The following is a 113298-nucleotide window of genomic DNA, read 5'->3' as shown; positions in this document are numbered from 1 at the left end:
ACGCGCAACAGCCTGCTGCTGTCGCGGCGCGCAGGCGTGCTGACCGCTGTGGGCATTGGCTTGGGCGTGCTGGTCCATGTGGCCTATACCTTGCTGGGCCTGGGCCTGCTGATCCAGCAGTCGCTATGGCTCTTTAACGCGATCAAGCTGCTGGGCGCCGCCTATCTGGTCTACCTGGGGCTGAAGATGCTGCGCAGCCAGCCTGCGCAGGCCTGCGCCGAGGTGCCCCTCGCGCCGCTGTCCGATAGGGCGGCGCTGCGCACAGGCTTTCTCACCAATGCGCTCAATCCCAAGACCACTGTCTTCATGGTCAGCCTGTTCTTACAGGTGGTGCAACCCCAGACGCCGTTGGCCGTGCAACTGGGCTATGGCGCCTTTATCTCGCTGGCGCACATCGCCTGGTTCAGCCTGGTGGGGCTGTGCTTCTCGGCGGGTGCTGTGCGCAGCCGCCTATTGGCGGCGCGCCACTGGATTGACCGCGCGTTTGGTGGCTTGTTGCTGGGCTTTGGCGTCGTGCTGGCGCTCTCAGGGGCCTCGCGCTGAGCGCTCGGCCACGGCTGCCGTCACGCGCTGTTGGACTGGCGGCGCTGGCGTATGCCAAGCCAGCCCAGCAGCAAGGCCAGCAGTGACAGGCCATACGCCCCGGTTGTCGGTACCGGTGTTGGGCTGGTCGCCACGGCATGGGGCTGTGGCGCCGACACGCGCACGGTGGCCGTCGCGCAGACCGCCTGGTTGGGCGCTGCCAGGCAGATGTTGTACTGGTAGCTCACCGGGCTGGTCAGTCCACCCGCAGGCGGCACATAGGTGCAAACGCCTGCCTCGCAGCTGACGGTGCCTGCCGTGGGTGGCGTGGCGAGAGTGACGGAGGCCGGGTCCACCACCCCACCGGTGCTGCTGTCGTTGGTGGCCACCGGCGTTGCAGCGCTGGCGGTGTTGCTGGTCAAGGTCACCCCATCGTCCTGCGCTGTGATGGTGGGGGGGACCAGCGCGAGATCTGCCGAGTTGTTGGTGCTAATCGGATCGGCGGGGCTGCCTGCTTGGGGCTGTGCGGTCACGGTATGTGTGCTGGCTGCCGTGATGCCCGGACCGGTCCAGGTCACGGTATAGACGGCGGTGTCGCCAGCGTTCAAGGCTTGAACCACGGCGCCGATAGGACCCATGCCGGAAGGGGTGGCGCATGGCAGGCCGGAAGGCTGCACGATGCAGGACCAGCTTGCGCTGGCGCCATTGGCTGCCGTCGGCAAGGGGTCAGAGACGACGGCGCGGGTCGCGTCGGGGCCGTTGTTGTAGACGTTGAAGCTGTAGCTGTAGTCGTTCTGGGCGCCAGCGGGTGTGGCCGTGACGGCGCTGGCGCTGACGATGATTTCTGCCAAGGTCTGGCGGCTCATCGTGAACAAGGTGTCGTCCCAGGATGCGCGCCCATCGGTATTGGCTGCCGTGCGGTAGAGGTAAAAGCGCAAGGCGTAGGGGGTGCCGGGTTGCAGCGTGATGCCGGGACCAGGGCCATCCGGGGGGCGGACAAACTCAAACCCATCGCCGGGCACCATGCTGACATCGGCTATCTGCGGCAACAGCTCGCTGACCGGATGGCCGCCAGCGTCCACCACGAAAGCGGCATAGCCAAAGGCGCGCGGGTGCGCGTTGTTGTTGAGGTTCCAGCGCTTGGCCGTGACGACCGCATTGACATAAAACAACGCCGCCGATGCGGTGGCGTCCGCATACTGCATCGTGCCGGTGGTGAATGGGAACTCGATGTACTGCTGTTCGGCCATTGCCGCAGCGGCCGTGCTGGTCCTGAGGCCGGAGATGATCTGAAAATCTGGAAAAGTGGGGTCGGGACTGGCGCTCAAGCCTGCGCCAAAGCGCTGCGGGCCCGTGCTCGACAGGAACGTGCTGTCATGCGTGGGGCCTTCCACTGGATCGGTGCCCGTGCTGCCCCCTACAGAGCCTGGATACCAGTCCTGGGTCAGCGTGCCTGGCGGGCGATTGCTCATCCAGCCTGCGACCCAGCCATCGATACCCGACAGCGTGCTGGGCGCGTACACATAGGATTGGGCCAGGCTGGGGCCGGCAGCCGCTGACAGCAGCACCGCGCCGATGCATAACCGGTACTGGCCTTGCGCCCGAACAAAAATAGATCTCATGGACAAACCCATTTCTAACGCAGACGCCTGTCTTCGAGCTGGACGGAAGCCTGGCCTGGTTAATCGTTAAAACAAGCCACAATTGTGGCTAATCGTAATAATTATCATCAGGCTTGCCCGGTTCTGCAGGCTTCATCGACCTGATTCTCGATCTGTCGCAAAAATAAAACGGCTTGCGCACCTGCCCGATTGCTTGCGGCGCAGCTGGCGCAGTGCGCACTCGCGCTGTGCCCGTGTGCGAACCTGTGCCAGCGCCGGCGCTGGGGCGCGGCCAGCAGCGATCATGCGCCTTCCGAGGTCGACGCCGCCGAGCCCTTCTGGATGTAGATCTCGATGGGCCCCACCGTCACCCGGTCGCCCGTGTAGAGCACCTGGCGCTTGACCTTGGTGCCGTTGACGAAGATGCCGTTGGTGCTGTCGTGGTCCTCCACCACCAACACGCCTATGTAGTAGCTGAAGGCGCCATGGTCTCGGCTGACCCCTTGGTCATCCAGGCGCAAACCGCAGCCCTGACCACGGCCAATCAGGGTCTGGCCTTTGCCCAGTTTGAGCTGGCTGGGCGATGAAGACTGGGGTGATCGAACCTGGATAAGCGCTGGCATGGAAAACCTCCCATCGTGGAAGGCCAACCTGGGGACACAGACCCTGGTGGCTATCTTGAGAACAGGGATTCTGTATGAAATTTTTGAAATGGATTGTCAGCAATCTCTAACCTGGAGCATCGGCAGATCGGCATTGCCGCGCCGCCGCTTTTTCGCATCTGGTTTGCAATTAATTACAACCATGACGGAGCCCGGACCGGTCCGTAGCTTGACTTTGCGCAAGCAAGGCTTACATTCTTAAGTCATTGACTGAATCGATTAAGAAGTCTTTTGTGAAAGGAGTTGGGTATGCAAAACCAGCCATCATTTCCGATGCTGACCATGCCGACTCGTCCGCTGGTGGCCCATCGCGGCGAGAAAGCGAAGCGCTATGTGCCTTCGGTCTCCACCGATATCAGCAAGACTTTTGAGAAATACCGCCGGCTGGCAGCGATGCAGCATCCCAAGCCGCTAGGGGATTGATTCGGTTTCATGCCGCGCGCATGCTGCTCACTCCCAGTCCCACAGACGTATTGCATGCGCCGCCCGCAAGGGCAGCGGCTTTATTACAGCGGAACGCCCAGGCCTGATCGCCCGTTGGCAGCATCACTGACGGCGGGCTCTGAGCGCAGCATCTGCAGGCTGTGTCACTGAGCGGGCGGCAGATGTCTGCTCGCCTTATTGGCAAAAATGGGCTGCCCAGTGGGCGACTGCAGCTCGTGCCCAAAGGCCTGGGGCGTGCGCATGGTTCTCGCCCTGGCGATGCAAAGGCCGGAGGCTATGTGGGATGGCGTGGCAGTTGGCAGCGATAGTGTGGCCATTCAGTCCTGCTGCAGGTGCTGGTAGACGGCCTGCGAGACGCGCATCAGCTCGGCCCGGTCGGCCCCGGCCGAGATGGCATAACCGAGGTGGTTTTCCACCCAGTAGAAGACGTTGACAGGGCCGTCCTGGCCAAACTTGAACTGTGCATCGCTCTGGCTGCTCACCTCGCGGGTCACATACAGGGTCAGGCGCAGGCCCGCCTCGGTCTCGTACATGAACTGCGCCACCGGCCCGCTGTCACCGGGCAGCAGGCGGCCGCCCATCAAACGGTAGCCCAGCGCATTGAGCGGAGGTGGGCGCACCTGGGTGCCCATGCGCTTGGTCAGCCAGGTGACCAGCGCCTGCTCCTGCTCGGCGCCAATCTCTACCGGGCGCCGCACATCGGGGCTGAAGACCACATGCGCTATCGCAGCGCGCTGGGCAAAGCCGCTCAAGGCTGCGCCGCTGGCGGGCAGCAGCTGGGGCTGGGCGGTTGGTGGGCGGGTGGCTGCGGGCTGGCCCGCCATCGCGAGTTGGATGGCCTTGGCATCGACTGCGCCGCGGATTGACCAGGCCGCCCCCGCGCTGACGACCGCCACCAGCAAGCTCGCAGCCAGGCTGCGCCAGGGCAGGCTGCTGTGCGTGGGGCGCAGCGGCAGGCCCATCGGCAAGGGCTCGTCCATCACGGGGGCCAGCATCTCGCGCAGCCGCGCATTCTGCTGCTGCCAATCCTGCACACGGGCGCGTTCTTCCGGGTGCTCGTTCAGGTATTGCTCGACCTGGAGGTGGCGTGCGCTGGGCAGTTGCCGGTCCACATAGGCATGCAGATCGGCTTCGGTCACCGGCGGCATGGGACTGGCGTCCAGGGCTTTGAGGTTGGGCTGGTCCATGGTCACTTCACCCGTTGAATTCTTTGCGCTGCATGGCTGACTTTGTCCTGCTCCTTGCTCTGGCCTGGGCTCGCCATCTCGTCGCGCAGCCGGGCGCGTGCCCGCGACAGCCGCGACATCACCGTGCCCAGCGGCACGCCGGTGATCTGCGCCACCTCTTGGTAGCTCAGCTCCTCGACGCTAACCAGCAGCAGCACCTCGCGCTGCTCGGGCGGCAGGCGCTGCAGCAGGCGGTCGAGGTCACGCACTTCCAGCGCATCGGTCTGCTGAGCCCGTTGGGGCAGCTCGGGCAACTCGTCGCCTGCGCTGTCTTCGGGCCGGCTGCGCTGGGCGCGCAGGCGGTCGATGAAATGGTTGTGCATGATGCCGAACATCCAGGCACGCAGCTCATTGCGCTTTTGCCACATCGACAAGCGCGACCAGGCGCGCTCCAGCGTGTCCTGCACCAGGTCATCGGCGCGGTCGGGGTCCGAGACCAGCCCGCGCGCATAACGCCGCAGGCTGGGGATGCAGGCCACAATCTCCGCTTCGTCCTGTGCGCGCATGGGGCAGTGGGGTCCGGGGGTGAGGAGGGGAATCAGCAGCAGCCAGCGCTTACTTGACGACGTGCCAGACGTCCTTGAAGTTGTCGCCCGTGGCGTCGCCGGCCTTCTTGTCCGCAGTATAGGTATAGAGCGGCTTGCCCTGGTAGGCCCACTGCTTGCTGCCGTCGTCGCGGGTGATGATGCTGTAGTCGCCTTCGGGCTTGGCATCGGCTGCCGCAGCGTGGGCTGGCCACAGCGCGATGCAGGGGCCGTTGCACATGCTCTTGTTGCTGCCGGCCACATCCTTGTCAAAGGTGTAGAGCGTCATGCCGCTGGCATTGACCAGCATGCCATGGGCCATCTTGGCCGCCGGCTCAGCCTGGGCCAACGGGGCCAGCAGCGCGGCCAGTGACAGAGCGATCAGGGATGCATAAGGGGTTTTCATGGCGGCCATCTTTCAGGGTTGGGTGGAGGAACACCTCTGTAGACGGATGGCCTGCCGGGATTATTCCCCCAGTGGTTGAAATTTCAGGGTGGGCTGCCGATCAGCGGTGGATGGCTGCGCTGGGCCACTGCCGCCTGCGCGTCTGTGTGGCCGTTTCATCGATGGGAATCTGAGGCAGCACTTCTTTTTAAATACTGTATATTTATACAGTTTTAAGGGCCGGTACAGCTGCCGCCAAGGCAGGCCGCACTGGCTGCCCATAAGAAGAGAGGAGTTCGCATGATTGAAGTAGCCCATGACAACCTGAGTGATGCCTGGGAGGGGGGAGACGGTGCCGCTGCGCTGCCGCAGCTGGCGGCGGCCTCGGTGTTTCGGCAGCTGGCGCACAAGCATGGCTTGTTGGCGCCGGGCGAAGAGGCCAGCCCGCAGATGCAGGCGTTTCTGGCCGAGCTGGCGGTGCTCACGGATCTTTTCTGAGGCCGGCACGCTGCGGGGCAAGCGGCCACCACTGCACTCTCCGAGAAAACGCAAGAGGGGCCTGGTCTGGTAATTGCAGCGCGGATCGCCCCCGAGGCTGGGCGCCCTTTTCCTAGGCCAAACCCGGATGTCAGCCAAATTACATTACACGCATAATGTATTTTAGGAGACCCCCTGTTGTGCCCAATCTGCATCAGATCAAGAGTGAGCAGACGCGTGAGCGTCTGATGGATGCTGCGCTCGATGTAATGCAAACCAAGGGGCTGGCGAGCCTCTCGATGCATGAGGTGGCCCGCATCGCGGGGATGACGACGGGGGCGGTGCAGCACCATTTCCCGTCCAAGGCCGCGCTGATGCTGCAGATCATTGAGCGGCTGGTGCAGCAGATCGATACCGACGACAGTTTCTGGCCCGCGCCGCACTGGCCCTTGCAGCGGCGTGCCGACCACTTTGTGCAACAGGCCTGGCTGCGGCTGTATGGCCAGCCCCGCTTTGCGGTCGCCTGGGAGGCCTACTTGGCGGTGCGTGCCGATGCCGCCATGGTGGCGCATATCCAGGCCGCACGTGCCCCCATCAATGACAAGCTGCTGCTGCGCATGCTGCGCAGCTTTCCCGAATGGGCCGGCGCGCCCGCCGCTGAAGCGCGCTTTCAGCTGGTGCTGTCCTGCCTACGAGGCCTGGGCGTGCTCGCGCCGTTCTCCAGCCCGGCTGCGATGGACCGGCAGCTGCAGCAGCTGTCCCTGCTTCTTCAATCTTTTTCCAGCGAGGTGACCCCTTGATCAGAGCATCCCTTCTTGCCTGTGGCCTGACGGCCTGGGCCCTTGGCGCCGCCGCCCAGACCCCGTTGCAGGTGATCGCGCAGCAGCCGCCGGGCAGTGGCTCGGACGCGATGACGCGCGCCTGGGGCGAATGCACCGGGCGGCTGATGGGGCGCCCGGTGGTCGTGCAGAACAAGCCCGGTGCCAATGGCATCCTGGCCATCAACTACCTCAAGGGCCAGCCGGCCGATGGCGCGTTTGCGATGACCATCGGCATGTCGCAGATGACGATCACGCCCTATGTGCACCAGCAGATGCCCTATGACCCGCTCAAGGACTTTGCCGGTGTCGCGATGATTGGCTCGTCCCCGCTGGTGCTGGTGGTGCCTGCGGGTGCGGGCGTGAGCAAACTCGCGGACCTGGAGAAGGTCGCCAAGTCCCAGGCCGGTGGGCTGAACTTTGGCTCGCCCGGCAAGGGCAGCCCTGCGCATTTGCTGACCACGGCACTGACCGATGCCATGCACTGGCCCGCCACCCATGTGCCCTTTGTCGGCGAGAGCGCGGGCCTGACGGCCCTGATGGGCCAGCAGATCCAGGCGATGACCCTGGTGCTCAACACCGCAGCGCCCCAGGTCAAGGCCGGCAAGCTGGTGCCGCTGGCGATTTTTGCCGGCCAGCGCTCGGCGGTGTTGCCCGATGTGCCGACCATTGCCGAGGCCGGTGGGCCGGCGGTGCTGGCGCGGCCATCGTGGATTGCGGTGGTGGCCAAAAAGGGCACGCCGCCTGAGGTGATCAAGGCCTTGAACGATGCCACCAACCAGTGCTACAGCGACCCGGTCTATGCCAACAGCATGGACAAGATGGGCATGACCCTGATGCGCAGCCAGCCTGCCGATGTGCTGGGCTTTGCCGAGCGCGACATCGCCGTCTGGAAGCCTTTGATCGACAAACTGGGATTGGCCACGCAATGAGTTTGGTAGAACACAGCGCAGTCGAGCTGCGCAGCCTGATCCAGAGCCGGCAGATCTCGCCGGTCGAACTGCTCGATGACTGCATCGCCCGCATGCAGGCCATCAACCCGGCGGTCAATGCAATCTGCGCCACCGATTTTGAGCGGGCCCGCACAGCCGCCCAACTGGCCGAAGCGCAGGTGGGGCGGTGCAGCCAGCTGCCGCTCTTGCATGGGCTGCCCTTGGGCGTGAAGGACTTGCAGGCCACCGAAGGCCTGCTGACCACCAGCGGCAATGTGCGGCTGCGCGGCCATGTGCCTGTCAAAGACAATGCCTTCGTGGCCCGGCTGCGCGCCCAGGGCGCGATCGTGACGGCCAAGACCAATACGCCGGACATGGGCGCAGGTGCCAATAGCCGCAACCCGGTCTGGGGCGCCACCGGCAACCCCTTCAACCCGGATCTGAATGCCGGGGGCTCCTCGGGCGGCTCAGCCGCGGCGCTGGCCACCGACATGTTTCCGCTGTGCACCGGCTCGGACACTGGCGGCTCGCTGCGCATTCCGGCGGCGCTGTGCGGCGTGGTCGGCCTGCGCCCCTCGCCGGGCTTGATTGCCAATGACGACCGGCCGCTGGGCTGGTCGGCCATCTCGGTGCTGGGCCCCATGGGCCGCGATGTGGCCGATACCGCGCTGATGATGCAGGCCAGCATGGGCCCGCACCCGATGGACCCGCTGAGCATGGGCGTGGGCCATGCCCCTGTGTGGCCCGTGCCGGAGATGGACCTGCGCGGCCTGCGCGTGGCCTATACCGAGGACTTTGGCACCTGCGCGGTCGACCCGGTGGTGCGCCGTGCCTTTCGCCAGCGGGTGCAGGCCTTGACCGGCGAGGTGGCCTGCATGGAGGCCTTGCCCTGGAACCTGGAAGAAGCGCACCGCTGCTTTGACATCATCCGCGCCGAGAGCTTTGTCGCCGCCTTTGCCGATATCTACCGCACCGCCCCCGAGACCCTGGGCCCGAATGTGCGGGCCAATGTCGAGATGGCCGCCAGCATCAGCCTGGGCGACCGGGCCTGGGCGCATCTGGCGCAGACCCGCATCCAGCGCATGTTCCAGCGCACATTCGAGCAATACGACCTGGTGCTGGCCCCTGTGACTCCCCTGTCGCCCTTCCCCTGGACGCAGCTCTATGCACAGGAAGTGGAGGGCAAGACCCAGCGCAACTACTACGAATGGCTGAGCCTGACCTATGTGGTGACCTTGGCGACCAACCCCGCGCTGTCGCTGCCCTGCGGCCGCGATGAGGCGGGCATGCCTTTTGGCCTGCAGATGGTTGGCCCGTTGCACCAGGATGGCCGCCTGCTGGCGATGGCGGCGGCAGTCGAAAAGCTGGGCCTGCACAACAGCGACTTTGCCCGCCCACGCCCCGACCTGGCAGCACTGGCCCAGCCCCAGCCCGAATTGCGCAGCATCGTCACCCACCCGCCTGAGCTGGGTGGCGCCGCCCAGGTGGAGGTCGGCCAGGCGGTCTAAGCCTTTCGCAGCTTGATGGACCAAGCCTGCCATGGCGATGGCAGGCTTTTTTCTTTCTGGTGGGAGCCATCGCCAATCTTTGTTTAAATAGCAGGATGAACAAGGCCTTTACCAAAGAGACAGACAACGACGACGATGACGATCTGCCGCAGCTGCCCAAGATTGCTGGCGGCAAGAACTACATCACGCCCGGCGGCTACCGCGCGCTGGAGCAGGAGCTGCTGCAGCTGATCGATGACGAGCGGCCCAAGGTGGTGGAAGTGGTGCACTGGGCCGCCAGCAATGGCGACCGCTCGGAAAATGGCGACTACCTGTATGGCAAGAAGCGCTTGCGCGAGATTGACCGGCGCATCCGCTTTCTGACCAAGCGCATGGAGGCGGCCGAGGTGGTGGACCCGGGCGTGCACCACGGCAGCGACCAGGTGTATTTTGGGGCGACGGTGCTGTACTGCGACCAGCATGGCAGCGAGGAGTCGATCACCATCATGGGCATCGACGAGGCCGATGCCAGCCGGGGCCAGGTCAGCTGGGTGGCCCCGATTGCGCGGGCGCTGCTCAAGTCCCGCATTGGCGATGAGGTGCAGCTGCCCACGCCGGGCGGGGTGCGGGTGCTGGAGGTGCTGGATGTACAGTACCCGGAGCTGGGGACCTCTTGAAATAGCCCGCTCTCAAAACACAAGCGCGCCTTTAAGGCGCGCTGTGGTTTGGGGACTGTCCCGATCGCTATCGGATGGCGTTCAGGCGACCGGCAGCACCCGGTGCGCACGGATCACATAGGGCAGCTTGACCAGCTGGCGCAGCAGCAGCTCGACCTGGGCACGGTCCTTGACGGTCAGCACAAAGCGCAGCGCCATCGTGTCCATGGCTACTTCGTCGTCCATCGTGATGTGGGTGATGTCCGAGCCCATCGCAGCAATCTCGGCAGCAATCTTGCCCAGCACACCCTTGCCGTTGTTGATGGTGACGACGACGCCGGTGTCGAACTCGTTGGCGGGTTCGTCGGCCCATTCCACATCAACAAAATGCTCGGCATCCTTGGCCAGCAGGCGCTTGCAGACGGCGCACTGGGCGTTGTGCACAACCAGGCCGGCGTTGCGGTCCAGGTGGGCGGCAATCGGATCGCCCGGCACGGGGCGGCAGCATTTGGCGTATTTGACGGCGGCATTGGGCGAGCCGTCGAGCACGAGCGCCGCCGTGGCGGTGCTGGCGCCGGTCTTGAAGCGCTCCTGGCTCAGCAGCACGGCATCCGGCCGCTGGCCTTGCTCGGCCAGCAGGTCCACCACCTGCTTGGCGGCAAACACGGCAATGCGCTTGCCCTGGCCGATGTCGTTGAACAGCTCCACCTTGTTGCGCGCTTCGAGGCGGGTGAGCAGGCGGTCCCAGACGGCCTTGTCTTCGGGCAGCTGCGAGATGCCTTCGGCCCGCATTGCCTGCAACAGCAGGCGCTCGCCCAGCGCAGCGGTCTCGTTCTGGCCCTGGGTCTTGAGGTAGTAGCGGATCTTGGACTTGGCGCGGCCCGTGCGCACGATCGTGAGCCAGGACGGGTGGGGCGCGGCATCGGGCGAGGTCGAGATCTCGATCACATCGCCGCTCTTGAGCACGGTGCTGAGCGGCACCTGCTCGTTGTTGATGCGCGCGCCTTGCGTGCGCTCGCCGACATTGGAGTGGATCGCGTAGGCAAAGTCCAGCACGGTCGCGCCCCGGGGCAAGGTGAGCATCTGGTTCTTGGGCGTGAACACATAGACCGAGTCGGGGAACAGGTCCACGCGCACGTTGTCCCAGAACTCATGGGCGTCATGTGTCTCGTCCTGGATGTCGAGCAGCGACTGCACCCATTTGTTGCCCAGTTGCTCGCCATTGGGCATGGCCCGCGCCTGGATCATCCAGTGCGTGAGCACGCCGTACTCGTCGACCAGGTTCATGTCTTCGGTGCGGATCTGGAAATCCATGCTCACACCCGAGGGGCCGACCAAGGTGGTGTGCAGCGACTGGTAGCCGTTCGACTTGGGGTTGGCGATATAGTCGCGGAATTTGGAGGGCACCGGGCGGAACACCTGGTGCAGCACACCCAGCGCGGTGTAGCAGTCGATCAGGTTGGGCACGATGACGCGCACGGCGTAGGAGTCGGTCACCTGCGCAAACGACAGGCGCTTGCCATCCATCTTCTTGTAGATAGCGTAGAGCGTTTTTTCCTGGTTGCCCAGGCGGATCTTGATGCCGGACTTGGCAAAGGCGGAATCGACCTCGGCATGGATCTTCTGGACCACGTCCTTGCGCCGGTTGCGCGAGCGGCCCAGCGCCTTGACCAGCGTGTCATGGCGCCAGGGGTAGAGGTGCTTGAAGGCCAGGTCCTGCAGCTCGCGGTAGACGCGGTTGATGCCCAGCCGGTTGGCGATGGGCACATGGATTTCCATGGTCTCGGTCGAGATGCGTCCCCATTTGCTGCGCGGCATGTCGGACATGGTGCGCATGTTGTGGGTGCGGTCAGCCAGCTTGACGAGGATGACGCGCACATCGCGCGCCATGGCCAGCAGCATCTTGCGGAACGACTCGGCCTGGTTCTCTTCGCGCGAGTTGAACTGCAGCTTGTCCAGCTTGGTGAGGCCATCGACCAGTTCGGCCACCGTGTCGCCAAACTGGCGGGCAATGTCATCGCGGGTGACGCCGCAGTCTTCCATCGCGTCATGCATCAGCGCGGCCATCAGCGCCTGGGCATCGAGCTTCCAGCTCGCGCAGATCTCGGCAACCGCAATCGGGTGGGTGATGTAGGGGTCACCACTGCTGCGGAACTGGCCGGTGTGGGCCGTGGCGGCAAACTCGAAAGCTTCTTCCACCAGGGCCAGATCTGCTTCACCGAGGTAGTCGAGCTTCTCCAGAAATTCGGCGTAGGCACTCACCACTACCGGATACGACATGGCAGGCTTGGCTGCGGCGGTAGCGATGACGCCAGAGACTTGGGCGGGTGCGGAGGGGATGGACACGGACTTCACGCCTTAACTGTAGCGTGCGATGACAAATTTGTGTGAATACCAAGAAAAATGGCACCGCCATTCGGTGCCATTTTGTTGCATAAGCAGGGGCTTAGCCGGGTACTTTTTTCAGCATTTCCAGGCCCACCTTGCCAGCAGCGATTTCGCGCAGCGCGGTCACGGCCGGCTTGTTGCGGCTTTCGATTTTGGGCGTGTGGCCTTGGCTCAGCATGCGGGCGCGGTAGGTAGCGGCCAGAACCAGTTGGAAGCGGTTAGGGATTTTGTCGAGGCAGTCTTCAACGGTGATGCGGGCCATCAGGAGTTCTCCAGGGTAACAGGGATGTCGAGTGACGAGAATATTTCGCTGCGAACGCGTCTTTGGGCCGAATAGCGCAAGCGTTGTGAATGTACAACGGCCTTCAAATCGAACAAAGCGCGCTCGAACAATTCGTTAATTATAACGAAGTCGAATTTGTGGACCTGGGCCATCTCGTCGCGGGCGTTCTTGAGGCGCTTCTCGATGACGTCGGAGGCGTCTTCGCCGCGGTTTTCCAGACGCGAGCGCAGCTCTTCCCAGCTGGGCGGCAGGATGAAGATCAGTACCGCATGGGGAAAGCTTTGCTTGATCTGCAATGCGCCCTGGTAGTCGATCTCCAGCACGATATCGGTGCCCTTGGCCAGGCGCTCCTCAATCGCTTTCTTCGAGGTGCCGTAGAGGTTGCCATGCACATTCGCCCATTCGACAAACGCGTTGGAGGCAATCATGCGCTCGAAGTCATCGCGCGAGGCGAAGTAGTACTCGCGCCCATGCTTTTCCTGGCCACGCGGCGAGCGCGTGGTGTGGGAGATCGAGCGAAAGACTTGGGAGTCGAGCTCGAGCAGCGCCTTGACGAGCGACGACTTGCCCGCACCGCTGGGGGCCGAGACGACAAAGAGGTTTCCGGGGTATTCCATGGTTTGGCTTCTTCTTATTCGATGTTCTGCACCTGCTCGCGCATCTGTTCGATCAGGACCTTCATGTCCACGCTGATGCGGGTCAGATCCAGCGCTGCGGACTTGGAGCCCAAGGTGTTGGCCTCGCGGTGCAGCTCCTGGATCAGGAAGTCCAGGCGCTTGCCGATGTCGCCACCCTTGGTGAGCAGGCGGCTGATTTCTTCCAGGTGCGAGCGCAGGCGGGTGAGTTCTTCGGCCACATCGATGCGGATCGCAAAGGAGGTCGCTTCGGTCAGCGCGCGGTCCTGGGCGGCTTCTGGCGAGACGCTGCCGGCGCTCAGCGCCATCGCTTCTTGCCAGCGCTCCAAAAAGCGCTGCTTTTGCTGCTTGACCAGCTCGGGGATCAGCGGCTCGGCCTGTTCGGCCAGTTGGCGCAGCTGCTTGATGCGGTCTTGCAGCATATCGGCCAGGCGCTTGCCTTCGCGTTGGCGGGCGTCGAGCAGGGTCTTGAGGGCTTGCTGGCACAGCGCGGCCACGTTGTCGGCCCAGTTCTCGGGCAGCTCGATGCTGCCGCTGCCGCTCAGGCGTAGTACTTCTGCCACAGTGAAAGGCTGGGCCGTAGGCATCCAGGCCTTGACGGTGTCCTGGAAGCTGCCCAGCTGCTGGAGCAGGCGGGGCGAGGCGACGGGCACGCTGGAAGCCTGTTCACTGTTGATCAGTACACGTACTTCCACCTTGCCACGCTTCAGACTATTATCTACCAGAGAGCGTAACTGTGGTTCGCAGCTTCTGAGATCTTCCGGAAGCTTGAAAGATAAATCGAGAAAACGGCTGTTAACCGAGCGAATTTCCAGTCCGACGCGCCAGAGGGAGGGAGCATTGTTGTCACCGTCAGGTGGGATGCTTTGCTGGACAGAGGCATAGCCTGTCATGCTGTAAACTGGCATAGGACTGTATGAGGTTGCTTGCAATCGCGCTCATTATCAGGCTTCTCATATACCTGCGTTGTTCATCAAACTATGTCAAAAGTAAAGCCTGCGCCGCTACCAGCCAATACCGTCATCGGTGGCTACCGGATCGTGCGGCGCATATCGGCGGGGGGGTTCGGGGTGGTCTATCTGGCGCTGGCGCCCGATGGCCAGCAGGTCGCCATCAAGGAGTATTTGCCGTCCAGCCTGGCCACGCGTGCGCCAGGGTCGCTGTCGCCGAGCATCGAGCCCGACAAGCTGTCGCTGTACCGCCTGGGCCTCAAGAGTTTCTTTGAAGAGGGCCGCGCGCTCGCCCAGATCTCGCACTCCTCGGTCGTCAGCGTCTACAACTTCTTCCGCGAAAACGACACCGTCTACATGGTGATGAACTACCTGCAAGGGGCCACCTTGCAGGATTTCGTCGTTACCGCCCGCGATCTCAAGGAAGCCAAGGTCTTCCGCGAGTCGACGATCCGCTCGCTGTTCGACGAGGTGCTGCGCGGTCTGCGCATCGTGCACCAGCACAAGATGCTGCACCTCGATATCAAGCCGGCCAACATCTTCATCACCGACGACAACAAGGCGGTGATGATCGACTTTGGCGCTGCCCGCGAGGTGCTGAGCAAGGAGGGCAACTTTGTCCGCCCCATGTACACGCCCGGCTTTGCCGCGCCCGAGATGTACCGCCGCGACATGTCGCTGGGCCCCTGGACCGACATCTATGCCATTGGCGCCTGCATCTATGCCTGCATGCAGGGCATTCCGCCCAACGATGCGCCCAAGCGCCAGGAAAAGGACCGCCTGAGCCTGGCCATGTCCAAGGTGCGTGGTGTGTACTCGGACAACCTGATCGAGCTGGTGGAGTGGTGCATGGCGCTCGATCCCCAGGCCCGGCCTCAATCGGTGTTCCTATTACAAAAAGAGCTGGCGCGCGAAGACGAGCGCCGCTATACCAAACTGAGCGTCTCCGAGAAGGTTCGTATGTCGATTGATTCGCTGGTCAGCGATACCAAAAAGCGCGTGGGCGGAGGCCAAACCAAATGAAGTTCTCGGTCTTCCAGCTCAGCCGCAAGGGCGGGCGGGAAAAAAACGAAGACAGGATGGGGTATAGCTATACCAAGGAAGCCTGTCTGTTTGTCGTGGCCGATGGCATGGGAGGGCATCCGGAAGGGGAGGTGGCCGCGCAACTGGCCTTGCAGACCGTGTCGCTGGATTTTCAGCGCCTCGCGCGCCCCAAGCTGGAAGACCCGGCCGAGTTCCTCGAGAACGCGCTGCTGTCTGCGCACCACAACATCCTCAAGTACGCGATTGCCAACAACATGGATGACCCGCCCCGCACCACCTTGGTGGCCTCGGTGGTGCAGGATGGCAATATCTGGTGGGTGCACTGCGGCGACTCGCGCCTCTACCTGGTGCGCAGCGGCAAGGTGCTGGCGCGCACGCGTGACCACTCCTATATGGAGCTGCGCGGCTCGGGCGTGACCAGCATCAACCCCGATCGCTTCAACCGCAATGTGCTGTTCACCTGCCTGGGCAGCCCCTCGCGTCCGTTCTTCGATGTGGCCGGCCCCACCGAGATGCACCGCAGCGACCGCATCATGCTGTGCTCTGATGGCCTCTGGAGCAGCGTCTCCGAGACCGTGATCGCCCGCGAGCTGGCCAATAAATCGGTCTCGCGCGCCATCCCCGACCTGATCGATGCTGCGCTGCGCAAGGCCGGGGCCACCAGCGACAACGTCACCGCAGTGGCGATGGAGTGGGAGATGCCCGGTGCCGAACGCTTTGAATCCGAAGACCCGGTGAGCGACACCTTGCCGCCGGCGCCAGAGCCCGGCGCTGGCGACCAGGCCCCGCCCAAGCCCGACGCGCCGGCGGCATAAGCCCGGCATGCACTGCGTTTTGTCGCTGGTCCGATAATTCAGCCTGTCCCGGCATGGCGGCGCAAGGCCGCCATGCCTGTTTTTACCGTTCTCAAAAAGCAGCGGGCTGCACGGGTGATACCGGTGCAGCCGCTGGTGCCGACCCATGAAAATCGTTCTTGCTTCCAACAATCAGGGCAAACTCGCCGAGCTGCAGGCCATGTTCGAGCCCCTGGGCGTGAGCCTGTTGCCCCAAGGCACGTTGATGGAGGGCGAGGCGCCCGAACCCTATGGCACCTTCTTGGAAAACGCCTTGAGCAAGGCCCGTTTTGCCGCCGAGCGCACCGGCCTGCCTGCGATTGCCGATGACGCCGGCCTCTGCGTGGCCGCCTTTGGCGGCCTGCCCGGTGTGGACACCGCCTACTACTGCACGCAGTTTGGCTACGACAAAAGCGATGCCAACAATGTGCGCGCGCTGCTCGAGCAAATGCAGGGCATCACCGACCGCCGTGCGGCCATGGTCAGCACCCTGGTGGCGGTGCGCCACCCCAAGGACCCGGAGCCGCTGGTGGCCGTGGGCCGCGTGGCCGCCGAGATCACGACCGAGCCGCTGGGCGAGGGCGGCTTTGGCTTTGACCCGGTGCTGCTGATTCCCGCGCTGGGCATGACCTTTGCGCAGATGGCCACCGAGGTCAAGCATGCGCACAGCCACCGGGGCCGCTCCTCGCGCCAGATGATGGCACTGCTGCGCGACAGCTGGCTGGCCGGCGCGCCGCTGGTGGCCGCTGCCCCCAAGGACTGAGATGGCGATGCATATTCCGCTGCAAGCGGCGCAGCCTTCTGAGCAGGTGGTGCAGCGCGACATCCAGCACTACATGCGCCCGGGCACCTTGCAGCTGCCCAGCCTGCCGCCGCTGTCGCTCTATGTGCACCTGCCCTGGTGCATCAAGAAATGCCCCTACTGCGATTTCAATTCGCACGAAGCGCGCGACGGCCGCCATGCGGTGCCGGAAGATCGCTACATCGATGCGCTGATCGCCGACCTGGAGCAGGCCCTGCCGCTCATCTGGGGCCGCAGCATCCACAGCATTTTTCTGGGTGGCGGCACGCCCAGCCTGTTTTCGCCGGAGTCGATTGACCGGCTGATCTCGGCCATCCGTGCGCGCCTGCGTGTGGACGCGGGTTGCGAGATCACGATGGAGGCCAACCCCGGCACCTTCGAGAAGGACCGCTTTCGGGCCTTTCGCGGCGCGGGCATCACCCGGCTGTCGATTGGCGTGCAGAGCTTTGACGACCGCTTTCTGGAGGCCATTGGCCGCGTGCACAACGGTGCGCAGGCGATGGCTGCGGTCGAAGAGGCGGCCAGCAGCTTCGAGACCTTCAACCTCGACATCATGTATGCGCTGCCGGGCCAGACCGCCCAGGACTTGGCGCGGGACCTGGACAAGGCGCTGGGCTTTGCGCCGCCGCATATCTCGATCTACCACCTGACCATCGAGCCCAACACCTTTTTTGCCAAGTACCCGCCGGCCGTGCCCGAGGACGATGTGGCCTATGCGATGCTCGACCAGATCACCGCGCGCACCGCGCAGGCCGGCATGCAGCGCTACGAGGTATCGGCCTATGCCAAGCCCGGCCACGCCTGCGTGCACAACAGCAACTACTGGCTGTTTGGCGACTACCTGGGCATTGGCGCGGGCGCCCACAGCAAGCTGAGCTTTGCCCACCGCGTGGTGCGCCAGGTGCGGCTGCGCGACCCGGCCCGCTACATGGCTCAGGCACTGCAAGGCAACGCGCTGGCGCAGGACGACGAGGTCAAGCGCGCCGATCTGCCGTTTGAGTTCATGCTCAATGCGCTGCGCCTGCGCGAGGGCTTTGCGCTGCAGGACTACCTGGACCGCACCGGCCTGCCGCTCAGCTCCATCGCCAAGGCCTTGCACGAGGCCGAGGCCAAGGGCCTCGTCAAGCTGGACTTTCAGAAAGTCACCCCCACAGAGCGTGGTTTTGACTTTCTGAGCGACCTGCAGGAGCTGTTCCTGGCTTAAATTCTCCACAGTAGGTGGTCATTTTTTACCGACTAGTCAATATGTGGACTGCGCTGCCCCTACGCAGAGCGTATAGATATCGCGCACAATAGCGCCCGCTGCTGAGCAACCATGCCGCCGTCTGTGCGGCATTTTTGTGCGCGCAGCTGTCATAACACCTACTACAAAGCGCTTGTCATGTCTTCTTCCGCTGCCGGGTCTGCCGCTTCAGGCACTGCCTCTCCCTTGTCCGATACCGTCAACCGCTATGGCTGGAAGGCCCTGGCCGGCTCGGCCGTGGGCTATGCCATGGATGGCTTTGACCTGCTGATCCTGGGCTTCATGCTCAGCGCCATCCGCGAGGACCTGGGGCTGACCACGGCCCAGGCCGGCTCCCTGGTCACCTGGACCCTCATCGGCGCGGTGTTGGGCGGCATTGTGTTTGGCATGCTCAGCGACCGCTATGGCCGCATCCGCGTGCTGACCTGGACCATCGTGCTGTTTGCGGTGTTCACCGGGCTGTGCGCGTTTGCGCAGGGCTACTGGGACCTGCTGATCTACCGCACGATTGCCGGCATTGGCCTGGGGGGCGAGTTCGGCATCGGCATGGCGCTGGCGGCCGAGGCCTGGCCTGCGCGCTACCGGGCACGGGTCTCGTCCTATGTGGCGCTGGGCTGGCAGGTGGGCGTGCTGGGCGCGGCCTTGCTCACGCCCTTGCTGCTGCCCCATATCGGCTGGCGCGGCATGTTCCTGGTGGGGGTGATCCCCGCCTTTGTGGCCTGGTTCATCCGCAACCGCCTGCATGAGCCCGAGGTGTTTGTGCGCAGCCAGGAGAAAAAGCAGTCCGTGCTGCAGTGCTTCAAGCTGCTGGTCAAGGACCGCGCCACCACCCGCATCAGCGTCGGCATTGCCGTGCTCACCTCGGTGCAGAACTTTGGCTACTACGGCATCATGATCTGGATGCCCGCCTTTCTGGCCAACAAGCTGGGCTTCAACCTGACCAAGTCCGCGCTGTGGACGGCGGTCACCATCCTGGGCATGATGGCCGGCATCTGGATCTTTGGCCAGCTGGCCGACCGCATCGGCCGCAAGCCCAGTTTCCTGCTGTTCCAGGCCGGTGCGGCGCTGATGGTGCTGTTCTACTCGCAGCTCAACGACCCGATCACCATGCTCTGGGCGGGCGCGGTGATGGGCATGTTCGTCAACGGCATGATGGGCGGCTTTGGCGCGCTGATGAGCGAGGCCTACCCGACAGAAGCACGCGCCACCGCGCAGAACGTGCTGTTCAACATTGGCCGCGCCGTGGGCGGGGCAGGTCCTGTGGTGATCGGTGCGATCGCGGCGCAGTACTCGTTCCAGATGGCGATTGGCCTCCTGGCCGCCATCTATGTGCTCGACGCGCTGGCCACCGTGTGGCTGATTCCCGAGCTGAAGGGCAAAGAGCTGCACTGAGCGCCGCGTTAGGCGGCGGGCAGCTCCTGCTGCGTGCCTGGCGCTTTCGGTAAATGCAGGCTGAAGCAGGAGCCGGCGTTGACCCCGCTGGTCACGTTGACAAAGCCCTGGTGGCGCAGCACCACGGTCTGCACAAAGCTCAGGCCCAGGCCAATGCCCGAGATCTGCGGCTGGCTGTTGTGGTGAAAGCGCTGGAAGGGCTGGAACAGCCTGTCCAGCTGCTCCTGCGTCATGCCAAAGCCCTGGTCGCGCACCTCCACCCGCCAGTACGCGCCATCGTCGGCGATGCTGGCCTCGACGGCGGTGCCGCTGGGGCTGTACTTGATGGCGTTGCTGAGCAGGTTGACAAAGCAGCGCTGCAGCAAGGAGCGGTCGCCCACGCAGGCGATATCGGTCTCGGCCGCCTCCAGCTCCCCGGGCAGGTAGCGCACCTGGATCTTTTTCTCCGAGGCCTTGGCCCAGCAATCGTCCACCGCCTCTTGCAGCAGCACATCGAGGCTGAGCACATGGCGCTGCATGGCCTGCGACTGGGCCGAGGCCAGCTGCACAAAGCTCTCGGCCATCTCCAGCGATTGGTGGGCCAGGCGGTTGATCTTCTGGTGCAGCTCGGCCTCGCTCATCTGGCCGGGAAACTCCTTGTACATCTCCAGCAAGGTGATGATCGAGGACTGGGGCGAGCGGAAATCATGCGAGATAAAGCGCAGCGCCTGGTCGCGCTGCTGCTGGGCCTTGTGCAGCTCGGTCAGGTCCACCAGCATCAGCAGCCAGCCCGCAGGCGCGGGGGCGCGAAAGGCCTCGGCCAGCAGCAGCCAGCGGTGGTCCTCGCGGTCCAGCACCTCGCATTCGGCCGGCAGCGCGCGCAGCTGCTCGGCATTGGCAAAGGACAGCACCTGGCCCGAATCCTTGACGCGCATGCCGCCCAGTGCCGACTGGATCGCGATCAGGCCCTGGCTGGGCATGCCCAGGTTTTGCAGGTAGCTGACGGCGGCGGCATTGTGCAGGCTGACCATGCCCAGCGGGTCCACCACAAAGGTGGGCGAGGGGATCTGGCGCAGCGTATCGCGCACAAAGCCGTGCATCTGGCGCAGGGTGTCGGTAGCGGTCTCCACCGCCTTGATGCGCCGCTCCAGAAAATCATCCATCAGCATGCCGCTGCGCTGCGGGGCGCTGGTGGTGTCCAGCGCGGCGCGCAGGTTGTGCATCTCCTGCTGCAGGAACTGGGCCGCAGCACTCAGGCGCCGCCAGCTCCAGATCGGGTAGATCGCCAAGAGCCCCACGAGCGCCGCCCCGGGCGCCAGCTGCAGGCCGGCAAAGCTGCGCAGCCCCAGGCACAGCGCCAGCAGGCCGGCCGCGACCACGGCTTGCGCCAGCAGGCCTGCCATCGGTCCCAGCAGCGCAATGGCCAACAAGGCCAGCACAATGGCGGCCAGGTTGACCGCCATATTGCCCGGCAGCGATACCGCATGCACATGCTGGCCCGACAGCTGCGAGTCCAGCGCATGGGCAATCAGCTCCACCCCCGCGATGTGCCGGGACGCGGGCCGCGCCGGGCTGGCAAAGTAATCGCCCAGGCCGGAAGCCGTCGCCCCCAGCAGCACATACTTGCCGCCAAAGCTGTCTGCAGGAATGCGGCCCGTCAGCACATCCTCGGCCGAGTACATGGTGTAGGGCCGGTCACCACGGGCAAAGTTGAAGATCTCGGGCGAGCGCTGCTCCCACTGCTCGCCGGGCTCGGGCGGGCGGGTGCCCTGGCACAGCGGGTGGCTCTGGCCGCTGGCGCAGAGCATCGCAATGCTGAAGTGGGGCCAGGGCCCGGTGTTCTCGCCCTGCGCGCCAAAGTAGCGGCGTATCACGCCGTCGTCGTCGACGGTCACATTCACATGGCCGAGCTGGCGCGCCGCCGTGCGCAGGCTGGCCAACGGCAGCTCGGCGCCAATGTCCACATTGGCCATGCGCCAGTCCACCGGCAGCACCACATTGCCGGCCTGGGCAATCGCCTGGGCCAGCTGGGCATCGTCGTCGGGGTGCTGCAGATCGGGTTCGCTGAACAGCACGTCCACGCCCAAGGCCTTGGGGTGCTGGGCGGCAATGCGCGCAATCAGCTGCGCATGCACGGAGCGGCGCCAGGGCCAGCGCCCCACGCTTTGCAAGCTGGCATCGTCGATGGCGACGATGACGATGTCGTCGCGCGGCGCAGGCGCGCTGAGCCAGCCGGTGATGTCCTGCACAAAGGTGTTGATGACGCGGGGCTGCTCGCGCAGACTGGCCCAGGCCACCAGGCCCAGCAGCAGCGCAGACAGCGCCAGCCATTCCAGCCAGCGCAGTTGCGTGCGGCTCAGCGAAAAGGAAGGGGCAGCCATGCGCTAGTCCATGGGCGGGGGAGGAGTGCGGTCATGCGCTTGTGGCGGGGGCCGCAGCGCCCCTCACTTCGGGCTGAGCACCGATTTGCCGTCACCGCTTTTGAGCACGCCGCCAGCACCGGTCAGGATGGCCGGCTCGACCGGCAGCTTGCGCGGGGCCGAGTAGCGGCTCTTGAGGCCCGAGGGGTCCAGCACCTGGATGCGCACATAGTAGTCGCCCGGGGGCAGGCTGTCCGATGCCCATTGCGGGGTATCGAGCGCGAAGGTGCGGGCATCGGTGAAGCTGTCATCAGAGGCCAGCTGCAGGTTGAAGCGCTGACCGGCTTCTGCGGGCCAGGACAGCTGCAGCTGGTTGGGGTTGTTGGACTCGGCGGGGCTTAGGGCGTCGGCGCCCAGGGTCGGCGGGTTGCTGCCGGTCCTGAAAGCCTGGGGCTGTGCAAACGGGCCTTGGTCGAGGCTGCCATCGGCGAGCTTGCGCACGCTGGCCACGCGCCAGAAATAGGAGCCCACGCCCAGGCCGGACGCGCTGGCCTGGCAGTTGTCCACGACGCCGCTGTCTTGCAGCGGGCTGCTGAAGTCCTGGCTGGCTGCGACCTGGATGCGGTAGCCCACAATGCCGGGGCCGCCTTCGGTGCACAGCAGCTCGCCGTCGGCCAGGCCAATGAGGCCGCCGGGCGCCGGGTTGGCGTAGAGCGGGGGCACCGGTGTGGCCTTGACCTTGATGGCCTGGACCGCTGGCGTGCCCGGAATGTCCTGGCCATCGATGGCCCGGGCGCTCATGTAATACGTTCCATCTGCCACGGCCTCGAACTTGAACGTGGGGCTGGCATGGCTTTGCTGAAGGACCACGCGCGCGAGCTCCGGATCCAGCGCCAGGACCACGCCGTATTTTTGCGCCTGCGCGACCTCGCCCAGTTGCAAGGTCAGAAAGTTGGCGTCCTCAAACACCGGCGGATTGGCCTGCAGGCTGGGCGCGGGCAGCAGTGCCACCGTGGGCCCGACCTGGCCGCTGCTGGCCACGGCCACCCCTTGGCCGGCCTGGACACGTGCCTGCTGCGCCGCCTGGCGGCCCTGGACATCGACCACCCCTTTGTCAACGGCCGTGATGGCCTTGCCGGAGTCGGAAATACTGACTGAGAACACGGTGCCGCGCACGCTGGTGGTGGCCATCGGGGTCTTGATCTCGAACTTGCGCTTGCGGCGCTGGTCCATCACCGGCGTCACATGCGACTCCAGCCCGCCACGGCTCAGGTCCAGCACCGACTGCTGCTCGTCGGTGCGGCTGTTCTTGCGCAATTCGCTCAGTTTGAGTTCGGAGTTTTCGTTGATGCGCACCGAGCTGCCATCGGCAAAGCGCAAGGTCACAAAGCTGCCGGCAGGCACCTGCAGCTCATCGCCTTCGGTCAAGATGGTGCCCGAGGCTGCACTTTGCCAGTCGCCACCGGCCAGCGGCGAGCGCACGCGCGCCACGCCCTTGACGTGGCTGATGGTCACCTCCTGGTAGCCCACCATGTGCGCGGGGATGACGATCACCGAGCCAATGGGCAGGCGCAATGGGTCCTTGACGCCATTGAGCGTGCCCACGGCGCGCCACTGCTGCGGGTCCTTGAGGTAGCGCTTGGCCACGGCCTCGAGCGTGTCACCGCTGGTGACCGTGTGGCGGATGTCGGGCAACTGGTCTGCCGATGCCGCCAGCGCGAGACCAGGGGCGGCCACGCCAAAGGCCAGCAAAACGGCAGCAGAAAACGGCAGACGAGAAAGAAACAAAATGGCTCTCCTTACCGCCAGGCCATGGTGCCTGGCAAGGCCGCTGCATGCGGCAGAGTAAATACGGCCAACACGTGTGGCGTGTTGGCCGTAAACCGCGCTGCATGCAACCGCAGAAATTTATTCAGGCTGCGCCTCGGACAGCGGTTTGACGGCCTCAAACCGGTAGCCGACACCATAGACCGCCGTGATGATGAAGCCGTTCTCCGGTCGCAGATCCAGCAGCGTGCGCAGCCGCGATACATGGGTATCGAGCGAGCGCGAGATGACATCGGAGTTCTGGCCCCAGATGATTTCGCGCAAATGGTCGCGTGACAGCAGGCGGCCCATGTTCTGGAACAGGAACAGCGCCAGGTCGTACTCGCGGTTCTTCAACTCGACCAGCTTGCCATCGACCTCCAGGGCCCGCGAATCGGAGAGGAACTTGTAGCGGCCAAACTCCAGGATGCCCTTGGTCGCAGCTGGGTAGGCGCGGCGCAGCAGTGCCCGCACGCGCGCGACCAGTTCGGCCACGCGCAGCGGCTTGATCATGAAATCGTCCGCGCCCGACTCCAACCCTTCAACAATGTCGGCCTCACCATGGCGGCTGGTGATGAAGAGCACCGGCAACTCCTGGTTGACGTTCTCTCGAATCCAGCGCACAACCTGCGGGCCCGTGGTGTCTGGCAGCTGCCAGTCCAGGATCAGCAGGTCATAGGTCTCGCGGCGCATGTCCTTGATCAGAGAGGCGCCAGAGGAATGGGTTGTACAGGCGTGGCCCTCCGCCTCCATGGTTTTGGAGAGCATATCCAACACCACCAGATCATCATCCAGTGCCACAATTCTCATAACAGCTCACTCCCACTAAGCTCAATAGCTTGCTTTTATTTGATAGCTCAATAATAAAAGCAAATTGAATCACCGGCTCCACACTGCGTTAAACGGGGAAGTTGCCACTACGGTGACAGCTTCAACAATTGGTTGCAAATGCAGTATAGGCAGTCTCTTAACTCTCGGCTATCTCTTTCAACGCCAACTGCACATCCGACAGCGAAAAGCTGTCACCCAACTGCAGGTTGTCCATGGCGTCCTGCAGATTCTGCGGCGCAGCCTGCAAATGGGCAATCATGGCGCCCGCATCCCGGGGGGCATCAAAGCCCTGGCTTTGCAGCAGCAGTGCGCCATCGGCGCGCACCAGCTTGAAGTAGAACTTGCCGTCCTTGTCGCGGTACTGCTTGAAGGCAGCGCCGCCTTGCTTGGCCGCAGCCTTGGGTGCCGCAGCCGTGCTGGCTGGCGTCAGTGGCCGCAGGCCAACAGCGCCACGTAACTTGTGTAGTAAAGGGCCCGAATATGTACGCGCCTTTTCTGCGCCTTTGCGCAAAATAGCTTCAACTTCCTCGGGGTGGGCCATCAGGTAGTTGTAGCGTTCGCGCAACGGAGCGAGCTCCCGGTCAATGCATTCGAACAGCAGGGTCTTGGCCTCGCCCCAGCCAATGCCATCGGCATAGGCCTGGCGCAGGGCCGCCGTTTCCTCGGCGCTGGCAAAGGCCTGGTAGATCTGGAACAGCGCTGAGCCTTCGACTTCTTTGGGCTCACCCGGAGCGCGCGAGTCGGTGACGATGCTGCCGATCAGCTTCTTGAGCTGGGCCTGGGTGGAGAACAGCGGGATCGTGTTGTCGTAGCTCTTGCTCATCTTGCGGCCATCGAGGCCGGCGAGAGTCGCCACGTTGTCGTCGACCGCCGCCTCGGGCAGCACGAAATGCTCGCCATAGAGGTGGTTGAAGCTCGATGCCATGTCGCGCGCCATCTCGATGTGCTGGATCTGGTCGCGGCCCACCGGCACCTTGTTGGCATTGAATGCCAGGATGTCGGCCCCCATCAGCACCGGGTACATGAACAGGCCCGCAGTCACGCCGTCATCGCCGTCCTTGCCGGTTTCGGCATTCTTGTCCTGCGCGGCCTTGTAGGCGTGAGCGCGGTTGAGCACGCCCTTGCCGGTCACGCAGGTCAGAAACCAGGTCAGCTCGGGAATCTCGGGAATGTCCGACTGGCGGTAGAAGGTGACGTGCTCGGGGTTCAGGCCCGCGGCCAGCCAGCTCGCTGCAATCTCCAGGGTCGAGCGGTTGACGCGCTCGGGATCCTGGCACTTGATCAGTGCGTGGTAGTCGGCCAGGAAGTAGAAGTTCTCCACATCGCCTGCGCGGCTGGCAGCGATGGCCGGGCGCATCATGCCGGCGTAGTTGCCCAGGTGGGGCGTTCCAGAAGGGGTGATGCCAGTGAGATAACGTGTCTTAGTCATAACTATCAATCAATATGCTTTGCGGTGCTGCAGGGCAGTGGGGCCCGGCGATCAGCTAAAGGGCATCAGCACCACGCTGACCACGGCGTAGCCCAGGCTTATCAGGGGGCGCATCCAGAAGGTGCTGACGACGCCGGCGATGACCAGACCCATGACGATGAAAAAGCCATAGGGCTCGATCTTGGACACCGCCACCGCCTGTTTGTAGGGCAGCAGACCGACCAGTACCCGGCCGCCATCGAGCGGGGGCAGCGGAAACAGGTTGAAGGCCCACATCACCAGGTTGACCAGCACCCCCGCCTGCGCCATCTTGAGGAAAAAGCGCTCATCGACGCCGGAGGCGACCAAGATACCGTAGACCAGCGCCCACAGCAGCGCCTGCACAAAATTGGTGGCCGGGCCAGCCAGCGCCACCCAGATCATGTCGCGCTTGGGGTTGCGCAGGTTGCCAAAGGCGACCGGCACGGGCTTGGCATAGCCAAACACAAAGGCGCCCGAGGTCATGAAATACAGCATCAGCGGCATCAGGATGGTGCCGATGGGGTCGATGTGCTTGAGCGGGTTGAGCGTGAGGCGGCCCAGCATGGCGGCGGTGTTGTCACCAAAATGGCGCGCAGCATAGCCATGCGCTGCCTCGTGCACGGTAATGGAGAACAGCACGGGCAGGGCGTAGATCAGAACGGTTTGTATCAGGTCAGCGTTCACGGAATGGGCGGTGGTCAAAGGGGAGAAAGGGCGCGCCGCAGCGCACCAGGCAGTGGCGAGCCTATCAGATTTGCCAGTGGCCGCTGCCAGGCGATGGCAATGGCCGTGGCAAACGATTGCGCAGCCCGGGCAGGCAGCCCTGGCGCGGCGCTGCTGCCACCGGCCAGTATGGGGCTACAGGCCCAGCTGCGCCAGCGGGCCGCGGCCCTCGCGCACCACCACCGGCGCGCCACCGGTGCCCATCGGCGTCAGGTCGACAATCGTCGTCGGTTCCAGCGGGCAGGGGCCGGCATTGACGACCAGCTCGATCTGCGATTCAAAGCGCTCGCGGATCTCCTCGGGGTCGTTGAGCGGCTCGGTCTCGCCCGGCGGGATAAGGGTGGTGGACAGCAGCGGCTCGCCATGCAGCTCCAGCAGCATCAGCAGGCCCTTGTTGTCGGGCACGCGCAGGCCGATGGTCTTGCGCGACGGATGGCTGATGCGGCGGGGCACTTCCTTGGTGGCATCCAGAATGAATGTGAAGGGCCCGGGCGTGCCCAGCTTGAGCATGCGGAACTGGTGGTTGTCCACCATCGCATAGCTCGACAGTTGTGACAGATCGCAGCACAGCAAGGTCAGCATGCGCTTGTCGTCGATCTGACGAATGCGGCGCAGGCGGTCGACCACCTGCTTGTTGTCCAGTGCGCAGACAAAGGCGTAGCTCGAATCGGTGGGCACGGCCAGGATGCCGCCATCCTTGAGCATGGCAGCCGCCTGCTTGAGCAGGCGCGGCTGGGGATTGTCTGGATGAACCTCGAAATATTGGGCCATGGTCTTGCTGTTGCTCTTGTTATCGTGGGGGCTGCTGCGGAGCGGCCATATCAATGGACTGCGGCCTGTGGCGGCGGGCTGGCGTTCGGATGGGGGTGGGGGTGCAGGATGCGCCCCTCCAGCGCCTGCCACACGGGTTGGACCCCGCTGGGCAGCGGGGGCAGCGCACCAAAATCGGTACCCGATTCACCCGGGCTGTGAAAATCGCAGCCGCGCGAGGCATAGAAGCCAAAGCTCTTGGCCATGTCCGCGTAAATCGCGTATTCATGCGGAAAATGGCTGCCGGTCACCACTTCCACCCCCTGGCCGCCATAGTCCTTGAACGACGAGAACAGCGCATGCTCTTCGCCGCCATTCAAGTGGTAGCGCGCCGGGTGGGCGATGACGGCCATGCCGCCCGCTTGCACGATCCACTGCACGGCATCCTGCAGCCGGGCCCAGCGGTGGGGCACAAAGCCGGGTTTGCCTTCGACCAGGTAGTGGCGAAACACCTCGGCCGGATCGCGGCAGACGCGCGTGTCCACCAAAAAGCGCGCAAAGTGCGTGCGCGAGATCAGATCGGGGTTGCCCACATAGCGCAGTGCGCCCTCATAAGCGCCACCGATGCCTATTTTCTCCAGGCCGGCCGCCATATCGCGGGCGCGCTGCTCGCGGCCGCCGCGTGTGCGGGCCAGGCCGGCGCGCAGGCCGGGGTGCTGCCAGTCAAAGCCCAGGCCCACGATGTGCACCGTGGTCTCGCCAAAGCTGACCGAGATCTCCACGCCGCTCAAAAACGCCAGCTGCTGCTGGGCGGCAGCCGCGCTCGCCCGGTCCAGGCCGCTGACCTCGTCATGGTCGGTCAGCGCCCACAGCTGCACACCCCGCTCGCGCGCACGCTGCGCCAGCGCTTCCGGGCTCAGGGTGCCGTCGGAAAACGTGGAGTGGCAGTGCAGATCGGCGTTCAGCATGTCTGGCATGAAATTGGCTAGAGGGACCAAGGTGCTTGCGGCGTATACGGGTGGCAGCGCATCAATATGTTCTTTCATTGTAGGCCGCGTGCTGCTTCCAGCGTGTCAGACCCGGCGCAGCGTCGGGGCTATCCCGGGTTTTTCGGGCTCGGCTGTCTCTGAAATGTCAGTATTAACCCTTAAATTGTCGTTGTTTCGCCGATTTGACGAAAATAACAATGCATCTCGACGTTTTGTGTTTTTTACTAGGGTTTTTAACAGGAATACACTGTCGGTTTTTCACGGTCGCGCAGCCCGTTTTCGCTGCGTCTAGAGGATACGTAGATGTTTTCTGTCAAAAAGTGGATGGGTGCAGCGGCCTTGGTAGTCGCAGGTGTATCGGTGGCTGGCGCGGCCCTGGCGCAAGGTGCGGAGTCGACGATGGACCGCGTCAAGCGCACCAAGGAACTGCGCGTGGGCACCGTTGCGGGTGCGATCCCCTACTTCAGCAAGGACCTGGTGACCCAGAAATGGGAAGGCTTTGGCCCCGACTTTGGCGAGAGCCTGGCCAAGAAGCTCGGCGTGAACGTCAAGTTCGTCGAGACCACCTGGGGCAATGCCGTGCTGGACCTGCAGGCCAACAAGATCGACCTGATGTTCGCGATGGCGCCCACCCCCCAGCGCATGGAAGTGGTCAACTTCTCCAAGCCCTTGCTCAACAATACCTTCACGGCCGTCTGCAAAAAAGGCCATGCCCCGGTGCAGACCTGGGAGCAGCTGAACAACCCCGATGCCAAGGTGGTGGTCGATATCGGCTCCAACCAGGACCAGTTCGCCACCCGCGCGCTGCCCAAGGCCAATATCTCGCGTCTGGAGAGCTCGGGCGCGGCGACGATGTCTGTGCAGACCGGCCGCTCCGACTGCCAGGTGCTGGTGGTGCTGCTGTCGCAGCCACTGGTGGCCAAGCGCCCCGATGTGGGCACGGTCTATGTGCCAACGCCGGTTGAGACGGCCAACACCAATGTGGGCCTGCGCAAGGAGCCGAACAAGGACTTCGAGAACGCCGTCAATGCCTGGCTGGATGAAGCCCGCTCCAAGGGCGAGATCCAGTCCGTGGTGCTCAAGAACATGGAAAAGCTCGCTGGCGTCAAGGCCGATTCCTTCCCCAAGGAAGTCAAGTTCTGATGGTTGGTCCACATGGGCGCGGTGCCCATGTGAAACACCCCGGTTGCAGCCGCGTGCTGCCTCCGGGGTGTATGCGTTAAAGGTAGATTGATTTATGTACGAGTGGGACTTTGGTTTCCTGTGGAAGTACCGCATGCTGCTGGTCGGCGGCGTGGGCTACACCTTGCTGTTCACGGTGATCTGTATCCTGGGCGGCCTTGCGGTCGGACTGGTTGCAGGCCTGGGCCGGCTGTCCAGCAACAAGATCATCACGGCGCCGCTGCGCGCCTTTGTCGAGGTCTTCCGCTGCACGCCGGTGCTGGTGCAGCTGGTGTGGTTCTACTACGCGCTGCCCGTGCTCACCGGCATCGAGATGAGCGCGCCGGTGGCCGCTGCGCTGTGCTTGTCGCTGTACGGCGGCGCCTTTTATTCCGAAATCATCCGCGGCGGCATCATCTCCACCGATATCGGCCAGACCGAAGCGGGCCAGGCGATTGGCATGACGCGCGGCCAGGTGATGCGCCGCGTGATCCTGCCCCAGGCTTTCCGCAAGATGATTCCGCCGCTGGTCAACCAGTCGATCCTGCAGCTCAAGAACACCTCGCTGCTGATGGTGCTGGCCGTGCCCGATCTGCTCTACCAGGGCCAGGTGATTGCGCATGACACCTACCGCCCGCTGGAGGTCTACACCTTCATCGCCATCACCTATTTTGTAATTCTTTTCCCTGTGACCTTGTGGGCCAAGCGCCTGGAGCACGGCACATCGGCCGGCAAGGAGGCCTGAGATGCAAGACCAACCGCTCATTTGTATTCGTGGCCTCAAGAAGTCCTTTGGCAAGCTCGATGTTCTCAAGGACATCTGCCTGGATGTGAACCGGGGCCAGGTGGTGGCGCTGATCGGGCCCTCGGGCTCGGGCAAGTCCACCCTGCTGCGCTGCATCAATCTGCTGACCGTGCCCGATGGCGGTGACATCCGCGTCGATGCGCAGTCGCTGGCCTTCAGCGGCAAGCAGACCCAGCTGCCCAAGGACAAGGTGCTGGCGGGCTTTCGCGCACGCACCGGCATGGTGTTCCAGCATTTCAACCTGTTCCCGCATATGACGGTGCTGCAAAACGTCATGGAAGGCCCGCTCACGGTGCTGCGCATCAGCAAGGCGGAAGCCCAGGCCCGCGCCACGGCCCTGCTGCAAAAGGTGGGCCTGGCCGAGCGCGCGCAGATGATGCCCGACCAGCTCTCGGGCGGCCAGAAGCAGCGCGTGGCCATTGCCCGCGCGCTGGCCATGCAGCCCAGCGTGATGCTGTTTGACGAGGCCACCTCCGCGCTCGACCCCGAGCTGGTCGGCGAGGTGCTGCAGGTCATCCAGTCGCTGGCGCGCGACGGCATGACCATGATCCTGGTGACCCACGAGATCGCCTTTGCCCGCGAGGTGGCCGACAAGGTCGTCTTCATGCGCGATGGCGTGGTGGTCGAAGAGGGCCCGCCCGCACAGGTGATCGACAACCCGCAGCACGAGGCCACGCGCAGCTTTCTGGGCCGCATCATCGGCCACACCGCCTAACCAGCAGGGAGGAGAACCATGGATTTTCGACTCGACGATATTGACCGCAAGCTGCTGGCGCTGTTGCAGGCTGACGCCCGCGAGTCCACGGCCAAGCTGGCGCGCAAGCTCAACCTGGCGCGCACCACCGTGGTGGCCCGCATTGCGCGCCTCGAAAAAGAGGGCGTCATTGCCGGCTACGGCGTGCGCCTGGGCTCCAAGCTCGAGCAGTCGGCCGTGCGCGCCTACTGCGGCATCAGCGTGATGCCCAAGACCGCCCAGGCCGTCATGCAGGTGCTCGAGAGCATCCCCGAGGTCGAAGAGGTCTCGGCCGTCTCCGGCCAGCATGACTACATGATCTTTTTGCGCTGCGATTCCAACGAAAAGCTCGATGCCTTGCTCGACCGCATCGGCCTGATCGAAGGCATTCGCCAGACCTACACCTCGGTGGTGCTGAGCCGCAAGATCGACCGCCGTGGCGCACTGCCGGCGCTGCCCCTGCTCGACTGAACCTGCCCATGCTGCCCACCACGGCCTCTGTGCCCTTCCTCGGCATCCTGATGCTCGATACCCAGTTCCCGCGCCCGCCCGGGGACATCGGCAACCTGCAGACCTGGGCAGCACTGGGCATCCCCGTGCAGATGCACAAGGTGCAAGGCGCCTCGCCCGCCAAGATCGTGCGCGAGGCCGATCCCCGTTTTGTGCAGCCCTTTGTCGATGCGGCCCGCGCGATGCAGGCGCAGGGCGCGGCGCTGATCACCACCAGCTGCGGCTTTCTGGCCGCCTACCAGGATCTGCTGGCCAGTAGCGTTGATGTGCCGGTGGTCAGCTCCAGCCTGCTGCAGTGCGCGCAGCTGCCCCGGCCCGGTGTGGTAACCATTGCGGCAGCCAGCCTCACGCCGCGCATTCTGGCTGCTGCTGGCGTACCCGAAGGCACCCCCGTGCAAGGCGTGGCGCCGGAGGGCGAATTTGCCACGCGCATTCTCGGCAATGAATTGGAGATGGACATCGCCCAGGCCGAGCGCGATGTGGTGACCGCTGCTGTTGCGCTGTGCCAGGCCCATCCGCAGCTGGAATCGATCGTGCTGGAGTGCACCAATATGCCCGTCTACCGCGACGCGGTGGCACGTGCTACGGGCCTGCCGGTGCACGATGTGGTGAGCCTGCTGGCCCAGCGCTGGGCGGCGCTGCCGGCCTGATGCCTGGCCAGGCCTAGAGCGCCCGGCCATGCAGCCCGGGCGTAGCGGCATGAACGCTTGAGCTTTTGATTAGCCCTTGAGGAAACGCTCGGCGCGGAACGGCCGCACATCGACCGGTGCATCGTCGCCGCGCATCAGCGCCGCCAAAATGGCGCCCGTGCCCGGCCCGGTGCTAAAGCCAATGTGCTGGTGGCCAAAGGCCAGCCAGAGGTTGCGCTGGCCCGGCATCGCACCAATGATGGGACGGCTGTCGGGCAAGGTGGGGCGGCTGCCCATCCAGGGCGCGGGCTCCAGCGCCTGGCCCATGTCGATCGCCTCGCGTGCCGCAGCCTCGGCCAGGCCCAGCTGGACCGGGTTGGCGGGGGCGTCGATATCGGTCAGCTCCACGCCACTGGTCAGGCGCAGGCCTTGCTCCATCGGGCTCAGCACATAGGCGCCAGCGGTGTCATAGACCGGGCGCGAGATATTGCAGGACGCGGGTGGCGCAAAGTGCATGTGGTAGCCGCGCTCATAGGCCATCGGCACCTTCACGCCCAGCGTTGCCATGAACTGGCGGCTCCAGGGGCCCAGCGCCACCACCACGCGGTCGGCCTCCAGGCCATCGTGCGCGCCATCGGCGCGGATGCGCCAGCGGCTGCCGGCGAGCGGCTCGACGGTCTTGATGCGGGCCTGTGCATACTGGCCGCCCTGCTTGCGGAACAGCTCGGCATAGGCCTTGACGACGTCGCCGGGGCTGTCGACCGACCAGCTGTCCTTGATCCACAGCGCGCGCTCAAAGATCGGGTTCAGGGCCGGCTCCAGCTGGCGGATATGGTCGCGCTCGAGCACCTCGGTGGCCACGCCAAAGTGGGCCATGCGCTCGCGCGCCAGCGCGCCGCCGGCAAAGGCGCTGGACTGGCGGTAGAGAAACATCCAGCCGTTGTCACGCATGCGGTGCGCCGCGCCACTGGCGCGCAGCAGCTGGGCATGCTCGTTCATCGACAGGCGGATGAGGCTGTCAAGCGCCGTAGTGGTTTCCTCAAACACCTGGCTGCGGGCCTGGGCGACAAAGCGTGCGGCCCAGCCCAGGTTTTGCAGCAAAAAGCGGGCCTGGTAGCGAAAGCCGGCGCTCTGGTTTTTCAACAGCACCGGCAGATTGGCCCAGAGGCCGGGGTTGTTGAAGGGCATCAGCGAGCTGCGCGCGATCACCCCGGCGTTGCCGTAGGAGGTCTCTTCGCCAGGGGCCAGCCGGTCCAGCAAGGTGACGCGGAAACCCTTTTTCTGCAATGCCAATGCGCTGGCAACGCCCACCATGCCGGCGCCCAGCACGGCCACGGAAATATTGCTCATGGAATGTCTTGGGTCCTAGCAGTCATCTAGAAACGATCTAGCGTATGACTGATATTAAATTAACAATCAAAACCAAGGGCTTGGCAAGCGCTGGCGTCCGGGCCATCGCCGGGCCATCGCCGGGCCATGCGGCCTGCCAGCCGCTGCGGGCCAGTCCCTGGTCGGGATGCCTGTGCGACAAGCGTTTTTCGCACCGCATCCTGCGGCGCGTATTTTAGGAAATTACGGTGACAAAGGTGTCCCGTTGCCGCGCTATTTCCTTAACTTTTAGTAAAGTCTTGCGGCCCCGCAAACCGCAGGCGCTGCTCAACCGGGCAGCTGGGCGCCTTCGACCAGAAACTGCAGCTTGCGCTGGCCCTGCCATTCGTTGATGTCCAGCCGGTAGGCCAGCAGCACCTTGGTGGGCAAGGGCTCGGTATGGCCAAACCAGATGCCGTCCACCATCTCGCCATGGTGGCGCAGCTTGAGCGACAAATGCTTTTCACCGACCAGGCGCTGGCTGACGATCTCCAGCTCTTCGCTGAAGGTCGGCGGCGCAAAGCCCTGGCCCCAGACCTGGCTGTTGAGCGTGTCCACGGTCTCGGCATGGCGGAACTGCACCGGCAGCGGGCCATCGGTCTCCAGCTGGCGGGTGAGCGTGCGCTCATCGAGCCATTCCTGTGCGACCTGGGCGAGGGCCTGTTCAAACACCTCGAAATCGTCCAGCGTAATCGTGCAGCCCGCCGCCATCGCATGGCCGCCGAACTTGATCAGCACACCCGGGTGGCGCTTGGCCACCAGATCCAGCGCATCGCGCAGATGGAAGCCGGGGATGGAGCGGCCCGAGCCCTTGAGCTCATGCTCGTGGCCCGGCGCGCTGCTGGCGGCAAACACAAAGGTCGGGCGGTGCAGCTTGTCCTTGATGCGAGAGGCGACGATGCCGACCACGCCTTCGTGGAAGTCCGGGTCAAACACGCTGACGGCCGGTGGCGGCTCGGTGCCTTCTTCAAACAAGGCCTCGGCCAGCAGCATCGCGTGCTCGCGCATGCCCGTCTCGATATCGCGGCGCTCGCGGTTGATGGCGTCGAGCTGGCGCGCCAGGGTGTCGGCCAGCAAGGTGTCGTCGGTCAGCAGGCATTCGATGCCGATGGTCATATCGGCCAGGCGCCCGGCGGCATTGATGCGCGGGCCCAGCGCAAAACCAAAGTCAAAGGTGCTGGCCGTGGCCGCGCGCCGGCTGGCAGCGGAGAACAGTGCGCCCAGGCCAGGGGGCATATGGCCGGCGCGGATGCGGCGCAGGCCCTGGGCCACCAGGCGGCGGTTGTTCGCGTCGAGCTTGACCACATCGGCCACGGTGCCCAGCGCCACCAGCGGCAGCAGGCTGTCCAGGCGCGGCTGGGCCATGTCGGCAAAGGCGCCGCGATCGCGCAGCTCGGCGCGCAAGGCCATCAGCACATAGAACATCACGCCGACACCGGCCATGGCCTTGCTGGCAAAGCCGCAGCCGGGCTGGTTGGGGTTGACGATGGCATCGGCCGCCGGCAAGGTGGCTGCGGGCAGGTGGTGGTCGGTGACGATCACCGTCATGCCCAGCGCCTTGGCGCGGGCCACGCCGTCCACGCTGGCAATGCCGTTGTCCACGGTCACCAGCACCTGCGCGCCTTGCTGGTGCACGCGCTCGGCAATCGCTGCCGTCAGGCCATAGCCATCGACCACGCGGTCGGGCACCAGGTAGCTGACCTGCTGGGCGCCCAGCATGCGCAGGCCGCGCAAGGCCACGGCGCAGGCGGTGGCGCCATCGCAGTCGTAATCGGCCACGACGCAGATGCGCTGCTGGCGGCCAATCGCATCGGCCAGCAGCAGCGCCGCCTCGCGCGTGCCCAGCAGGCCGGCAGGTGGCAGCAGCTGCGCCAGGCCGTCATCGAGCTCGGCAGCAGCTTGCACACCGCGCGCGGCAAACAGGCGGGCGAGCAGCGGGTGCACGCCTGCCTGCTCCAGCGCCCAGACGGTGCGCGGGGGAATATCTCTGGCCAGAATTTTCATAAAGAACTTAGAAGCGCCATGGGCTTGGTCGGAGCCAGCCATTGCTTGATTTTGGGTAGCCAGCCGGGGGCTGGGGGCGCCAGCGTGATGGCATTTTTCTCGCCGCACAGGCTGATCTGGCTCCAGGCGGTGGCAGCCAGTGTCGCATCCAGCTGCTGCCACTGCTGCTGCCAGCTGCGCCAATCGCCCAGCAGGGCGCTGTCGCGCAGGGCCGTGTTCAGCACCGGCGTCTGGGCGGGCAGCTGGTAGCCGGCGGGCAGGGCGCCAGCGCCATGCACCCAGAACGAGTTGATGGGCGCGCGGCCACTGGCCTCGCGCGCGTCGCTGAAGGCATGGGTGTAGAGCAGCATCTGCATCTCGGTCTGCAGGCGCTGGAGCACCGCCGCTTGGGCCTTGTCGGGCAGCCAGGGCCGCACATCGCGCAGCGCAATGCGGTCGAGCGCAGCGGTATCGAGCTGCGCAAACACGGCGCCGCGCGCCAGCCAGCGGTCGGGCCGGTCGTAGACCAGCGCAATGCCGTCTTCGGTAAACCAGGGCGCCATGATGGCCAGCAGGCTGCGCGATTCTTCCTCGCTCATCTGCGCGGCAGAAAGGTCGCTCATGCGCACCTGGTCGGGCGAAATCTGCCAGTGGCAGGGCGAGAGAAAGGCCCAGCCGGCATCGGCCGGAGTCTGGCCGTTTTGCAGCTGGTACAGCGCCGCCCAGGGCGTGGCCTTGGGCGGCAGGCCCAGGGCCTGGGCCAGCACACGATCATGGGGCGGGGCAAAATCTTCCAGCGCACCGTTGTCGCTGGCACTGACGGACCACTGCCGCAGCAGGCGTTGCAGGTTCGGCAGGGGGAGCGTCTGCAAGGCTTGCTGGCAGCCCGGCTCGTCCGTGGCTGCGTAGGAGATGATCAAATGCTGGTTTTCCGACATGGGTCTATTGTCGGCGATGCCACAATGCGGTTTGCGGTGCAGTGGATTAAGGTGCTGTATTTGCCGAGCGGATGCACCAAATATATTTTTAGAACGATTTATGCAGATTCCCTATGAATTGGCGCTGGGTTGGCGCTACACCCGTGCGGGCCGTGCAACCCGGCGCAACGGGTTTATTTCGTTCATCTCGGGCGTGTCCATGCTGGGCATTGCACTGGGGGTGGCGGCCTTGATCATCGTGCTGTCGGTGATGAACGGTTTTCAAAAAGAGGTGCGCGACCGCATGCTCAGCGTGGTCTCGCATATCGAGATCTTCACGCCCGGCGGTGATGCCTTGCCCGATCCGGCCCGCACCATTGCCGAGGCCAAGGCCAACCCGAACGTGATTGGCGCGGCACCGTTTGTCTCGGCCCAGGCCCTGGTCGCCCGCGGCGAGGACATGCGCGGCGCCCTGCTGCGCGGCATTGACCCGGCGCTCGAGCCCGAGGTCACCGACATGACCACCGGCATCGAGCAGACCAGTTTGCAGGCGCTCACACCGGGCAGCTTCCATGTCGTGCTGGGCTCCGAGCTGGCGCGCATTCTGGGCGTGGGCCAGGGCGACCAGGTCACCTTGATCGTGCCCAGCGGCCAGGTCACGCCAGCGGGCACCGTGCCCCGCCTCAAGCAGATGCAGGTGGTGGGTACCTTCAACTCCGGCCACTACGAGTACGACTCGACCCTGGTGCTGATGCACCATGAGGACGCCGAGCGCCTGTTCCGCCTCGAAGGCCCGACCGGCGTGCGCCTCAAGCTCAAGGACCTGCACCAGGCCCCCGAGGTGACCCAGCAGCTGGCCCACAGCCTGAGCGGCCACCTGCTGATCCGCGACTGGACGCAGCAGAACAAGACCTGGTTTGCCGCCGTTCAGGTCGAAAAACGCATGATGTTCATCATCCTGACCCTGATCGTTGCCGTGGCCGCGTTCAACCTGGTCACCACCTTGGTGATGACCGTCACCGACAAGCGCGCCGATATCGCGATCCTGCGCACCCTGGGCGCGAGCCCGCGCAGCATCATGGGCGTGTTTGTCGTGCAGGGGGCGCTCGTTGGCGTCATCGGCACCCTGGCCGGTCTGGGCCTGGGCCTGCTGATTGCCTGCAATATCGATGTGATCGTGCCCGCGATCGAGCGCGCACTGCACACCAGCTTCCTGCCCAAGGACATTTACCTCATCAGCCAGATGCCCAGCGAGCCCCAGCGCAGTGACATCGTGCCGATTACCGTCATCTCCCTGATCCTGGCCTTTGTGGCCACCCTGTATCCCAGCTGGCGCGCCAGCCGCGTGAACCCCGCCGAGGCGCTGCGTTATGAATGATTCGTCCATCGTCCTGGAGGCCTCGGGCCTGACCAAGCGCTTTACCGAAGGCCTGCTCGATGTGCAGGTGCTCCATGGCATCGACCTGCAGGTGCGCGCCGGCGAGACCCTGGCCATCGTCGGCGCCTCGGGCTCGGGCAAATCGACCCTGCTGCACTTGCTCGGCGGCCTGGACGCGCCCAGTAGCGGCACCGTCAGCCTGCACGGTCAGCGGCTCGATACGCTCAGCGCCAGCCGCCAAGGCGAGCTGCGCAACCAGCACCTGGGCTTTATCTACCAGTTCCACCATCTGCTGCCCGAGTTCAGCGCGCTGGACAACGTCGCCATGCCGCTGCGCATCCGCCGCATGCCCTATGCCGAATGTACCGAGCGTGCGCGTGAAGTGCTGGCGTCGGTGGGCCTCAAGGACCGCGTGCTGCACCGCCCCGCCGAGCTCTCGGGCGGCGAGCGCCAGCGCGTGGCCATTGCGCGCGCGCTGGTCACCCAGCCCGCCTGCGTGCTGGCCGACGAGCCCACCGGCAACCTGGACCGCGCCACCGCCGACACCGTGTTTGCGCTGATGCTGCAGCTGGCGCGCGAGCGCGGCACCGCCTTTGTCATGGTCACCCATGATGGCGAGCTGGCCCAGCGCTGCGACCGTGCGGTGCGCATGGTCAACGGGCGCTTTGAAGCCTGAGCCACGCTGGCCGCGTCCGCATGCCTTTCTGGATTGACACCCACTGCCACTGGGATGCGCCCGAGTTCGATGCCGACCGCGATGCGCTGCGCGCCGCCGCGCATGCGGTGGGGGTCGCCCACTGCGTGATTCCAGCGGTGGAGCGCAGCAACTGGGCCACCGTGCGCGAGCTGGCCCAGCGCTGGGGTGACAGCTATGCGCTGGGCATCCATCCGCTCTACACCGGGCGCGCGGCCGAAGCCGATATTGACGCCTTGGCCACCATGCTCGAAGACTGCCGCGATGACCCGCGCCTGGTCGCGATTGGCGAGATCGGCCTGGATTTTTTTGTGCCCGGGCTCGATGCCGAACGCCAGACCTGGTTTTACGAGCAGCAGCTGCAACTGGCGCGCCGCTTTGACCTGCCCGTCATCTTGCATGTGCGCCGCTCGTCGGACCAACTGCTGCGCGCGCTGCGCCGCTGGCCGGTGCAGGGCGGCATTGCGCATGCCTTCAACGGCAGCCTGCAGCAGGCCCAGCAGTTTATCGAGCGCGGCTTTGCACTGGGTTTTGGCGGCGCCGTCACCTATGAGCGCGCGCTGCACCTGCGCCGCCTGCTGCAGCAGCTGCCGATGGAGGCCATCGTTGTCGAGACCGATGCGCCCGATATTCCGCCGCACTGGCTCTACACCACCGCCGAGCAGCGCGCCGCCGGCCAGGCCCAGGGCCGCAACCAGCCCGCCGAGATCCCGCGCATCGCGCGGGTGATGCGGGCGCTGCGGGCCGAAGCCCATGCCGATGAGGCCATGGACGCCGCCGGCTGGCAGCGCACCACCAGCGCCAATGCCGCCAGGGTGCTGCCAAGGCTGCAGGCTTTGCTGCCCGGCACCGATGGGGGATCGCCGCATGGCTGATGCACTGCTCTGCGGGCTGGCCCCGGTCGTGGGGCCGGGCACCCAGGTATTGATTCTGGGCAGCTTCCCTGGCGTGCAGTCCTTGCAGCTGCAGCAGTACTACGCCCATCCGCGCAACCAGATGTGGCCGCTGCTGGCGGCGCTGTGGCCCGCGCACCCGCAGCCCGCCGCCTATGCCGAGCGCTGCGCCTGGCTGCTGGCGCGGGGCCTGGGTCTGTGGGATGTCTATGCCGCCTGCGAGCGCGAAGGCAGCCTGGACACCAGCATCCGCAATGCCCAGCTCAATGATTTTGTCGCGCTCCAGCAGCAGTGCCCGCAGCTGCTGGCTGCTGTGCACAATGGCGGTGAGAGCTTTCGCCATGCGCCCCGGGTGCAGGCCGTGCTGGGCCTGCCCAGCTACCGGCTGCCCTCCAGCAGCCCGGCCAATGCCTCATGGAGCTTTGAGCGCAAACTGGCCGGCTGGCGCGAGGTGATGCATCACTGTGGACTGCTGGCCTGAGCGCTGGCAGCAGGGCCACTGGCGCGCGCCGGGCTTGCAGAGACGGGGCTGCCGCCGACCATGCGCCATGACAGGCGCTGCACTGCAGGCGCCAGCAGCACCACGATCGTGAATGCCGCTGGCCAGGACAGCAGGTAGGCATGCAGCCAGCGCGAGAGAAAATCCCCGACAAAGCCCAGGTTCAACCAGGTGACCCAGGCGGTCATCAAGCCCGAGAGCAGCATGGACATGATGACGGAGGACAAAAAGCGTTGTTTGAGAGCGTTGGACATAAGCGAGCCAGAAAAAACAATGCCGCAGTCTAAAGCGATGCATGGCCTGCCCAATCCCTCCGCGTGGTCTGCATGCGACATTAACTATTGGTGGGTGCTGTTTATTTTGTAATAACTATGGATGGCTTCAGGGAGCGACTGCGGCCTTGTTCCGATCCGCTGCCAGCCCGGCAGGCCAGGGTTATGCACGGAGCGGGCGAGGACAACGGCCGATAATCCCTCCCCATGACGACTAGAAAAAAATCTCCGCAGCTGGCGCAGCCGCTGCCCGAGGTCACGATTTCCGACTTTGACGGAGCCCGCTACCTGCACCTGGGCACCCCCTGGGTCCAGGGCTCGATGCGCATCAAGAAGCCTTTTGATATCGACCTGGAATATGTGCAGCGCATGATGGCCTGGCTGCTGCTGGTGGACTGGCCCACGGTGCCCGAGCGCCGTGCGATGCAGCTGGGCCTGGGGGCCGCGGCTGCGACCAAGTTCTGCGCGCAAAAGCTCGGCATGGCCAGCACCACCGCCATCGAGCTCAACCCCCAGGTGGTCACCGTCTGCCGCCAGTGGTTCAAGCTGCCGCCCGACAGCGACAAGCTCCAGGTCGTGCTGGGCGATGCGGGCGTGGAGATCCAGAAGCCCCAGTACCTGCAGACCGTCGATGCGCTGCAGGTCGATCTGTATGACCATGAGGCCGCAGCGCCCGTGCTCGACAGCCCCGACTTCTACCAGCACTGCCGCAATCTGCTGACCGAGGACGGCTGCATGACGGTCAACCTGTTTGGCCGCACCAACAGCTTTGCCCGCAGCCTCGCCCATATCCAGGAGGCCTTTGGGCCGGAGGCCGTCTGGCGCTTTGCGGCGACCAAGGAGGGCAATACCGTGGTGCTGGCCCAGCGCACGGCCAGCCGCCCCAGCCGCGAGCTGCTCAGCCAGCGCGCCGACCTGGTGCAGCAGCAGACGGGCTTGCCGGCGCTCAAGTGGTTAAAGGTTTTTAAACCTGTGCAGCCGCTGCTGGACTGACTTTACCTGGCATCCATGAAGCGATCAGGTATAAAGCCAGAAGACAAAAAAATACCGAGGGATACACCATGGCAGCGCCTGATCAGCCAAGCAAACACCACAAAAGCCGGGGCGATGCCTTGCCCGGCGATACCGCCGTCAAGAGCCGCTCGTCCAGTGGCTCGTCCGGCGCTGCGGCGCCGATCCGGCGCTCGGCGGTCTTTGTGCCTGGCCGGGTGGACGACGGTCCCGCGCCTGCCAAGTCCAGCGGCCCTGCGTCGGTCCCGTCCACACCCAGCGGGTTGGGCCCGGCCTCGGCGCCGCCAGCGCGCAGCGGCCTGCCTGCGCTGATGCAGCGCGCCCTGGACCTGACCCAGATCATCAACTGGCTGCAGACCGATGGCTGGATCAGCCCCGAGCTGGCCCAGGCCACCATCGACCGCTGCAGCCATGCGTCCAGCAGCCAGCACCCGATCGTGCGCCTGGCCAGCGTGGTGGTGCCGCGCCAGCTCGATGGCAAGGCGCTCGATGTGGAGCTGCTCACCGAATTTGTCGCCAAGCATTGCGGCCTGCCTTATTACAAGATCGACCCGCTCAAGGTCGATGCCGCCAAGGTGGCCGAAACCATGGGCGCGCCCTATGCGCAGCGCCACGGCATTTTGCCGGTGCAGGTGACGGCCCAGGAGGTGGTGATTGCGGTCAAGGAGCCCTGGATCGACGAGTGGGTCAGCGAGGTCGAGCGCCAGGCGCGGCGCAAGGTGCGCCGGGTGCTGGCCAACCCCAAGGACATCGACCGCTACCGCAGCGAATTCTTTGCGCTGGCCAAGTCGGTCAAGGCCGCCAGCAAGCTGGGCGGCTCGCTCAGTTCACTGGGCAACTTCGAGCAGTTGGTCGACCTCAGCAATACCAACCAGCAGTTCGATGCCAATGACCAGGGCATCATCCGCCTGGTGGACTGGCTGTGGCAGTTTGCGTTTGCGCAGCGCGCCAGCGATATCCACCTGGAGCCGCGCCGCGACCAATCGGTGATCCGTTTTCGCATTGACGGCGTGCTGCACAAGGTCTACCAGATGCCGCTGGGCGTGCACAACGCCATCGTCTCGCGCGTCAAGCTGCTGGGCCGTATCGACGTGGTGGAAAAGCGCCGCCCGCAGGATGGCCGTATCAAGACCCGCAACACCTTGGGCGATGAGGTGGAAATGCGTCTGTCCACCTTGCCCACCGCCTTTGGCGAGAAGATGGTGATGCGGATCTTTGACCCGGAAAACACCGTCAAGGACCTGTCGGCGCTGGGCTTTACCGCCCATGATGCGCAGCGCTGGGAAAAGCTGGTCGAGCGCCCGCACGGCATCATCTTGGTCACTGGCCCCACCGGCTCGGGCAAGACCACCACCTTGTATTCGACCTTGAAGCGCCTGGCCACCGAAGAGGTGAATGTCTCGACCGTGGAGGACCCGATTGAAATGATCGAGCCGGCCTTCAACCAGACCCAGGTGCAGCCGGCGCTCGATTTCAGCTTTGTCGAAGGCCTGCGCGCGCTGATGCGCCAGGACCCGGACATCATCATGGTCGGCGAAATCCGCGATCTGGAAACTGCCGAGATGGCGGTGCAGTCTGCGCTGACCGGCCACCTGGTGTTCTCGACCCTGCACACCAACGATGCCCCCAGCGCCATCAGCCGCTTGATGGAGCTGGGCGTGCCGCCGTACCTGATCAATGCCACCTTGCTGGGCGTGCTGGCCCAGCGCCTGGTACGCACGCTCTGCCCGCGCTGCAAGCAGCCCGACGAGGCCGCATCGACCGACGCGCTGACCGCCGCCATCCAGCCCTGGAAGATCAAGCGCGACTACCGGCCCTACAAACCGGTGGGCTGCGAAGAGTGCCGCGATACCGGCTTTCGCGGCCGTATGGGCCTGTACGAATTGCTCACCGTGTCCGAAGCGCTCAAGGACCAGGTGCATGCCTCGCCGTCGATGTCGGTGCTGCGCCGCCAGGCGGTGAAGGACGGCATGCATCCGCTGCGCCTGGCCGGTGCACTGCGCGTGTCCGAGGGCCTGACCACCATCGAAGAGGTGATGGCCAACACCCCCCCCATCGAGATGGGCGACCGCTAAAAAACCGGCTGTAGCGCCCACCACCAGCGGGCAGGGCGGCGTTGCGCCGGCGGGGACTTACCCTTGCCACTGCGCGCGCTGGAGGCGCGGGCCATGCTGCGCAAACCCGCGCCCAGCTTGGGTTTCGGCGCTGTACGCCCTGGTGTCAGCCTAGGGGTTTTCCTGTGTGGAATCGTAAGTGGAATCCACATGCGTCAGCTGCCCGTCAGCGTTGACAATGCGCTGCATCCCTAAAATTGTTTGGAGACAAAGGTAATGAAGCTCAAAAGCCAGAAAGACTTCTGGGCGGGCATCATGTACATGGCAGTGGGTATTGGGTTCGCCGTCGGCGCCCAGAACTACTCGATTGGTACAGGTGCTCGCATGGGTCCGGGATACTTCCCGTTGATTCTCGGTGTCCTGCTGACGCTGATCGGTGCGGCCGTGGCCTTCAAGGGCCTCACGGCCGGCCCCGCTGACGGAGACCCGATCGGCAAATGGGCATGGCGACAAGTGTTCTTCATCTTGCTGGCCAACTTTGCCTTTGGCATCTTGCTCGTGGGCGTGCCCACCATCGGCATCCCCGCCATGGGCCTGATCGTCGCCATCTACGCGCTGGTCTTCATCGCCAGCCTGGCAGGGTCAGAATTCCGCGCCAAGTCGGTCTTCATTCTGGCCACCATCCTGGCCATTGGCAGTTACGTCGCTTTCGTGTGGGCACTGAACCTTCAGTTCCCCGTGTGGCCTAGCTTTATTACCGGATAAGAGGGGCCAGGACCATGGAATTGTTTGACAACCTGGCCACCGGTTTCGGTGTTGCCTTTACCTTTCAAAACCTGATTTACTGCTTTGTCGGCTGTCTGTTGGGTACCCTGATTGGCGTGTTGCCTGGTATCGGCCCTGTGGCCACCATCGCGATGCTGCTGCCTGCCACCTACGCACTGCCACCCGTGGCTGCGCTGATCATGCTGGCCGGTATTTACTACGGCGCCCAGTACGGCGGCTCCACCACGGCGATCTTGGTGAATCTCCCGGGAGAGTCATCCTCGGTGGTGACCGTGATTGACGGCTACCAGATGGCCCGCAAGGGACGCGCTGGTCCGGCACTGGCGGCAGCAGGCATTGGCTCGTTCTTCGCCGGCTGCGTGGGCACCATCATCTTGGCCGCTTTCGCTCCTCCGCTGACCGAAGTGGCCTTCATGTTCGGCCCTGCCGAGTATTTCTCTCTGATGACCCTGGGCCTGATTGGCGCCGTGGTGCTGGCTTCGGGCTCGCTGCTCAAGGCCGTGGGCATGATTGTGCTGGGTCTGCTGCTGGGCCTGGTGGGTACCGACGTGAACTCCGGCGTGGCCCGTTACTCCTTCGACATTCCTGAGCTGACCGACGGTATCGACTTTGTCGTGATCGCCATGGGTGTGTTCGGCTACGGTGAAATTATCGCCAACCTGTCCAAGCCTGACGATGAGCGTGAAGTGTTTGCTGCCAAGGTGACTGGCCTGATGCCCACCAAGGAAGACTTCAAGCTGATGTTCCCCGCGATGCTGCGTGGCACGGCGCTGGGTTCGGCCCTGGGTATCTTGCCTGGTGGCGGTGCGATGCTGTCGGCTTTCGCGGCCTACACGATCGAGAAGAAGACCAAGCTGCGTCCTGGTGAAGTTCCTTTCGGCCAAGGCAATATCCGTGGCGTGTGTGCGCCAGAATCGGCCAACAACGCCGGCTCGCAGACCTCGTTCATTCCGCTGCTGACCCTGGGTATTCCGCCCAATGCCGTGATGGCGCTGATGGTGGGTGCGATGACCATCCACAACATCCAGCCTGGTCCCCAGGTGATGACCAGCAACCCAGAACTGTTCTGGGGTCTGATTGCCTCGATGTGGATCGGTAACCTGATGCTGATCATCCTGAACCTGCCGCTGATCGGCGTCTGGATCAAGCTGCTGACCGTGCCTTACCGCTGGTTGTTCCCATCGATCGTGCTGTTCTGCGCTGTCGGTGTGTACGGCACCAACAACAACAGCTGGGACGTGTGGATGGTGGGTATCTTCGGCTTCGTGGGCTATGTGTTCCACAAGCTCGGTACCGAACCTGCTCCCTTGCTGCTGGGCTTCATCCTGGGCCCGATGATGGAAGAAAACCTGCGCCGTGCCCTGCTGCTCTCGCGGGGTGACTGGTCGGTGTTTGTCACCCGTCCGATCTCTGCCGGTCTGCTGATCGCAGCTGCCATTCTGCTGGTGGTAGTCTGCTTGCCAGCGGTGAGCAAGAGGCGCGAAGAGGCCTTCGTCGAAGAAGACTGATCGCCCGCAGCCAAGCTGCAGCATGAAAAGGCACCTTTGGGTGCCTTTTTCCATTTCTGCAGGGCAAGAATGTCGTGGCTTATCGGTGATAATGAGAGTTATTCCCATCTGAGGGGCGAAAGCCGGACCACCGATGGCGACCTTGGCTTTCCATGGGGCGATGCCCGTTTGTGCTTGAGCGCTATTACCGAGAACTGCTGAACTTCTGCCTGCGCAAGGTCAGAGACCGCGACACTGCGGCCGACCTGGCGCAGGAGAGCTATGCGCGCGTGCTGGGCATGCAGCGCGCCGGCAAGGTGATCGACCAGCCAGCCGCCTTGCTCAAGCAGGTGGCATTGAACGCCAAGATCGACCTGGACCGGCGCGCCCAGCTGCGCCAGCACGAGGACATCGATGCGCTCGATGAGGCCCAGCAACCGGCCAGCCCCCAGCGGCTGCAGCCCGAGGCGGCCTATGCCTCGTCGCAAACGGTGCAGGCCTATCTGACCACCATCGAGGCCTTGCCACCGCGCTGCCGCGAGGCCTTTTGCATGTATTTGTTCGACGAGCTGTCCAACCAGCAGATCGCCGAGCGCATGGGCGTGTCGATCAGCATGGTCAACCAGTACATCAGCCGTGGCAAGATCGCCTGCGCGGCCCGCAAAGAGGAGCTGGACCATGGTGATTGATCCCATCCAGCGCGGGGCCGACATGCAGTTTTTCCGCGCCCATGCGTCTATAGCTTTGAGATGAGCCGATTTTCCACCTCGCCCGCCCACGCATCCGCCCCGCCTTTTGACGAGGCGGCGGAGAAGCGCGCGCTGCAAGCCTTCTGGGGCGAGCAGGATGCCGTGGCGCTGCAGGCCGCGCAGTGGCATACGCGCCAGGAGCAGGGCCTGGGCGCGGCTGAGCAGGCGGAGCTGGCGCAATGGCTGCACGCCAACCCCGACCATGCCGAGGCCTTTGCCCGGATCGATGCAGGTGTTGCCCGCTTGCGCGCGCTGCCCGCAGACGCGGTGGCCCAGTGGCGCGCCAGCCCAGCGGCGACCCAGCCCGCAGCCGCTGCTGCACCGTCGAGACCTGCAGCCGCCCAACCAACGCCAGGCCGCACTTGGACCTGGCTGCAGGCGCTGCGTCCCGGCCCGCGTGGCCTGGCGCTGTGCGCCGTGCTGCTGATGGCGCTGGGCCTGGGTTGGCAGCAGTGGGTGCAGCCGGTCTACAGCGCGCACTATGTCGTCCAGCGCGGCCAGCACCAAAGCCTGCAGCTGCCCGATGGCTCGACCTTGGAGCTCGATGCCGATACCGATGCGCAGGTGCGCCTCTACCGCAACCGGCGCGAGGTGCAGCTGGCTTATGGCCAGGCCATGTTCATCGTGGCGCCCGATGCCAGCAAGCCTTTTGAGGTGCAGGCCGGCCCGGCCCGCGTCAGCGTAGTGGGCACGCGCTTTGCGGTGCGCTACCGCCAAGACGGCGTGGACGCCGGCCAGGTGCGGGTCGAGGTGCAAGAAGGCCGGGTGCGCGTGGCAGCGGCGCAAAGCCCCGCCACTGCGCTGCTGCTGACGGCTGGCCAAACCACCCAGGTGGCGGCCAATGGCCTGCTGGCCCCCGTGGGCAGCGTGGCGCCCGACAGCGTGGGCCTGTGGCGCAAGGGCCTGCTGCGCTTTGACAACACCCCGCTGGCCCAGGCCTTGCAGGAGATGGAGCGCTACGGGCCCACCGGCCTCGTGGTGCGCGACCCTGCTGTGGCCGCGCTGCCCCTTGGCGGCAGCTACGCGACGGCCAGGCCAGCCGAGTTTGCCCATATGCTGACCCTGGTGCTGCCGGTGCGCCTGGTGCCCAGCGCTGGGGGCCGGGCCGAAATCGTCGCGAAGTCCGAGAAAAAATAATTCCAAAAAGTGCAAAAAGCGGGGTGCAGTTCTGCGAGCCCGGTGCGTCATAGAAGGTAATGAGATTTATTTACTGCATTGCCTGACCATGTCCAAACCCCGTTTGTCCCCCCGCTCTCCCTCCCGCTCCGCTGGTGCATCGGTTGCCACCATGGCCCGCTTTCACCCTGCGCCGCTGGCGCTGGCCGCCGCCCTGGTGCTGGCCATGCCGCTGGCGGCACATGCCCAGGCTGCCACGCCTGCCCACCAGGCCAGCAGCCTGTCGATTGCGGCCCAGCCACTGGGCTCGGCGCTGCAGGCCTTGTCCGCAGCCACGGGCGTGTCCATCGGCTTTGCCCCGGCGCTGGTCGAGGGCAAGACGGCGCCCGCCGTCTCCGGCACACTCACCCCGCAGCAAGCGGCTGACCGCCTCTTGGCCGGCAGCGGCCTGATGGCGCTGCGCCAGGGCGAGGCCCTGGTCATCAAGGCGACGCCCTCGGCCGCCGACACCAGCACCTTGCCCACGGTGACGGTGACCGCGCAAGGCGAGCGCAATGCCACGAGCGAAGGCTCGGGCTCGCTGGCGGCCTCGGCCGTCAGCCTCAACAAGGGTGACCAGGCGATCAAGGACATTCCGCAGTCCATCAGCGTGGTCACGCGCAAACAGCTCGATGAGCAGGGCATTACCGACTTGCGCGATGCGATGAACAAGGTCACCGGCACCATGGGCGTGCAAGGGGTGGGCCAGGGCATGGTGCTGTCCGCACGCGGTTTCCAGATCGATGCCTGGCAGTACGACGGTGTGGCCATTCCGCGCAACCACTACTCGCTGGGCAACTGGAGCACCGAAGGCATGGTCTTTTATGACCGGCTGGAAGTGCTGCGTGGTGCCTCGGGCCTGCTGCAGGGCACCGGCAGCCCCGGCGGCGCCGTCAACCTGGTGCGCAAGCGTGGCCAGCGCGAGAAGACCGTCAGCGTCACCGCCCGCGCCGGATCCTGGGACCGCTATGGCCTGCAGCTCGATGCCGGTGGCCCGCTCAATGACGAGGGCAGCTTGCGCGGCCGCCTGGTGGTGGATGAGTCACGCGGCCACTCCTTTGTCGACTATGTGAATGAGCGCACACGCTCGCTCTATGCCGCCTTGGACTACGACATCAGCCCTGACACCACGGTAGGCTTTGGCGTCAGCCAGCTCGACAGCAAGGGCCGCCCCTTCATCATGGGCCTGCCGCTGTATGCCGATGGCAGCATGACCGACCTGCCGCGCTCGACCTTCACCGGCTCCGACTGGAACCGCTCCAACGTCAAGCAAACGACGGTCTATGCCGACCTGAACCACCGCATCAACAACGACTGGAAGCTGAAGGTGTCGGCGCTGCATGTGAGCGAGCAGAACGCCTCTTTGCACCAGCGCATGACCGGTAAGGTCGAGCCCGATGGCAGTGGCGTAACCTATGACAACTGGTACACCGACTTCGACCTGAAAAAAGTGGCCTTCGATGCCTTTATCAACGGCCGCTTTGACCTCGCTGGTTTCCGCAACGATGTGACCTTGGGTGCCAACTATTCCAAGTACCGCTCCAACGATGTCTATGCCCGCACCTTCACGGCGGGCGCGAATCTCTTTGACATCGACCACCACCGCCCCGAGCCGACCCTGGACAGCCTGCTGGCCGCCGGTGGCGGGCAATGGAAGTCGGCCTACGATGTGCGGCAAAAAGGCATCTACGGCAGCCTGCGCACGCGGCTGACCGAGCCGCTCACCGCGATTGTGGGCGCTCGCACCAGCTGGTATGACTCGCTCTACACCAGCGCGCTCAGCGGTGAGCGCCAGGTCACCACGACATCGGGCGAGATCACCCCCTATGCCGGCCTGGTGTATGCGCTCACGCCCGAATGGTCGCTGTACGGCAGCTACACCAGCGTGTTCGAGCCCCAGTCCGAGCGCACGGTGGACGGCAAGGTGCTCGACCCGATCACCGGGAGCAACTATGAGCTGGGCATCAAGGGCGAGCTGATGAACGGCAAGCTCAATACATCGCTGGCGCTGTTCCGCTACGACCACAAGAACCGGGCGGTCAACGACCTGGCCTCCGGCTATGCCTGCGACGGCTGGTACTGCTCGACCTCGGCCGGCAAGGTGCGCAGCCAGGGCGTGGAGGCCGAAGTGAGCGGCGAAGTGGCGCGCAACCTGCAGGCCATGGTGGGCTACACCTTCAACACCAGCAAGTTCCTGAACGACCCGACCAACCAGGGCCAGGTCTTTAGCACCTGGACGCCCAAGCACATGCTGCGCGCCTGGCTGTCCTACCAGCTGCCGGGCGATTGGAACCGGCTGAGTGTGGGCGCTGGCGTCGTGGCGCAAAGCCATACCTTGAGCTATGACCGCTCCTTCAAGGTTGCGGGCAACACCATCACCAGCCTGCGCCTGGCCTACCAGGCCACGCCTGAGGTGAGCGTCGCCCTCAACGTGAACAACCTGTTTGACAAGCACTACATCCTGCCGGGCTTTGTCGGCTACACCGGCGGCACCTATGGCGATCCGCGCAATGCCATGCTGACCCTGAAGTACACGCCCAAGCTGTAATCGGCCGCTCAACTGCCAACGCGCCGTGGCAGAGCCCGCACTTGTCCAAAAAACGGCAGGGTTCGGGTTTTGCACCACGCAAACTGCGTTAGGCTGCGCGTTGCGATCCGCAAGCGGGTGGGCGTGCCATGCAGGGCACCTACCACAGCTTGCCCCGGGGGCCTGCAACCAGCGCCCCAGGCGATTGCCAACCAGAGCCAGCCATTGCCTGCCCATGCCCCGCGCATGCGGCAGGGAACCCGCCAGCCAGCCATTCAGCCCAAGAGGAGGAGCTATGTCCAAGAACAACCAACCATCCACCCTGTGTCGCCCGCTGCTTGCGGCGGCCTTGGCCGTGTCGGCCAGCATCGGTGCCGTGCTGCCAGCCCATGCCGATTACCTGTGGCTGCAGACCGAGAACGGCCAGACGCGCGCCCAAGTGGGTGAGCTGCACAAGGCGCCAGGGGCGCTTGGCGAACTGAGCGAGCCGCGCCAGGTGGTGGCAGAAGGCAAGAGCGTGCCCGCATCGGCGGACCCCTATGTCCTGGCCAAGGAAGAGGGCGCCCCGGCCGACCAGCGCTTTGCCGCGACGCGCGCGGGCAGCGATGGCGTGCTGACCTACTACCAGGCCCGCTTTGGCCGCCAGGAAACCAAGGCCGTCAATGACCTGGAACTGGTGCCCACCACGCCCCAGGGCAACACCTACCAGCTGATGTTCAAGGGCCGGCCCGTGGCGGCCAGCCAGGTCAATGTGGACACCAGCGAAGGCTGGCGCCGCGTGCTGGCCCCCGCCAAGGATGGCACCGTGAGCTTTACGCCGTCCTTCCCCGGCCTCTATGTGCTGGAGGTCACGGCCCGGGTCAACAACGGCAGCGTGAAGCTGGGCGATAAGCAGTACGACGAGGTGCGCCACACCGCGACCCTGAGCTTTGAGGTGCCGCAGTAACGCGCTAATCCCACCCAGGGGCGGGTGCACCGCTTTTATCGGGCGCCTGCACAAGTATTGGCTTGGCACGACAATTGCAGCAGTTCGACGGCTTGCCGTCTGGTGTTTGCCGCTTTTTGTCTTTCATGAAAAACCTGCCTCTGCTGCAGCAGCACGACCTGCGCCGTGCGCTGCACAACGAAGTCCATTCCCGCCCCCCTGAAGCCCTGCCCGACAACACTGCGGTGTTCTGCACGGTGATGTGGGCCGATGCCGCCGAGCGCGCGGCCAGCCGCCAGTGGCTGCACCAGCTGCTGCGCGATCTGCAGCTGCCCGTGCCCGATGCCGAGGCCAACCACCTGCGCCTGGACCTGGGCAATGGCCGCCTGCGCTGGGAGCTGCACACCGAGTTTGTCTCCTGGACCTGGATGGTGCCCATCCGCCCCGAGGCGCTGGACGAGGCCGAGCTGCCGTCTGCCAGCGACCTGGTGCCCGCCCAGTGGCTGGCCGGCCTGCCGGGCCGTTGCCTGCTGGCAATGAATGCCTGGGTGCTGCCCGCATCGCCCGCGCTGGAGAAAAAGGTTGAGCAGCGCTGGCTGTACGAGGACAAGCTCGTCGCCTCCAAGGCCTCCGACCAGAAGGCGCAGATCTACACCGATTTTTCCATCCATTCGGATGGCGCATCGCGCCTTTTTGTGCTCAACCAGGGCCTGTCAGCCGCGCGCAATGGGCGCCTAGTGCAGCGCCTGCTGGAGATCGAGACCTACCGCATGGCCGCCTTGCTGGGCCTGCCTGCGGCGCGCGAGACCATGGAAAAGCTCGCCAGCACCGAGTCCGAGCTGGCCGAGCTGTCATCAGCCATCCGCAGCGCGGGAGCGGCCAGCGAGCCGCAGTTGCTCGACCAGCTCACGCGCCTGGCTGCCCAGGTCGAGAGCCAGTACGCCGCCCACCATTCGCGCTTCTCGGCCAGCAGCGCCTACTTTGCACTGGTGCAGCAGCGCGTGGGCGATATCCAGGAGACGCGCCTGGGCAGCTACCAGACCATTGGCGACTTTATGGACCGGCGCCTGACCCCCGCGCGCAACACCTGTGTGTCCGCGCACCAGCGGCTCGAAGCCCTGTCCCAGCGCGTATCGCGCCTGAGCAACCTGCTGCAGACGCGGGTCGACATCAGCCAAAAGCAGGGCCGCCAGGCGGTGCTCAAGGCGATGAACGAGCGCCAGGGCCTGCAGCTCAAGATGCAGTCCACCGTCGAGGGCCTGTCGGTCGCGGCCATCACCTACTACTTCACCGGCCTGATCAGCTACCTGGCCAAGGGCCTGCAGAAATGGGGGTGGCCTCTGTCGCCAGAAACGACGGCGGCGCTGGCCATCCCGGTGATAGGCTTGGGCGTCTGGTGGTCGATTCGCCGCATGCACCACCGTTTGTTCCATGGGTCGGCGCACCAGCACTGACTGGTTCTTGGAGAGTTATCTTGTCTGTTTCTGTTGCACCGGCTGCGGTGCTCACGCCCAGTGTGCGCCGCGCCGGCATGGTCTGCGCCGTGGTGGGGGCCATTGCCTTCAGCGGCAAGGCCATCATCGTCAAGCTGGCCTACCGCCATGGGGTCGATGCGATCACCTTGATCATGTACCGCATGCTGTTTGCGCTGCCGCTGTTTGTCATCATGGCCTGGTGGGCCGGGCGGGGCAAACCGGCGCTGTCGCTGCGCGACTGGCTGGCCGTCATTGCGCTGGGCTTTTGCGGCTACTACCTCTCCAGCTACTTGGATTTTGCCGGGCTGAGCTATATCAGCGCGGGCCTGGAGCGGCTCATCCTCTACCTCAACCCCACCTTGGTGCTGGCGCTGGGCTGGCTGCTCTACCGCAAGGTGGCCAGCGGCCGCCAGCTGCTGGGTCTGGCCATCAGCTATGCCGGCGTGATGCTGGTGTTTGGCATGGAGCTCTACACCCATGGCGCCGGCAAACAGGTGGGCTGGGGCGCCACCCTGGTGTTCCTGAGCGCCGTGAGCTATGCCATCTACCTGGTCTACAGTGCCCAGTATGTGAAACGCCTGGGCGCCCTGCGCCTGGTGGGCCTGGCCACCAGCTTTGCCTGCCTGTTCTGCATTGCCCAGTTCTTGCTGACCCGGCCGCTGCAGGCCGCGCAGGTGGATGCGGCCGTCATCTGGCTGTCCGTCCTCAACGCCACCTTGTGCACCGCCGTGCCGGTATTGCTGGTGATGCTGGCCGTTGAGCGCCTGGGCGCCGCCACCGTCGCCCAGACCGGCATGATCGGCCCGCTGTCGACCATCCTGATGGGCGTGTGGCTGCTGGGCGAGCCGCTGACGCCGGTGATGGTGGGCGGCACGGCCTTGGTGCTGACCGGCATCTATGTGTTCACCCACCAGGCCAAAAGACAATAAGTGTCGTCAACACAGGATGCGCCGTGGCCTCACGGCCTCGCCGACTGCCCTGCGCCTCCAGCGCAAACCGCCGGTTTTCTGGGTCGTCTTGGCGACTCACAAGGGCAAGGCGAGCAGCGCCAGCACTTCTGCAGTTTGTGACATAGCATCTATACCCACAAGGAGATTTGAATATGGATTTTGGAATTGCCAACAAATGGGCTCTGGTCTGCGCGGCCAGCAAGGGCCTGGGCCGTGGTTGCGCGCAGGCGCTGGTCAATGAGGGCGTCAACGTGGTGATCAACGCCCGTGGCGAAGAAGCGCTGAAGGACACCGCGCGCCAGCTCAAGGTGATGGCCGCGATGTGGGCGGCAGCCGCACCCGGCCGCGTGGCACCCCAGGTGATCGCCGTGGCCGCAGACATCACCACCGAAGCCGGTCGTGCTGCGGTGCTGAATGCCCAAGGCGGCCCGGGCCAGCGCTTTGACATTCTGGTGAACAATGCCGGCGGCCCGCCACCTGGCGATTTCCGCGACTGGGACCGTGAGGCCTGGATCAAGGCACTGGACGCCAACATGCTCACCCCCATTGTGCTGATCCAGACCTTGATCGATGGCATGGCCGAGCGCGGTTTTGGCCGCATCGTCAACATCACCTCCAGCTCCGTCAAGGCCCCCATCGATATCCTGGGCCTGTCCAACGGCGCGCGCAGCGGCCTGACCGGCTTTGTCGCCGGCGTTGCACGCAGCCCCATTGCCGGCAAGGGCGTGACCATCAACAACATCCTGCCGGGCAAGTTCGACACCGACCGCATTGCCGCCACGATCTCGGCCACTGCCAGCAAGACCGGCAAGAGCGAAGCCGATATCCGCGAGGCGCAGCAAAAGCAGATTCCTGCCGGCCGCTACGGCACCGCCGATGAGTTTGGCGCGATCTGCGCGTTTCTGTGCAGCCAGCAGGCAGCCTATATCACCGGCCAGAACATCCTGCCGGACGGCGGCTCCTACGTCGGTACTTTCTAAGCCGCCGCAAGCCCAAAGCTAAACCGCCCGAGAAACTGCCCGGGCGGTTTTTTTACGTCTGAACTTGAGGCTGACGGCAATCAGGCCTGGTCGTCGTCAAAGAAGTCAAAACCATCGTCGCCACTGTCATAGTCGGCCACGTCCTGGCTGCTACTGCTGCCGCTGCCGCTGTCCGAATCGGGCATCCAGCGGTTGGCGGCCGAGTCCACATGGTCGCGCCCGGCTTGCTGGGCGAGCTGGTCCAGGCCTGCGTTGTCGCCGCTGCTGCTACTGGTGTTGGCCGTACTGGCGCTGTCTGCAGCCGGGCTGCTGCTGGCCGCATGGCTGGGGTTGGTTGCCGCCTGCGCGGGGTTGCTCCAGAGGTGGCTCAGGCCATTGAACAGCAGCATGCCACCCGCCACACCGGCGGCAGAGGCAGCGGCCTGGCCCAAAAAGCCACCCGCTGCCGACCCAGCGCTGGGTTGTGCAGGCATGGGAGATGGAGCCTGGCTGGCTGCTGCCGGGGCCGCGCCAAACCAGCGCCCCGTGCTGGCCGGGGCTGGCGTATCGCCATAGCCTGCGGGCGCAGCGCTGTTGGGCGGATAACTGGGGGCATAGCCCGCGGGGCTGCGGCTGGCCAGGTTGGCATCGGGGCTGCGGCCAAAATGCGTGTCCAGCCCGGCACCTAAGAAGCTGGAACTGCCGCCAGCCGGTTTAGCGGCAGCAGCCCGGGCCTCGACCAGTTGCGCCTGCAACTGCGCCTCTTGCTGCTGGGCCTGTTGCAGCGCCTGCTCCAGCAGCAGGCCGCGCTGGGTCAGCCAATAGAGCGCATCCGGGGTTTGCTGGGCCTGCTGGCGTACCCAGGCCTCTGCCTGGCCATCCTTGGGCTGGCCATCCAACTGGCGCAGTTGCTGGAAGAGGTTCTCAATCAGGGTCTGTTCTTGCGCGTTCATCTCGGCATCCTCGCAGGTGGTGGTGTCACCGCATATGGGATGCACTGTGCGCTTGCGCAAGGGCGCCAGTGTGAAGCCCGCGTTCTTTCCGTAGCAGGTTGTAAACGCCTGGGCCAGCCCGCATCAGGCCCGGCGTGACGAGATCACAATCCCGGCGACCACCAGAACAAAGGCCGCCGCATGGTAGAGCCGGGGCGGCTCACCCAGAAAAGCGGCCGACAGCACGGCGGCAAACAGCGGCGTGAGGTTGGTAAAAAAGCCCGCCACCGTGGGGCCCACGCGCTGCACGCCCATGCCCCAGCAGCGGTAGGCGACCAGGGCCGGGCCAATGACGATATAGGCAATGGCCCAGAGCAGGGTGCTGTTCATCTGCAGCTGGCTGGCGCCCACGGCCCATTCGCCAGCGGCGAACAGCCCAGACCAGAGCAGGCCAAAGGCCAGCTGGGCCATCAGCAGCAGCGCCCACTGGCTTTTGATGCCGGCCGGATCGGGGGTACGCACCAGCAGCCAGCTGTAGAGCGACCAGCAGGCGGTGGACAGCAGCATGAACAGATCGCCGGGCACCAGGCGCAGCTGGGTCAGCTGCTGCCAGCTGCCGTGGCTTAGCACCAGCAGCACGCCGCTGACCGAGAACAGCGCGCCCAGCATCTGCGGGCGCGTGATGCGGGTCTGGAAGAACAGCGCGCCAAAGGCCATCATCCACAGCGGCATGCTGGACGCCACCAGGGTCACATTGATGGGCCCCGAGGTCTTGAGCGCCATGTACTGGAAGGCGTTGTAGCAGCCAATGCCCAGCAGGCCGATGATGGACCAGCGCTTCCACTGCGGCCACAGCGGGCTGCCCCGGCGCAGCAGCGGGTAGGCCAGCGGCAGCATGATCGCAAAGGCCAGCAGCCAGCGCACAAAGTTCAGCAGCATGGGGGAGACCAGCTCGTGCACCAGCCGGCCCACGACGGCATTGCCCGCCCACATCAGCGGGGCGGCGGTCAGCAGCGCCATGGTCGATGGTGTCAGTTTTTGTTGCATCGCGAGACTGTACATCCCCGTGACAGCAGCTGGTGTGAAAGCGTGGCAGCATGGTGACTGACGGCACCAAGCACCTACCCCCGAACCTATCTCAGTTCACACAGGAGAATTCCCATGTCTTTGGCAGTACAGATTGCGCGCAATGGCGGACCCGAGGAGATGAAGCTGGTCGACGTGGATGTCGGCGCGCCCGGCCCGGGCGAGGTGCGCATACGCCACCATGCCATCGGGCTCAATTTCATCGATGTCTACCAGCGCACGGGCCTCTACACCTTGCCGATGCCTTTGAACCTGGGCATGGAGGGCGCCGGAGTCGTCGAGGCCGTGGGCGACGGCGTGCAGCACCTGCAGGTGGGCGACCGCGTGGCCTATGCCAGCAACCCGCCCGGCAGCTACAGCGAGGTGCGGGTGATGCCCGCCACCTATGTCTGCCAGCTGCCAGACAGCATTGATTTTGAAACCGGCGCGGCGATGATGCTCAAGGGCCTGACGGCCCAGTACCTGCTGCGCCAGGCCAAGCCGGCAGAAGGCCTGCATTCAGGTGACTTTGTGCTGTTCCATGCGGCGGCCGGCGGCGTGGGGCTGATTGCCTGCCAATGGGCCAAGGCGCTGGGCCTGCGCCTGATTGCGACGGCCGGCTCCGCAGAGAAATGCCAGCTGGCGCTGGCCAACGGCGCCGAGGTGGCCATCAACTACCGCACCGAAAACTTTGCCGAACGCGTCAAGGACATCACCGGCGGCAAGGGCGTCAAGGTCGTCTATGACTCGGTCGGCAAGGACACCTGGGATGGTTCGCTGCAATGCCTGCGCGCCTTTGGCCTGATGGTCTCGTTTGGCAATGCCTCCGGCCCGGTGCCGCCTTTTGCGCCGGCCATCCTGGCGGCCAAGAGCCTCTATGTCACGCGCCAGGGCCTGTTTACCCATCTGCGCTCGCGCGAGGCCTGCCAGGCCATGGCCAATGATTTGTTCGCCGTTGTCGGCTCGGGCCAGGTCAAGATCCATATTGCGCAGCGCTTTGCGCTGTCCGAGGTGCAGGCCGCGCACCGCGCGCTGGAGGCCCGCCAAACCACGGGCAGCAGCATCCTGCTGCCCTGATGTTCCCGTAGCCGATGTCCGCATCGGGTTTTGGGCGGGGGCTCGCGGCCCCCAGGCGCAGATGGACTAACATCCATCTGCTTTTATTTTGATAGTGCCCCATGTCCCCTGTTTCTCCCCCGCTGTTCGCGCCCGAGCCGCCCACCTGGCTGGCTGCTGCGCGCAGGGCCATGCAGTCGCCGCCGCGCAAGCCCCGGCTGCCGCTCTGGGTCAACGGCCAGGCAGTTGGCTCCCTGGTCGAGCATTTCTTGATCGAGACCGGCATCGCCGGGCGCCTGGGCGGGGATGCCCTGCTGTCCAAGCGCGAGCGCTCAGGCACGGCGGTGTGGCTGCTCGAATCACCCACGCAAGACGCGACGGCGCTGATGGGCCGCCTGGCCGATGCGCTGCGCGATGCGGGCCGCAGCGGCCCCTGGCGCAACGAGCAGCTAGCCGTGCAGGCGGTCGATGGCAGCCGCATCGGCACCGTCGAGCGCGGCGCAGTGCGCGTGCTGGGCATCGCCACCTTGGCCGTGCACCTGGTGGGCATCGCGCCTGATGGGCGCCTGTGGGTGCAGCAGCGCGCGGCCAACAAGGCCAACTACCCGCTGCACTGGGACACCTTGATGGGCGGCATGGTCTCGGCCCAGGACAGTTTGGACCAAGCGCTGGCGCGCGAAACCTGGGAAGAGGCCGGCCTGCACGTCGCTGACTTGCAGGGCCTGCGCCATGGCGGCGTGCTGCGCTTTCGCCAGCCCGACAGCGATGGCGGCGACGACCTGGGCTATATGTACGAAGACATCCACTGGTATGCCGCCACCGTGCCCGAAGGCCAGGTGCCCCGCAACCAGGATGGCGAGGTGGCGCAGTTTGCGCTGTGGCAGGCTGCAGAGGTCCAGCAGCAGCTGGCGCAGGCACGATTCACGCCCGAGGCCGCCTTGGTCTGGGCCGGTTTTGCAGATTGGATGACATGACAGAGACAGTGAACAAGCAGGGCGCCCCGGTGCAGGCACCCAAGCAGGTGGTGGTCGTCGGCGCCGGTGTGGTCGGCGTGGCCACCGCCCTGGCGCTGCAAAGCTATGGCGTGGCCGTCACCTTGATCGACCGGGGCGAGCCCGGCATGGAATGCAGCTACGGCAACTCCGGCGCGATCAGCCCAGGCTCGGTCGCGCCGCTGGCCCTGCCTGGCATCTTGAAGACCGTGCCCGGCATGCTGATGGACCAGGACGGCCCGCTGTCGATTGGCTGGAAGCACTTGCCCAAGGCAGCATCCTGGCTGGTGGCCTTTGCGCAATCGGCCGAGCCCAAGCGGGTGGCTGCGGCGGCCGAGCGCCTCAACGACCTCTACCAGGGCGCCGTCGATGCACATGCCGCGCTGGCGCAAAACCTGGGCGTGTCCGAGCTGTTCATGCGGCGCGGCCATTTGCATCTCTACCCCGATGCCGACTATGCGCAAAAGGATGCCACCGGCTGGCAGCTGCGCGCCAAGTACGGCTACCAGGTCGAGGAGCTGGACCGCGCTGGCATCGAGGCGCTCGAACCCCATGCGCCCCAGGGCTATGCCCATGGCCGCTACCTGGCGGACCACGGCACCATCCTGAACCCGCTGCGCTATGTGCAAAGCATGCTGCATGCCTTTGTGCAGCGCGGCGGCAAGCTGGTGCAGGTGGAGGTCAAGGCCATCCGCCCCGATGACAAGGGCTGGGCCGTGCGCACGGGCAATGCCGCGCTCGATGCGCAGCGCTGGCCGCATATCGTCGTGGCCGCAGGCGCCTGGGCGCCTGCACTGCTCAAGCCGCTGGGCATGCTGCTGCCGATCGAATCGCAACGCGGCTACCACGCCCAGTTTGCCGGTGCCCAGCACCTGGTGGAACGCACCGTGGTGCTGGCCGACAAAAAGGTGTTTATTGCGCCGATGGAAGGCGGGCTGCGCGTAGGCGGCACGGTCGAGATCGCTGGCCTGACGGCGCCCCCCAACCCGCGCCGCGCCGCTGGCATCGAGCGCATTGCGCGCGAGGCCTTCCCGGCCCTGGCCGGCCTGGATGCCCAGCACTGGATGGGCCACCGTCCCTGCCTGCCCGGCTCCGTGCCGGTGGTTGGCCATATCGATGCAATCCAGGGCCTGTGGCTGGCCGTGGGCCATGGCCACCTGGGGCTGACCGGCTCGCTGCCGACGGCCCAGCGCATTGCGAGCGGCATGTGCGGGCCGCAGGCGCTGCCTTTCTGGCAGCTACGCACCGCTGGCTAAACCGAGTCGCTAACATAACCCTTGATACTTCGTTCTCAAGCCTTGCCGTACGTCTGTACTGTCTGCGGCTTGATGCCTCGTCTCAACCGCAAACCTTCGGTTTGCTGGATTATGTTAGCGCCTCTTAGCAGCCGCTTGGCTGATCTCAGGCGCGCTCAGCCCATCAGCTGCGCCAGCCTGCGCACCGCCGCCGGTATTGGCGCAATCACCGGCAGATGCAGGCGCTCGGCCAGTGCAATGGCGGCCTGGCCCAGCGGGCCGCCGCCAATGATCACGGCCTGCGCGCCATCCTCGTCCACACAGCGTTGCACGGCTTGCGCCAGTGCTTCCTCCAAGGCCTGGGCATCACCAGCCAGCGCACGTGGGTCGCCTTCTGTCAGGCGGATGCCGGTGTAGAGGTGTGTCAAACCCACGGCAGCCACGCGCCCGGCAATCGGCTCCACCAAATCGGGCGTGACGGTGGCCACGCCAAAGCGCCGCCCGCCGCTGGCCGCCTCCAGCATTGAGGCCTCGGCAATGCCGACGACGGGCACGGCGCTCAAGGCCCGCAGCCGCTCCAGCCCCGGGTCACCAAAGGCGCTGATGATGGTGCCAGCGCAGTCGCTGGGCGCCTCGCGCCAGCAGTCTTCCACCTCCAGCGCAGCTTGCGCCAGCTCGGTCGCGTTGACGATCATCGACGGGCCCTTGCCGGCGGTGCGGGGCAGAATCTGCCACTGCGCAGGCGCCGTGCGCTGGGCAATGTCGGCCATCATCGTGGTGGTGGCCTCGGAAGCATTGGGGTTGATCAGCAGGATTTTGGGCATGCAGCAAAACTAGGATTGGGCCGTGGCAGGCGTGCCAGCCAGCGGCTCGGCATCGGGGGAGCGGCCATAGGTCTCGGGCACGCATTGCACGCTGATGATGAAGATCAGGTACATCGCAGCGGCCAGGCCAAACACGCCGCCCAGGCCAAAACCATCAAACAGACGGCCGGCCACCAGCGGCATCAGCGCACCTGCGGCCGTGCCGGTGGCCAGGATGAAGGCGGTGCCAAAGGCGCGCACACGGGTGGGGTAGAGCTCGGGCGCATAGATCCAGATGGTGGTGTTGAGCAGCAGCACAAAGAACTGGAAGGTGGCCCCGGCGATCAGCAGCACCACAATGCTCTTGGCGGCAAAGCCAATCGTCAGCGCCGCCAGGCATGCGCAGATGGCACCGGCCGTCAGCACCCGTTTGCGCGGAAAGTGAAAGCCCAGCGCTGATGCCGCAATCGCGCCCAGCAGGCTGCCGCTTTGCATCACCATCGTGAACAGCAGGCTCTTGGACATGCTGTAGCCCAAGCCCACCAGAATCGTCGGCATCAAGGTCAGCACCGAAATCTGCGCGCCATAGGTCATCCAGATGGTGATGCACAGCGGCACGGTGCGGCGGCCGAGCGCGCCCCGGAATATTTCCGTCACCCGCACCTTGATCTTGGTGGCCGTGGTGCTGCTGCCGTCATCGCTGATATAGGGGTGGCTGGCTTGCGTAGCACCCGCCAGCTTGCCTGAGGCTAGGCGCGTCAGCACCGCATTGGTCTCGGCAATGCGGCCTTGTGACAGCAGAAAACGTGGTGTTTCGGGGATATAGCGGCGGTAGAACGCGGCCAGCAGCGCCGGCACCATCAGGCAGACAAAGAGCCAGCGCCAGCCGTTGTCGCCGGGGAAGATCCAGAACACCAAGAGGCCAAAGGCCGGCGCCAGAAAATTGCCCAGCCCGCCCGCGCCCACATTCACCAGGCCCACTGCTGTGCCCCGGAACTTGGACGAGCAGAACTCCGACAGCATGGTGACCGCAATCGCGATTTCGCCCCCCAGGCCAAAGCCCACCACCGCGCGGCCCAGCGCCATCACCGCCAGATTGGGTGCCATCGCGCAGATGCCCGCACCAATCGTGAACAGCAAGAGGTCCACCGTCAGCATCACGCGGCGGCCATAGCGGTCTGCGATATAGCCCGACACGATCCGGCCAATCGCCGCGCAGGCAAAGGTCACCGAGTTGAGCATGCCGATGTCCGATGCCGTCAGCCCCCATTGCTCCTTGAGCATGGGCCCGATGATGCCGACCGCGTTCTGCTCGAAGCTGTCAAACAGGCAGCCAATCAGAATCAAAAAGATGATCGTGTGGTGCGAGCGGGTCACCCCTATCTTGTCCAGGGCCTGGTCGAGTTCGGCCACCTTGGGAGAGTCGGGTGCAGAGGAAAGTGCAGGTCCACCAGCCATTGAAAGCTCCTTGAGAAGAGTCGTACTTGCTCGAATCGGATCGCTGCGCCAGTGTTGGGCAGTTCATCGAAGTTTGGTATAGGTATTTCACTAATATGGTGCATGTGAAATTGAAATTTCATGCGCCAAGCAGGCTATAGCAAGCAACGTGCCATCCATGGTGGCGTTGGGGATCAGGGCGGTGGGGACGTTAAGGTAGGCCCGGCAGCTGATGGGCTGCGTAGGTAGCTGTGGCGATAGGGGCTGAGACCAATAGGGAGAGGGCTGAGGGCGCCAGGGCACAAATACTCCATGCGCCAGCGTTGCAGCGGCCGATCTACAAAGTGGAAGTGTTGATGGGACTGGGACGATGTCGCTTGTGGCTGGCTCTAAACGCTCCAAAGCCGAAGTTCAGTTCGTTCAAAAGCAGACATCTGGCCTCGGGCGGGATCGTCTCAATCACTCCTAACCTATAAGGAGGTGTAGGTATGGCACCTTGCGCTGCCAAAATTGAAAATAGTGGATGGCCGCCATTGAAGCAGCGCCGGCTTCATACTGCAGCCTCATCTCCTCTGAGTCACCCGTGCTCAGGATCATTACTCCGACCGAGTCTTCCTTAAAGGCGCCGAAATCGACAGACTGTATATCCCTTGTTGCGACCTTAATTGTCTGTGTTAAGTACTTCCCGGCCACCATGCGTGACGTCAAAATGGACCAGCTCGTTGACGAAAAATAGGATGACACGATCGGCAATTCGCCCGGCTCGAGTTCGTATTGGTCTAAAACACGAGGGTCAACTCTGGATAGCATCGTGTGGGCCCAAATATCCTGCTTCATCGAGGCTCGCTCGATATAAGCGATGCAGAGGCGGGCGAGCTTGGCATCATCGAAAGTTTGTTTGTTGTTGTCTATCATGCGCTGTGCCTAGCGTTGTAGCGAGACGATTCGAAAACCGGTTAGTCATTCTTGGCCATCTATAACGGTCGCCGACCCAGTATTGCAGGCGTTGCCCAGCTTCGATGAAGACCCTTCGTTAGTCCTCCGCGTCTCGAACGGGGCGTCCCAGGGCAGTCGAGAGCTGAGCGCTCAGCTCAGCGACCCATTGTTCCCATTCGCGGCTCTCCATGTCTCCCTCAAAAACGATCCCACTGGGCTCCACGGATGCCGTCACATACTTCGCATCACCTTCAGATCCGAACCAATGCGGAAAATCGTCTGATTCAATCCATCCCGGCATGGCTCTGTAGGCGGCCAATACAGCGGCCCACATCTCTTGCGGCTGGTCATATCGGACGTCGAGTGTGATCTGTTAATGCATACGTTTCTTTGGCTTGCGGCCTGCCAGTCGAATGTCGAGTAGGCGGTCGCGAGGGGTCCGATAGTGGTTGTCGTCGCCCGACCTTCATCGATCACTGGTTGGGCAGCGGGCCTGCACCGCGCCAGTGCAGCCCCGCAGCCATCAAAACTCCTGGTGCTGCTCATGCTGCTGCTCAATGGCCGCCAGTCGCTTGCGGCCCGGCGCACCGGCGGCCTCCAGCACCATGGTAGCCAGCAGGTCGCAGACGGCCATCACGGCCACATGGTTGTCCAACAGGCCTGGGCCATGGCAGTCGCACTGGATGGACCAGGTGGCCGCGGCATAGTGGGGGGAGGCCTGGTCGCTGACCAGCAGCACAGCAGCGCCGGCCTTGCTGGCGCTGGCCAGCAGTGCGGCCATCTGGCGGGTCTGGCGGCGCATGCCAAAGACGATGACGCAGTCGTTTTGGCTGAGGCTGGCGGTGTACTCGGCAAGTGTTTCGCCCGGGCCGGGCAGGCTGATGACCTGGGGCACCACCTGGATGATCTGCCAGCGCAGGTACTGCGCAAAGGCATGGCTGCTGCGGCTGCCAAAGATGAGCACCTGGCGCGCGGCAATGAGGGCTTGCACGATTTCGCTCAGCTGCGGCTCGCTCAGCTGGTCCAGGGTGTTTGTCAGGTTGGCCAGCGAGCGCTCGCGGTGCGTGGCCAGCATCTGCCCGCGCTGAAAAGCCTGGGCCGCCGACTGGAACAGCGGCGAGCCGCTTTGCTTGTCCTCGCGCACCTGGCGGCGCGCTTCTTCGTAGTTCTCATAGCCCAGGCGCCGGATAAAGCGGCTTACCGTCGAGGGCGACACCTTCGCCAGCTGGGCCAGCTCATTGCCGGCGTAGCTGGCCAGCTCGCCGGGGAACTCCAGCACAAAGTCGGCCAGTTGCCGCTCGGTCGCGGGCAGTGCCTGCAGGTGCTGGCGCACCCGCTGCAAAAAGGATTCGGTCGCTGGTGGTCGCATCGCATGGCGGCGGGCCGGTGGGCCTGCGGCTAAAGGGGGATGAGGGGATTCTAGGGCACTCCATCCACCATGGCGGTGCGTGTAGCCGCTTACTCAGCCTTTGCCAGATAGGGCTTGAGCCAGCCCAGGCCATCGCTGGTGGCATGGGGCGCTGCGCCGCGTGCGGGCTTGTACTCGCAGCCAATCCAGCCGTCCCAGCCCAGGCGGTCAAGCAGCGCAAACAGATAGGGGTAGTGCAGCTCGCCCACATCGGGCTCATGGCGCTCGGGCACGCCGGCAATCTGGATATGGCCGACCTGGCCTGTGGGCAGGTACTGGCGGATCTTCATCGCCAGGTCGCCTTCGACGATCTGGCAGTGGTAGAGGTCCATCTGTACCTGCACATTGCTGGCGCCCATCTCGGCCACCAGGGCGTGGGCCTGGTCCTGGCGGCTCAGGAAGAAGCCAGGCATATCTCGGCCATTGATGGGTTCCAGCAAGATGCATACACCCTGCGCCGCTGCCTGCTCTGCCGCATGGCGGATATTGGCGATGTAGGTGGCGCGCACGGTAGCCGCATCCACGCCCGCAGGCACCAGGCCGGCCATCACATGCAGACGCGGGCATTGCAGCGCTTGGGCGTAACGCAGCGCCTGCGCAATGCCGTCGCGGAACTCGGCCTCGCGCCCGGGGATGCAGGCGATGCCGCGCTCGCCCCGGTCCCAGTCACCCGGCGGCGCATTGAACAGCACCTGCTGCAGGCCTTGCTGCTGCAGCAAGGCGGCCAGCTGCTCGGGCGCATAGGCGTAGGGGAAGAGGTACTCGACGGCAGTGAAACCATCGCGGGCGGCGGCGGCAAAGCGGTCCAGAAAGTCCAGGTCGTTGTAGAGCATGGACAGGTTGGCAGCAAAACGGGGCATGGGTGATTTCCAAAAAAGGGGCGGCCGGCAGGCAGACGATCAGCGCACGGCAGGCCGGGAGGTGGTTTTACCAGTGGGCGCCAAAGCTCTGGCGCAGCTCGTCAATCTGGGCCTCGCTCAGCGGCGCGGGTGCTTGCTGGCGGCACTGGTTCCAGAGCAGGGCCGTTTCTTCCAGCTCTTCCAGTGCGGCCATCGCGGCAGCCGGGCTTTCGTGCCAGACATTGGGGCCCAGGCGTGCCAGCATCACCGCGCGAATCGGCCGGCCCGCTGCCGCGTACTGCGCAATCGCCTCGGCCACGGCCTGCGCCGCATCGGGCGAGCCGGGGCGGTAATAAGGGATATGCGGCACGCGGCCCACCTTCATCACAAAGTAGGGCGTCAGCGCCGGCAGCAGCTCGGCGGCCGGCTCCACCCCCGGCACAGCAGTGGCTTGCAGCGAGCAGGCGACCAGCTGGCGGCTGTGGGTGTGGATCACGCAGCCGGCGGGCGTTGGCGTGTTGGCACTGGCCTCGTAAATGCGCCGGTGCAGCACGATGGTCTTGCTGGCGCGGTCACCGCTCAGCTGCTGGCCTTCCAGATCGAGCTTGGCCAGGCGCTCAGGCACCAACTGGCCCAGGCTGGCATCGGTGGGGGTGATCAGGTAGCCATCGGCCAGGCGCACGCTGATATTGCCAGCGCTGGCATGCACATAGCCGCGCTGGTACAGCGATGCGCCTACCCGGCAGATCTCGGCGCGGGCGCTGGGTTCGTCCATAAAGACCATGGTGTTCAGCCTTGCAAGGAGGTAAATGCTTTGGTGAAAAAGTCGGTGCTGCCAAAGTTGCCCGATTTGAGAGCGATGTGCAAGCCCTCCGGCGCTGCCGGGCTGGCCGCATGGCACCAAGGCACACCCGGGTCAATCTGGCCGCCAATGCGCATCTGCGCAATGCCCAGCGCCTGCACGCAGGCGCCTGATGTTTCGCCACCGGCCACCACCAGCTGGCGCACGCCCAGCTCCACCAGACCGCGTGCAATGGCGGCCAGGGTTTGCTCGACCAAGGCCCCCGCCTGCTCCACGCCCAGCTGGGCCTGGATGCTGCGCACCGCATCAGGCTCGGCGGTGGAGTAGACCAGCACCGGGCCGCTCGCCAGATGCGGGCGGGCCCAGTCCAGCGCCTCGCGCACGACCGCATCACCAGCGACCATGCGCAGCGGCGCAATCGCAAGCGCCTGGCGGCCGCTGCCGATAAAGTGCGCCACCTGGGCATTGGTCGCTACCGAGCAACTGCCCGACACCACCGCTTGCAGCCCACTGGCCGCTGGCAAGGCGGCAGCCTGGTTGCTGGGTTGCAGGCCAAAGTTGGCAGGCAGTGCAATCGCCACACCCGAGCCGGCGGTCACCAGCGGCAGATCCGCCAGCGCCGGGCCCATGCGCAGCAGGTCGTCGTTCGATACCGCATCGACAATCGCAATGCCCACGCCGTCGGCTTTCAGCGCCGCAATGCGGCTGCGGATGGCGTCTGCGCCCTGGGCCACCACGCTGTGGTCGATCAAGCCCACCTTGCGCCGGGTTTGCGACTGCAGCACGCGCACCAGGTTGGGGTCGGTCATGGGGGTGAGCGGATGGTTCTGCATGCCGCTTTCGTTCAGCAGCACATCGCCGGCAAACAGATAGCCCTTGAAGACGGTGCGCTTGTTGTCGGGGAACGCCGGGGTGGCGATGCTGAAGTCGCTGCCCAGCGCATCCATCAACGCCTCCGTCACCGGGCCGATATTGCCGGTGGGCGTGCTGTCAAAGGTGGAGCAGTATTTGAAATAGATCTGCTGCGCGCCCTGGCCCTGCAGCCAGCGCAGGGCATCGAGCGACTGGGCAATGGCCTGGTCAGCGGGGATGGTGCGCGACTTGAGGGCCACCACCACGGCATCCACCTCGGTATCGAGCGGGCCCGTAGGCACGCCAATGGTCTGCACCACGCGCATGCCGGCGCGCACCAGGTTGTTGGCCAGGTCAGTGGCGCCGGTAAAGTCATCGGCAATGCAGCCCAGCTTCAACGCGGCCCCGCTCATCGCAGGCCTCCGTCGTTGGCAGCCTGGGGCAGGGTGATGCCGGGGAAGATCTTGATCACCGCGCTGTCGTCTTCCTTGGCATAGCCGGCAGTCGATGCCTGCATGAACATCTGGTGCGCGGTGGCTGCCAGCGGCAGCGGAAACTTGCTGGCGCGCGCGGTATCCAGCACCAGGCCCAGGTCCTTCACAAAGATATCGACGGCCGACAGTGGCGTGTAGTCGCCCGCCAGCACATGGGCCATGCGGTTTTCAAACATCCAGCTGTTGCCGGCACTGTGGGTGATGACCTCGTAGATCGCCGCAGCATCCACCCCTTCGCGCAGGCCCAAGGCCATGGCCTCGGCCGCTGCGGCAATATGGACCCCTGCCAGCAGCTGGTTGATGATCTTGACCTTGCTGCCCGCGCCGGCCTTGTCGCCCAGGCGGTAGACCTTGCCAGCCATCGCATCGAGCACATCGCCCGCTGCTGCATAGGCCGCTGGTGTGGCCGATGTCATCATCGTCATCTGGCCGGCCGCTGCCTTGGCCGCGCCGCCGGAGATCGGGCCGTCCACATACAGCACACCGCTCTGGGCCAGGCGCGCCTCCAGCGCGATCGACCAGTTCGGGTCCACGGTGGAGCACATCACAAAGGTGCTGCCGGGGCGCATCGCTGCAGCGGCGCCATGCTCGCCAAACAGCACGGCCTCGGTCTGCGCAGCGTTGACGACGACCGACACCACCACCTCTACCTGGGCCGCGAGCTCGGCCGGGTGGGCACAGGCCACACCGCCAGCGCTGGCAAAGTCGGCCGCCGCCCCCGGGCGCACATCACAGACATGGACCTGGTAGCCCCGGTTGCGCAAGGTTTGGGCAATGCCCAGGCCCATGGCGCCCAGGCCGATGACGCCCACCTTGGCGCCTTGCTGTTGTGTAGTCATTGGAGATGCTCCCGTCAATCAGAGATAGAGAATGCCCGGCCGGGGGCCGGGGCACAAGAATGCAAGTGACAAATAGCCAAGCGGCAAGCCAGGCTGCGGATCAGGCCACCAACGCCCAGACCAAGCAGGTCAGCGCAAAGCCGGCCAGGCCCAGCACGGTCGTCAGCACCGTCCAGCTGCGCAGGCCATCGGCCACGCTCAGGCCCAGGTAGCGGGTCACGATCCAGAAGCCCGAGTCATTGACATGCGACAGCCCCAGGCCGCCAAAGCCAATGGCCACCGTCAGCACGGCGACCTGTACGGCGCTGTAGCCGCCGCTGTGGATGCTTTCGGCTAGCAGGCCGCAGGTGGTAAGAATGGCCACCGTGGCCGATCCCTGCGCCGCGCGCAGCGCCAGCGAGATGATGAAGCCCAGCAGAATCAACGGCAGGCCCGTGCCCGACAGCGCCTGCGACAATGCGGTGCCAATGCCGCTCACCGTCAGCACCTTGGCAAACACGCCGCCAGCGCCCGTCACCAAGATCACCGTGGCCGCTGCGGGCAGCGCCGATTCCATCACCTCATTGGTGCGCTTGCGCGTCCAGCCCAAGGGGCGCACCAGCAGCACAAAGGCCAGACCAATCGCTACCATCAGCGCAAACACCGGTGCGCCGGTAAAGGCCAGAAAATCACGCAGTGCGTCGCCCTTGGGCAGCATGGTCGCGGCGGTCGTGCCCAGCATGATGAGGGCCAGCGGTGCCAGGATCAAAGTCAATACCGCTCCCACGCCGGGCAGCTTGGCGGCAGGCGCATCGGCGGCATCACCGCTGCCAAAGTTGCGGAACTGGGCTTCAGCCTCTGGCAGCATCGCGTAATGGCGGCGGTTCAGCAGGCGGCCCACCCACTGGGCCACAAAGGCCAGCGGAATGCAGATTCCCAAGCCAATCAGTGTGATCCAGCCGACATCGGCCGACAGTACCGCAGCGCCGCCCACAATGCCCGGGTGCGGTGGCACCACCACATGGGTGGCCAGCATGATGCCAGCCACCGGCAGCCCGTACTTGATGGGGCTGACGCCACCCGCCTTGCAAAAGCCATAGATGATGGGGATCAGGATGATGAAGCCCACATCAAAGAACACCGGTATCGACAGCACCAGCGCGGCGGCCGTCAGCGCTGCCGGCACCCGCTTGGGGCCCAGCAGCTGGCTAAAGCGCTGCGCCAAGGTATTGGCTCCGCCGGATACCTCGATCATCCGCCCCAGCATCGCCCCCAGCGCCACCAGGATCGCCACCGACCCCAATGTGCCGCCCATGCCAGCTATCAAGGTGGGAATGATCTCCGCGAGCGGAATACCGGTTGCCAGCGCCACCAGCAGGCTCACCAGCATCAGCGCCACAAAGGCATGGACTTCAAATCGGATGATCAGCAGCAACAGCGCAGCAATGCTGGCGCCCGCAATGCTCAGAAGGGCAATGGTCGTCATAGGAAGGACTTGTCTCGTTGACTCGTTAGAAGAACTCCCGAGACCCTAAAACCTCGGGAGACTGGTATGGTTATCATACAAATTTTGCGGGATCATAGCATTGCCTTGCTGCGGCTCTGCGCGGTACTTTCCCGAGGCGTTGCAGGGTTTTTTGCCGGCACAAGCTGGGCCCATGCGCAGGCTCGAATCGGCCGGTGCTCGCTGGCGATGGACGCAAAAAAGGCGCCACAGCTTTCACTGCAGCGCCTGCTGGCGGGGCTTCAAGGGCGCATCGGCAGCCCCTGAAACTGGCTATCAAGCCAAGGTACGCACCTTAGGCTCGCGGTCCCAGAAGCGCGACTTCGCGCCCTTGATAAATCCGGCCACATCCTTGGGCTCAAACACGCCTTCATCGGGCTTTACCCCAGCGGCATCCAGGATCAGATGCGTTGCCTTGCAAGCGGCAATCGCTTTCAGATGCCCAAAGGCATCGCGGAACCAGTCTTGCGCCGCGCCATCCTTGGCCAGCATTTCGCCCGATGCCATCGGGATGACCGAGGCGACCGCATCAAACTGCGCCGATGGCGCGCCGGCCAGCTGGGCGTCGGCGGCGATGTGCTTGCCGTCGCTCAAGGTCGCGCCGCCAATCTTGGGCGCAATGATCTTGACCATGGCCTTCTCGGCCAGGATGGCCTTTTGCAGCGCGGCCACGTTCTCGGCGTTGGAGCCATCGTCCACCAGTATCGCGACGCAGCGGCCTTCCAGGGTGGGCTTCATGCGATCGATGATGCGCAGCGCGGGGCTGGGTGGCAGGTTTTGCACAGGCACCGCTGGCTTGGCAGGTTTGGGCAGCGCAGCCAGGCCCAGGCCCTTGGCCACGCGCTTGCCCAGGTTGCTGTCAATCACCAGCAGATGGGCGACAACGGCCTCACGCACATGGGGCGTCTGCACCTTGGACAGCTCAAACACCAGGGCGCTGGCGATATGGGCTTGCTCTACTTCGCTCTGGCTGGTGTAGAACAGGCGCGCCTGGCTGTAGTGGTCGGCAAAGCTTTCAGGGCGGATGCGGCTCTTGGCATCGGCCTCCGAAGGCTGCGCAAACGAGCGGAAGCCCTGGGCGCGCGATTCGCGGGGTGAGTTCGGGTCCAGGCTCGATGGCTCATACGCCACACGCCCCTTGGGCACCAGGGTTTGCATATGGCCATCGCGCTGGGTATGCGCAAACGGGCACTTGGGCGCATTCACGGGGATCTGCGTAAAGTTGGGCCCGCCCAGGCGCGACAGCTGCGTGTCCAGGTACGAGAACAAGCGGCCTTGCAGCAGCGGATCGTTGGAGAAATCAATGCCTGGCGGCACATTGGCCGGGCAGAAGGCGACCTGCTCGGTCTCGGCAAAAAAGTTGTCCGGCCAGCGGTCCAAGGTAAAGCTGCCAACCTTCTTCAGCGGAATCACCTCTTCCGGAATGATCTTGGTCGGGTCCAGGTGGTCATAGGGCAGTGCATCGGCCTCTTCCTGCGTGAACAGCTGCACCAACAGATCCCAGGCGGGCGCATGGCCAGCTTCAATCGCCTCGAACAGGTCACGGCGGTGGTAGTCGTTGTCGGCGGACTGCAGCTTGGCGGCCTCGTCCCAGACGGTGGACTGGATGCCCAGTTGGGGCCGCCAGTGGAACTTCACAAAGGTGCTCTCGCCCTTGTCGTTGATGAGGCGAAAGCTGTGCACGCCAAAGCCTTCGATGGTGCGCAGGCTGCGCGGGATGGCGCGGTCGCTCATCGCCCACATGATCATGTGCATCGACTCGGGCATCAGCGAGATGAAATCCCAGAAGGTGTCATGCGCAGAAGCTGCCTGCGGAAAGCCCCGGTCCGGCTCCATCTTGACGGCATGCACCAAGTCGGGGAACTTCATCGCATCCTGGATAAAGAACACCGGAATATTGTTGCCCACCAGGTCCCAGTTGCCTTCGTCGGTATAGAGCTTGATCGCAAAGCCGCGTACATCACGCGGCGTATCGACCGAGCCTGCGCCGCCCGCCACGGTGGACATGCGCACAAAGATCGGCACCTTCTTGCCCACTTCGGTCAGAACCTTCGCCGTTGTGTATTTCTTCAGCGAATCGCTCAGCTCAAAATAGCCATGCGCTGCCGTGCCGCGTGCGTGGACGATGCGCTCTGGAATGCGCTCATGGTCAAAGTGCGTGATCTTCTCGCGCAGCACAAAGTCTTCGAGCAGGGTAGGTCCTCGGCCATAGGCGCGCAGCGAGTTCTGGTTGTCCGATACCGGAATGCCTTGCTGCGTCGTCATCACTGGGTGGCCGTCACCGGCCTGCTCATGGAGCTCGCCTGCGTTGCCTTGGGTCTTTGCTGCGGACGAGGTCGATTTGCGAGTGGTCATCGTGGATCTCCGTGGGGTTGGCGTTGTGGTCAGCCGGTGGGCTGGAACCACCAAGGATGACAGTTGCACCACGCCGCGCTTGTAGGCGTTTGGAGGGCTTGGCTGTATGCGTAGGCTGAGGTGGCGGCCTGTTTTCTCCGATGCCGCAGGCGAACGCAAAAAGGCCGCTCATCGAGCGGCCTGGGTGCTGGGGGAGCGATCTTCTTAATGGAAGAAGATGGCAATCAGAATGATGATCGGGATTGGCACGCCAATCAGCCAAAGCAGGATGGATCGCATGGTGTTTCCTTTCTAGGCTTGCCCGTAGGCAAAAGGGTTAAATCAGGTCAGGCAGAGGGTGGTTCAAGCGTCGCGCTGGCGGCCGCCAAAGGTGGCAGACAGGCTGCCGACAAAGGCCCCGATCAGCAGCACCACAAACATCCACAGCAGCGAGTAGGCGGTGGCCTTGCGGGCTTGCTCGGCCGTTTGCTTGGCCTTCACTTCGGCGTCTTGCGCAGCTTGCTTGGCCTTGTCGATCTGTTGCTTGACCTGGTCGTAGGTGGCTTGCACCTTCTTCTCGGACTCTTCCTGGCCCATGTCGGTGCGCTGTGCCACCAGGCGGCCCAGGTACTGGCGGTCGTCGTTGGACAGCGAACCCGCTTGCAGCGAATGCATGAAGACGCTGCTCATCTCGCTGGCGTCATCGGCGGCGGAGCGGGCCTTTTGGGCGGCGTTTTGCGCGCTGTCCTTCATGTCCTGCTTTTGCTGTTCGGTAGGGCCACCTTGGCGCAGCAGGCTGTTGATCCAGTAGTTCAGGTCCGAGCCTGGCTCATTGGCCTTGCCAGCGGTCACGCCAGCAGCACCGGTCAGCGCGGCAGAGGCGGCACCACCGATCACGCCGGTGGCACCACTGGCTGCACCGCCCACCACTTGGGCCGCGCCGCTCACCACCGCGCCGGCGGCCTTGGCCGTGCCGGAGATGGCAGCTCCTGCCACCGAGCCGGCAATGGCCACCATCAGCATCGTCGCCAGCGCCCAGGACAGAAAGCCATGGGCGGTGTCGCGGAAGTACACCTCATCGGTGTGCACGCCCTGCCACTTGGTGCGCAGGCGGCCAGCGATATAGCCACCCACACCGGCCGAGGCCAGCTGCGTAAATGCCAGCCAGGCCACTGCCCCCCAGCCAATCGTCTCGCCATCAGCGCCACGGCCCGACCAGACCGAGACCGACGACAGGCCCAGGCCAATGCCCAGCATGAACAGCAGCAGCGACAGCACGGCTGCTGCCAATGCGCCCGCAAAAATGGCGGCCCAGGAGACCGCACTTTCGCTGCTGCCCGCTAATGCGCGCGGCACTGCGCCGCCGGTGACGACGCGCTCTTCCTCTACATATGTGGTGACCATGGTTATTCCTTGTTAGATGACGCCTTTATTCTGCTTTTGGCCCCCAAAAAGTTTGTAGTCCAAACGCGGGCCAGACCGTGCGCGCTTCGCTGTTAGCGCCATCAGCCGATCTGCGCAAAGGCGCGCCAGGCTTGGGCTTTGGCGGGGTAGGGCGCAGAGATGCAGCGCCCGTCTGAGAGAGCGAATGCAGGAAGCCGGCGATCAGCAAAGTGCCATCAATACACCGCAATCGGCGCGGTGCCTTCGCCGGCAAACAGCCAGGCATGCAGTGGCTGCACGGCCATCGGCCCCGAGCCGGTGAACTCCGAGAACGCCGGCAGGTTCAGGTAGGGGGCGGAGTAGGCCAGGCAGGGCAGGCGCTGGCGCAGCTGGGGCACGCGCATGGCCGGGTGCACATGGCCGTGGATATTGAGCGCAAAGTGGTGCACGCCCGGGCCCATGGGCTCGTGGCTCATCAGCACCTGGTTGCGTGCCAGGTGCGTGTGCACGTCATCGAGCAGCAGGGCCTCGGTCTGCAGGTAGCGGTCATGGTTGCCGCGCGTCAGGCTAAAGCGGGTCTTGAGGTTGGCGCGGCGCAGGTTTTGCCACAGCTGAAAGGTGTCTTCACCAATAAAGCGGCCATGCACAAAGTCGCCCAGAATCACCAGCTCCTGGGGCTGCCATTTCTGCAAGACCTGGTGCAGGCGCAGCAGGTCTTGCCGTTGCACTTCCAGCGGCACGGCCACGCCTCGGCGGCGGAAGATATCGCTCTTGCCCAGGTGCAGGTCGGCAATGATCAGCAGGCTTTCCTGGGGCCAGAACAATGCGCGCTCAGTTAACACCAGAAACTCCATGCCGGCGATGCTGGCCGCGACATGGTCCTGGGGCGATGGCGAAAGTTGGATGGGGGAGAAAAGCTGTGCCGATTGCGTACCTGCCATTAGTGGGTGTCCTGTGGTTGGGGCGCGCGCTGCGGGGTGCTGCGTGTGCCCTTGCGGGGGGCGGCCTGCTTGGAGGTCGCCTTGGCTGCGGCCTTGTTAGGGCTGCCTGGGTGTTGCGCGCGCTGCGGTGGCGCGCCCTTACGCGGGTCGCCCGGTCGTTGTGTTCGTGGTGCGCGAGCTGAGCGTGATGGGCCTGGTGCGGGTTCGCCCCTGGCTTGCCGTTCTTGCTGCTCAGCCATGCGGCGCACCTTGTTTTGCCAGGTCTCATTGCTGAGCTGGCCGCGAAAGCTCTCGGCCCACAGCCCAAACGAAAACGGCGTGTGTTTGGCCGGAAAGCGCAAAGCAATCTGCCGCCCCGCAATGCTGGCCAGCAGCCTTTGCATCGTTGGTAGGTGCAGCTCCTGGTCCAGCGCCTCTTGCCGGGCCTGGCGCAGCAGCAAATGCTCGGGGTCGTACTTGCTCAGCACATCAAACAGCAGGCTGGCAGAGACCTGCAATTGCCTATCGCTGGCGCGGCTCTTTTTGCCCGGCACCTTGGATTGCACCAGGCCGGCAATCTGCGCAATCTCCTTGAAGCGCTTGCGTGCCAGCTCGCTAAAGTTCACCGCTGAGCGCAGATCGGTGTCGAGCCCGTCCTGCTTGAAAATCTCTGCCCAGTCCACCGTATTCGCATCGATGGGCAAGGTGGGCTGGACCATCAGCCCGATCTCATTGCAGGCCCAGGCAAAGGTATTGGCTTGCCGATGCGCCAGGCGCGTGGCAATCAGCACCGCCAGCCCCTCATGCGCGACACGGCCGGCAAAAGGATAGACAAACAGCGGCGCCGCCTTGCCCGCCTGGGGGGCTTGGGTTTGGCCCACCTGCTCGATCAGCAGCTGGCCCGCACCCGGCACCAGCGAGCGCTGGTTTTGCAGCTGCAGCAAGGGCTGCAGCCATTGCAGCTCACGGGCGTGGGGTGCGTCATCGGCGGCAGGGCTGGCAGCGGCCGTGCTCAGCAGCTGCTGCATGCGCTCGCCCAGGGATGAGGACATGGGCATCAGCGAGCCCGCCCAGGCGGGGGTCAGCAGGCCCACCTGGGCACTGCGGCGCACCCAGGCGGTGTTGTTCTCCAGCCGCACCAGCACCAGGCTGCGGCCGGCAAAGTTAAACACATCGCCAGCGTTCAGGCGCGCGATAAACGCCTCTTCGACCGAGCCCAGCCGCGCGCCGCGCAGGTACTGCACATTGACTGCGCCATGCGCGGTGATGGTGCCGATCGACATGCGGTGCATGCGCACCACGCCGGTGTTGGCTGGCTGGCACAGGCCATCGGCACAGTGCAGGCGCTCGTACTGCGGGTATTGCACGAGCGAATCGCTGCCATGCTGCAAAAACGCCAGCACCGCCTGCCACTGCGCATCGCTCAGATCACAAAAAGCCGCTGTGCGCCGCACCTCGGCCAGCAGCTCCGGCGGCCTGAATCCCCCCGCCAGCGCCGCGCTCATTGCATGCTGGCTCAGCACATCAAAGCACAGGCGCAGGGGCTCGCGCCGCTCATACGCCTGGACCTCGGCCAGCTCGCGCACGGCGGCAAACTCTGCCAGGTCCATCGCCTGGGTGGCCACGGCCTCCACATGCACGGCAGCGCCGGGCCGGTGCTTGGCGCGGCCGGCGCGCTGCACCATGCGGGCCACAGACCGTGCGCCGCCAATCTGGATCACGCGCTCGACCGCCGGAAAGTCCACGCCCAAATCCAGGCTGCTGGTCGCCACCACACAGCGCAAGCTGCCTGCGCGCAAGCGCTGCTCTACCGACTGCCGCACGCCCTGGTCCAGCGAGCCATGGTGGATCGCCAGTGTCTCGGCATCTTCCGGCCATATGCTCGCCAGCGCCGTGTGCCACAGCTCGGCCTGGGCGCGGGTGTTGGTAAACACAATGGTGCTGGGCGCGCTGAACACCAGCTTGGCCACCTCGCCCAGATTGGCCAGGCCCAAATGCCCCGCCCAGGGCATGCGCGTGCCCAGCGGCGGGGTGATGCTGTGCAGGTGAAAAGGCTTGGGCCGCCTATCCTGGATCAGCGCTGGTTGCTGCACCTGCCAGGCGCTCAACAGCACATCGCTGGCCTCTTGCAGATTGCCAATCGTCGCCGACAGGCCCCAGACCTGCGCGGCAGGTGCGAGCGCCTGGATGCGTGCCAGGTTCAGCTGCAGCAGCACGCCGCGCTTGCTGGGCAAGAGCTCATGCCACTCATCCACCACAATGCAGCGCAGCTGGCTGAACTGCTCGCGGCTGCGCTCATGGCTCAGCAACAAGGCCAGGGATTCAGGCGTGATCACCACCAACTGCGCCTTGCCGGTGTCGGTCAGGCGCTTGTCGCGCGATGTGGCATCACCCGTGCGCATCGCTACTTGCCAGTGGGGCAGCACGGCTGCTACCGGGCCGGTGATGCGTTCGCGGGTATCGCTGGCCAGGGCGCGAAGGGGCGTTACCCAGAGCATGCGCGGCCCATGTGCTGCGCGGCCTTCGGGCGTCTCGGCCTCGGCCATCGCCTGCATCAAGGGCCCGCCCAGCGCCGCCAAAGTCTTGCCCCGCCCGGTGGGGGCCGATACCAGACCGCTGTGCCCATCCGCATAAGCGCGCCAGGCCTGTTGCTGGAAGACGGCCGCGCCTATGTCCTGCGCCTTCAACCAGTCGCGCCAGCGCTTGGCCGCGCGCTGCATTGCGCGGTCGCTGGGGGCCGTGGTGTTGTCTAGGTCAGCCATCGGCCAACTCCAGCAAGGCGCCCAATTGGTCGGCGTCTTGCGCGGTCTTGTCCTCGCGCCAACGCAAGATGCGCGGAAAGCGCACCGCCACGCCCGATTTATGGCGGGTCGAGCGGTTCACGCCTTCAAACGCAATCTCAAACACGAGGCTGGGCGTTACAGAGCGCACCGGCCCAAAGCGCTCCAGCGTGTGGCTGCGGATCCATTTGTCCAGCCGCAAAATCTCCACATCGGTAAGGCCCGAGTAGGCCTTGGCGACAGGCACCAGCGCATCGCCGCTCCACACCGCAAAGGTGTAGTCGGTGTGCAAGGTGCTGCGGCGGCCGCTGCCGCTTTGGGCATAGATCAGCACCGCATCGATGCTGAACGGGTCCACCTTCCACTTCCACCAATCGCCCCGGCGCCGGCCTTCCTTGTAGGGGGAGGCCAGCGCCTTGAGCATCAGCCCTTCGGCGTTGCGCTCTGCAGCGCTATTGCGCAGCGGGGCCAGTGCCTCCCAGTCATCAAACGGCAATTGGGGCGACAGGCCCAGTGCGGGCAGCTGGGCCTGGTTGATCACCTCTTCCAGCCTGGCACGGCGCTGCTGCAGCGGCTGGGCGCGCAGGTCTTCGCCTTCAAATTCCAACAGGTCGTAAAACAATATGCGCGCCGGCACGGTCTGCATCAGCTTGGCAGAAGGCTTGCGCTTTTGAATGCGGCTTTGCAGCGCGACAAAGCCCAGCGGCTTGTTCTGCTCGTAATCCCAGGCCAGCAATTCACCATCCAGCACCATGTCGCGTGGCAGCAGTGCAGCGGCGGCTTCCAGCTCGGGAAAGCGGCCATCCAGCCGTTCTTCACCGCGCGACCACAAATAGGGCGCATGGCCCTGGCGCCGCACCAGCTGCACCCGTATGCCATCCCATTTCCATTCGGCCAGCCAGTCCTTGGGGTCGCCCAAGGCTTCTGGCTCTTGCGGCAAGGGGGAGGCGAGGTAGAAGGGGTAGGGCTTATCCAGCAGCTGCGCGCTGGTGTCCGGGTCCATCAAGGCCTCATAGGCCTGGGCGCTGGGCAGCCATTCGCCCACCATGCGGTGCGCCATATCGGCGGCAGATATTCCCACCAGCGGTGCCAGGCTGTTTTGCAGGCTTCGCTTGTTGACGCCTGCGCGCAGCGATCCTGTCAGCAGCTTGTTGAAGACCAGGCGCGAGGGGGTATCGAGCTGCTGCCAGGCCTGCTGGATCGCGCGCTTGCGCTGCTCGGTATCGGCGGCCACCAGCGGCAGCAAAAACTGCTCGGTCCATTCGTCCAGGCGGCTGTCGTTGTCGGGAGGCTTGAAGACCGCGCCCAGCAATGAGGCATGCCAGGGCGCATCAGCATCGGGGGCAACGGCAGCGCCGGGCGCAGTAGCCAGCTCAGGATGGTTGATACCTTGCTTTTGCCAGGCCGCTACCAACAACGACAAGGTCTCCGCCAAATCGCCCACTTGGCGGTAGCTCTCTTCCACCAGCCACAGCGGCAGGGCGGTCAGCTCGCTCACCCAGCTGCGCAGCTCGGTGGTGGTGGCCAGCCGGTTCTTGCCGGTGTTCACCTTGCCGCCGCTCAGCACATAGACGGCCCAGGTCGCTTCGGCCGCAGTGGCGCCGGCAAAGTACTGCTGCAGGGCCAGTTCGCGGTCGCGCGTGCCGGAGGCCTCATCCAGCAACTGGTACAGCGCCACAAAGCGGTTCATTCGGCCGCCTCCTCTTCGTCGCCATAGGCGGTGCGCAGCCGCTCCGCCTGAATCCCCAGGCTCTGCAGGTAGGGGATCAGCGCATCGGTATTGCCATGGGTGGCCAGCACCCGCTGGGCGCCGCTTTCGGTAATGGTGTCAATGAGTTCCTGCCAATCGGCATGGTCCGATATCACAAAGCCGCGCTGCATATTGCGCCGCCGCCGGTTGCCGCGCAGCAGCATCCAGCCCGAGGCAAAGCCTTGCTCCACCTGTTTAAAGCGCTTGAGCCAGGCGGAATCTTGCGCGGAGGGCGGTGCCAGCACCATGCGGCCGGCAAAATCGGTATCGGTGGGCACATCGGCCACCATCTCGGTAGCGGCCAGCGCAATGCCTGCCTGCCGGTAAATATCGGTGCCGCGCGCCATCGCGCCATGCAGCAATACGGGCGCATCCAGCTTGCCAGCCAAGCCCGCCAGCACCCGTTGGGCCTTGCCCAGGCTGTAGGCATACAGCACTGCCGCCTTGCCTTGCTCCTTGCAATGCGCCACCCAGCGCTCTATGCGCTCCACCTCATGGGCCATCGTGGGCCAGGCGTACACCGGGTAGGCAAAGGTCGCCTCGCAAATCAGGGTGTCGCAGCGTAGCAGCTCAAACGCCTCACAGGTCGGGTCCGGCTCGCGCTTGAAGTCGCCCGTAAACACCCACACCGCATCGCCATGCTGCACCCGAACCTGGGCGGAACCAAGAATGTGCCCCGCCGGGTGCAGCGACACCTGCACCTCCCCCATCGTGATCGTCTGCCCAAACGGCAGCGCATGGATGTTCTGCTCCCCCAGCCGCCACCGCAATATCGGCTCGCTGTTTGTGCTGCAGTAGTACTCGCCCATCCCCACATGGGCATGGTCCGAGTGGCCGTGGGTGACAAAAGTGCGGTGCACCGGCTTCCAGGCATCAATAAAAAAATCCCCAGCCGCGCAGTACAGACCTTTGTCGGTCAAGGTGATGACGTCAGCGGGTGGGGCGTTGGCAGATGCAGAAGCAGCGAGCATGGGCAAATTCTGCGGCTGCGGGGGAGGGGGTGGGCGTCAGAGTTTGCCTTGTTGGGGTGCGGGAGTGGGGGGGCGTTTTGGATCAACGCGTAATGGCGAGATCGGAATCAAATAACTATCTTCAACTACTGAATCGCTGTTACTATTAGCTACATAGGCTGTTAGGCAATAGCGCTTAAGTGATCCGCAGATGACGTCGTTAATTTCTTATGCATTGCCGTTTTCTTTTTTAATCGAATCTTGATTGACTATTTATATTTATTTGGTGTCTATCATTAAATCCAAATCATCAGATCAGAAGTTTCATACGGCGTGAATAAATAATATTTTTAAATTTACCGTAGCAAAGGTCGCGCTAGTCTCTGACGGGAATAAATATTTTAATTGATTATTTGTTTGCGCCGGGAGTGAAGGGAAGTAAAAATGACATCTGGAATTATTATATCTAATCAATTTTCAAAAAGGCTGATTGATGTAAATATATTTTGCAAAGTAATTCGAGCGTGGTTAATTGATTCTTGCAGATTGATGTAAAACCTTAAGTGAATGCATTCAGAATTTTTGCAATATTAAGTAGCTGAGTCGTAATAAAATTTTATTGAAAGCGATATATGGATTTAGACGAAAAAATAGAATCCCTCCGTTCTGAGATTCGTTGCCTTAAGGCCGAACAAGATCTTAAGATTACAGAGTTAAATAGTCTTTTTTTGGATAAAGCTAAAAATACTTGTCCAATTAGCATTGGTGAGACGGTTGAGATTGAAGCAGGTAAAAAAGGGATCGTTGAAGAAATCGGATTTGATGTTGAATTTTTTAAAATGATTGAGGAAAATGAGCCTATTCATTGGAATGTAAGTGGTAAGAGAATAAATAAATCAGGAGAAACGGGGTTACGGCATTTTAAAAAAATTGGCCCAAGGAATTATATTGTCAATGGGTTGACCTTTAAGAAGAAAAGTATTGCGCAGCATTTGGGGATTATGGGTGACGATGAGGATTAAAAATTCTATTTGAATAGGTTGGGTTTGATAACGATGAAATCATCAATATCATTTAAATAATTATAATTTGATTGATTATTCGAAATTTGTGCATATAAGCAAGTTTGATGCATTTTTATCAGGTTGGATTTTTTAATGCTATGTTCAAGCTTGTGTGAATGATTGTAAATAATATTCGTTAAATTAAATACATTGTTTTGAAAGATTTGAGGTTGCTATGCCAATGGATTATGCGCAGTATCAGGAAGAAGTTACTGCTGATGTTGCAAAGATAATTGCAGATGCGAGTTGTCAGCCAATATTGTTTATTGGATCGGGCTTCTCCAAGCGATATGCCGCTGGTCCGAATTGGGAGGAACTCCTTATGCTTCTTGCCGAAAGATGTCCGAAAATAGATAAGGATTTTGCCTACTATAAACAGGCATATGGTAATGATCTGATGAAGATCGGATCTATATTTACACAGCTATACCACGAATGGGCTTGGAATGAAGGAAAGAAAAATTTCCCACCTGAGTATTTTATAGCAAATGTTCCAAGTGATATCTTCATAAAGCATACCATTGGTCAAGTCTTGGCTGGAATTGGCGTAGATGAAAATGGATCCTATGGTTCTTTAGAATTGGATGCGGAGATTGCTGCTTTAAAGGCAATCAGTGCCCATGCTGTAGTAACAACAAATTACGATGAAGTTATTGAGCCGCTATTTCCAGGTTACGAGCGGGTCATCAGCCAGCAAATTCTTCGTAAGCCATTTCTAGCCATTGGTGAAATTTTTAAAATTCACGGCTGCGTGTCGTTGCCTGAAAGTATAGTAATCAATGAGGAGGATTATATAAGGTTTGAGGAGGATCATAAATATCTAAGCGCAAAATTGCTGACATATTTTATTGAGCATCCATTGATTTTTATTGGGTATAGAGCAGGCGATCCTAATATTAAGAAAATTTTGGCAGACGTCGATAGGATGATTCGCGCTCAGGAATACGAGTTGGTTCCTAATATATATATATTGGAATGGGATAAAAATCTGACTGATAAATCTTATCCTCCGCGTGACAAAGTGCTGGCAGTGACTAATGATAGAAATATTAGAATTAAAAGCATCACTGCAAATTCATTTGAATGGGTTTTTAAAGCATTTGGGCAGGCGGGTAATCTTTCTAAAATTGACACTAAACTTCTACGTGCATTGATGGCACGTGCAGTTGACCTTGTAAGGTCAGACATTCCTAAAAAGCAAGTTGAAATTGATTTCAAAATGCTGGAGCATGCTGTGGACACGGGTGAGAATTTTGCTAACCTCTTCGGAGTAACCTCAGTAGGGGATTCTTCAAAAATAAATCTTACACATCAATATGTTATTACTGAAGTGTATAAGAAGCTTGGCTTGCCGAGCTGGAAGCGTGTTAATGATTTAATAAAAATAATAGAAAATGACACAGGGGTAAATATTAAAAGTTATGACAATAAATATCATGTGAATGTAAAGTTTGGAGTTGCTAAAACTAGTAAATCACATAAATACTCCGATATGTTTATTGACCTGCTTAAAAAAGTTATGGCAGGTCAACCTTATAAAATTGATGAAGATGCAATTATTGTTCCCACGCCTATTAAATGATTCTGGTGGGTAAATGCCGCATCCCGGATGATTGCATAGATAAATATCGCTATCCACTGTTCATGGCTCGCGAAGTACTGCGCGAGCTTGTACAGTCAGTGCAGTCCACTGGGAGCTTGTCATGCAAATAGCCCTGCACAAGAATGCACGCACCACCCCAGCAGTGCGTGCCCATATCGCTGCCAGCGATGAGACCGCCAGCGTGCTGGCCCAGCGTTTTGGCATTACCGAGCAGACGGTCTACAAATGGAAGAAGCGCGAAAGCGTGCAAGACCGCTCTCACACCGCACATCGGCTGCGGACACAGCTCAAACCCGCGCAAGAAATTGTGGTGGTACACCTTCGCCGAGCCCTGCTACTACCGCTCGATGACTTGCTAGCCGTCACCCGCGAGTTCATCTGCAGCACGGTATCGCGCTCAGGCTTGGACCGGTGCCTACGACGGCACGGCGTGGGGAATCTCAACGCTCTCAAGCCCGCCGAGCCGAAAGAGACGCACAAGGCTTTTAAGAGCTATGTGCCCGGCTATTTGCACATGGATGTGAAGTCCTAGCCCCAGATGCAGAACGAATCCAAGCGCCGCTATTTGTTCGTGGCCATTGACAGGGCCACGCGCTGGGTATTTGTGCAGATCAAGCCTGCCAAGACGGCAGCGGGAGCCAAGGCATTCTTGAGGGCCTTGCACAAAGCCTGTCCGATCAAGATAACCAGGCTGCTTACCGACAACGGTAAAGAGTTCACCGATCGTTTGTTTGCCAGTCATGCGAGAGCGCCCAGATGCGCTACGTGGCCTTGTACAACCACCAGTTACCGCAATCAGCGCTGCAAAGTAAAACGCCCATGCAGACCATGAAGCGCTGGTACCAAATACATCCTGAACTATTCAGTAAACGACCATATGATCGTCCGGGATGCGACAGCTACCCCTTGCCCCCCAACAACACCCGCGCCAACCGTTCCCCATCCTGCCGCCAAAACGCCGGATCTGCCTGCCGGATCCGGTCAATCGCGTTATTCATATGCGCGGTTGCTGCCGCCCGTGCAGCCGCCGGATCCCCCGCCTCAATCGCCTCCACAATCCGCGCATGCTCTTGCGTCACGGCAGCCGCAAAATCCTGCCGCCGCGCCTCATTGGCGCGGGTGATGCGCGTGGCACCCGCCAGCACCTGCGACAGGTAATCCAAGGTACTGAGCAGGAAAGGGTTGCCGGAGGCCTGGGCGATGACGCGGTGCAGGGCGACGTCTTCGGCTACGCCGTCTTGGCCATTGGCCACCGCCTTGGCCAAGGCCTTGACGCCAGTGCGGATGCGGCGCAGATCGGCGGTGCTGCGGCGGGCAGCGGCCAGTTCTGCCACTTCGGCCTCCAGCGCGCGGCGCACTTCTACGATTTGGACGACGGCCTCTTGCGAGGCGGCGTGGCCTTTTTCCAGGTCCAGCGGTTCGGCCCTAGGGGCTTGTACAAAGACGCCGCTGCCTTGGCGGGAGGCGACCAGGCCGCTGGATTTGAGGCGGGAAAGGGCTTCTCGCACTACGGTGCGGCTCACCCCAAACTGCGCCACCAACAACAGCTCTGTGGGCAGGCGGTCGCCCGGTTGCATTTGCCCTTGCCGAATGCTGGCCTCCAGCGCCTGGGCCACTTGGTCGGCGAGGGAGTTGGCGGCCTTGACGGGCGTGAAGGAGATCGGCATGCGTGGGCAGGAGCTGGTTGCTGGGAGTGGGCGCTGGCTGCTGCCAGGCCGCAAGATGGCGCTTACTGTACTCCAGCCCAGGGGCGCTGCCTGCGCCCTAGGCGCAATGGATGGCTATGCCGGGTTTTTGGCCAAACGGCTGGCCACTATAGATGCTGTGGCTACACCTGCCGCAGCGGGGCGATCTGCTTGATGCCGGCCTGTATATGCCAGCACGCAAACGTCAAAGCCGCAGGCCCTTATCGGCGGCCTGCAGCGGGGTGCCGCTGCCCTGCATGCGCTGCAGCGGCCCCATCAGCAGATGCCAGCCTTATTTAGGCAGCAGCACCTTGTCGATCACATGGATCACGCCATTCGATTGGTAGACATCGGGGATGGTGACGGTGGCGGTGCCGCCTTTTTCGTCCGTCAGCATGACCTTGGAGCCTTGGGCTTTGGCGACCAGGGTGCCGCCGCTGACGGTCTTGATGCTGGCCATGCCTCCGCCATCTTTGATCATCTTGCTGATCGCTGCGGCATCCCACTTGCCTGCCACCACGTGGTAGGTCAGCACAGTGGTGAGCATTCCCTTGTTCTCGGGCTTGAGCAGGCTGTCTACGGTGCCGGCTGGCAGCGCTGCAAAGGCGGCATTAGTCGGGGCAAACACGGTGAAGGGTCCGGGGCCCTTCAGCGTATCCACCAGGCCTGCTGCCTTGACCGCTGCCACCAAAGTGGTGTGGTCTTTGGAGTTGACGGCGTTGTCGATGATGTCCTTGGTGGGTAGCATGGGCGCGCCGCCCACCATCACGTCTTTGGCGATCGCTGCCATTGTGGTGCTTGCCACCATGAAAGCCATGCCATAAGAGACCAGTTTGCGCGTACTTTGGATCGAGGCCATGAGATGCTCCTTGCGTTGGGATGTTCAGCCGAAAAACGTTGCGGCTGTTTGGAATACGCAGCGGGTGGCGCAGTGGATTCAACAAATAGAGAGACGCTTGTAAAGAGGGAGCGAAGAGGGAGAGCAGGGGTGGGATGCAGGCAGCGCAAAATTTTTTTGCATCCACTGCATCCATTCCCGCAACTGGCGACTAGTACCACTAACAGCACATTAATTAGCGCTGTTTTCACTCTCGTCCTGTCCCCCTCACTTAGGAGAACTCGTATGTTGACCTCTCGCACAGCTCCCCGTATCGCCGCCATCGCCACCGCAGTGGCTTCCATCGGCCTGCTCACCGCCTGCGGCTCGATGCACAAAAAGGAAATGGCTTTCTCGCAGACTTCGCTGCCAGCGGCCATCCAGGTGCCAGCGGGCCACAAAGTGGCGTGGGAAACAGTGGGTAGCGGTGACATCACCTACGAATGCCGCGACAAGGCCAATGCCCCCGGCCAGACCGAATGGGTGTTTGTGGGCCCGGATGCCGTGCTGAAGGACCGCGCTGGCAAGACGGTGGGCCGCTACTATGGCCCGCCTGCCACCTGGGAAGCGAACGACGGCTCCAAGCTGACGGCAACGCAGCTGGCCGTGGCGCCATCGGGTGCCGGCAACCTGCCGTACCAATTGGTGAAGGCCAACCCTGCGATGGGCAGCGGTGCCCTGGTAGGCGTAAGCCATATCCAGCGCGTGGCATTGAAGGGCGGTGTGGCACCGGCTGACAAGCCTTGCACGCCAGCACAAAAGGGCCAAAAGACGGTGGTGCAGTACCAAGCTGACTACATCTTCTGGAAGCCAATGTAAGTTTCTGTTTTATAGCGGCTACACTCGAAGAAGGATTTCCTCCCCTTTCCTTCTTCGTGGATTGCCTTCATGCCGCCTGCCGCTTCTGTGACCGACGACAATTTTGACCATGCTTTGGCGCTAGAAGCTTGCGCGCGTGGCGACCGCCATGCGCTGCAGCGTATCTATGAGCAAGAGTCGCGCTATCTGCTGGGGGTGGCGATGCGCATTGTGCGCAGCCGCGCAGCGGCAGAGGATGTGCTGCACGATGCCTTTGTGGCGATCTGGAGCAAGGCGCACAGTTTTGATGCGGCACGGGGTGCGGCTAGAGGCTGGATCTATAGCATTGTTCGGCACGCCGCATTGAACCGGGTGCGCAGCAGCGCCCGCGAAAGCACACTGGATGAGCCGACGGCCGCTGCCTATGAGGCCAGCGCCGCGATGGCTGCCTGGCAGGAAGAGGGCGATGCCCTTGACCGCCAGGCCCAGCTGGGCCGACTGGGCCAGTGCCTCGAAGGGCTGGAGCCGCAGCGCCGTGAATGCCTGCTGCATGCCTATGTGGATGGCTGCAGCCACAGCGAGATTGCAGCGCGGGTGCAGGCCCCGCTGGGAACCGTCAAAGCGTGGATACAAAGGGGCCTGCGCGCCCTGCGGGAATGCATGCAATGAGCGCCGATACCAACCACCATTTGCCGCCCGATGGCGATAGCCCGGACGACCTGCAGACGCTGGCCGGACAGTATGTGCTGGGCACGCAGAGTGCCGCACAACGCCGCGCGATTGAAGAGCGACTGCCGCATGACCCGGAGCTGCGCGCCGCCGTGGATGCCTGGGAGCAGCGCCTGCAACCCTTGACCACTCTGGCCCCGCCGCAAGAGCCGAGCACGGGCCTGTGGCCGCGCATTACCGCCAGCCTGTGGCCCGCAGCCGAGCCGCAGCGCGCCGCCGCCGCAGTGCCGCGCCGTTGGTGGCATTGGGACAGCCTGGCGCTGTGGCGTGGCCTGGCCGGCAGCGGTTTTGCTGCCGCTGCGGTGCTGGCCGGTGTGCTGGTGCTGAGCCCCGCCCCCGTACCAGGGCCCGCACGCTACTTTGTGGTGCTGGCCGCGCCGCAAAGCCAGGCCCCTGGCTGGCTGGTGCAGGCCCAGGCGTCTGATCGTTTGCGCCTGGTGCCGCTGGGTACCGATGTGGTGCCGGCCGAGAAATCGCTGCAGTTCTGGACCAAGGCCGATGGCTGGAGCGCGCCGGTGTCGCTCGGCCTCGTCAAACCCGGTGAAGCGATTGAGGTGCCTGTGGACAAGCTGCCACCACTGCAGCCCAACCAGCTGTTTGAGCTGACCCTGGAGCCTGCGGGCGGATCGCCGATTGGCAAGCCGACGGGGCCGATCCAGTTCATCGGCCGCGCGGTGCAGATTTAGAGTCGCTAACACAACCCTTGATACGTCGTTGCCGAACCTTGTCGTACTACTGTACTGCCTGCGGCTCGACGCCTAGTCGGGGACGCCTAGTCTCAATCGCAAACCTTCGGTTTGCTGGGTCGTGTTAGCGACTCTTAGCCGCTGTCACCAAACACCAAGGGGCCCATTCATGGAACGGGCCCCTTGGTTGTGGTTGCTGTGATTCCGCCAGAAAGCGTCGATCCGCTTTAGTGGTTGTTCGCGCCTCGGTGCGCCCATGCGGTAGTCCGCTTCTCGACAAAGCTGAACAGCTCATACATCACCATCGCCATCGCGCCCACCACCAACAGGCCCGCAAAAGCCAGGCCCATTTGCATGGATGAGCCCGCAGAGATCAGCAGGTAGCCAATGCCTTCGTTGGCGGCGGTCATCTCGGACACGGTGGTGCCGACAAAGGCCAGGGTGATGGCAACCTTGAGCGAGCCGTAGAAGTAGGGCAGCGAGCGGGGCAGGCCGACCTTGATCAACACATCCCAGCGCTTGGCGCCGAGTACGCGCAAAACGTCTTCCAGCTCAGGCTCCAAGGTGGCCAGGCCGGTGGCGATGTTGACCATGATGGGGAAGAAGCTGATCAGAAACGCGGTGAGGATGGCCGGGCCAATGCCGATGCCAAACCAGACCACAAGGATGGGCACAAAGGCGGCCTTGGGCAGGGCATTGAACGCAGTCATCAGCGGGTAGACGGCGGCATAGGCCAGGCGCGAGCTGCCAATCAAAAAGCCCAGCAACACGCCGACGACGATGGCCACGCCAAAGCCGGCCATCGTCACCCAGAAGGTGCGCCAGGCATGCGCGGCGATGACGGCGTGGAACTCCAGAAACTGCTGCCAGATCAGCAAGGGGCTGGGGAAGATGAACTCCGACACCTGGAAGGCCGAGCAGATGATTTGCCAGACGATGACCACGGCGGCAAGCAGCAGCCAGGGCGACCAGCGTTCGAGCTTGGGGTTGTTGAGCTTGTACATAAGTGAATGGGCCTGGGCGCTTACTGGTTGATCACGGTGCCGGTCTTGCGCATCGCGCCGATGTGGCCACGCAGCTCATGCACGATGTCGCTGAACTCTTTGGTGTAGGTCAGCTCCAGATCGCGCGGGCGGGGGATATCGATATCGCGGCGCACCACAAAGCGGCCGGGGCTCTTGCTCATCACATAGATGGAGTCGGCCAGGAACACCGATTCGCGCAGGTCATGCGTGACGAGGATGACGTTGAACTGCTGCTCGGCATGCAGATCGCGCAGGATGCACCACAGCTCTTCGCGGGTGAAGGCATCGAGGGCGCCAAAGGGCTCGTCCAGCAGCAGCATCTTGGGCTCATGGATCAAGGCGCGGCAGATGCTGGCGCGCTGCTGCATGCCGCCTGACAGCTCCCAGGGGAACTTGTCCTCATAGCCCGCCAGGCCGACCTTTTGCAGCAGTCGGCGGGCGCGCTCTTCGTACTCCTGGCGCCGGGCCTTGAACTGGCTGCGGTGGGGTTCAACGATCTCCAGCGGCAGCAGTACGTTGTCGACCGTGGTGCGCCAGGGCAAGAGGGATGGCGACTGGAAGGCCATGCCCGATATCTTGAGCGGGCCGGTGACGGGCTGGCCATCGATGCGGATCTTGCCGATGCTGGGCATGCGCAGGCCGGTGGCCAGCTTCATGAAGGTGGATTTGCCGCAGCCCGAGGGGCCGACAATGGCGATGAACTCGCCACGGCGCACTTGCAGGTCAATGGCTTCGACGGCGAACTGGTTCTTGGCCTGCAACTCGTCGTTGTAAGCCAGCCAGACATCGCGAAACTCAACAAAGGCAGGGTCTTGGAGGGAGGCCGTCATAGGGTGCAATCGTCTTCAAATGGGCAGGGCGCGGGCAGCGCCCTGCAGGCGGCAAGATCAGCGCTTGGGGAGGATGTCCAGCTCGGCAGCGCTGGGCAGGAAGCTGCCATTCCAGACCGCTTGCGCAGGCACGGGGTTCTTGGTTTCGTAGGCCTTGGCCACCTGCTCGGCCATCAGGCCCAGGCGCTCGGTACGCAGCTGGCCAAAGCCTTCTTCGCGCGCGCCCTTGCTGTCGATGGCGGTGTCGATGGTGAGCTTGAGGCGCTTCACCTCCAACGGCACATTGACCAGGCCATCCTTGGCCTTGAGCGAGGCAATGGCGGCCTGCGGATCGGCAATCGCCTCCTTGGCGCCCTTGGCAAACGCCTTGAGGAAGGCGCGCACCGCTTCGGGCTTCTCGGCAATCAGCTTGGGGCTGGCGATGATGACATTGCCGTAGAGCTGCACGCCATGGGTGGCATAGGGCAGCACCACCACGTCCTCGGCCTTGATGCCACGCGCCTCCAGGTTAAGCAGGCTGGTGAAGGTGTAGCCGGTGACGGCATCCAGATCGCCGCGCACCAGCATGGTTTCGCGCAGCGGTGGGTCCATCGTCGTCCACTGCACGGCGCCCACGCCATTGGCCTGCGCAAAGATTGGGAACGTGCGGCGGCCGGCATCAAAAATCGGCGCGCCCATCTTCTTGCCGGTCAGGTCGCTGGCCTTGGTGATGCCCGATTTCTTCAGCGCCATCACCGATGCGGGTGTGGTGTTGTAGATCACCATGATGGCCACGGGCTTTATCGGCGCATCGGGGTTGTTGGCATGGAACTCCATCAGCGCAGCCAGGTCGGCAAAGCCCAGGTCATGCGTGCCCGAGGCCACGCGCTGGATCGCGCCTGCGCCGCTGGCCGCTTCCACCGTCACATCCAGGCCTGCCTGCTTGAAGTAGCCCTTTTGCTCGGGGTGCACAAAGAGGGCGGCCGGGCCTTCAAAGCGCCAGTCGAGCTGGAACTTGAGCGGTGTCAGCGGCTGGGCCAGGGCGCTGCAGGTGCTGGCGGCGGCCAGCAGGGCCAGGGATGCGTGGAGGAAGCTGCGTTTTTTCACGGGATGGTCTCGTCAGGTGGTGGGGGCAAAGGGGGAGAGGCTTGGGAAGGCTTACTTTTTGGGGAGCACATCCAGCACGGCGGCGGGCGGCAGAAAGCTGCCGTTCCAGACGTCTTCGGCCTTGACACGGGTCTTGGTGCCATAGGCATCGGAGACCTGGGCGGCCATCAGGCTCAGGCGGCTGCTGTCCAGACGGCCAAAGCCTTCCTTGCGGGCATCGGCGCTGTTGATGACGGTGTCGATCGCCAGCTGCAGGCGGCGCGTCTCCAGCGCCACATTGGCGATGCCATCACGCGCCTTGACGGACTGGATCGCCTGGGCCGGGTTGGCGATCACGCCCTTGGCGCCCTGGGCAAAGGCGGTCAGGAACTTCTTGATCGCCTCGGGCCGCTCCTGGATCATCCTGGGGCTGGCGATGATCACGTTGCCGTAGAGCTTGACGCCATAGTCGGCGTACTGCATCACCACCACATCGCTGGCCTTGGCGCCGCGTGCCTCCAGGTTCAGCAGGCTGGTAAAGGTAAAGCCGGTGATGGCATCCACATCGCCGCGCACCAGCATGGTTTCGCGCAGCGGCGGGTCCATCGCCGTCCAGGCCACGTTGCTCACACCATTGGCCTTTTCAAAAATGGGGAAGGCCTTGCGGCCGGCATCGAACACCGGTGCGCCCAGCTTTTTGCCAGCCAGATCGGCGGGGGTCTTGATGCCCGACTTCTTGAGCGCCATCACCGAGGCCGGCGTGTTGTTGTAGACCACCATCACGGCGACGGGCTTATTGGGCGCATCGGGGTTGTTGGCATGGAACTCCATCACCGAGGCCAGGTCGGCAAAGCCCATGTCGTAGGTGCCCGATGCCACGCGCTGCACGGCACCGCCCGATCCATTGCCGGCATCCACCGTCACATCCAGGCCCTGGGCCTTGAACAGGCCTTGCGCGACCGGCTGCAAAAAGAAAGCGGCTGGCCCTTCAAAGCGCCAGTCGAGCTGGAACTTGATGGGCATATCTGCCGCCTGGGCCGCACCCCAGGACAGTGCCAGAGCGGCGACGGTGGTCTTCAGAAAACTGCGCTTGTGCATGGGGGGGCCTCCGATGTTGCATACAAGGTCGTTTGCAAGATCGGTGCCAGTTTGTAAGCCCCTGTATTGGCGTGCGTAGTTGCACCAGGCTGGTGCAAATGCCGGGTAGCAACTGCAGCAGCGTGCACGCGCAGATGCATGGCCGCGCATCTGCTTGGTGCAGCTTGTATACATGCTTGGTCGGCTACTGGGGCGGCGCCGGCCCGGCATGGCAATTGCAAGCAAAATGCGCCATTCAGACGATGAGAAAGCGCCCATGACCGAGATCGACTTTGCCCAGCTGGGCACCTACGAACGCTACAAGCTGATGGCCAGCCTGATCGTGCCGCGCCCGATTGCCCTGGTGACGACCCTTGGGGCAGACGGCACCATCAATGCCGCCCCTTTCAGCATGTTCAACATGATGGGCGAGGACCCGCCGGTGGTGATGCTGAGCGTGAACAAGCTGCAGGACACGGCGCAAAAAGACACCGCCACCAACATCTTGCGCGACAAGGAGTTTGTGGTGCACATCGCCGACGAAGCCATGGCCGCCGCGATGCACCGCTGCGGCGACCGCCTGGCACCGCACGAGAGCGAACTGGACCACACGGGCTTGACCGCCACCCCCTCCCAAAGCGTGCGCCCCCCACGCATCGTCCAAGCCCCCGTCGCCTTTGAATGCGTGCTGCACGAAACCCTGGAAACCCCCAGCCGCTACGTCTTCATCGGCCGGGTGCAATGGCTGGCCGTGCGCGACGGCCTGGTCGACACCGAAAAATGGCGCGTACGCCTGCAGGAGTTCTTCCCTGTCGGGCGCTTTGGCGCGAGCTTCTACATCAACTGCCGGGAGCGCTTTGCGATTGAGGCGGGGGAAGGGCTGGCGGGGGCGCAGGGCAGCGCTGCAAGTACGGCGATTGATGAGATGTGAGGGAGGCGACCGGCGCGTTGGGATCGGTAGGTTGCGGGAATGGATAGATCCCTAAAACTCTTGCACAAACAGAACCTCGCGCTGGATACGAGACACCTCGGCTTCATGGAAGGGGAAGACATGGTAGCCGCAGTGTTCCGTGAACACCGCAATCGCGAACTTCTGCGTATTGACCACATGGAATGCGTGTTTGAAATGAACAAACGAGCCGTCCATCAGTTTGATGTGCAGGCTTCCGTTCGATGGAAAATCTGCTGCGCCCAGGCCCTTTTGCTGTATTTCTTCAACAGAGCGGCCAAGGACTGGGACCAGGTCTTCAGCCCATTCAGCCACAAGCTGTTGTGCCAAGCGCGGTACAGGATGCATGTCATTCCTCGGGTTGGGGGAGGCGGGGGATTCCGCTGAAGAGCATTTGGGAGTGGATTCTAGCTACAGGAGGTGTGTGAGTTAGGTCTGTGCTTGGCGCGTGTACCGCAATGGGGCACCCCGCCCCTCAGGGTAAATTTTCCCGAAAAATAACCTGACTCCGCACAATGTCCACCGCCGTCATCGTGTCGAGCTGGTCGCGCAGATTGCTGAACATGCGGATGCAGCTCATGATGATGCCCAGGTGGCTTTGGGTGATGACGGCGTCCATGGTGCCGTTGATCAGCAGGGCGCGGGTGTCGGGGGTGAGGCCGTGGCCGATGAGGACGACCTGGTGTTCGCGGCCAGCTTCCTGCAGCGCGCGGCCCACCCCATCCGATGAACCACCGATGTTGTAGATGCCGGCGATATGCGGGTGGCGCTGCAACAGCTCCTTGGTTTGCTGGTAGTTGCGGGATGAGTCGTCATAGCTCTCGCGCAGGCCCAGGATCTGCATGTCGGGAAACTGCTCGGCATGCAGTTGCAGAAAGCCGCCCTCGCGCTCCTCATGCGCCAGGTAGCTGCGCGATCCTGCGATCAACGCGATTTGCGCATCGCGGCGCTGGTTGCCGATAAAGCGGGCCAGCAGGTAGGCCGCGGTGCGGCCGGCGGCCCGGTTGTCCAGCCCCACATAGGCAATGCGGGCGCTGTTGTCCAGGTCCGAGATGACGGTCAAGGTGGGTACGCCCCGGTCGGCGAGTTGCTGCACCGCTTCGCGCACGGCCGGGTGCTCGATGGCCATGAAGGCGATGCCCTGCACGCGCTTGCCCAGGCGCAGCAAGGTGGCGGCCAGCGCTTCGGGGTTGAAGCTCTCGACATATTCCACCTGGCATTTGACGTTGAAGGGCGCCTGGTGGCTTTCTGAAAAACCAATGGTGTCGCCCAGCATACGCAGGTAGGGGTTTTGCCCTTGGGGCAGCACAAAGGCCAGCTTCCACGGCGCGGATTGGGGCGCGGCATCGGCCAGGGCATCGGGCAGGTAGCCTAGGGCCTGCGCGGCCTGGCGCACCTTCTGCACGGTGATGGGGCGCACGCCGGGGCGCTGGTTCAGCACCCGGTCGGCGGTGGCGGTAGACACGCCCGCCAGGGCGGCCACGGTCTTGAGCGTGAGGCGCTGGCTAGGCACTGCGGGCTTATGGGGCATCAGAAAACATCAGATTCAATCATTTTGTGCGTTTGACTATAGCAAGTCGTTTGCATATCTTCCAGTATGAGATCTGTGCCATTACATCAATTCAAATCAAATATTAGGAGACAAGCATGACCGAACTCAGCCGCCGTTCCCTCATCAAGGGACTGACTGCCTTGCCTGCCGCGGGCATGGTGTCGGGCTTTCCATTGATCGCCCGTGCGGCCGAGTTCTCGCTCAAATACGGCAACAACCTGCCGCTCAGCCACCCGCTCAATATCCGCGCCCAAGAGGCGGCCGACCGCATCCGCAAGGAAAGCAATGGCCGGGTGGAGCTGGCCATCTACCCCAACAACCAATTGGGTGGTGATACCGACATGCTGTCGCAGGTGCGCTCGGGCGGGATTGATTTCTTCACGCCGTCGGCGCTGGTGATTGCCACCTTGGTGCCGGCAGCGGCCATCAATGCGGTGGGCTTTGCGTTTACCAACTACGACCAGGTCTGGAAGGCGATGGACGGCCCGCTGGGCGCGATGGTGCGGGCCGAGATTGCCAAGCGCAAGCTCTATGCATTCGACAAGATGTGGGACAACGGTTTCCGCCAGACCACCAGCAGCAAGGGCGCGGTGCAAAGTGCCAAGGACATGGACGGCCTCAAGATCCGCGTGCCGGTGAGCCCGATGCCGATTGCGATGTTCAAGGGCCTGGGCGCGGCGCCGGCCAGCCTGCAGTTCTCTGAGGTGTATTCGTCGCTGCAGACGCGGATTGTGGATGCGCAGGAGAACCCGCTGCCCATCATCCAGGTGGCCAAGCTCTACGAGGTGCAGAAGTTCTGCTCGCTGACCAACCATATCTGGGACGGCTACTGGTTCATTGCCAATGGCCGCATGTGGGAGAGCCTGCCAGCCGATGTGAAGAAGATCGTCGCCACTGCCATCAACGATGCCGGCATGGCGCAGCGTGCGGATATCAGCCAGCTCAATGCCTCGGTGCAGGCCGATCTGGCCAGCAAGGGCCTGCAGTTCAACCAGCCCGATGCGGAGAGCTTTCGCGCGGCGCTGCGCAGCTCGGGCTTTTACAAGGATTGGCAAGGCCGCTTTGGCAAGGACGTGTGGAGCCTGCTCGAAGGCGCCGTTGGCAAGCTCGCTTGAGCGCTGCCTGATTCACCGTTCTGAACAAGAGCATTGCCATGTCCCACCCTGCAACCCCCGCGCTGGCGGGGCACTCTGCTGCGCCGCCCGACAACGCCTTGGCCTCGCTCGCGCGTGGCGTTGACCGTGGCCTGGGCGCCATCGTCGAGACAGCGGCCGCTGCCTTGGTGCTGGCCGAAATCATCGTGCTGTTTGCCGGCGTGGTGGCGCGTTATGTGTTCCACCAGCCGCTGGTCTGGTCCGATGAGCTGGCCTCGCTGATGTTTCTGTGGCTGTCCATGTTGGGCGCCGTGGTGGCGCTGCGCCGGGGTGAGCACATGCGCATGACGGCCTTTATCAACAATGTGCGGCCAGGCCTGCGCGCGGCGCTGGAGGCCTTTGCGCTGGCCGCGTCGCTGGCCTTTTTGCTGATGGTGCTGGGCCCCGCCTACGAGTATGCGGAGGAAGAGGCCTTTATCACCACGCCGGCGATGGAGCTGAGCAATGCCTGGCGGGCCGCTGCGCTGCCGGTGGGCATGGGCCTGATGGCCGTGGTGGCCCTGCTGCGCCTCATGACGCAGACGACCTGGCAAAAGGCGCTGGCGGCCGTGGCCATGGTGGCTGCGCTGGTGCTGCTGTTCTGGCTGTGCCAGCCGCTGTTCAAGAGCCTGGGCAAGTTCAACCTGGTGATCTTTTTTGTGCTGGTGGTGGCGGGCACGGTGTTTGCCGGTGTGCCGATTGCGTTCTCGTTTGCGCTGGCCACCTTTGGCTATCTGGCGCTGACCACGCGCACACCGCTGGTGGTGATGGTGGGCAGGCTGGATGAGGGCATGTCGCACCTGATCATGCTGGCGGTGCCGATGTTCATTTTTCTGGGCTCGCTGATCGAGATGACCGGCATGGCCAAGGCGATGATCCAGTTTCTGGCCAGTCTGCTGGGCCGCGTGCGCGGGGGCCTTTCCTATGTGCTGATTGGCGCGATGTACCTGGTCTCGGGCATCTCGGGATCGAAGGTGGCCGACATGGCCGCGATTGCGCCGGTGCTCTTCCCCGAGATGAAAAAGCGCGGTGCCAAGGAGGGCGATCTGGTCGCGCTGCTGTCAGCGACGGGCGCGCAGACCGAGACCATTCCGCCGTCCATCGTGCTGATCACGATTGGCTCGGTCACCGGCATATCGATTGCCGCGCTGTTTACCGGCGGCATGCTGCCGGCCGTGGTGCTGGGCGCTGCGCTGTGCTGCGTCGTGTGGTGGCGCTACCGCAAAGAAGATCTGGGCGGTGTGGAGCGCTTCAGCGGCAAGCAGATTGGCCGCCTGCTGGTGATTGCTTTGCCGGCGCTGGCCTTGCCCTTTGTGATCCGCGCCGCCGTGGTGGAAGGCATTGCGACGGCGACTGAGGTCTCCACCATCGGCGTGGTCTATTCGGTGCTGGTGGGCCTGTTCATCTACCGCTGCTTTGACTGGCGGCGCCTCAAGCCCATGCTGGTGGAGACCGCTTCGCTGTCGGGCGCGATCATGCTGATTGTCGGCTGCGCCACCGGCATGGCCTGGGGGCTGACGCAGTCGGGCTTCTCGTCCGACCTGGCCAAGGCGATGACCAGCATGCCCGGCGGCAGCTGGGGGTTCCTGGCGATCTCCATCGTCTGCTTCATTGTGCTGGGCAGTGTGTTGGAAGGCATCCCCGCCATCGTGCTGTTTGGCCCGCTGCTCTTCCCCATCGCCAAAGAGGTGGGCGTGCACGAGGTGCATTACGCGATGGTCGTGATCTTTGCAATGGGCATTGGCCTGTTTGCGCCGCCCTTTGGTGTGGGCTACTACGGCGCCTGCGCGATCAGCAAGGTCAACCCCAACGAGGGCATTCGGCCCATCGGCGGCTACATGCTGGCGCTGTTCGTCGGGCTGCTCTTTGTGGCGGCCATCCCCTGGATTTCTACCGGATTTTTATAAGCGGGCTGCGGCCACACGGCCCACCTGGCCCGCATTTAGGTCTAGGTCTGCATCGCGTGTACCCCACGTGAGGCAGCGCCCATGCCACCAACGCAACAACCAACCCTACAACAAACGAAAGACAAGCTATGAGCCGCTTTTTGGGAGAAATCCGCCAGCTGGGCTATGTGGTCGACGACATCGAGGCCGCGATGAAATACTGGAGCGAGACCTTGGGCGTGGGCCCCTGGTTCTACAACCCGCAGGTGCCGATCGAGAACTACCAGTATGCGGGCGAGCGCTACCAGCCGCACAACTCGGTGGCGCTGGCTAACTCGGGCTTTGTGCAGGTGGAGCTGATCCAGGTACGCAACGATGTGCCGTCGATGTACCGCGACTTTCTGCGCGCGGGCCGCACGGGCCTGCAGCATGTGGCGTACTGGACCACCGACTACGACGCCGATCTGCAGCGCTTGCTGGCGCAGGGCTTCAAGCCGCAGATGAGTGGTGAGGTGGGCAAGAACGGCCGCTTTATCTACTTTGACACCGAGTACCACCCGGGCACGGTGATCGAGTTGTCCGAGGTGATGGGCCCCAAGGGCAAGATGTTTGATCTGATCCGTGCGGCCTCGCAGGACTGGGATGGTCAGAACCCCGTGCGCCCTTTCCCTGACCTCAACACCCTGTGATGGCCGGCCCGCCCTGGGCCTGGAAATGCGATGAAATCTACCCATTTTGAAGCCAGCTACCTGATTGAGACGCCGCTGGCGCCCGAGGCCGTGGCCGAGGTGATGGCTGGTGAGCAGTCCTGCGGCACCTTCACCCGCGTGGCCGGCGAGACCGATGACCTGCGGGCACGCGCGCGTGCCCAGGTGCTGCAGGTGCAGCCGCTGGGCACGGTGGAGCGGCCCAGCCTGCCCAATGCCTGGCTGGAGCGCCAAGGCTATGGCGCAGGCGCCAACTGGCAGCGTGCCCGCGTGCGTATTGCCTTCCCCATCGCCAATGTGGGCGCCAATCTGCCCACCTTGGCCGCCACGGTCAGCGGCAATCTGTATGACCTGGGAGAGGTATCGGGCCTGCGGCTGGAGCGCCTGGACCTGCCGCCGCACTACCGCGACCAGTTCGATCTGCCGACGATGGGCGTGGCCGGCACGCGGCGCAGCATTGGTGCCAGCGCGGGCGCGATGGTCGGCACCATCATCAAGCCGAATGTGGGGCTATCGGCCCAGCAGACGGCCGACCTGGTGCGGCAGCTGTGCGACGCGGGTGTGGACTTTATCAAGGACGATGAGGTATCGGCCAACCCGGCGCATGCGCCGCTTGAGGAGCGCATTCCTGCCGTGATGCGCGTGATCCGCGAGCACCGCGAGCGCACCGGCAAATGGGTGATGGTGGCCTTCAACATCACCGATGAGACCAGCGCCATGCTGCGCCATGCGGATTTGGTACAGCAGGAAGGCGGCAGCTGCGTGATGGCCAGCATCAACTGGTGCGGGCTGTCGGGCATCCAGAGCTTGCGGCGCCACACCCCCTTGGCGTTGCATGCGCACCGCAATGGCTATGGCGCGCTGTCACGCGACCCGATGCTGGGCATGGGCTACCAGGCCTACCAGACCCTGTGGCGCCTGGCCGGGGTGGACCATGTGCATGTGCATGGCTTGCAAGGCAAGTTTGCGCAGCCCGATGCCGAGGTGGTGGAATCCGCACAGGACTGCCAGCGCCGTTTGTCTGCCGCGCAGGATGACCGCGTGCTGCCGGCCTTCTCATCGGGCCAGTGGGCAGGCACGGTACCGGCCACCTGGGCGGCGCTGCAGAGCGATGACCTGCTGTTTATGTCCGGCGGCGGCATTTTGGCGCACCCGGATGGGCCTGCGGCTGGCGTGGTGAGCATTCGCCAGGCCTGGGCTGCCGTGCGCGAAGGCAGCAGCCTGGACGACTATGCCTGGCATGCGCCGGAGCTGGCGCGCGCGCTGCAGTTTTTTGGCAAGCGCGGATAGGCGACATGCTGGATACCTTGCTGCGCGGCCAGCCCGCCGTCGTCTGGTATGGCGATGACTTTACCGGTGCGACCGACACCCTGGCCACGGTGGCGCAGGCGGGCCTGCGCTCTCTGCTTTTTCTGGATGTGCCTACCGAGGCGCAACGGGCCCAGGCCGGGCCCTTGCAGGCCATTGGCATCGCCGGTGCGGCCCGCAGCCTGCCGCCTGCCGCAATGGCCGAGGTGCTGGCGCCGGTGGCGCAGTTCATGGCCGCCAGCGGCGCGCCACTGCTGCACTACAAATGCTGCTCCACCTTTGACAGCGCCCCGCATGTGGGTAGCATTGGTGCGGCCGTGGCGGCCTTGCGCAAGGTGGCAGCCGCATCGCCAGCGGTGATCGTTGGCGGCCAGCCCAATATTGGGCGCTTTTGCGCCTTTGGCAACCTGTTTGCGCAGGCCGGGCCGGGGGGCGCGGTTCACCGTATTGACCGCCACCCCACCATGCGGCAGCACCCCGTCACTCCTATGGACGAGGCCGATCTGCGCCTGCACCTGGCCAAACAGGGACTGGCCGATATACGGCTGCTGAGCACCCGGCAGCTGGAGCTGGCGGGGGCCGATGCCGACGTGCTGCTGCACTGGATGCAGGCGCAAGAAGGCGCAAGCCCTGTGCCGGATGCCTTGCTGATCGACCTGGTGCACGAAGCCCAGCTGCCGCAGATTGGCGCGTTGCTGTGGGCGCGCGCGCAGCAGTCGCCGTTGCTGGCCGTGGGGCCCAGCGGCGTGGAGCAGTGCCTGATAGCCGGCTGGCGCCAACTGGGATTGTTGGGAGCGCTGCCAGTGGCTGAACCGCTGGCACCCGCGCAGGGCCCGGTGCTGGTGTTGGTGGGCAGCCTGTCGCCGGTATCCAGCCAGCAGATCGCGGCCAGCCAGCAGTTTGATAAGCGGGAGGTGGAGGTGGACCGGCTGTTGGCCGAAGAGGGCTATCTAAGCGCCTGCGCGGCCCAGCTGGCCCAGGGCCTGCACGAGGGGCGCCATATGCTGGCGCACACCAGCCGACCTGACCAGGTGGTGGACGCTGCCACGACGGCAGCGGTGGCACAGCGCAGTGCGCAATTGGTGGCAGAAACCTTGCGCCTGGTGGCAGCACAGGGCCAGCCCTTGCGGCGCCTGGGCATTGCGGGCGGCGATACCTCCAGCCTGGCGACGCAGGCGCTGGGGCTGTGGGGGCTGGCTTTCCACAGCACCTTGGCGCCCGGGGTGACCTTGAGCGTGGCGCGCAGCGATGATGCGCGCATCGATGGGCTGGAGCTGATGCTCAAAGGCGGCCAGATGGGCGATGCGCAGCTGTTCGACCGGTTGGTGACGGGGGCGGGCTGAGGGGCGCGAGGGCTGCGGTGCAGACGTAAAAAAGCCCCAGGCGCTGTGCCTGGGGCTATCTGTTGGTGCGCTGTAGATATACAGCGCCAGCAAGGCGCAGCGGGCGCCGCGCCAGCGCTTACTTGCCTTCCTTGCGCGCTTGGGCTTGGGCGGCGACCAGGGCCGTCATGTTGACCACGCGGCGCACGGTGGACGAGGGGGTCAGCACATGGGCAGGTGCCTCGCTGCCCAGCAGGATCGGGCCGATGGTGGTGCCGTGCGAGGCGGTGGTCTTGAGCACATTGAACAGGATGTTTGCGGCATCCAGGTTCGGGCAGATCAGCACATTGGCTTCACCGGTCAGGCTCGACTCGATGAGCGTGCGCTCGCGCACGTTTTCGTCCAGCGCGGCGTCGCCATGCATTTCGCCATCGCATTCGATGTCGGGGTTGGCAGCGGCGAACAGGTCGCGGGCAGCGCGCATCTTGAGCGCCGACTTGCGTGTGGACGAGCCGTAGTTGCTGTGCGAGAGGAAGGCCACCTTCGGAGGCAGACCAAAGCGCTGCACCTCTTGCGCGGCAAGCTTGGCGATCTGGGCCAGCTCTTCGGCGGTGGGGTCTTCGTTGATGTAGGTATCCGCGATGAACAAGGTGCGGTTTTCCAGCATCAGCGCGTTCACGGTGGCCAGGCGGTTGGCGTCGGTCTTGTGGCCGAGCACGTCTTCGATATGGCCCAGGTGGCGGTCAAAGCGGCCCATCACGCCGCAGAGCATCGCGTCGGCATCGCCCAGGTGCACCATCAGTGCGGCGATCACGGTGTTGGAGCGGCGCACCGCCGACTTGGCGACCTCAGGCGTGACGCCATTGCGGCCCATCAGCGCGTGGTAGGCCTCCCAGTACTGGCGGAAGCGGGGGTCATCTTCAGGGTTGACGATGTCCACATCCTTGCCCAGTTGCAGGCGCAGGCCGGCCTTGGCAATGCGCGCTTCGATGACGGCGGGGCGGCCGATCAGGATGGGCTTGGCCAGGCCGTCGTCCACCGCCACTTGCACGGCGCGCAGCACGCGGTCGTCTTCGCCTTCGGCGTAGGCCACGCGTTGCACGTTGGCCTTGGCGGCTGCAAAGACCGGGCGCATGAACATGCTGGTCTGGTAGACGAAGCGGGTGAGGTTCTCACGGTAGGCGTCGATGTCTTCGATCGGGCGTGCTGCCACGCCGGATTCTTGTGCAGCCTTGGCCACGGCGGGCGCAATGCGCAGAATCAGACGGGTGTCGAAAGGCGTAGGGATCAGGTAGTCGGGGCCGAACTTCAGCTCCTTGCCCTGGTAGGCGGCTGCCACTTCGTCGCTCACGTCCTGCTTGGCCAGGGCGGCGATTTCGCGCACGCAGGCCAGCTTCATCGCTTCGGTGATCTTGCTGGCGCCGCAGTCAAGCGCGCCACGGAAGATGTAGGGGAAGCACAGCACGTTGTTGACCTGGTTCGGGTAGTCCGACCGGCCGGTGGCGATGATGCAATCGGGGCGAACGGCCTTGGCCAGCTCGGGGCGGATTTCTGGCTCGGGGTTGGCCAGCGCCAGGATGATGGGCTTGTCGGCCATGGTCTTGACCATGTCGGCGGTCAGCACGCCGGGAGCCGAGCAGCCCAGGAACACGTCCGCGCCGTTGACCACGTCGGCCAAGGTGCGGGCCTCGGTCTTTTGCGCGTAGCGCGCCTTGGAGGCGTCCAGGTTGCCGGGGCGGCCTTCGTAGATCACGCCCTTGGAGTCCACCATGAAGATGTTCTCGCGCTTGACGCCCAGGCCCACCATCACATCGACGCAGGCAATGGCGGCGGCACCGGCGCCGGAGACGGCGATCTTGACATTGCCGATTTGCTTGTTGACCAGCTCCAGGCCGTTGAGCAGTGCAGCGCTGGAGATGATGGCCGTGCCGTGCTGGTCGTCATGGAACACCGGAATGTTCATGCGCTTGGACAGCTCTTGCTCGATGTAGAAGCACTCGGGTGCCTTGATGTCTTCGAGGTTGATGCCGCCCAGCGTGGGCTCGAGGCTGGCGATGATGTCGATCAGCTTGTCCGGATCGCGCTCGGCCAGTTCGATGTCGAACACATCGACGCCGGCAAACTTCTTGAACAAACAGCCCTTGCCTTCCATCACCGGCTTGCTGGCCAGCGGGCCGATATCGCCCAGACCCAGCACGGCGGTGCCGTTGGTGATCACGCCCACCAGGTTGCCGCGCGAGGTGTAGTCAGCAGCCAGGCTGGGATCGGCCTCGATGTCCAGGCAAGGGTAGGCCACGCCTGGCGAGTAGGCCAGCGACAGGTCACGCTGGTTGGACAGCGGCTTGGTGGGGGTGACCGAAATCTTGCCCTTGCTGGGGCTGCGATGGTATTCGAGTGCGGCTTCGCGCAGTGCCTGTTCGGCGGCGGACAGTTGTTGTGCCATAAGAGTGAATCAATCCAGAGTGAACCAAGCTGATGATAAAGGCGCAGGCCCACCCCTATGGGGCAGTGGGCCTAAGTTTCGATGCTGCACCGCAGCAATCTTGTCAGTGGGCATCTGCTTGCTGCGCAGCCTTGATGATCTGGGCCTGGTCGAGTTTGGCGCCGTTGAAAAACAGGTTCAAGGCGACGGCACAGATGGAGGCCAGCAGGATGCCCGATTCGATCAGCGGGTGGATGGCGTGGGGCATCCATTGGCGGAACTGCGGTGCAATCAGCGGGATCATGCCCACGCCAATCGACACGGCAACGACCATGGCGTTGTAGCGGTTATGGCGGAAATCCACATTCGACAGGATACGGATGCCGGTGGCGGCCACCATGCCGAACATGACCAAGCCCGCGCCGCCCAGCACCATCGTGGGCAGCGATTCGACCAGCGCGCCCAGCTTGGGCAGCACGCCCAGAATGATCAGGATAAAGCCGCCGGCCACGCAGACAAAGCGGCTCTGGATGCCGGTGACTGCGACCAGGCCGACGTTTTGCGAGAAGCTGGTGTAGGGGAAGGTGTTGAAGATGCCGCCCAGCAAGGTGCCCAGGCCATCGGTGCGCAGGCCCCGGGTCAGGTCGGCGGGGGTGACCTCTTTGTTGGTCATGTCGCCCAGTGCCAGGAACATGCCCACCGATTCGATCATCACGACGACCATCACCAGGGTCATGGTCAGGATCAGGATGGGGTCGAACACCGGCATCGCGATCTCGAACGGCATGACAAAGTCAAACCACTCGGCATGCGCGACTTTTTCATAGGTCATCAGGCCCATGGCCGAGGCCACGATGGCGCCGATGACAATGCCGGCCAGCACCGCGATATTGGCCATAAAGCCCTTGGCAAACTTGGTGATCAGCAGGATGGAGACCAGCACCAGCGCGGAGATGCCAACGCCGCTCAGGTCCGCATAGCGGGGGTTGGGCACGGACGGCAGAATCGCCAGGCCGTGTGGGATGGGCGGCAGCGCCGAGCCCGGCGCGCCGGCGGCCATCTGGGCGCTTTGCAGCCATTTGACATGCTCGGGGTTGGGCACGGAAGGCGCCGTGGGGCCGACCGGGTTGCCAAAGATCCAGTTGATGCCCACGCGCATCAGGCTGATGCCAATCACCGTGATGATGGTGCCGGTGACGACCGGCGGAAAGAAGCGCAGCATGCGGCTGACCAGCGGTGAGATCAGGATCGATATGACCCCCGCCCCGATGACCGAGCCAAAGATGAGGCCCGCGCCATAGACGCCTCCTGTGGTCTGCGCCATCGAGATCATCGGCGCCACACTGGCAAAGGTCACGCCCATCATCACCGGCAGCTTGATGCCAAACCAGCGGGTCGCTCCCCAGGCCTGGATCAGGGTGACCAGACCGCAGACGAAGAGATCAGCGGAGATCAGCTTGGCGATCTGGTGTGAATCGAGGTTGAGTGCGCGCCCCACGATCAGCGGCACCGCCACGGCCCCCGCGTACATGACCAGCACATGCTGCAAGCCCAAGGTGGTGAGGCGTCCCAGGGGCAGTACCTGGTCGACGGGGTGTTTGTCAGACTGCATCTTTATCACTCCTCATGCGGGGAATTTCTGACCAGAAAAGCCAGTGTTATGTCTTAAAAATCCATACAAAAAGTGTATACACATGCGCTGATGGCGCACCCCCCTGATTACCCTCAAGCCGCCACCATGCGATCGGGAGTGGCCGGTTGGATGCGCGTGGCTCGTTCACAAAAATGCCTGCCGCCACATGCAAAACCGCCTCCAGGCGCGGGGCCTGGGGGCGGTGGATGTAAAAACCGGTAAGGCGGCGCAGCCGGGCGCCGCGTTGGATCAGGCCAACAGATCGACCAGCGAGCGGGCGATGACCTTGGTGGCGCGGCGCAGGTCTTCCAGGTCCAGGCGCTCGTCGGCGCGCTTGGCATGGCTCTCCAGCACGGTGCGGGGGCCGGCGCCGTAGATCACGCCGGGAATGCCGCGCTCCACATAGAGGCGCACATCGGTGTAGAGCGGCGTGCCCACAGCCGGGGGCTTCTCGCCAAACACGGCTTCGCCATGGGCCTGGATGGCATCGACCAGCGGCTGGTTGCCGGCCAGCGGCGTCATCGCATTGGCCAGCAGCAGGCGCTTGATGTCGATGCGCACGGCGTCGTCACCTTGGTAGCCGCGCTCGTTGTTGAAGCGCTCCACCGCCTTGGCAATCACCTGGCGGATATGGGCTTCGACCTCGACCGGGTTTTCCTCGGGGATCATGCGGCGGTCGATCTTGAGCAGCACCTTGCCCGGGATCACATTGGTGTTGGTGCCCCCTTCAATGCGGCCAATGTTCAGGTAAGGGTGCTTGATGCCTTCGACCTTAGAGCAGACCTTTTGGTAGGCGGTGTTTTCCGCATACAGGTCGTTCATGATCGCCACGGTGGCCTGCAGCGCATCCACCCCGGTGTGCGGCACGGCGGCATGGGCCATCTTGCCGTGCACGGTGATCTCCATCTGCAGGCAGCCGTTGTGGGCGACGACCACTTCGTAGCTGAAGCCGGCAGCGACCATCAGGTCGGGTTTGGTCAGGCCTTTTTCCAGCAACCAGCCGGGGCCCAGCAGGCCGCCAAACTCTTCGTCGTAGGTAAAGTGCAGCTCCACCGCGCCCCGGCTGGGCTTGGCCACGGCCTCCAGTGCGCGCAAGGCGTAGGTGAAGGTGGAGAAATCGCACTTGCTTACTGCAGCGGCGCGGCCATAGAGCTTGCCGTCAACAATGCGGGCGCCATAGGGGTCATGGCTCCAGCCCTCGCCGGGCGGCACCACATCGCCATGGGCGTTGAGTGCAATGGTGCGGCCCGAGCCGGCTGCGCCAAAGGGGCGGCGCACGATCAGGTTGGTGATCGAGGTCATGCCGTAGGCTTCGACATCGGCCTGGGGCACTTCATGCTTTTCAGCGGTGTAGCCCATGGCCTGCAGCAGTTCGGCGGTGCGCTCGGCATGGGGCGTGTTGTCGCCCGGTGGCGTGTCCGTGGGGACTTGCACCAGCTTCTGGAAGAACTGCACCTGCTCGTCAAAGTGCTGGTCAATCCACTGGTCCAGGGCATCGTAGGTGGCGTTGTTCGTGGTCATACGGTTTCGTTTTCTAGTTGTTGAAGGACATGGCTGAAGCTGTCGATTGCCAGTTGCATGTCATCGGCGGTCGAGGACTCCAGCGGGTTGTGGCTGATGCCGCTGTTGATGCCGCGCACAAAGAGCATGGCCTGGGGCATGATCTCGTGCAGCTTCATCGCATCATGGCCGGCGCCGCTGGGCATGCGGAACAGCGGCACGCCCTGGGCGGCCACGGCCTTTTCCCAGCGCTGCTGCCAGGCCGGCGCGCTGGGGGCGGCAGCCGCTTGCATGGTTTGCTCGGCGCGGTAGCGCAGGCCGCGCTTGTGCGCAATCGCCTCCAGCTGGCCCATCACATCGCGCACCAGCGCGTCGCGCTGTGGATCGGTGGGCGCGCGCATGTCGATGCTGAACTTGCACTGGCCGGGCACAACGTTGATCGAGCCGCTGGGCACTTCGAGCATGCCGACGGTGGCGACCGAATCGCCATCTTGCGCGGCGCGCTGCTCGGCATACAGCATCAGCTCGGCCACGCCGCAGGCGGCATCGCGGCGGCGGTCCATCGGCGTGGTGCCGGCATGGCTGGCCATGCCCACCATCTCGCAGACATAGCGCGAGCTGCCGTTGATCGAGGTGACGATGCCCAGCGGAATATCCAGCTCGGTCAGCACCGGGCCCTGCTCGATGTGCACCTCGATAAAGCCCAGGTAGTTGGATGCATCGCGCTGGATCTTGGGGATGTCGTCAATGCACAGGCCGGCATGCTGCATGGCCTCGCGCATCGTGATGCCGGCGGCATCGGCCTGGTCCAGCCACTGGGGGTTGAAGTGGCCGATCAGTGCGCCCGAGCCCAGGAACGTGGCCTTGTAGCGCTGGCCTTCTTCCTCGGCAAAGGCCACCACTTCGATGCCAAAGGGCAGGCGCTTGCCGGCGCGGTGCAGCTCGCGCACGCAGGCCATCGGCACAAAGATGCCCAGGCGCCCGTCGTACTTGCCGCCGTTGCGCACGGTGTCGTAATGGCTGCCGGTGAGCAGATACTTGCCGCCTTCTTGCGCGGGGCGGTAGCGGCCCACGACGTTGCCGACCGCATCGACCTCGACCTCGTCAAAGCCGCTGTCGCGCATCCAGTGGCTAATGCGCTGGGCGCAGGCGCGGTGGGCATCGGTCAGATAGGTGACGGTGAGCTGGCCTTTTTCGGCAAAGCCTTCGTCGCTGTGTTGGGCCAGGCGCTCCTGCCAGTCCCAGACGTCATTGCCCAGCACCGGCTCGTAGCCGAACTTGTCGTTCAGGCGGATCTCGGCAATGCGGTGGATGTTGCGCAGTGCCTCGTTGCGCTCGAAGTCGGGGTGGTGGTTCAGGCGCCGCGCAAAGGTGGCGATGATCTCCTGCTTGGCCAGGCCCAGGCCCCGTGGCCCGCGCACCGCCAGAATGAACGGAAAACCAAAGCGGGCGTTGTAGTCCGCATTGAGCTGCTGGATCTGCGCGAACTCCTCGGGTGTGCATTGCGTCAGGCCCGCGCGGTTTTGCTCCAGCGTGGACTCTGCCGTCAAGGTGTTGGCCACCATGGCCTTGCCTGCCAGCTCCGGGTGGGCCCGGATCAGCGCCAGCTGCGCATCGACCGGCGCCTGCGCCAGCACGCGCACCATCGCGTGCTTGAGCTGGGCGAGCGAAGCAAAAGGCCGCTGGGCCAGCGCGGCTTGGGCAATCCAGGGCGAGTGCTCGTACAGCCCATCGAGCATGGCCAGCGCCGCATCGGGCGTGGCTTGGTTGAGTTGTTCCAGGGTCAGGGCCATGTGTTTCCTATCGAATGGATGGAGTACTAGCGCTTCTTTTCGCTTGGGCGCGGCGCTGTGTCATCTTTCAAAGCGTGGGGGCGGGAAAGTGCTCGGCCCAGTGGCGGGCAATGTCGATGCGGCGGCAGACCCAGACGTTCTGGTGCTGCTGGATATGGTCCAAAAAGCGCTGCAGTGCGGTGATGCGGCCCGGGCGGCCCAGCAGGCGGCAGTGCATGCCGATGCTCATCATCTTGGGGCGGTTCTCGCCGGCCGGGTCGCCTTCGGCGTACAGCACATCAAAGCTGTCCTTGAGGTACTGGAAGAAGGGATCGGCATGCGAGTAGCCCTGGGGCAGCGCAAAGCGCATGTCGTTGCAGTCCAGGGTGTAGGGCACGATCAACTGGTGCGCGGCGCTGCCATCGCTCTTGCCAACCTTCATCCAGAAGGGCAGGTCGTCGCCGTAGTAGTCGCTGTCATAGGCAAAGCCGCCAAAATCGGCCACCAGGCGGTGGGTGTTGGGGCTGTCGCGGCCGGTGTACCAGCCCAGGCCGTGGGTGCTGCGGCTGCCGTAGAGGCTGTGGAAGATGTCCATCGCCTGCTGCATATGGGCGCGCTCAACTTCTTCAGGCGTGTTCTGGTAATGCACCCATTTGAGGCCGTGGCAGGCCACCTCATGGCCCAGATCGGAAAACGCCTGGGCCAGCTCGCGGTGGCGCTGCAGGGCCGAGGCCACGCCAAACACCGTCAGCGGCAGGCCGCGCTTTTCAAACTCGCGCAGCAGGCGCCAGACGCCGGCGCGCGAGCCGTATTCATAGATGCCATCCATGCTCATGTGGCGGTCCGGGTAGGAGGCCGGGTTGAACATTTCCGAGAGGAACTGCTCGCTGCCAGGGTCGCCGTGCAGCACATGGTTTTCGCCGCCTTCCTCGTAGTTCAGCACAAACTGCACCGCAATGCGTGCGCCCTGGGGCCACTGGGCATGGGGCAGATCGCGGCCGTAGCCGATCAGGTCGCGGGGGTAGGGGGTGGTAGCGTCGTAGGTCATAGTGTGATCGAGGACAGAGCCATGGATAAATCGTTGCTGGGAATCTCGCGTTCGAACTGCAGGCCTTGCTCCACATGCTCCAGGTGCGCGATCATCAGCTGCACTGCGCCTTCGGCATCCTTGCGGGCGAGGGCCTGCACAATCTCTTCGTGCTCCTCATGGGAGTGGGCGGCAGCGCTGGCCGACTGGTACATCAGCGTGATCAGCGCGCAGCGCGAGATCAGATCGCCCAGCAGCTGGGCCAGCACATCGTTGCCCATCAGCTCGGCCATGCGCACATGGAAGTCACCCAAGAGTTCGGTGCGCTCGGTGACATCGGCGCGGTGCACGGCGGCGGCCTCTTGCCGCACATGCTCGCGCAGGACCTTGATCTGCTTGGGCGTGACGGTCTCGACAAAGCTGCGGGTCATCTGCGCTTCGAGCATCTTGCGCACGGCAAAGACCTGGCGCGCTTCGGTGACGGACGGGGTGGACACAAAGGCGCCGCGTGCGGGCTCCAGCGTGACCAGGTGGTTTTGCGACAGCTGGAACAGCGCCTGGCGCACCAAGGTGCGCGATACGCCAAAGTGGTCGGCGAGTTTTTGCTCGGCCAGCTTGGTGCCCGGCAGCAACCGGTGCTCGACGATGGCACGGGTCAGGGCTTGGGCAATGGTGGACGTTGAGGTGGATTCCATGTCAGGATAGTAGGCCGAATGACAAAAAGTGTATACACTTTTAGTGCACATCACCAGTCCGATCTTACCCAGAATCATCAGGAGATTTACCTATGGGCCTGAGCACCCACGTTCTCGATACGATGCACGGCTGCCCCGCTGCGGGCATGGACATTGCGCTGTACGCCACCGATGGCGGCGAAGCCCGCCTCATCCGCCGTGAAACCCTGAACCACGACGGACGCACCCAGACCCCGTTGTTTGACAATGCGACGCTGCGCCCCGGCACCTACCGCCTGAGCTTTGAAGTGGCGGCCTACTTTGCGGCCAAGGGCGTGGAGCTGCCCAGCCCCAACTTTTTGAACCAGGTGAACCTGGACTTTGGCGTGGCCCATGCCGACCAGCACTACCACGTGCCGCTGCTGGTCAGCCCCTGGAGCTATTCGACGTACCGGGGGTCTTGAGGCGGGGCGAGGGAGCTTAGGGAATTCTGCCGATTCCTTTCCTTTAGGTATCGATGCGGTGTCAGGCGACCCGCTTCGTTGCCTGCCTGGTGAATGGCTGGGCGGTCTCAAACTTGAACTGCAACACCCCCTGATTGAGATTAGTTCAGAGTCAGTGAATGCTAGCGTCTTTGCGCTGTCCAATTGCCTGCATGAACTGCTGGAATGCTTGGTACGGAGATTTCCAGCCCAGCGTTTGGCGCGGCCTGTTGAGCATATCGGCAATCGAGTCCAGCGCATCTTGGTCATGGACACTGAGGTCCTCTCCTTTGGGAAGGAACTGGCGCAGCAATCCGTTGGTGTTCTCGCAACTGCCCCGCTGCCAGGGACTGTGCGGATCACAGAAGTAGACCCGAACTCCGGTTGCCTTGGTGTGCTCCCGGTGGCGTGCCATCTCCTTACCCTGATCGTAGGTGAGCGTCTGGCGCATGGGTTGGGCTACTTGATTGAGCTTGGCCGTGAACGCAGCCAAAGCCGATTGAGCTGTGGCATCAGGCATGCGGCAAAGTAGCACCAGGCGCGTGCTGCGCTCGACCAGCACACCGACTGCAGACTGATTGCCCGCGCCCCTGATCAGATCCCCCTCCCAATGACCGGGCATCAGCCGGTCATCTACCTGGGGGGAGCGCACATGAATGCTCACCATGTCGGGGATCTGACCGCGCCGATCTTGCCCTGCCGTGCGAGGTCTGCGGCCACTGCGCCCCCAGCGCAGCAACGCAATCAACTGCTTCTTGAGCTCGCCACGGGGATATGCATAGATTGCGTTGTAGATCGTCTCATGGGACACATGCTAGCTAGGATCATCTGGATGCATGCTCTGTAGTGTGTGGGCAATTTGCTGGGGAGACCAACGCCAGAGCAAAAGATGACAGACGACGTGCCACAGAGCGCCATCGGGGTGCAGCTTGGGCAAAGGCCGAGAAGAAATGCGGCGGGCGTCACAGAATGCCTGGGCAGGCCTGCAGGCATAGCCATGGGTAGCCGAGCCATTGCGGGCGAGTTCACGGCAGATGGTGCTGGGGCTGCGCCCAAGCAGCCGGGCAATGGCTCGTTGGCTAACACCCTGCTGCACCAGCAATGCAAGGGTCAGGCGATCTTCTGGCTGTAAGTGCGTATATCGTGAAGTCATCTGTGCAAGTTACCTGAGGTTCAGGTGTTGCACTTCGGATTTGAGATCGCCTTGTATAAATCTGCTATTTCTCCTGAGGTGATTTTATCTTGGAAGACACTTGCAGCTATTTTACTTAATCTTATCTCTCTTTCACTTATGACGTAAGCAGAAGCGGGGTTCATAAAAATAAAACAATAAAAACATAGAGAATTCTCACTATGTAACTTTCATATAGCAAATGTACGCATATTGCGTTTGTAAGACGCCTATGGAGCAACTTCTATTTGGGGATAGCATGTATAAGATTCCTTGCTCTCAGGAAGACTCGCTTTGAGCCGCATGTGGGTGGGGTTATATTCTTTGAATAACTTCAATAGCCCGGCATCCGCCGTTCCAATCATAATCATGTCATCGTCAATATTCCTAGCGAAAACTTGGCTGCGATATAAGATTTGATCGCGAAGTATTTTATTTGAATATAGTTTTGAATCCTGCGTTAAAAAGGCATTTTTTGTTGAAAAATTAATAAGCTTTTCTAAGTTGCCATTTTGTTTGGGTGTCGATTTTAAGTTCATGGTGCCAATTGATATGGAAATACCTAGGCCAACGCTGGTGAATTTTTTATCCTTGTAAAATCCCAGCTCCGTGCTCCAAATATATTCTGGATGAGATTTTTTATACCATTCCCAATATTCTTTCTTCTTAATAATTGGAAAACCTGCAGCAAACCCATTTTCATAATAAATTGCATCGCATTTACTTGAAATGGTTTCATTATTAGCAATAGCATTGGCGCACAATAATGCAACTATAAAAATCAAATTTCTTTTTAATATCATTTTCTTGATCCTTTTCTATTTCTTAAAATTTTTGCTGCCGCATCAGCATAATCTGTGACATCTGCAGTTGCAGCGTTCCCGGCACTTTCCAATTCCGGGAAATATGCAGGAGAATCACATGAGTATCCAGATGGGATTTCAGAGGTTTTCCAAGGCCGATCGCTTGGCATGTAGTTAGATGCATTTTTAACATCTCGACCAGGCTCCTTATCTTTTGCAGTGCATGACAGGTTGCTTTTGCTCCATTTTTTACAGTACTGTGTGTAATCGTAAGGACTCAACTCCTGCCACGGCTTTTTACCGTTCGCCGCTCCCCCAATTTCATATTGGGGCAAGGATATTGTTTTGGCTGTCTGAATGTCCAGGTCGACCTGTGGGTAGGTTTGATCGAATAATAGGGATGCCTTTTGCGAGCCGCCGTTCCTTCTTCCTATCGAAACTTTCTGCAGTCCTATCGAGTCGTAAAATGAAATTGGATTTATGGGATATGCATAGATATTAAATCCCCCAGCCAGACGAATGGGATCTTGATTAAGATAATTTCCAAGCAGCGACTCATAATACCGATACCGGTTGTAATAAAGCCCCGTATCCGCATCCGCATGCTGCCCCGGCAGCCTAATCGGCTGGTACAGATCGCTGGGGTTATGCTCCACCCGCACATTGCCCCATGCATCCAATTGCGCCGCCCAATCTAGCCGGAAGTCTTACCGGATCAGGGCATGGTGCGCCCTAAGGTGGTCGCAGCGATAGTGGCAGCTCTCGATTTTTGTGTTGCTTCTTCCCGTTGACTTTTGACGGCTTACTCAAGATTATAGAATTGCTAGCGCATAAAGCTCTGCACAGCGCCGATGGCTATCTTATTGATGTTCTCGTGGATGTGTGCAGTGGTTGCGCTGAGCTCCTTGAAAATGGAGCGCAGCTCGCCTTGGGCGATGCTAGACTGAATTCCAGCAACCCCATCATTCTATTTTCACAAGCCTCCCATTAGAGAAATAAAATCTATAAGACTCAAAATTAATAAAGCTATTTTCACAATCTTTCTTCAGCACTATCAACTGAGATGCATTTGACTCAATATAACCGTTTAAGCGCAATAAAACTTCATCCTCAGTTAGCCCCAGCCAACTATACTCAAGCACCCCCCTTAGCAATATCAGTTGTCGTAGCGCGTCATCATTACTTGCTTTGACATAGGTCATTGTGATGCCTTGATCAAATATTCTATACATCAATGCTATACAGCACAGACTCAAAACAAACGAGTAAATTCTCCATCGATTAATAATACTCATCGTTTCCCCGCATCTAATGCGCGACTAGCAAAGTCTCTACACTGGTTTGATGACCAAATTTTTAGGCTATATGGTGGTCGATTTTGATCATTCGCCAAATCATTTGCATAATTATTAATTTTTTCCTCGTCGGCATTGTTATCACATGTTAATCTGGTTTTAGTCTTCTTTCCTGCGCGCTCCGAGAGTGCGCCCTCTAGTTTTTCTAATGAGGCAGCTGTAGGCTCACGGGTTTCTGGATCCATCACCAAATCAGGAACGGAAATACGTCTAACATTACCTTCACCTTCCGGCCTTTTATGACCTACTACAAACGGATTATTGGGATTATATCTGCCAAATTCATAATACCGAGTCGCACCGCTGGCATCATAACTCAGTACCCCGCTATGCCCACCGACAAAATTAAGCGAGAATCCATAACCGGTATCAATTGGATAATCAGGGAAATTGACTATACATCCTGCAAGACCCAATGGATCAGAAATTACAAGCGGACCCGCTGACGAATATGCGAATGTATTAATCCCACCAAAGAGACCTATCGGATCCTGATTTATATAACATCCAATTTTTGGCTCATAATACCGATACCGGTTGTAATAATGCCCCGTATCCTCATCCGCATGCTGCCCCGGCAGCCTGATCGGCTGGTACAGCCCGCTGGGGTTATGCTCCACCCGCACATTGCCCCAGGCATCCAATTGCACCGCCCACTCCACCCGGGTGTCTTCCCGGATCAAAGCATGGGGCGTTCCCAGGTGGTCGCACAGGTAATGCCGTATCTCGATGCTTTGCGCCGCTTCCTCGCGCTGGCTGGT

General features: G+C 63.2%; 103 protein-coding genes and 2 pseudogenes (1 of these 105 only partly in view). 49 read left to right on the top strand and 56 right to left on the bottom strand.

What is annotated here, in order from left to right; all coding sequences use genetic code 11:
• On the top strand, positions 1 to 543 hold the 3' portion of the coding sequence (locus WH367_RS00525) for a LysE family translocator (RefSeq protein WP_339520224.1). It extends 75 nt beyond the left edge of the window; 543 of the gene's 618 nt are visible here — the last part of the coding sequence; its start codon lies beyond the left edge, outside the window; the stop codon is at positions 541 to 543.
• A 20-nt stretch (positions 544 to 563) separates the two neighbouring features.
• Here WH367_RS00525 and WH367_RS00520 read toward each other — a convergent pair whose 3' ends face one another.
• A complete protein-coding gene (locus WH367_RS00520; protein ID WP_339533673.1) occupies positions 564 to 2144 on the bottom strand; it encodes an IPTL-CTERM sorting domain-containing protein in 1581 nt (526 codons plus the stop codon).
• 281 nt (positions 2145 to 2425) lie between these two features.
• On the bottom strand, positions 2426 to 2746 hold the full coding sequence (locus WH367_RS00515) for an FHA domain-containing protein (protein ID WP_084635753.1): 321 nt from the start codon (positions 2744 to 2746) through the stop codon (positions 2426 to 2428).
• A 288-nt stretch (positions 2747 to 3034) separates the two neighbouring features.
• Between WH367_RS00515 and WH367_RS00510 the strand changes: the two genes are divergently transcribed.
• On the top strand, positions 3035 to 3208 hold the full coding sequence (locus WH367_RS00510) for a hypothetical protein (RefSeq protein ID WP_021026347.1): 174 nt from the start codon (positions 3035 to 3037) through the stop codon (positions 3206 to 3208).
• A 338-nt stretch (positions 3209 to 3546) separates the two neighbouring features.
• Here the strand turns inward: WH367_RS00510 and WH367_RS00505 are convergent, their stop codons facing one another.
• From WH367_RS00505 to WH367_RS00495, 3 genes are read right to left on the bottom strand one after another with little or no spacing between them, the layout of a single operon-like run.
• The gene (locus WH367_RS00505; RefSeq protein ID WP_339533671.1) at positions 3547 to 4416 is read right to left on the bottom strand and encodes an anti-sigma factor family protein; all 870 of its coding nucleotides are present in this window, start codon (positions 4414 to 4416) and stop codon (positions 3547 to 3549) included.
• Between the two features lie 2 nt (positions 4417 to 4418).
• Complete coding sequence (locus WH367_RS00500) at positions 4419 to 4961, bottom strand: RNA polymerase sigma factor (protein WP_021026345.1); 543 nt, start codon at positions 4959 to 4961, stop codon at positions 4419 to 4421.
• A gap of 49 nt (positions 4962 to 5010) precedes the next feature.
• Positions 5011 to 5385, bottom strand: a complete 375-nt coding sequence (locus tag WH367_RS00495) for a COG4315 family predicted lipoprotein (protein ID WP_021026344.1) — start codon at positions 5383 to 5385, stop codon at positions 5011 to 5013.
• A gap of 279 nt (positions 5386 to 5664) precedes the next feature.
• On the opposite strand from WH367_RS00495, the gene WH367_RS00490 reads away from it, so the two are divergent.
• From WH367_RS00490 to greB, 5 genes are all read left to right on the top strand, one after another.
• Entirely contained in the window at positions 5665 to 5862 is a 198-nt protein-coding gene (locus WH367_RS00490) for a hypothetical protein (RefSeq protein ID WP_021026339.1), read from the top strand.
• A gap of 179 nt (positions 5863 to 6041) precedes the next feature.
• Positions 6042 to 6641: a TetR/AcrR family transcriptional regulator gene (locus WH367_RS00485; protein ID WP_021026338.1), complete on the top strand. Its 600-nt coding sequence runs from the start codon at positions 6042 to 6044 to the stop codon at positions 6639 to 6641.
• Complete coding sequence (locus WH367_RS00480; RefSeq protein WP_021026337.1) at positions 6638 to 7591, top strand: Bug family tripartite tricarboxylate transporter substrate binding protein; 954 nt, start codon at positions 6638 to 6640, stop codon at positions 7589 to 7591. Before WH367_RS00485 ends, WH367_RS00480 begins: the two co-directional genes overlap by 4 nt.
• Positions 7588 to 9099, top strand: a complete 1512-nt coding sequence (locus tag WH367_RS00475) for an amidase (RefSeq protein ID WP_339533670.1) — start codon at positions 7588 to 7590, stop codon at positions 9097 to 9099. The genes WH367_RS00480 and WH367_RS00475 overlap by 4 nt, the downstream gene beginning before the upstream one ends.
• Positions 9100 to 9194: 95 nt before the next feature.
• Positions 9195 to 9755: a transcription elongation factor GreB gene (gene greB, locus WH367_RS00470; RefSeq protein ID WP_021026335.1), complete on the top strand. Its 561-nt coding sequence runs from the start codon at positions 9195 to 9197 to the stop codon at positions 9753 to 9755.
• Between the two features lie 81 nt (positions 9756 to 9836).
• On the opposite strand, the gene WH367_RS00465 is transcribed toward greB, so the two are convergent.
• The 4 genes from WH367_RS00465 to WH367_RS00450 all read right to left on the bottom strand — a co-directional run bounded on the left by WH367_RS00465 (position 9837) and on the right by WH367_RS00450 (position 13948).
• A complete protein-coding gene (locus WH367_RS00465; protein WP_084635755.1) occupies positions 9837 to 12014 on the bottom strand; it encodes a RelA/SpoT family protein in 2178 nt (725 codons plus the stop codon).
• A gap of 166 nt (positions 12015 to 12180) precedes the next feature.
• Positions 12181 to 12384, bottom strand: a complete 204-nt coding sequence (rpoZ, locus tag WH367_RS00460) for a DNA-directed RNA polymerase subunit omega (protein ID WP_021026333.1) — start codon at positions 12382 to 12384, stop codon at positions 12181 to 12183.
• The gene (gene gmk, locus WH367_RS00455) at positions 12384 to 13022 is read right to left on the bottom strand and encodes a guanylate kinase (RefSeq protein WP_021026332.1); all 639 of its coding nucleotides are present in this window, start codon (positions 13020 to 13022) and stop codon (positions 12384 to 12386) included. Before gmk ends, rpoZ begins: the two co-directional genes overlap by 1 nt.
• 14 nt (positions 13023 to 13036) lie before the next feature.
• The gene (locus tag WH367_RS00450) at positions 13037 to 13948 is read right to left on the bottom strand and encodes a YicC/YloC family endoribonuclease (protein ID WP_021026331.1); all 912 of its coding nucleotides are present in this window, start codon (positions 13946 to 13948) and stop codon (positions 13037 to 13039) included.
• A gap of 72 nt (positions 13949 to 14020) precedes the next feature.
• Between WH367_RS00450 and WH367_RS00445 the strand changes: the two genes are divergently transcribed.
• The 5 genes from WH367_RS00445 to WH367_RS00425 all read left to right on the top strand — a co-directional run bounded on the left by WH367_RS00445 (position 14021) and on the right by WH367_RS00425 (position 19304).
• Entirely contained in the window at positions 14021 to 15013 is a 993-nt protein-coding gene (locus tag WH367_RS00445; RefSeq protein WP_021026330.1) for a serine/threonine protein kinase, read from the top strand.
• Positions 15010 to 15849 (top strand): PP2C family protein-serine/threonine phosphatase, encoded by an 840-nt coding sequence (locus tag WH367_RS00440; RefSeq protein ID WP_021026329.1) that lies wholly within the window; start codon positions 15010 to 15012, stop codon positions 15847 to 15849. Before WH367_RS00445 ends, WH367_RS00440 begins: the two co-directional genes overlap by 4 nt.
• A 145-nt stretch (positions 15850 to 15994) precedes the next feature.
• On the top strand, positions 15995 to 16630 hold the full coding sequence (locus WH367_RS00435; protein ID WP_021026328.1) for a non-canonical purine NTP pyrophosphatase: 636 nt from the start codon (positions 15995 to 15997) through the stop codon (positions 16628 to 16630).
• Between the two features lie 7 nt (positions 16631 to 16637).
• Entirely contained in the window at positions 16638 to 17873 is a 1236-nt protein-coding gene (hemW, locus tag WH367_RS00430) for a radical SAM family heme chaperone HemW (RefSeq protein WP_445228056.1), read from the top strand.
• A gap of 288 nt (positions 17874 to 18161) precedes the next feature.
• Entirely contained in the window at positions 18162 to 19304 is a 1143-nt protein-coding gene (locus WH367_RS00425; RefSeq protein ID WP_373604914.1) for an MFS transporter, read from the top strand.
• 8 nt (positions 19305 to 19312) lie between these two features.
• On the opposite strand, the gene WH367_RS00420 is transcribed toward WH367_RS00425, so the two are convergent.
• The 7 genes from WH367_RS00420 to WH367_RS00390 all read right to left on the bottom strand — a co-directional run bounded on the left by WH367_RS00420 (position 19313) and on the right by WH367_RS00390 (position 28180).
• Positions 19313 to 21664 carry a CHASE2 domain-containing protein gene (locus WH367_RS00420; RefSeq protein ID WP_339533665.1) on the bottom strand — a complete coding sequence of 784 codons (2352 nt, stop codon included), beginning with the start codon at positions 21662 to 21664 and terminating at the stop codon, positions 19313 to 19315.
• Between the two features lie 63 nt (positions 21665 to 21727).
• Complete coding sequence (locus WH367_RS00415) at positions 21728 to 23431, bottom strand: FecR domain-containing protein (RefSeq protein WP_339533664.1); 1704 nt, start codon at positions 23429 to 23431, stop codon at positions 21728 to 21730.
• 120 nt (positions 23432 to 23551) lie between these two features.
• Positions 23552 to 24259 carry a response regulator transcription factor gene (locus tag WH367_RS00410; protein WP_021026323.1) on the bottom strand — a complete coding sequence of 236 codons (708 nt, stop codon included), beginning with the start codon at positions 24257 to 24259 and terminating at the stop codon, positions 23552 to 23554.
• 157 nt (positions 24260 to 24416) lie between these two features.
• On the bottom strand, positions 24417 to 25709 hold the full coding sequence (locus WH367_RS00405; protein ID WP_339520251.1) for a tryptophan--tRNA ligase: 1293 nt from the start codon (positions 25707 to 25709) through the stop codon (positions 24417 to 24419).
• 51 nt (positions 25710 to 25760) lie between these two features.
• The gene (locus WH367_RS00400) at positions 25761 to 26414 is read right to left on the bottom strand and encodes a site-2 protease family protein (protein WP_339533662.1); all 654 of its coding nucleotides are present in this window, start codon (positions 26412 to 26414) and stop codon (positions 25761 to 25763) included.
• Between the two features lie 174 nt (positions 26415 to 26588).
• On the bottom strand, positions 26589 to 27224 hold the full coding sequence (locus WH367_RS00395; RefSeq protein ID WP_021026320.1) for an L-threonylcarbamoyladenylate synthase: 636 nt from the start codon (positions 27222 to 27224) through the stop codon (positions 26589 to 26591).
• A 50-nt stretch (positions 27225 to 27274) separates the two neighbouring features.
• Positions 27275 to 28180 carry a 3',5'-nucleoside bisphosphate phosphatase gene (locus tag WH367_RS00390; RefSeq protein ID WP_339533660.1) on the bottom strand — a complete coding sequence of 302 codons (906 nt, stop codon included), beginning with the start codon at positions 28178 to 28180 and terminating at the stop codon, positions 27275 to 27277.
• A gap of 315 nt (positions 28181 to 28495) precedes the next feature.
• Here WH367_RS00390 and WH367_RS00385 point away from each other — a divergent pair, with 315 nt between their 5' ends.
• From WH367_RS00385 to WH367_RS00365, 5 genes are all read left to right on the top strand, one after another.
• On the top strand, positions 28496 to 29335 hold the full coding sequence (locus tag WH367_RS00385) for a transporter substrate-binding domain-containing protein (RefSeq protein WP_021026319.1): 840 nt from the start codon (positions 28496 to 28498) through the stop codon (positions 29333 to 29335).
• Between the two features lie 94 nt (positions 29336 to 29429).
• Positions 29430 to 30098, top strand: a complete 669-nt coding sequence (locus WH367_RS00380; protein ID WP_339520255.1) for an amino acid ABC transporter permease — start codon at positions 29430 to 29432, stop codon at positions 30096 to 30098.
• Between the two features lies 1 nt (position 30099).
• The gene (locus WH367_RS00375) at positions 30100 to 30873 is read left to right on the top strand and encodes an amino acid ABC transporter ATP-binding protein (RefSeq protein WP_021026317.1); all 774 of its coding nucleotides are present in this window, start codon (positions 30100 to 30102) and stop codon (positions 30871 to 30873) included.
• Between the two features lie 18 nt (positions 30874 to 30891).
• Entirely contained in the window at positions 30892 to 31362 is a 471-nt protein-coding gene (locus tag WH367_RS00370) for an Lrp/AsnC family transcriptional regulator (RefSeq protein WP_021026316.1), read from the top strand.
• 8 nt (positions 31363 to 31370) lie between these two features.
• Positions 31371 to 32051 (top strand): aspartate/glutamate racemase family protein, encoded by a 681-nt coding sequence (locus WH367_RS00365; protein ID WP_339533658.1) that lies wholly within the window; start codon positions 31371 to 31373, stop codon positions 32049 to 32051.
• A gap of 69 nt (positions 32052 to 32120) precedes the next feature.
• Here the strand turns inward: WH367_RS00365 and WH367_RS00360 are convergent, their stop codons facing one another.
• The 3 genes from WH367_RS00360 to WH367_RS00350 form a co-directional block, all read right to left on the bottom strand.
• On the bottom strand, positions 32121 to 33380 hold the full coding sequence (locus WH367_RS00360) for an NAD(P)/FAD-dependent oxidoreductase (RefSeq protein WP_339533656.1): 1260 nt from the start codon (positions 33378 to 33380) through the stop codon (positions 32121 to 32123).
• 306 nt (positions 33381 to 33686) lie between these two features.
• Complete coding sequence (recJ, locus tag WH367_RS00355) at positions 33687 to 35402, bottom strand: single-stranded-DNA-specific exonuclease RecJ (RefSeq protein ID WP_339533654.1); 1716 nt, start codon at positions 35400 to 35402, stop codon at positions 33687 to 33689.
• Complete coding sequence (locus WH367_RS00350) at positions 35399 to 36319, bottom strand: phosphoglycerate mutase (RefSeq protein ID WP_339533653.1); 921 nt, start codon at positions 36317 to 36319, stop codon at positions 35399 to 35401. Before WH367_RS00350 ends, recJ begins: the two co-directional genes overlap by 4 nt.
• Before the next feature lie 100 nt (positions 36320 to 36419).
• Here WH367_RS00350 and WH367_RS00345 point away from each other — a divergent pair, with 100 nt between their 5' ends.
• Genes WH367_RS00345 through WH367_RS00330 form a run of 4 tightly spaced genes read left to right on the top strand, consistent with a single transcriptional unit; the run spans position 36420 to position 39744 of the window.
• A complete protein-coding gene (locus tag WH367_RS00345) occupies positions 36420 to 37676 on the top strand; it encodes a lipoprotein-releasing ABC transporter permease subunit (protein WP_021025444.1) in 1257 nt (418 codons plus the stop codon).
• A complete protein-coding gene (gene lolD, locus WH367_RS00340; RefSeq protein ID WP_021025443.1) occupies positions 37669 to 38352 on the top strand; it encodes a lipoprotein-releasing ABC transporter ATP-binding protein LolD in 684 nt (227 codons plus the stop codon). Before WH367_RS00345 ends, lolD begins: the two co-directional genes overlap by 8 nt.
• 20 nt (positions 38353 to 38372) lie before the next feature.
• Positions 38373 to 39245: a TatD family hydrolase gene (locus tag WH367_RS00335; RefSeq protein ID WP_339533651.1), complete on the top strand. Its 873-nt coding sequence runs from the start codon at positions 38373 to 38375 to the stop codon at positions 39243 to 39245.
• Positions 39238 to 39744, top strand: coding sequence for a DNA-deoxyinosine glycosylase (locus tag WH367_RS00330; protein ID WP_339533649.1), 507 nt, complete (start codon positions 39238 to 39240; stop codon positions 39742 to 39744). The genes WH367_RS00335 and WH367_RS00330 overlap by 8 nt, the downstream gene beginning before the upstream one ends.
• On the opposite strand, the gene WH367_RS00325 is transcribed toward WH367_RS00330, so the two are convergent.
• The gene (locus WH367_RS00325; protein WP_021026890.1) at positions 39723 to 40016 is read right to left on the bottom strand and encodes a DUF2798 domain-containing protein; all 294 of its coding nucleotides are present in this window, start codon (positions 40014 to 40016) and stop codon (positions 39723 to 39725) included. The two genes, WH367_RS00330 and WH367_RS00325, sit on opposite strands and share 22 nt — an antisense overlap.
• A gap of 225 nt (positions 40017 to 40241) precedes the next feature.
• Here WH367_RS00325 and WH367_RS00320 point away from each other — a divergent pair, with 225 nt between their 5' ends.
• The 11 genes from WH367_RS00320 to WH367_RS00270 all read left to right on the top strand — a co-directional run bounded on the left by WH367_RS00320 (position 40242) and on the right by WH367_RS00270 (position 54133).
• On the top strand, positions 40242 to 41027 hold the full coding sequence (locus WH367_RS00320) for a spermidine synthase (protein ID WP_339533647.1): 786 nt from the start codon (positions 40242 to 40244) through the stop codon (positions 41025 to 41027).
• Positions 41028 to 41356: 329 nt separating this feature from the next.
• Positions 41357 to 43120: a GspE/PulE family protein gene (locus WH367_RS00315; RefSeq protein ID WP_052329965.1), complete on the top strand. Its 1764-nt coding sequence runs from the start codon at positions 41357 to 41359 to the stop codon at positions 43118 to 43120.
• Positions 43121 to 43375: 255 nt separating this feature from the next.
• A complete protein-coding gene (locus WH367_RS00310; RefSeq protein ID WP_021026887.1) occupies positions 43376 to 43864 on the top strand; it encodes a tripartite tricarboxylate transporter TctB family protein in 489 nt (162 codons plus the stop codon).
• Between the two features lie 14 nt (positions 43865 to 43878).
• On the top strand, positions 43879 to 45393 hold the full coding sequence (locus WH367_RS00305) for a tripartite tricarboxylate transporter permease (protein WP_339533645.1): 1515 nt from the start codon (positions 43879 to 43881) through the stop codon (positions 45391 to 45393).
• A 170-nt stretch (positions 45394 to 45563) separates the two neighbouring features.
• Complete coding sequence (locus WH367_RS00300) at positions 45564 to 46061, top strand: sigma-70 family RNA polymerase sigma factor (RefSeq protein WP_339533643.1); 498 nt, start codon at positions 45564 to 45566, stop codon at positions 46059 to 46061.
• A gap of 60 nt (positions 46062 to 46121) precedes the next feature.
• Complete coding sequence (locus WH367_RS00295; protein ID WP_339533641.1) at positions 46122 to 47258, top strand: FecR family protein; 1137 nt, start codon at positions 46122 to 46124, stop codon at positions 47256 to 47258.
• 151 nt (positions 47259 to 47409) lie between these two features.
• A complete protein-coding gene (locus tag WH367_RS00290) occupies positions 47410 to 49824 on the top strand; it encodes a TonB-dependent siderophore receptor (protein ID WP_339533638.1) in 2415 nt (804 codons plus the stop codon).
• A gap of 274 nt (positions 49825 to 50098) precedes the next feature.
• Positions 50099 to 50749, top strand: a complete 651-nt coding sequence (locus tag WH367_RS00285) for a hypothetical protein (protein ID WP_339520285.1) — start codon at positions 50099 to 50101, stop codon at positions 50747 to 50749.
• Positions 50750 to 50874: 125 nt separating this feature from the next.
• Positions 50875 to 52182, top strand: coding sequence for a DUF3422 family protein (locus tag WH367_RS00280; RefSeq protein WP_021027205.1), 1308 nt, complete (start codon positions 50875 to 50877; stop codon positions 52180 to 52182).
• Between the two features lie 77 nt (positions 52183 to 52259).
• Positions 52260 to 53132: a DMT family transporter gene (locus tag WH367_RS00275; protein ID WP_339534114.1), complete on the top strand. Its 873-nt coding sequence runs from the start codon at positions 52260 to 52262 to the stop codon at positions 53130 to 53132.
• A 173-nt stretch (positions 53133 to 53305) separates the two neighbouring features.
• The gene (locus WH367_RS00270) at positions 53306 to 54133 is read left to right on the top strand and encodes an SDR family oxidoreductase (RefSeq protein ID WP_021027203.1); all 828 of its coding nucleotides are present in this window, start codon (positions 53306 to 53308) and stop codon (positions 54131 to 54133) included.
• A gap of 80 nt (positions 54134 to 54213) precedes the next feature.
• Here the strand turns inward: WH367_RS00270 and WH367_RS00265 are convergent, their stop codons facing one another.
• The gene (locus WH367_RS00265; RefSeq protein ID WP_339533635.1) at positions 54214 to 55065 is read right to left on the bottom strand and encodes a DUF2076 family protein; all 852 of its coding nucleotides are present in this window, start codon (positions 55063 to 55065) and stop codon (positions 54214 to 54216) included.
• A gap of 123 nt (positions 55066 to 55188) precedes the next feature.
• Positions 55189 to 56091 carry a DMT family transporter gene (locus WH367_RS00260; RefSeq protein ID WP_312990384.1) on the bottom strand — a complete coding sequence of 301 codons (903 nt, stop codon included), beginning with the start codon at positions 56089 to 56091 and terminating at the stop codon, positions 55189 to 55191.
• 114 nt (positions 56092 to 56205) lie between these two features.
• Here WH367_RS00260 and WH367_RS00255 point away from each other — a divergent pair, with 114 nt between their 5' ends.
• The 3 genes from WH367_RS00255 (at position 56206) to WH367_RS00245 (ending at position 59413) form a co-directional block, all read left to right on the top strand.
• Positions 56206 to 57186 carry a quinone oxidoreductase family protein gene (locus tag WH367_RS00255; protein WP_021027201.1) on the top strand — a complete coding sequence of 327 codons (981 nt, stop codon included), beginning with the start codon at positions 56206 to 56208 and terminating at the stop codon, positions 57184 to 57186.
• Between the two features lie 101 nt (positions 57187 to 57287).
• Positions 57288 to 58139 carry an NUDIX hydrolase gene (locus WH367_RS00250; RefSeq protein ID WP_339533633.1) on the top strand — a complete coding sequence of 284 codons (852 nt, stop codon included), beginning with the start codon at positions 57288 to 57290 and terminating at the stop codon, positions 58137 to 58139.
• Positions 58136 to 59413 (top strand): NAD(P)/FAD-dependent oxidoreductase, encoded by a 1278-nt coding sequence (locus WH367_RS00245; RefSeq protein WP_339533632.1) that lies wholly within the window; start codon positions 58136 to 58138, stop codon positions 59411 to 59413. Before WH367_RS00250 ends, WH367_RS00245 begins: the two co-directional genes overlap by 4 nt.
• Before the next feature lie 155 nt (positions 59414 to 59568).
• On the opposite strand, the gene WH367_RS00240 is transcribed toward WH367_RS00245, so the two are convergent.
• The 9 genes from WH367_RS00240 to WH367_RS00200 all read right to left on the bottom strand — a co-directional run bounded on the left by WH367_RS00240 (position 59569) and on the right by WH367_RS00200 (position 69267).
• Positions 59569 to 60216, bottom strand: a complete 648-nt coding sequence (locus tag WH367_RS00240; protein ID WP_339533631.1) for an aspartate/glutamate racemase family protein — start codon at positions 60214 to 60216, stop codon at positions 59569 to 59571.
• A gap of 9 nt (positions 60217 to 60225) precedes the next feature.
• Positions 60226 to 61653 carry an MFS transporter gene (locus tag WH367_RS00235; protein WP_339533630.1) on the bottom strand — a complete coding sequence of 476 codons (1428 nt, stop codon included), beginning with the start codon at positions 61651 to 61653 and terminating at the stop codon, positions 60226 to 60228.
• A gap of 444 nt (positions 61654 to 62097) precedes the next feature.
• On the bottom strand, positions 62098 to 62547 hold the full coding sequence (locus WH367_RS00230; protein ID WP_339533629.1) for a hypothetical protein: 450 nt from the start codon (positions 62545 to 62547) through the stop codon (positions 62098 to 62100).
• Between the two features lie 544 nt (positions 62548 to 63091).
• The gene (locus WH367_RS00225) at positions 63092 to 63937 is read right to left on the bottom strand and encodes a MurR/RpiR family transcriptional regulator (protein ID WP_339533628.1); all 846 of its coding nucleotides are present in this window, start codon (positions 63935 to 63937) and stop codon (positions 63092 to 63094) included.
• An 89-nt stretch (positions 63938 to 64026) separates the two neighbouring features.
• Entirely contained in the window at positions 64027 to 64836 is an 810-nt protein-coding gene (otnI, locus tag WH367_RS00220; RefSeq protein WP_339533626.1) for a 2-oxo-tetronate isomerase, read from the bottom strand.
• A gap of 67 nt (positions 64837 to 64903) precedes the next feature.
• A complete protein-coding gene (locus tag WH367_RS00215; RefSeq protein ID WP_339533624.1) occupies positions 64904 to 65590 on the bottom strand; it encodes a class II aldolase/adducin family protein in 687 nt (228 codons plus the stop codon).
• A gap of 14 nt (positions 65591 to 65604) precedes the next feature.
• Positions 65605 to 66882, bottom strand: a complete 1278-nt coding sequence (gene otnK, locus WH367_RS00210; RefSeq protein ID WP_339533623.1) for a 3-oxo-tetronate kinase — start codon at positions 66880 to 66882, stop codon at positions 65605 to 65607.
• Complete coding sequence (gene ltnD / locus WH367_RS00205; protein WP_339533621.1) at positions 66879 to 67802, bottom strand: L-threonate dehydrogenase; 924 nt, start codon at positions 67800 to 67802, stop codon at positions 66879 to 66881. The genes otnK and ltnD overlap by 4 nt, the downstream gene beginning before the upstream one ends.
• Before the next feature lie 100 nt (positions 67803 to 67902).
• The gene (locus tag WH367_RS00200; protein ID WP_339533620.1) at positions 67903 to 69267 is read right to left on the bottom strand and encodes a GntP family transporter; all 1365 of its coding nucleotides are present in this window, start codon (positions 69265 to 69267) and stop codon (positions 67903 to 67905) included.
• Positions 69268 to 69333: 66 nt separating this feature from the next.
• On the opposite strand from WH367_RS00200, the gene WH367_RS00195 reads away from it, so the two are divergent.
• Positions 69334 to 69552, top strand: coding sequence for a hypothetical protein (locus WH367_RS00195; RefSeq protein WP_339533619.1), 219 nt, complete (start codon positions 69334 to 69336; stop codon positions 69550 to 69552).
• A 9-nt stretch (positions 69553 to 69561) separates the two neighbouring features.
• On the opposite strand, the gene WH367_RS00190 is transcribed toward WH367_RS00195, so the two are convergent.
• From WH367_RS00190 to WH367_RS00165, 6 genes are all read right to left on the bottom strand, one after another.
• Positions 69562 to 71640, bottom strand: a complete 2079-nt coding sequence (locus WH367_RS00190) for a catalase (protein WP_339533616.1) — start codon at positions 71638 to 71640, stop codon at positions 69562 to 69564.
• 342 nt (positions 71641 to 71982) lie between these two features.
• Positions 71983 to 73023: a hypothetical protein gene (locus WH367_RS00185; protein ID WP_339533615.1), complete on the bottom strand. Its 1041-nt coding sequence runs from the start codon at positions 73021 to 73023 to the stop codon at positions 71983 to 71985.
• Between the two features lie 215 nt (positions 73024 to 73238).
• The gene (gene pdeM, locus WH367_RS00180) at positions 73239 to 73943 is read right to left on the bottom strand and encodes a ligase-associated DNA damage response endonuclease PdeM (protein WP_339533614.1); all 705 of its coding nucleotides are present in this window, start codon (positions 73941 to 73943) and stop codon (positions 73239 to 73241) included.
• Positions 73943 to 76684 (bottom strand): ligase-associated DNA damage response DEXH box helicase, encoded by a 2742-nt coding sequence (locus WH367_RS00175; protein WP_339533613.1) that lies wholly within the window; start codon positions 76682 to 76684, stop codon positions 73943 to 73945. Before WH367_RS00175 ends, pdeM begins: the two co-directional genes overlap by 1 nt.
• Positions 76677 to 78392: an ATP-dependent DNA ligase gene (locus WH367_RS00170; RefSeq protein WP_339533612.1), complete on the bottom strand. Its 1716-nt coding sequence runs from the start codon at positions 78390 to 78392 to the stop codon at positions 76677 to 76679. The genes WH367_RS00175 and WH367_RS00170 overlap by 8 nt, the downstream gene beginning before the upstream one ends.
• Entirely contained in the window at positions 78389 to 79423 is a 1035-nt protein-coding gene (locus WH367_RS00165) for a ligase-associated DNA damage response exonuclease (protein WP_339533611.1), read from the bottom strand. The genes WH367_RS00170 and WH367_RS00165 overlap by 4 nt, the downstream gene beginning before the upstream one ends.
• A gap of 611 nt (positions 79424 to 80034) precedes the next feature.
• Here WH367_RS00165 and WH367_RS00160 point away from each other — a divergent pair.
• The 3 genes and pseudogenes from WH367_RS00160 to WH367_RS00150 form a co-directional block, all read left to right on the top strand.
• Positions 80035 to 80424 carry a hypothetical protein gene (locus WH367_RS00160; protein ID WP_339533609.1) on the top strand — a complete coding sequence of 130 codons (390 nt, stop codon included), beginning with the start codon at positions 80035 to 80037 and terminating at the stop codon, positions 80422 to 80424.
• A 217-nt stretch (positions 80425 to 80641) separates the two neighbouring features.
• The gene (locus WH367_RS00155; protein ID WP_339533607.1) at positions 80642 to 82048 is read left to right on the top strand and encodes an SIR2 family NAD-dependent protein deacylase; all 1407 of its coding nucleotides are present in this window, start codon (positions 80642 to 80644) and stop codon (positions 82046 to 82048) included.
• A 121-nt stretch (positions 82049 to 82169) separates the two neighbouring features.
• A pseudogene (locus WH367_RS00150) lies at positions 82170 to 82969 on the top strand (DDE-type integrase/transposase/recombinase); the annotation flags it as partial.
• Here the strand turns inward: WH367_RS00150 and WH367_RS00145 are convergent.
• Together WH367_RS00145 and WH367_RS00140 are read right to left on the bottom strand one after the other, a co-directional pair.
• Positions 82969 to 83736, bottom strand: a complete 768-nt coding sequence (locus tag WH367_RS00145) for a FadR/GntR family transcriptional regulator (protein WP_339533605.1) — start codon at positions 83734 to 83736, stop codon at positions 82969 to 82971. The pseudogene WH367_RS00150 and the gene WH367_RS00145 sit on opposite strands and share 1 nt — an antisense overlap.
• Positions 83737 to 84046: 310 nt before the next feature.
• Positions 84047 to 84613, bottom strand: coding sequence for a fasciclin domain-containing protein (locus WH367_RS00140; RefSeq protein WP_339533603.1), 567 nt, complete (start codon positions 84611 to 84613; stop codon positions 84047 to 84049).
• 264 nt (positions 84614 to 84877) lie between these two features.
• Here WH367_RS00140 and WH367_RS00135 point away from each other — a divergent pair, with 264 nt between their 5' ends.
• The 3 genes from WH367_RS00135 (at position 84878) to WH367_RS00125 (ending at position 86844) form a co-directional block, all read left to right on the top strand.
• Positions 84878 to 85450 carry a DUF3455 domain-containing protein gene (locus tag WH367_RS00135; protein WP_339533601.1) on the top strand — a complete coding sequence of 191 codons (573 nt, stop codon included), beginning with the start codon at positions 84878 to 84880 and terminating at the stop codon, positions 85448 to 85450.
• Positions 85451 to 85519: 69 nt separating this feature from the next.
• Positions 85520 to 86098 carry a sigma-70 family RNA polymerase sigma factor gene (locus WH367_RS00130; protein WP_339533599.1) on the top strand — a complete coding sequence of 193 codons (579 nt, stop codon included), beginning with the start codon at positions 85520 to 85522 and terminating at the stop codon, positions 86096 to 86098.
• On the top strand, positions 86095 to 86844 hold the full coding sequence (locus WH367_RS00125; RefSeq protein ID WP_339533596.1) for an anti-sigma factor: 750 nt from the start codon (positions 86095 to 86097) through the stop codon (positions 86842 to 86844). The genes WH367_RS00130 and WH367_RS00125 overlap by 4 nt, the downstream gene beginning before the upstream one ends.
• Positions 86845 to 87071: 227 nt before the next feature.
• Here WH367_RS00125 and WH367_RS00120 read toward each other — a convergent pair whose 3' ends face one another.
• The 4 genes from WH367_RS00120 to WH367_RS00105 are packed head-to-tail and all read right to left on the bottom strand — an operon-like array spanning position 87072 to position 90862.
• Positions 87072 to 87848 carry an ABC transporter permease gene (locus WH367_RS00120; protein WP_116925797.1) on the bottom strand — a complete coding sequence of 259 codons (777 nt, stop codon included), beginning with the start codon at positions 87846 to 87848 and terminating at the stop codon, positions 87072 to 87074.
• 20 nt (positions 87849 to 87868) lie between these two features.
• Entirely contained in the window at positions 87869 to 88699 is an 831-nt protein-coding gene (locus tag WH367_RS00115) for an ABC transporter ATP-binding protein (protein WP_021027056.1), read from the bottom strand.
• 57 nt (positions 88700 to 88756) lie between these two features.
• Positions 88757 to 89785 carry an ABC transporter substrate-binding protein gene (locus tag WH367_RS00110; RefSeq protein ID WP_312410310.1) on the bottom strand — a complete coding sequence of 343 codons (1029 nt, stop codon included), beginning with the start codon at positions 89783 to 89785 and terminating at the stop codon, positions 88757 to 88759.
• Between the two features lie 51 nt (positions 89786 to 89836).
• Positions 89837 to 90862, bottom strand: coding sequence for an ABC transporter substrate-binding protein (locus WH367_RS00105; protein ID WP_339533592.1), 1026 nt, complete (start codon positions 90860 to 90862; stop codon positions 89837 to 89839).
• 256 nt (positions 90863 to 91118) lie between these two features.
• Here WH367_RS00105 and WH367_RS00100 point away from each other — a divergent pair, with 256 nt between their 5' ends.
• Entirely contained in the window at positions 91119 to 91772 is a 654-nt protein-coding gene (locus tag WH367_RS00100) for a flavin reductase family protein (RefSeq protein WP_339533590.1), read from the top strand.
• Between the two features lie 51 nt (positions 91773 to 91823).
• Here the strand turns inward: WH367_RS00100 and WH367_RS00095 are convergent, their stop codons facing one another.
• Together WH367_RS00095 and WH367_RS00090 are read right to left on the bottom strand one after the other, a co-directional pair.
• The gene (locus tag WH367_RS00095; RefSeq protein ID WP_339533589.1) at positions 91824 to 92138 is read right to left on the bottom strand and encodes a hypothetical protein; all 315 of its coding nucleotides are present in this window, start codon (positions 92136 to 92138) and stop codon (positions 91824 to 91826) included.
• 127 nt (positions 92139 to 92265) lie between these two features.
• The gene (locus WH367_RS00090) at positions 92266 to 93321 is read right to left on the bottom strand and encodes a LacI family DNA-binding transcriptional regulator (protein ID WP_339533587.1); all 1056 of its coding nucleotides are present in this window, start codon (positions 93319 to 93321) and stop codon (positions 92266 to 92268) included.
• A gap of 116 nt (positions 93322 to 93437) precedes the next feature.
• Between WH367_RS00090 and WH367_RS00085 the strand changes: the two genes are divergently transcribed.
• The 5 genes from WH367_RS00085 (at position 93438) to WH367_RS00065 (ending at position 99719) form a co-directional block, all read left to right on the top strand.
• Positions 93438 to 94457 carry a TRAP transporter substrate-binding protein gene (locus tag WH367_RS00085; RefSeq protein WP_339533584.1) on the top strand — a complete coding sequence of 340 codons (1020 nt, stop codon included), beginning with the start codon at positions 93438 to 93440 and terminating at the stop codon, positions 94455 to 94457.
• Between the two features lie 38 nt (positions 94458 to 94495).
• The gene (locus tag WH367_RS00080) at positions 94496 to 96382 is read left to right on the top strand and encodes a TRAP transporter large permease (RefSeq protein WP_339533581.1); all 1887 of its coding nucleotides are present in this window, start codon (positions 94496 to 94498) and stop codon (positions 96380 to 96382) included.
• Positions 96383 to 96510: 128 nt separating this feature from the next.
• A complete protein-coding gene (locus WH367_RS00075) occupies positions 96511 to 97050 on the top strand; it encodes a VOC family protein (protein WP_021027048.1) in 540 nt (179 codons plus the stop codon).
• Between the two features lie 30 nt (positions 97051 to 97080).
• Positions 97081 to 98358: a ribulose-bisphosphate carboxylase large subunit family protein gene (locus tag WH367_RS00070; protein ID WP_339533579.1), complete on the top strand. Its 1278-nt coding sequence runs from the start codon at positions 97081 to 97083 to the stop codon at positions 98356 to 98358.
• A gap of 5 nt (positions 98359 to 98363) precedes the next feature.
• Positions 98364 to 99719, top strand: a complete 1356-nt coding sequence (locus tag WH367_RS00065) for a four-carbon acid sugar kinase family protein (protein WP_339533577.1) — start codon at positions 98364 to 98366, stop codon at positions 99717 to 99719.
• A 118-nt stretch (positions 99720 to 99837) separates the two neighbouring features.
• Here WH367_RS00065 and WH367_RS00060 read toward each other — a convergent pair whose 3' ends face one another.
• From WH367_RS00060 to WH367_RS00035, 6 genes are all read right to left on the bottom strand, one after another.
• Positions 99838 to 102141, bottom strand: a complete 2304-nt coding sequence (locus WH367_RS00060; protein WP_339533575.1) for an NADP-dependent malic enzyme — start codon at positions 102139 to 102141, stop codon at positions 99838 to 99840.
• 103 nt (positions 102142 to 102244) lie between these two features.
• Entirely contained in the window at positions 102245 to 103732 is a 1488-nt protein-coding gene (locus WH367_RS00055) for a nucleobase:cation symporter-2 family protein (RefSeq protein WP_021027045.1), read from the bottom strand.
• A gap of 270 nt (positions 103733 to 104002) precedes the next feature.
• Positions 104003 to 105274: a M20/M25/M40 family metallo-hydrolase gene (locus WH367_RS00050; protein ID WP_339533574.1), complete on the bottom strand. Its 1272-nt coding sequence runs from the start codon at positions 105272 to 105274 to the stop codon at positions 104003 to 104005.
• The gene (gene uraD / locus WH367_RS00045; protein WP_339533573.1) at positions 105271 to 107046 is read right to left on the bottom strand and encodes a 2-oxo-4-hydroxy-4-carboxy-5-ureidoimidazoline decarboxylase; all 1776 of its coding nucleotides are present in this window, start codon (positions 107044 to 107046) and stop codon (positions 105271 to 105273) included. The genes WH367_RS00050 and uraD overlap by 4 nt, the downstream gene beginning before the upstream one ends.
• 67 nt (positions 107047 to 107113) lie before the next feature.
• Positions 107114 to 108073, bottom strand: a complete 960-nt coding sequence (gene puuE, locus WH367_RS00040) for an allantoinase PuuE (protein WP_339533572.1) — start codon at positions 108071 to 108073, stop codon at positions 107114 to 107116.
• Positions 108070 to 108747, bottom strand: coding sequence for a GntR family transcriptional regulator (locus WH367_RS00035; RefSeq protein WP_021027041.1), 678 nt, complete (start codon positions 108745 to 108747; stop codon positions 108070 to 108072). Before WH367_RS00035 ends, puuE begins: the two co-directional genes overlap by 4 nt.
• Before the next feature lie 92 nt (positions 108748 to 108839).
• Here WH367_RS00035 and uraH point away from each other — a divergent pair, with 92 nt between their 5' ends.
• The gene (gene uraH, locus WH367_RS00030) at positions 108840 to 109190 is read left to right on the top strand and encodes a hydroxyisourate hydrolase (RefSeq protein WP_021027040.1); all 351 of its coding nucleotides are present in this window, start codon (positions 108840 to 108842) and stop codon (positions 109188 to 109190) included.
• 151 nt (positions 109191 to 109341) lie between these two features.
• Here uraH and WH367_RS00025 read toward each other — a convergent pair.
• The 5 genes and pseudogenes from WH367_RS00025 to WH367_RS00005 form a co-directional block, all read right to left on the bottom strand.
• Positions 109342 to 110361, bottom strand: a pseudogene (locus WH367_RS00025) (IS30 family transposase).
• Positions 110362 to 110609: 248 nt separating this feature from the next.
• Positions 110610 to 111182, bottom strand: a complete 573-nt coding sequence (locus WH367_RS00020) for a hypothetical protein (RefSeq protein WP_339533571.1) — start codon at positions 111180 to 111182, stop codon at positions 110610 to 110612.
• On the bottom strand, positions 111179 to 111862 hold the full coding sequence (locus tag WH367_RS00015) for an RHS repeat-associated core domain-containing protein (RefSeq protein ID WP_339533570.1): 684 nt from the start codon (positions 111860 to 111862) through the stop codon (positions 111179 to 111181). Before WH367_RS00015 ends, WH367_RS00020 begins: the two co-directional genes overlap by 4 nt.
• A 282-nt stretch (positions 111863 to 112144) precedes the next feature.
• Positions 112145 to 112477, bottom strand: coding sequence for an Imm58 family immunity protein (locus WH367_RS00010; RefSeq protein ID WP_339533569.1), 333 nt, complete (start codon positions 112475 to 112477; stop codon positions 112145 to 112147).
• Positions 112474 to 113298: RHS repeat-associated core domain-containing protein (locus WH367_RS00005; RefSeq protein ID WP_339533568.1), on the bottom strand; the 825-nt coding region annotated here is incomplete at its 5' end. The genes WH367_RS00010 and WH367_RS00005, both read right to left, overlap by 4 nt.

This window comes from Comamonas sp. MYb21, assembly GCF_037479395.1.
In the GTDB taxonomy this organism is placed as follows: Bacteria; Pseudomonadota; Gammaproteobacteria; order Burkholderiales; family Burkholderiaceae_C; genus Comamonas.
This window is presented reverse-complemented; position numbering and strand designations above follow the sequence as displayed.

Coding starts and splice junctions, on each gene's coding strand:
- WH367_RS00305 (WP_339533645.1), top strand. CDS start 43,879: ATGGAATTGTTTGACAACCTGGCCACCGGTTTCGGTGTTGCCTTTACC.
- puuE (WP_339533572.1), bottom strand. CDS start 108,073: ATGACCTACGACGCTACCACCCCCTACCCCCGCGACCTGATCGGCTAC.
- WH367_RS00090 (WP_339533587.1), bottom strand. CDS start 93,321: ATGCCCCATAAGCCCGCAGTGCCTAGCCAGCGCCTCACGCTCAAGACC.
- WH367_RS00055 (WP_021027045.1), bottom strand. CDS start 103,732: ATGCAGTCTGACAAACACCCCGTCGACCAGGTACTGCCCCTGGGACGC.
- WH367_RS00425 (WP_373604914.1), top strand. CDS start 18,162: ATGGATGGCTTTGACCTGCTGATCCTGGGCTTCATGCTCAGCGCCATC.
- WH367_RS00295 (WP_339533641.1), top strand. CDS start 46,122: ATGAGCCGATTTTCCACCTCGCCCGCCCACGCATCCGCCCCGCCTTTT.
- WH367_RS00375 (WP_021026317.1), top strand. CDS start 30,100: ATGCAAGACCAACCGCTCATTTGTATTCGTGGCCTCAAGAAGTCCTTT.
- WH367_RS00245 (WP_339533632.1), top strand. CDS start 58,136: ATGACAGAGACAGTGAACAAGCAGGGCGCCCCGGTGCAGGCACCCAAG.
- WH367_RS00260 (WP_312990384.1), bottom strand. CDS start 56,091: ATGCAACAAAAACTGACACCATCGACCATGGCGCTGCTGACCGCCGCC.
- WH367_RS00185 (WP_339533615.1), bottom strand. CDS start 73,023: ATGGTCACCACATATGTAGAGGAAGAGCGCGTCGTCACCGGCGGCGCA.
- WH367_RS00275 (WP_339534114.1), top strand. CDS start 52,260: ATGGTCTGCGCCGTGGTGGGGGCCATTGCCTTCAGCGGCAAGGCCATC.
- WH367_RS00350 (WP_339533653.1), bottom strand. CDS start 36,319: ATGTCGGAAAACCAGCATTTGATCATCTCCTACGCAGCCACGGACGAG.
- WH367_RS00215 (WP_339533624.1), bottom strand. CDS start 65,590: ATGGACGAACCCAGCGCCCGCGCCGAGATCTGCCGGGTAGGCGCATCG.
- WH367_RS00165 (WP_339533611.1), bottom strand. CDS start 79,423: ATGCTCGCTGCTTCTGCATCTGCCAACGCCCCACCCGCTGACGTCATC.
- WH367_RS00285 (WP_339520285.1), top strand. CDS start 50,099: ATGTCCAAGAACAACCAACCATCCACCCTGTGTCGCCCGCTGCTTGCG.
- WH367_RS00335 (WP_339533651.1), top strand. CDS start 38,373: ATGCCTTTCTGGATTGACACCCACTGCCACTGGGATGCGCCCGAGTTC.
- WH367_RS00195 (WP_339533619.1), top strand. CDS start 69,334: ATGGTTATCATACAAATTTTGCGGGATCATAGCATTGCCTTGCTGCGG.
- WH367_RS00070 (WP_339533579.1), top strand. CDS start 97,081: ATGAAATCTACCCATTTTGAAGCCAGCTACCTGATTGAGACGCCGCTG.
- WH367_RS00050 (WP_339533574.1), bottom strand. CDS start 105,274: ATGACCACGAACAACGCCACCTACGATGCCCTGGACCAGTGGATTGAC.
- WH367_RS00125 (WP_339533596.1), top strand. CDS start 86,095: ATGAGCGCCGATACCAACCACCATTTGCCGCCCGATGGCGATAGCCCG.
- WH367_RS00465 (WP_084635755.1), bottom strand. CDS start 12,014: ATGTCGTATCCGGTAGTGGTGAGTGCCTACGCCGAATTTCTGGAGAAG.
- WH367_RS00420 (WP_339533665.1), bottom strand. CDS start 21,664: ATGGCTGCCCCTTCCTTTTCGCTGAGCCGCACGCAACTGCGCTGGCTG.
- WH367_RS00345 (WP_021025444.1), top strand. CDS start 36,420: ATGCAGATTCCCTATGAATTGGCGCTGGGTTGGCGCTACACCCGTGCG.
- otnI (WP_339533626.1), bottom strand. CDS start 64,836: ATGCCCCGTTTTGCTGCCAACCTGTCCATGCTCTACAACGACCTGGAC.
- WH367_RS00290 (WP_339533638.1), top strand. CDS start 47,410: ATGGCCCGCTTTCACCCTGCGCCGCTGGCGCTGGCCGCCGCCCTGGTG.
- WH367_RS00515 (WP_084635753.1), bottom strand. CDS start 2,746: ATGCCAGCGCTTATCCAGGTTCGATCACCCCAGTCTTCATCGCCCAGC.
- lolD (WP_021025443.1), top strand. CDS start 37,669: ATGAATGATTCGTCCATCGTCCTGGAGGCCTCGGGCCTGACCAAGCGC.
- WH367_RS00105 (WP_339533592.1), bottom strand. CDS start 90,862: ATGCACAAGCGCAGTTTTCTGAAGACCACCGTCGCCGCTCTGGCACTG.
- WH367_RS00510 (WP_021026347.1), top strand. CDS start 3,035: ATGCAAAACCAGCCATCATTTCCGATGCTGACCATGCCGACTCGTCCG.
- WH367_RS00520 (WP_339533673.1), bottom strand. CDS start 2,144: ATGAGATCTATTTTTGTTCGGGCGCAAGGCCAGTACCGGTTATGCATC.
- WH367_RS00020 (WP_339533571.1), bottom strand. CDS start 111,182: ATGATATTAAAAAGAAATTTGATTTTTATAGTTGCATTATTGTGCGCC.
- WH367_RS00490 (WP_021026339.1), top strand. CDS start 5,665: ATGATTGAAGTAGCCCATGACAACCTGAGTGATGCCTGGGAGGGGGGA.
- WH367_RS00100 (WP_339533590.1), top strand. CDS start 91,119: ATGACCGAGATCGACTTTGCCCAGCTGGGCACCTACGAACGCTACAAG.
- WH367_RS00065 (WP_339533577.1), top strand. CDS start 98,364: ATGCTGGATACCTTGCTGCGCGGCCAGCCCGCCGTCGTCTGGTATGGC.
- WH367_RS00225 (WP_339533628.1), bottom strand. CDS start 63,937: ATGCGACCACCAGCGACCGAATCCTTTTTGCAGCGGGTGCGCCAGCAC.
- WH367_RS00380 (WP_339520255.1), top strand. CDS start 29,430: ATGTACGAGTGGGACTTTGGTTTCCTGTGGAAGTACCGCATGCTGCTG.
- WH367_RS00235 (WP_339533630.1), bottom strand. CDS start 61,653: ATGGCTGGTGGACCTGCACTTTCCTCTGCACCCGACTCTCCCAAGGTG.
- WH367_RS00405 (WP_339520251.1), bottom strand. CDS start 25,709: ATGACTAAGACACGTTATCTCACTGGCATCACCCCTTCTGGAACGCCC.
- WH367_RS00250 (WP_339533633.1), top strand. CDS start 57,288: ATGTCCCCTGTTTCTCCCCCGCTGTTCGCGCCCGAGCCGCCCACCTGG.
- hemW (WP_445228056.1), top strand. CDS start 16,638: ATGCATATTCCGCTGCAAGCGGCGCAGCCTTCTGAGCAGGTGGTGCAG.
- WH367_RS00145 (WP_339533605.1), bottom strand. CDS start 83,736: ATGCCGATCTCCTTCACGCCCGTCAAGGCCGCCAACTCCCTCGCCGAC.
- WH367_RS00360 (WP_339533656.1), bottom strand. CDS start 33,380: ATGAGCAATATTTCCGTGGCCGTGCTGGGCGCCGGCATGGTGGGCGTT.
- WH367_RS00035 (WP_021027041.1), bottom strand. CDS start 108,747: ATGGAATCCACCTCAACGTCCACCATTGCCCAAGCCCTGACCCGTGCC.
- WH367_RS00080 (WP_339533581.1), top strand. CDS start 94,496: ATGTCCCACCCTGCAACCCCCGCGCTGGCGGGGCACTCTGCTGCGCCG.
- WH367_RS00060 (WP_339533575.1), bottom strand. CDS start 102,141: ATGGCACAACAACTGTCCGCCGCCGAACAGGCACTGCGCGAAGCCGCA.
- WH367_RS00170 (WP_339533612.1), bottom strand. CDS start 78,392: ATGAACCGCTTTGTGGCGCTGTACCAGTTGCTGGATGAGGCCTCCGGC.
- WH367_RS00230 (WP_339533629.1), bottom strand. CDS start 62,547: ATGATAGACAACAACAAACAAACTTTCGATGATGCCAAGCTCGCCCGC.
- WH367_RS00115 (WP_021027056.1), bottom strand. CDS start 88,699: ATGACGGCCTCCCTCCAAGACCCTGCCTTTGTTGAGTTTCGCGATGTC.
- WH367_RS00190 (WP_339533616.1), bottom strand. CDS start 71,640: ATGACCACTCGCAAATCGACCTCGTCCGCAGCAAAGACCCAAGGCAAC.
- WH367_RS00370 (WP_021026316.1), top strand. CDS start 30,892: ATGGATTTTCGACTCGACGATATTGACCGCAAGCTGCTGGCGCTGTTG.
- WH367_RS00320 (WP_339533647.1), top strand. CDS start 40,242: ATGACGACTAGAAAAAAATCTCCGCAGCTGGCGCAGCCGCTGCCCGAG.
- gmk (WP_021026332.1), bottom strand. CDS start 13,022: ATGGAATACCCCGGAAACCTCTTTGTCGTCTCGGCCCCCAGCGGTGCG.
- WH367_RS00085 (WP_339533584.1), top strand. CDS start 93,438: ATGACCGAACTCAGCCGCCGTTCCCTCATCAAGGGACTGACTGCCTTG.
- WH367_RS00505 (WP_339533671.1), bottom strand. CDS start 4,416: ATGGACCAGCCCAACCTCAAAGCCCTGGACGCCAGTCCCATGCCGCCG.
- ltnD (WP_339533621.1), bottom strand. CDS start 67,802: ATGACTACACAACAGCAAGGCGCCAAGGTGGGCGTCATCGGCCTGGGC.
- WH367_RS00265 (WP_339533635.1), bottom strand. CDS start 55,065: ATGAACGCGCAAGAACAGACCCTGATTGAGAACCTCTTCCAGCAACTG.
- WH367_RS00495 (WP_021026344.1), bottom strand. CDS start 5,385: ATGAAAACCCCTTATGCATCCCTGATCGCTCTGTCACTGGCCGCGCTG.
- WH367_RS00440 (WP_021026329.1), top strand. CDS start 15,010: ATGAAGTTCTCGGTCTTCCAGCTCAGCCGCAAGGGCGGGCGGGAAAAA.
- WH367_RS00120 (WP_116925797.1), bottom strand. CDS start 87,848: ATGTACAAGCTCAACAACCCCAAGCTCGAACGCTGGTCGCCCTGGCTG.
- WH367_RS00500 (WP_021026345.1), bottom strand. CDS start 4,961: ATGCGCGCACAGGACGAAGCGGAGATTGTGGCCTGCATCCCCAGCCTG.
- WH367_RS00435 (WP_021026328.1), top strand. CDS start 15,995: ATGAAAATCGTTCTTGCTTCCAACAATCAGGGCAAACTCGCCGAGCTG.
- greB (WP_021026335.1), top strand. CDS start 9,195: ATGAACAAGGCCTTTACCAAAGAGACAGACAACGACGACGATGACGAT.
- WH367_RS00155 (WP_339533607.1), top strand. CDS start 80,642: ATGCCAATGGATTATGCGCAGTATCAGGAAGAAGTTACTGCTGATGTT.
- WH367_RS00315 (WP_052329965.1), top strand. CDS start 41,357: ATGCAGCGCGCCCTGGACCTGACCCAGATCATCAACTGGCTGCAGACC.
- WH367_RS00365 (WP_339533658.1), top strand. CDS start 31,371: ATGCTGCCCACCACGGCCTCTGTGCCCTTCCTCGGCATCCTGATGCTC.
- uraH (WP_021027040.1), top strand. CDS start 108,840: ATGGGCCTGAGCACCCACGTTCTCGATACGATGCACGGCTGCCCCGCT.
- WH367_RS00240 (WP_339533631.1), bottom strand. CDS start 60,216: ATGCCCAAAATCCTGCTGATCAACCCCAATGCTTCCGAGGCCACCACC.
- WH367_RS00140 (WP_339533603.1), bottom strand. CDS start 84,613: ATGGCCTCGATCCAAAGTACGCGCAAACTGGTCTCTTATGGCATGGCT.
- WH367_RS00385 (WP_021026319.1), top strand. CDS start 28,496: ATGTTTTCTGTCAAAAAGTGGATGGGTGCAGCGGCCTTGGTAGTCGCA.
- uraD (WP_339533573.1), bottom strand. CDS start 107,046: ATGGCCCTGACCCTGGAACAACTCAACCAAGCCACGCCCGATGCGGCG.
- WH367_RS00410 (WP_021026323.1), bottom strand. CDS start 24,259: ATGAGAATTGTGGCACTGGATGATGATCTGGTGGTGTTGGATATGCTC.
- WH367_RS00255 (WP_021027201.1), top strand. CDS start 56,206: ATGTCTTTGGCAGTACAGATTGCGCGCAATGGCGGACCCGAGGAGATG.
- WH367_RS00135 (WP_339533601.1), top strand. CDS start 84,878: ATGTTGACCTCTCGCACAGCTCCCCGTATCGCCGCCATCGCCACCGCA.
- WH367_RS00475 (WP_339533670.1), top strand. CDS start 7,588: ATGAGTTTGGTAGAACACAGCGCAGTCGAGCTGCGCAGCCTGATCCAG.
- WH367_RS00130 (WP_339533599.1), top strand. CDS start 85,520: ATGCCGCCTGCCGCTTCTGTGACCGACGACAATTTTGACCATGCTTTG.
- otnK (WP_339533623.1), bottom strand. CDS start 66,882: ATGAGCGGGGCCGCGTTGAAGCTGGGCTGCATTGCCGATGACTTTACC.
- WH367_RS00075 (WP_021027048.1), top strand. CDS start 96,511: ATGAGCCGCTTTTTGGGAGAAATCCGCCAGCTGGGCTATGTGGTCGAC.
- WH367_RS00270 (WP_021027203.1), top strand. CDS start 53,306: ATGGATTTTGGAATTGCCAACAAATGGGCTCTGGTCTGCGCGGCCAGC.
- WH367_RS00330 (WP_339533649.1), top strand. CDS start 39,238: ATGGCTGATGCACTGCTCTGCGGGCTGGCCCCGGTCGTGGGGCCGGGC.
- WH367_RS00450 (WP_021026331.1), bottom strand. CDS start 13,948: ATGCCAGTTTACAGCATGACAGGCTATGCCTCTGTCCAGCAAAGCATC.
- WH367_RS00095 (WP_339533589.1), bottom strand. CDS start 92,138: ATGCATCCTGTACCGCGCTTGGCACAACAGCTTGTGGCTGAATGGGCT.
- WH367_RS00390 (WP_339533660.1), bottom strand. CDS start 28,180: ATGCCAGACATGCTGAACGCCGATCTGCACTGCCACTCCACGTTTTCC.
- pdeM (WP_339533614.1), bottom strand. CDS start 73,943: ATGGCAGGTACGCAATCGGCACAGCTTTTCTCCCCCATCCAACTTTCG.
- WH367_RS00395 (WP_021026320.1), bottom strand. CDS start 27,224: ATGGCCCAATATTTCGAGGTTCATCCAGACAATCCCCAGCCGCGCCTG.
- WH367_RS00280 (WP_021027205.1), top strand. CDS start 50,875: ATGAAAAACCTGCCTCTGCTGCAGCAGCACGACCTGCGCCGTGCGCTG.
- WH367_RS00010 (WP_339533569.1), bottom strand. CDS start 112,477: ATGAGTATTATTAATCGATGGAGAATTTACTCGTTTGTTTTGAGTCTG.
- WH367_RS00175 (WP_339533613.1), bottom strand. CDS start 76,684: ATGGCTGACCTAGACAACACCACGGCCCCCAGCGACCGCGCAATGCAG.
- recJ (WP_339533654.1), bottom strand. CDS start 35,402: ATGAAAATTCTGGCCAGAGATATTCCCCCGCGCACCGTCTGGGCGCTG.
- WH367_RS00310 (WP_021026887.1), top strand. CDS start 43,376: ATGAAGCTCAAAAGCCAGAAAGACTTCTGGGCGGGCATCATGTACATG.
- WH367_RS00325 (WP_021026890.1), bottom strand. CDS start 40,016: ATGTCCAACGCTCTCAAACAACGCTTTTTGTCCTCCGTCATCATGTCC.
- WH367_RS00160 (WP_339533609.1), top strand. CDS start 80,035: ATGGATTTAGACGAAAAAATAGAATCCCTCCGTTCTGAGATTCGTTGC.
- WH367_RS00445 (WP_021026330.1), top strand. CDS start 14,021: ATGTCAAAAGTAAAGCCTGCGCCGCTACCAGCCAATACCGTCATCGGT.
- rpoZ (WP_021026333.1), bottom strand. CDS start 12,384: ATGGCCCGCATCACCGTTGAAGACTGCCTCGACAAAATCCCTAACCGC.
- WH367_RS00200 (WP_339533620.1), bottom strand. CDS start 69,267: ATGACGACCATTGCCCTTCTGAGCATTGCGGGCGCCAGCATTGCTGCG.